The organism is Parvimonas pharyngis (assembly GCF_046569675.1).
Lineage (GTDB): Bacteria > Bacillota > Clostridia > Tissierellales > Peptoniphilaceae > Parvimonas.
Genome location: NZ_JBKICJ010000001.1, coordinates 57,672 through 173,014 on the forward strand (window position 1 = coordinate 57,672; position 115,343 = coordinate 173,014).

119 protein-coding genes (2 of these 119 cut by a window edge) are annotated in these 115,343 nt (G+C 27.7%); 111 read left to right on the forward strand and 8 right to left on the reverse strand.

Translation table 11 applies throughout. The annotated features are described in order from the left end of the window. From tig to ACLGL0_RS00300, 8 genes are all read left to right on the forward strand, one after another. Positions 1-659, forward strand: partial view of a trigger factor gene (gene tig / locus ACLGL0_RS00265; RefSeq protein ID WP_411013216.1) — the 3' end only. The gene continues 667 nt to the left of window position 1, outside the view; 659 of the gene's 1,326 nt are visible here — the last part of the coding sequence; its start codon lies off the left edge, out of view; the stop codon is at positions 657-659. A gap of 56 nt (positions 660-715) precedes the next feature. Further along, on the forward strand, positions 716-1,294 hold the full coding sequence (clpP, locus tag ACLGL0_RS00270) for an ATP-dependent Clp endopeptidase proteolytic subunit ClpP (RefSeq protein WP_233055420.1): 579 nt from the start codon (positions 716-718) through the stop codon (positions 1,292-1,294). Positions 1,295-1,304: 10 nt separating this feature from the next. Next, entirely contained in the window at positions 1,305-2,528 is a 1,224-nt protein-coding gene (clpX, locus tag ACLGL0_RS00275) for an ATP-dependent Clp protease ATP-binding subunit ClpX (RefSeq protein WP_314557399.1), read from the forward strand. Between the two features lie 13 nt (positions 2,529-2,541). Continuing rightward, positions 2,542-4,890 carry an endopeptidase La gene (gene lon / locus ACLGL0_RS00280; RefSeq protein ID WP_411013217.1) on the forward strand — a complete coding sequence of 783 codons (2,349 nt, stop codon included), beginning with the start codon at positions 2,542-2,544 and terminating at the stop codon, positions 4,888-4,890. Position 4,891: 1 nt separating this feature from the next. Continuing rightward, positions 4,892-5,479 (forward strand): ribosome biogenesis GTP-binding protein YihA/YsxC, encoded by a 588-nt coding sequence (yihA, locus tag ACLGL0_RS00285; protein ID WP_411013218.1) that lies wholly within the window; start codon positions 4,892-4,894, stop codon positions 5,477-5,479. A gap of 319 nt (positions 5,480-5,798) precedes the next feature. Continuing rightward, the gene (locus tag ACLGL0_RS00290) at positions 5,799-7,247 is read left to right on the forward strand and encodes a thioester-forming surface-anchored protein (RefSeq protein WP_411013219.1); all 1,449 of its coding nucleotides are present in this window, start codon (positions 5,799-5,801) and stop codon (positions 7,245-7,247) included. A gap of 136 nt (positions 7,248-7,383) precedes the next feature. After that, positions 7,384-8,715 (forward strand): C1 family peptidase, encoded by a 1,332-nt coding sequence (locus tag ACLGL0_RS00295; RefSeq protein ID WP_411013220.1) that lies wholly within the window; start codon positions 7,384-7,386, stop codon positions 8,713-8,715. 111 nt (positions 8,716-8,826) lie between these two features. Beyond that, entirely contained in the window at positions 8,827-10,539 is a 1,713-nt protein-coding gene (locus tag ACLGL0_RS00300; protein WP_411013221.1) for a M3 family oligoendopeptidase, read from the forward strand. A gap of 38 nt (positions 10,540-10,577) precedes the next feature. On the opposite strand, the gene purB is transcribed toward ACLGL0_RS00300, so the two are convergent. Continuing rightward, positions 10,578-12,008 carry an adenylosuccinate lyase gene (purB, locus tag ACLGL0_RS00305; protein WP_411013222.1) on the reverse strand — a complete coding sequence of 477 codons (1,431 nt, stop codon included), beginning with the start codon at positions 12,006-12,008 and terminating at the stop codon, positions 10,578-10,580. A 328-nt stretch (positions 12,009-12,336) separates the two neighbouring features. Here purB and ACLGL0_RS00310 point away from each other — a divergent pair, with 328 nt between their 5' ends. The 32 genes from ACLGL0_RS00310 to rplQ all read left to right on the forward strand — a co-directional run bounded on the left by ACLGL0_RS00310 (position 12,337) and on the right by rplQ (position 28,895). Then, positions 12,337-13,341, forward strand: a complete 1,005-nt coding sequence (locus ACLGL0_RS00310; RefSeq protein ID WP_314557419.1) for a polysaccharide deacetylase family protein — start codon at positions 12,337-12,339, stop codon at positions 13,339-13,341. A 7-nt stretch (positions 13,342-13,348) separates the two neighbouring features. Beyond that, positions 13,349-14,560, forward strand: coding sequence for a DNA recombination protein RmuC (locus ACLGL0_RS00315; protein ID WP_411013223.1), 1,212 nt, complete (start codon positions 13,349-13,351; stop codon positions 14,558-14,560). Between the two features lie 345 nt (positions 14,561-14,905). Beyond that, complete coding sequence (rpsJ, locus tag ACLGL0_RS00320) at positions 14,906-15,217, forward strand: 30S ribosomal protein S10 (protein WP_009354283.1); 312 nt, start codon at positions 14,906-14,908, stop codon at positions 15,215-15,217. 53 nt (positions 15,218-15,270) lie between these two features. Further along, positions 15,271-15,897 carry a 50S ribosomal protein L3 gene (rplC, locus tag ACLGL0_RS00325; protein ID WP_233055430.1) on the forward strand — a complete coding sequence of 209 codons (627 nt, stop codon included), beginning with the start codon at positions 15,271-15,273 and terminating at the stop codon, positions 15,895-15,897. 17 nt (positions 15,898-15,914) lie between these two features. Further along, positions 15,915-16,538: a 50S ribosomal protein L4 gene (rplD, locus tag ACLGL0_RS00330; protein WP_314557430.1), complete on the forward strand. Its 624-nt coding sequence runs from the start codon at positions 15,915-15,917 to the stop codon at positions 16,536-16,538. Further along, the gene (gene rplW / locus ACLGL0_RS00335) at positions 16,535-16,825 is read left to right on the forward strand and encodes a 50S ribosomal protein L23 (protein ID WP_172965474.1); all 291 of its coding nucleotides are present in this window, start codon (positions 16,535-16,537) and stop codon (positions 16,823-16,825) included. The genes rplD and rplW overlap by 4 nt, the downstream gene beginning before the upstream one ends. A 17-nt stretch (positions 16,826-16,842) precedes the next feature. After that, a complete protein-coding gene (gene rplB, locus ACLGL0_RS00340; RefSeq protein WP_233055432.1) occupies positions 16,843-17,676 on the forward strand; it encodes a 50S ribosomal protein L2 in 834 nt (277 codons plus the stop codon). Positions 17,677-17,692: 16 nt separating this feature from the next. Next, the gene (gene rpsS / locus ACLGL0_RS00345) at positions 17,693-17,977 is read left to right on the forward strand and encodes a 30S ribosomal protein S19 (protein ID WP_009372520.1); all 285 of its coding nucleotides are present in this window, start codon (positions 17,693-17,695) and stop codon (positions 17,975-17,977) included. Between the two features lie 19 nt (positions 17,978-17,996). Next, complete coding sequence (gene rplV / locus ACLGL0_RS00350; RefSeq protein WP_004833617.1) at positions 17,997-18,329, forward strand: 50S ribosomal protein L22; 333 nt, start codon at positions 17,997-17,999, stop codon at positions 18,327-18,329. Between the two features lie 17 nt (positions 18,330-18,346). Next, positions 18,347-19,081 carry a 30S ribosomal protein S3 gene (gene rpsC, locus ACLGL0_RS00355; protein WP_233055433.1) on the forward strand — a complete coding sequence of 245 codons (735 nt, stop codon included), beginning with the start codon at positions 18,347-18,349 and terminating at the stop codon, positions 19,079-19,081. A gap of 23 nt (positions 19,082-19,104) precedes the next feature. Further along, the gene (rplP, locus tag ACLGL0_RS00360; protein ID WP_004833615.1) at positions 19,105-19,539 is read left to right on the forward strand and encodes a 50S ribosomal protein L16; all 435 of its coding nucleotides are present in this window, start codon (positions 19,105-19,107) and stop codon (positions 19,537-19,539) included. Beyond that, positions 19,529-19,735 (forward strand): 50S ribosomal protein L29, encoded by a 207-nt coding sequence (rpmC, locus tag ACLGL0_RS00365; protein ID WP_009448199.1) that lies wholly within the window; start codon positions 19,529-19,531, stop codon positions 19,733-19,735. The genes rplP and rpmC overlap by 11 nt, the downstream gene beginning before the upstream one ends. Positions 19,736-19,741: 6 nt before the next feature. Continuing rightward, the gene (gene rpsQ / locus ACLGL0_RS00370) at positions 19,742-19,996 is read left to right on the forward strand and encodes a 30S ribosomal protein S17 (protein ID WP_314557438.1); all 255 of its coding nucleotides are present in this window, start codon (positions 19,742-19,744) and stop codon (positions 19,994-19,996) included. 24 nt (positions 19,997-20,020) lie between these two features. Then, positions 20,021-20,389 carry a 50S ribosomal protein L14 gene (gene rplN, locus ACLGL0_RS00375; protein ID WP_009372516.1) on the forward strand — a complete coding sequence of 123 codons (369 nt, stop codon included), beginning with the start codon at positions 20,021-20,023 and terminating at the stop codon, positions 20,387-20,389. A gap of 14 nt (positions 20,390-20,403) precedes the next feature. Beyond that, positions 20,404-20,715, forward strand: coding sequence for a 50S ribosomal protein L24 (gene rplX, locus ACLGL0_RS00380; protein WP_314557441.1), 312 nt, complete (start codon positions 20,404-20,406; stop codon positions 20,713-20,715). 19 nt (positions 20,716-20,734) lie between these two features. After that, entirely contained in the window at positions 20,735-21,277 is a 543-nt protein-coding gene (gene rplE, locus ACLGL0_RS00385; protein ID WP_009372736.1) for a 50S ribosomal protein L5, read from the forward strand. 16 nt (positions 21,278-21,293) lie between these two features. After that, positions 21,294-21,563 carry a 30S ribosomal protein S14 gene (rpsN, locus tag ACLGL0_RS00390; protein ID WP_004833609.1) on the forward strand — a complete coding sequence of 90 codons (270 nt, stop codon included), beginning with the start codon at positions 21,294-21,296 and terminating at the stop codon, positions 21,561-21,563. Positions 21,564-21,587: 24 nt separating this feature from the next. Beyond that, positions 21,588-21,983, forward strand: a complete 396-nt coding sequence (gene rpsH / locus ACLGL0_RS00395; protein ID WP_004833608.1) for a 30S ribosomal protein S8 — start codon at positions 21,588-21,590, stop codon at positions 21,981-21,983. Positions 21,984-22,017: 34 nt separating this feature from the next. Beyond that, on the forward strand, positions 22,018-22,557 hold the full coding sequence (rplF, locus tag ACLGL0_RS00400) for a 50S ribosomal protein L6 (RefSeq protein WP_233055435.1): 540 nt from the start codon (positions 22,018-22,020) through the stop codon (positions 22,555-22,557). 16 nt (positions 22,558-22,573) lie between these two features. Beyond that, on the forward strand, positions 22,574-22,939 hold the full coding sequence (rplR, locus tag ACLGL0_RS00405; protein ID WP_009447719.1) for a 50S ribosomal protein L18: 366 nt from the start codon (positions 22,574-22,576) through the stop codon (positions 22,937-22,939). A gap of 17 nt (positions 22,940-22,956) precedes the next feature. Next, a complete protein-coding gene (rpsE, locus tag ACLGL0_RS00410) occupies positions 22,957-23,463 on the forward strand; it encodes a 30S ribosomal protein S5 (RefSeq protein ID WP_009448001.1) in 507 nt (168 codons plus the stop codon). 14 nt (positions 23,464-23,477) lie between these two features. Beyond that, positions 23,478-23,657, forward strand: coding sequence for a 50S ribosomal protein L30 (rpmD, locus tag ACLGL0_RS00415; protein WP_233055437.1), 180 nt, complete (start codon positions 23,478-23,480; stop codon positions 23,655-23,657). Positions 23,658-23,670: 13 nt separating this feature from the next. After that, positions 23,671-24,120, forward strand: a complete 450-nt coding sequence (gene rplO / locus ACLGL0_RS00420; RefSeq protein WP_233055438.1) for a 50S ribosomal protein L15 — start codon at positions 23,671-23,673, stop codon at positions 24,118-24,120. A 1-nt stretch (position 24,121) separates the two neighbouring features. After that, complete coding sequence (secY, locus tag ACLGL0_RS00425; protein WP_411013224.1) at positions 24,122-25,399, forward strand: preprotein translocase subunit SecY; 1,278 nt, start codon at positions 24,122-24,124, stop codon at positions 25,397-25,399. A gap of 17 nt (positions 25,400-25,416) precedes the next feature. Beyond that, positions 25,417-26,058, forward strand: coding sequence for an adenylate kinase (locus tag ACLGL0_RS00430; RefSeq protein WP_233055440.1), 642 nt, complete (start codon positions 25,417-25,419; stop codon positions 26,056-26,058). A gap of 27 nt (positions 26,059-26,085) precedes the next feature. Next, positions 26,086-26,367 (forward strand): hypothetical protein, encoded by a 282-nt coding sequence (locus ACLGL0_RS00435; RefSeq protein ID WP_233055441.1) that lies wholly within the window; start codon positions 26,086-26,088, stop codon positions 26,365-26,367. Between the two features lie 12 nt (positions 26,368-26,379). After that, complete coding sequence (gene infA / locus ACLGL0_RS00440) at positions 26,380-26,598, forward strand: translation initiation factor IF-1 (RefSeq protein ID WP_233055442.1); 219 nt, start codon at positions 26,380-26,382, stop codon at positions 26,596-26,598. Between the two features lie 16 nt (positions 26,599-26,614). After that, positions 26,615-26,728 carry a 50S ribosomal protein L36 gene (gene rpmJ / locus ACLGL0_RS00445; protein ID WP_004833592.1) on the forward strand — a complete coding sequence of 38 codons (114 nt, stop codon included), beginning with the start codon at positions 26,615-26,617 and terminating at the stop codon, positions 26,726-26,728. Positions 26,729-26,751: 23 nt separating this feature from the next. Further along, positions 26,752-27,120 carry a 30S ribosomal protein S13 gene (gene rpsM / locus ACLGL0_RS00450; RefSeq protein WP_411013225.1) on the forward strand — a complete coding sequence of 123 codons (369 nt, stop codon included), beginning with the start codon at positions 26,752-26,754 and terminating at the stop codon, positions 27,118-27,120. A 13-nt stretch (positions 27,121-27,133) separates the two neighbouring features. Further along, a complete protein-coding gene (gene rpsK, locus ACLGL0_RS00455; protein ID WP_004833590.1) occupies positions 27,134-27,529 on the forward strand; it encodes a 30S ribosomal protein S11 in 396 nt (131 codons plus the stop codon). Positions 27,530-27,591: 62 nt separating this feature from the next. Beyond that, complete coding sequence (locus ACLGL0_RS00460; RefSeq protein ID WP_233055443.1) at positions 27,592-28,533, forward strand: DNA-directed RNA polymerase subunit alpha; 942 nt, start codon at positions 27,592-27,594, stop codon at positions 28,531-28,533. 17 nt (positions 28,534-28,550) lie between these two features. Further along, entirely contained in the window at positions 28,551-28,895 is a 345-nt protein-coding gene (rplQ, locus tag ACLGL0_RS00465; RefSeq protein ID WP_009448039.1) for a 50S ribosomal protein L17, read from the forward strand. A gap of 88 nt (positions 28,896-28,983) precedes the next feature. Here the strand turns inward: rplQ and ACLGL0_RS00470 are convergent, their stop codons facing one another. Continuing rightward, complete coding sequence (locus tag ACLGL0_RS00470) at positions 28,984-31,119, reverse strand: molybdopterin-containing oxidoreductase family protein (RefSeq protein WP_411013226.1); 2,136 nt, start codon at positions 31,117-31,119, stop codon at positions 28,984-28,986. 13 nt (positions 31,120-31,132) lie between these two features. Then, entirely contained in the window at positions 31,133-32,218 is a 1,086-nt protein-coding gene (locus tag ACLGL0_RS00475; RefSeq protein WP_411013227.1) for an ABC transporter substrate-binding protein, read from the reverse strand. A gap of 367 nt (positions 32,219-32,585) precedes the next feature. On the opposite strand from ACLGL0_RS00475, the gene ACLGL0_RS00480 reads away from it, so the two are divergent. The 12 genes from ACLGL0_RS00480 to ACLGL0_RS00535 all read left to right on the forward strand — a co-directional run bounded on the left by ACLGL0_RS00480 (position 32,586) and on the right by ACLGL0_RS00535 (position 43,513). Next, positions 32,586-33,722: a cysteine desulfurase family protein gene (locus ACLGL0_RS00480; protein WP_411013228.1), complete on the forward strand. Its 1,137-nt coding sequence runs from the start codon at positions 32,586-32,588 to the stop codon at positions 33,720-33,722. An 11-nt stretch (positions 33,723-33,733) separates the two neighbouring features. Continuing rightward, positions 33,734-34,936, forward strand: a complete 1,203-nt coding sequence (locus ACLGL0_RS00485; RefSeq protein WP_411013229.1) for an AI-2E family transporter — start codon at positions 33,734-33,736, stop codon at positions 34,934-34,936. A 9-nt stretch (positions 34,937-34,945) separates the two neighbouring features. Continuing rightward, positions 34,946-37,552 (forward strand): alanine--tRNA ligase, encoded by a 2,607-nt coding sequence (gene alaS, locus ACLGL0_RS00490; protein ID WP_411013230.1) that lies wholly within the window; start codon positions 34,946-34,948, stop codon positions 37,550-37,552. Positions 37,553-37,571: 19 nt separating this feature from the next. Continuing rightward, the gene (locus ACLGL0_RS00495) at positions 37,572-37,823 is read left to right on the forward strand and encodes an IreB family regulatory phosphoprotein (RefSeq protein ID WP_411013231.1); all 252 of its coding nucleotides are present in this window, start codon (positions 37,572-37,574) and stop codon (positions 37,821-37,823) included. 55 nt (positions 37,824-37,878) lie between these two features. After that, positions 37,879-38,304: a Holliday junction resolvase RuvX gene (gene ruvX, locus ACLGL0_RS00500; RefSeq protein ID WP_233055451.1), complete on the forward strand. Its 426-nt coding sequence runs from the start codon at positions 37,879-37,881 to the stop codon at positions 38,302-38,304. Between the two features lie 10 nt (positions 38,305-38,314). Beyond that, the gene (locus ACLGL0_RS00505; protein WP_233055452.1) at positions 38,315-38,551 is read left to right on the forward strand and encodes a DUF1292 domain-containing protein; all 237 of its coding nucleotides are present in this window, start codon (positions 38,315-38,317) and stop codon (positions 38,549-38,551) included. A 19-nt stretch (positions 38,552-38,570) separates the two neighbouring features. Next, positions 38,571-39,014, forward strand: coding sequence for a Fur family transcriptional regulator (locus ACLGL0_RS00510; protein WP_314557469.1), 444 nt, complete (start codon positions 38,571-38,573; stop codon positions 39,012-39,014). Between the two features lie 42 nt (positions 39,015-39,056). Beyond that, positions 39,057-40,697, forward strand: a complete 1,641-nt coding sequence (locus tag ACLGL0_RS00515) for a ribonuclease J (protein ID WP_411013469.1) — start codon at positions 39,057-39,059, stop codon at positions 40,695-40,697. An 8-nt stretch (positions 40,698-40,705) separates the two neighbouring features. Further along, positions 40,706-41,029: a YlbF/YmcA family competence regulator gene (locus ACLGL0_RS00520; RefSeq protein WP_233055454.1), complete on the forward strand. Its 324-nt coding sequence runs from the start codon at positions 40,706-40,708 to the stop codon at positions 41,027-41,029. Beyond that, positions 41,029-41,667 carry an O-methyltransferase gene (locus ACLGL0_RS00525; RefSeq protein ID WP_411013232.1) on the forward strand — a complete coding sequence of 213 codons (639 nt, stop codon included), beginning with the start codon at positions 41,029-41,031 and terminating at the stop codon, positions 41,665-41,667. The genes ACLGL0_RS00520 and ACLGL0_RS00525 overlap by 1 nt, the downstream gene beginning before the upstream one ends. Before the next feature lie 64 nt (positions 41,668-41,731). After that, positions 41,732-42,961: a peptidase U32 family protein gene (locus ACLGL0_RS00530; RefSeq protein WP_411013233.1), complete on the forward strand. Its 1,230-nt coding sequence runs from the start codon at positions 41,732-41,734 to the stop codon at positions 42,959-42,961. 15 nt (positions 42,962-42,976) lie between these two features. Next, a complete protein-coding gene (locus tag ACLGL0_RS00535) occupies positions 42,977-43,513 on the forward strand; it encodes a GNAT family N-acetyltransferase (RefSeq protein ID WP_411013234.1) in 537 nt (178 codons plus the stop codon). 256 nt (positions 43,514-43,769) lie between these two features. Here the strand turns inward: ACLGL0_RS00535 and ACLGL0_RS00540 are convergent, their stop codons facing one another. Then, the gene (locus tag ACLGL0_RS00540) at positions 43,770-44,432 is read right to left on the reverse strand and encodes a hypothetical protein (protein ID WP_411013235.1); all 663 of its coding nucleotides are present in this window, start codon (positions 44,430-44,432) and stop codon (positions 43,770-43,772) included. 386 nt (positions 44,433-44,818) lie between these two features. Here ACLGL0_RS00540 and rpsO point away from each other — a divergent pair, with 386 nt between their 5' ends. The 3 genes from rpsO to trpS all read left to right on the forward strand — a co-directional run bounded on the left by rpsO (position 44,819) and on the right by trpS (position 48,312). After that, the gene (rpsO, locus tag ACLGL0_RS00545; protein WP_004833566.1) at positions 44,819-45,085 is read left to right on the forward strand and encodes a 30S ribosomal protein S15; all 267 of its coding nucleotides are present in this window, start codon (positions 44,819-44,821) and stop codon (positions 45,083-45,085) included. A gap of 55 nt (positions 45,086-45,140) precedes the next feature. Beyond that, the gene (locus tag ACLGL0_RS00550) at positions 45,141-47,243 is read left to right on the forward strand and encodes a polyribonucleotide nucleotidyltransferase (RefSeq protein ID WP_411013236.1); all 2,103 of its coding nucleotides are present in this window, start codon (positions 45,141-45,143) and stop codon (positions 47,241-47,243) included. Positions 47,244-47,322: 79 nt separating this feature from the next. After that, positions 47,323-48,312, forward strand: coding sequence for a tryptophan--tRNA ligase (gene trpS / locus ACLGL0_RS00555; protein WP_411013237.1), 990 nt, complete (start codon positions 47,323-47,325; stop codon positions 48,310-48,312). Between the two features lie 36 nt (positions 48,313-48,348). Here trpS and murC read toward each other — a convergent pair whose 3' ends face one another. Beyond that, entirely contained in the window at positions 48,349-49,749 is a 1,401-nt protein-coding gene (gene murC, locus ACLGL0_RS00560) for a UDP-N-acetylmuramate--L-alanine ligase (RefSeq protein ID WP_314557483.1), read from the reverse strand. A gap of 242 nt (positions 49,750-49,991) precedes the next feature. Here murC and polA point away from each other — a divergent pair, with 242 nt between their 5' ends. The 15 genes from polA (at position 49,992) to ACLGL0_RS00635 (ending at position 68,932) form a co-directional block, all read left to right on the forward strand. After that, a complete protein-coding gene (gene polA, locus ACLGL0_RS00565) occupies positions 49,992-52,622 on the forward strand; it encodes a DNA polymerase I (RefSeq protein ID WP_411013238.1) in 2,631 nt (876 codons plus the stop codon). Next, complete coding sequence (gene coaE, locus ACLGL0_RS00570) at positions 52,609-54,270, forward strand: dephospho-CoA kinase (RefSeq protein ID WP_411013239.1); 1,662 nt, start codon at positions 52,609-52,611, stop codon at positions 54,268-54,270. The genes polA and coaE overlap by 14 nt, the downstream gene beginning before the upstream one ends. Positions 54,271-54,420: 150 nt before the next feature. Then, a complete protein-coding gene (locus tag ACLGL0_RS00575) occupies positions 54,421-54,885 on the forward strand; it encodes a CtsR family transcriptional regulator (protein ID WP_411013240.1) in 465 nt (154 codons plus the stop codon). Next, complete coding sequence (locus ACLGL0_RS00580) at positions 54,878-55,372, forward strand: hypothetical protein (protein ID WP_411013241.1); 495 nt, start codon at positions 54,878-54,880, stop codon at positions 55,370-55,372. The genes ACLGL0_RS00575 and ACLGL0_RS00580 overlap by 8 nt, the downstream gene beginning before the upstream one ends. Continuing rightward, positions 55,365-56,342: an ATP--guanido phosphotransferase gene (locus ACLGL0_RS00585; protein ID WP_411013242.1), complete on the forward strand. Its 978-nt coding sequence runs from the start codon at positions 55,365-55,367 to the stop codon at positions 56,340-56,342. Before ACLGL0_RS00580 ends, ACLGL0_RS00585 begins: the two co-directional genes overlap by 8 nt. Positions 56,343-56,354: 12 nt before the next feature. Continuing rightward, the gene (locus tag ACLGL0_RS00590) at positions 56,355-58,778 is read left to right on the forward strand and encodes an ATP-dependent Clp protease ATP-binding subunit (protein ID WP_411013243.1); all 2,424 of its coding nucleotides are present in this window, start codon (positions 56,355-56,357) and stop codon (positions 58,776-58,778) included. A gap of 258 nt (positions 58,779-59,036) precedes the next feature. Further along, the gene (locus ACLGL0_RS00595; RefSeq protein WP_411013244.1) at positions 59,037-61,718 is read left to right on the forward strand and encodes a calcium-translocating P-type ATPase, SERCA-type; all 2,682 of its coding nucleotides are present in this window, start codon (positions 59,037-59,039) and stop codon (positions 61,716-61,718) included. Positions 61,719-62,033: 315 nt separating this feature from the next. Then, positions 62,034-63,704, forward strand: coding sequence for a formate--tetrahydrofolate ligase (locus ACLGL0_RS00600; protein WP_233055468.1), 1,671 nt, complete (start codon positions 62,034-62,036; stop codon positions 63,702-63,704). A gap of 16 nt (positions 63,705-63,720) precedes the next feature. Continuing rightward, entirely contained in the window at positions 63,721-64,359 is a 639-nt protein-coding gene (locus ACLGL0_RS00605) for a cyclodeaminase/cyclohydrolase family protein (RefSeq protein ID WP_233055469.1), read from the forward strand. 10 nt (positions 64,360-64,369) lie between these two features. Next, positions 64,370-65,221: a bifunctional 5,10-methylenetetrahydrofolate dehydrogenase/5,10-methenyltetrahydrofolate cyclohydrolase gene (locus ACLGL0_RS00610; RefSeq protein ID WP_411013245.1), complete on the forward strand. Its 852-nt coding sequence runs from the start codon at positions 64,370-64,372 to the stop codon at positions 65,219-65,221. Between the two features lies 1 nt (position 65,222). Next, positions 65,223-66,500 carry a bifunctional folylpolyglutamate synthase/dihydrofolate synthase gene (locus ACLGL0_RS00615; protein WP_411013246.1) on the forward strand — a complete coding sequence of 426 codons (1,278 nt, stop codon included), beginning with the start codon at positions 65,223-65,225 and terminating at the stop codon, positions 66,498-66,500. After that, positions 66,500-67,042: a 5-formyltetrahydrofolate cyclo-ligase gene (locus ACLGL0_RS00620; RefSeq protein ID WP_233055472.1), complete on the forward strand. Its 543-nt coding sequence runs from the start codon at positions 66,500-66,502 to the stop codon at positions 67,040-67,042. The genes ACLGL0_RS00615 and ACLGL0_RS00620 overlap by 1 nt, the downstream gene beginning before the upstream one ends. Before the next feature lie 106 nt (positions 67,043-67,148). Then, a complete protein-coding gene (locus ACLGL0_RS00625) occupies positions 67,149-68,033 on the forward strand; it encodes a DegV family protein (protein ID WP_411013247.1) in 885 nt (294 codons plus the stop codon). Between the two features lie 33 nt (positions 68,034-68,066). Continuing rightward, on the forward strand, positions 68,067-68,633 hold the full coding sequence (locus ACLGL0_RS00630) for a hypothetical protein (protein ID WP_411013248.1): 567 nt from the start codon (positions 68,067-68,069) through the stop codon (positions 68,631-68,633). Positions 68,634-68,674: 41 nt separating this feature from the next. Further along, positions 68,675-68,932, forward strand: coding sequence for a hypothetical protein (locus ACLGL0_RS00635; protein WP_314557500.1), 258 nt, complete (start codon positions 68,675-68,677; stop codon positions 68,930-68,932). A 92-nt stretch (positions 68,933-69,024) separates the two neighbouring features. Here the strand turns inward: ACLGL0_RS00635 and ACLGL0_RS00640 are convergent, their stop codons facing one another. Continuing rightward, positions 69,025-70,236, reverse strand: a complete 1,212-nt coding sequence (locus ACLGL0_RS00640) for a tRNA(Met) cytidine acetate ligase (protein ID WP_411013249.1) — start codon at positions 70,234-70,236, stop codon at positions 69,025-69,027. A gap of 204 nt (positions 70,237-70,440) precedes the next feature. Here ACLGL0_RS00640 and ACLGL0_RS00645 point away from each other — a divergent pair, with 204 nt between their 5' ends. The 24 genes from ACLGL0_RS00645 to ACLGL0_RS00760 all read left to right on the forward strand — a co-directional run bounded on the left by ACLGL0_RS00645 (position 70,441) and on the right by ACLGL0_RS00760 (position 96,066). After that, positions 70,441-70,872: a hypothetical protein gene (locus ACLGL0_RS00645; protein WP_314557502.1), complete on the forward strand. Its 432-nt coding sequence runs from the start codon at positions 70,441-70,443 to the stop codon at positions 70,870-70,872. Positions 70,873-70,935: 63 nt separating this feature from the next. Beyond that, positions 70,936-71,664 carry a hypothetical protein gene (locus ACLGL0_RS00650; RefSeq protein WP_314557503.1) on the forward strand — a complete coding sequence of 243 codons (729 nt, stop codon included), beginning with the start codon at positions 70,936-70,938 and terminating at the stop codon, positions 71,662-71,664. 46 nt (positions 71,665-71,710) lie between these two features. Beyond that, on the forward strand, positions 71,711-73,216 hold the full coding sequence (gene murJ, locus ACLGL0_RS00655) for a murein biosynthesis integral membrane protein MurJ (protein ID WP_314557504.1): 1,506 nt from the start codon (positions 71,711-71,713) through the stop codon (positions 73,214-73,216). Positions 73,217-73,244: 28 nt separating this feature from the next. Next, positions 73,245-73,733: a hypothetical protein gene (locus ACLGL0_RS00660; RefSeq protein WP_411013250.1), complete on the forward strand. Its 489-nt coding sequence runs from the start codon at positions 73,245-73,247 to the stop codon at positions 73,731-73,733. A 292-nt stretch (positions 73,734-74,025) separates the two neighbouring features. After that, positions 74,026-75,798 (forward strand): aspartate--tRNA ligase, encoded by a 1,773-nt coding sequence (gene aspS, locus ACLGL0_RS00665; RefSeq protein ID WP_411013251.1) that lies wholly within the window; start codon positions 74,026-74,028, stop codon positions 75,796-75,798. Further along, the gene (locus ACLGL0_RS00670) at positions 75,788-76,501 is read left to right on the forward strand and encodes a tRNA threonylcarbamoyladenosine dehydratase (protein WP_313962551.1); all 714 of its coding nucleotides are present in this window, start codon (positions 75,788-75,790) and stop codon (positions 76,499-76,501) included. Before aspS ends, ACLGL0_RS00670 begins: the two co-directional genes overlap by 11 nt. Then, positions 76,489-76,917: a SoxR reducing system RseC family protein gene (locus ACLGL0_RS00675; protein ID WP_314557508.1), complete on the forward strand. Its 429-nt coding sequence runs from the start codon at positions 76,489-76,491 to the stop codon at positions 76,915-76,917. The genes ACLGL0_RS00670 and ACLGL0_RS00675 overlap by 13 nt, the downstream gene beginning before the upstream one ends. Positions 76,918-77,358: 441 nt before the next feature. Continuing rightward, on the forward strand, positions 77,359-78,525 hold the full coding sequence (locus tag ACLGL0_RS00680; RefSeq protein WP_411013252.1) for an FTR1 family iron permease: 1,167 nt from the start codon (positions 77,359-77,361) through the stop codon (positions 78,523-78,525). Positions 78,526-78,560: 35 nt separating this feature from the next. Continuing rightward, positions 78,561-79,283: an iron transporter gene (locus ACLGL0_RS00685; RefSeq protein ID WP_411013253.1), complete on the forward strand. Its 723-nt coding sequence runs from the start codon at positions 78,561-78,563 to the stop codon at positions 79,281-79,283. A gap of 92 nt (positions 79,284-79,375) precedes the next feature. Then, positions 79,376-80,704: a Fe-S-containing protein gene (locus tag ACLGL0_RS00690; RefSeq protein WP_411013254.1), complete on the forward strand. Its 1,329-nt coding sequence runs from the start codon at positions 79,376-79,378 to the stop codon at positions 80,702-80,704. A gap of 1 nt (position 80,705) precedes the next feature. Further along, positions 80,706-81,986, forward strand: coding sequence for an ABC transporter permease (locus tag ACLGL0_RS00695; protein ID WP_411013255.1), 1,281 nt, complete (start codon positions 80,706-80,708; stop codon positions 81,984-81,986). A gap of 7 nt (positions 81,987-81,993) precedes the next feature. Then, positions 81,994-83,193 carry an ABC transporter permease gene (locus ACLGL0_RS00700; RefSeq protein WP_411013256.1) on the forward strand — a complete coding sequence of 400 codons (1,200 nt, stop codon included), beginning with the start codon at positions 81,994-81,996 and terminating at the stop codon, positions 83,191-83,193. A gap of 3 nt (positions 83,194-83,196) precedes the next feature. After that, the gene (locus ACLGL0_RS00705) at positions 83,197-83,871 is read left to right on the forward strand and encodes an ABC transporter ATP-binding protein (RefSeq protein ID WP_233055492.1); all 675 of its coding nucleotides are present in this window, start codon (positions 83,197-83,199) and stop codon (positions 83,869-83,871) included. A 33-nt stretch (positions 83,872-83,904) separates the two neighbouring features. Beyond that, positions 83,905-84,306 carry an FMN-binding protein gene (locus ACLGL0_RS00710; RefSeq protein ID WP_411013257.1) on the forward strand — a complete coding sequence of 134 codons (402 nt, stop codon included), beginning with the start codon at positions 83,905-83,907 and terminating at the stop codon, positions 84,304-84,306. A 20-nt stretch (positions 84,307-84,326) separates the two neighbouring features. Beyond that, positions 84,327-84,785, forward strand: a complete 459-nt coding sequence (locus tag ACLGL0_RS00715; RefSeq protein ID WP_233055494.1) for a DUF4418 family protein — start codon at positions 84,327-84,329, stop codon at positions 84,783-84,785. A 22-nt stretch (positions 84,786-84,807) separates the two neighbouring features. After that, positions 84,808-86,016, forward strand: a complete 1,209-nt coding sequence (locus ACLGL0_RS00720) for an ABC transporter permease (protein WP_313962089.1) — start codon at positions 84,808-84,810, stop codon at positions 86,014-86,016. Position 86,017: 1 nt separating this feature from the next. Beyond that, complete coding sequence (locus ACLGL0_RS00725; protein ID WP_411013258.1) at positions 86,018-86,695, forward strand: ABC transporter ATP-binding protein; 678 nt, start codon at positions 86,018-86,020, stop codon at positions 86,693-86,695. A gap of 164 nt (positions 86,696-86,859) precedes the next feature. Then, positions 86,860-87,135 (forward strand): HPr family phosphocarrier protein, encoded by a 276-nt coding sequence (locus tag ACLGL0_RS00730; protein ID WP_314557519.1) that lies wholly within the window; start codon positions 86,860-86,862, stop codon positions 87,133-87,135. Between the two features lie 393 nt (positions 87,136-87,528). Further along, positions 87,529-88,014 (forward strand): NADH-quinone oxidoreductase subunit NuoE family protein, encoded by a 486-nt coding sequence (locus ACLGL0_RS00735; protein ID WP_233055498.1) that lies wholly within the window; start codon positions 87,529-87,531, stop codon positions 88,012-88,014. A 10-nt stretch (positions 88,015-88,024) separates the two neighbouring features. Beyond that, entirely contained in the window at positions 88,025-89,620 is a 1,596-nt protein-coding gene (locus ACLGL0_RS00740) for an NADH-ubiquinone oxidoreductase-F iron-sulfur binding region domain-containing protein (RefSeq protein WP_411013259.1), read from the forward strand. 25 nt (positions 89,621-89,645) lie between these two features. Further along, the gene (gene fdhF, locus ACLGL0_RS00745) at positions 89,646-92,399 is read left to right on the forward strand and encodes a formate dehydrogenase subunit alpha (protein WP_411013470.1); all 2,754 of its coding nucleotides are present in this window, start codon (positions 89,646-89,648) and stop codon (positions 92,397-92,399) included. A gap of 145 nt (positions 92,400-92,544) precedes the next feature. Beyond that, complete coding sequence (locus ACLGL0_RS00750; RefSeq protein WP_313962092.1) at positions 92,545-93,228, forward strand: response regulator transcription factor; 684 nt, start codon at positions 92,545-92,547, stop codon at positions 93,226-93,228. After that, positions 93,213-94,691 carry a sensor histidine kinase gene (locus ACLGL0_RS00755; RefSeq protein ID WP_411013260.1) on the forward strand — a complete coding sequence of 493 codons (1,479 nt, stop codon included), beginning with the start codon at positions 93,213-93,215 and terminating at the stop codon, positions 94,689-94,691. Before ACLGL0_RS00750 ends, ACLGL0_RS00755 begins: the two co-directional genes overlap by 16 nt. After that, positions 94,681-96,066, forward strand: a complete 1,386-nt coding sequence (locus ACLGL0_RS00760) for a hypothetical protein (RefSeq protein WP_411013261.1) — start codon at positions 94,681-94,683, stop codon at positions 96,064-96,066. The genes ACLGL0_RS00755 and ACLGL0_RS00760 overlap by 11 nt, the downstream gene beginning before the upstream one ends. 57 nt (positions 96,067-96,123) lie before the next feature. Here ACLGL0_RS00760 and ACLGL0_RS00765 read toward each other — a convergent pair whose 3' ends face one another. After that, the gene (locus ACLGL0_RS00765) at positions 96,124-97,056 is read right to left on the reverse strand and encodes a selenium metabolism-associated LysR family transcriptional regulator (RefSeq protein ID WP_233055503.1); all 933 of its coding nucleotides are present in this window, start codon (positions 97,054-97,056) and stop codon (positions 96,124-96,126) included. 283 nt (positions 97,057-97,339) lie between these two features. Here ACLGL0_RS00765 and glyA point away from each other — a divergent pair, with 283 nt between their 5' ends. Beyond that, entirely contained in the window at positions 97,340-98,578 is a 1,239-nt protein-coding gene (gene glyA, locus ACLGL0_RS00770) for a serine hydroxymethyltransferase (RefSeq protein WP_411013262.1), read from the forward strand. Between the two features lie 42 nt (positions 98,579-98,620). Here the strand turns inward: glyA and ACLGL0_RS00775 are convergent, their stop codons facing one another. Next, positions 98,621-100,381, reverse strand: a complete 1,761-nt coding sequence (locus ACLGL0_RS00775) for a glycerophosphodiester phosphodiesterase family protein (RefSeq protein WP_411013263.1) — start codon at positions 100,379-100,381, stop codon at positions 98,621-98,623. 400 nt (positions 100,382-100,781) lie between these two features. On the opposite strand from ACLGL0_RS00775, the gene ACLGL0_RS00780 reads away from it, so the two are divergent. The 16 genes from ACLGL0_RS00780 to hflX all read left to right on the forward strand — a co-directional run. Then, positions 100,782-101,459 carry a phosphoribosylaminoimidazolesuccinocarboxamide synthase gene (locus tag ACLGL0_RS00780; protein WP_411013264.1) on the forward strand — a complete coding sequence of 226 codons (678 nt, stop codon included), beginning with the start codon at positions 100,782-100,784 and terminating at the stop codon, positions 101,457-101,459. Positions 101,460-101,515: 56 nt separating this feature from the next. Continuing rightward, positions 101,516-101,995, forward strand: a complete 480-nt coding sequence (purE, locus tag ACLGL0_RS00785) for a 5-(carboxyamino)imidazole ribonucleotide mutase (protein ID WP_411013265.1) — start codon at positions 101,516-101,518, stop codon at positions 101,993-101,995. Between the two features lie 15 nt (positions 101,996-102,010). Then, on the forward strand, positions 102,011-103,036 hold the full coding sequence (purM, locus tag ACLGL0_RS00790) for a phosphoribosylformylglycinamidine cyclo-ligase (protein WP_411013266.1): 1,026 nt from the start codon (positions 102,011-102,013) through the stop codon (positions 103,034-103,036). 16 nt (positions 103,037-103,052) lie between these two features. After that, entirely contained in the window at positions 103,053-106,721 is a 3,669-nt protein-coding gene (locus ACLGL0_RS00795; protein WP_411013267.1) for a phosphoribosylformylglycinamidine synthase, read from the forward strand. 1 nt (position 106,722) lies between these two features. Next, on the forward strand, positions 106,723-107,430 hold the full coding sequence (gene purC, locus ACLGL0_RS00800; RefSeq protein ID WP_411013268.1) for a phosphoribosylaminoimidazolesuccinocarboxamide synthase: 708 nt from the start codon (positions 106,723-106,725) through the stop codon (positions 107,428-107,430). Beyond that, the gene (gene purF, locus ACLGL0_RS00805) at positions 107,417-108,865 is read left to right on the forward strand and encodes an amidophosphoribosyltransferase (protein ID WP_411013269.1); all 1,449 of its coding nucleotides are present in this window, start codon (positions 107,417-107,419) and stop codon (positions 108,863-108,865) included. Before purC ends, purF begins: the two co-directional genes overlap by 14 nt. An 18-nt stretch (positions 108,866-108,883) precedes the next feature. Then, entirely contained in the window at positions 108,884-109,507 is a 624-nt protein-coding gene (purN, locus tag ACLGL0_RS00810) for a phosphoribosylglycinamide formyltransferase (RefSeq protein ID WP_411013270.1), read from the forward strand. A gap of 1 nt (position 109,508) precedes the next feature. Beyond that, positions 109,509-111,038 (forward strand): bifunctional phosphoribosylaminoimidazolecarboxamide formyltransferase/IMP cyclohydrolase, encoded by a 1,530-nt coding sequence (gene purH / locus ACLGL0_RS00815; RefSeq protein ID WP_411013271.1) that lies wholly within the window; start codon positions 109,509-109,511, stop codon positions 111,036-111,038. Between the two features lie 9 nt (positions 111,039-111,047). After that, a complete protein-coding gene (purD, locus tag ACLGL0_RS00820; protein WP_411013272.1) occupies positions 111,048-112,289 on the forward strand; it encodes a phosphoribosylamine--glycine ligase in 1,242 nt (413 codons plus the stop codon). 122 nt (positions 112,290-112,411) lie between these two features. Beyond that, on the forward strand, positions 112,412-112,696 hold the full coding sequence (gene rpsF / locus ACLGL0_RS00825) for a 30S ribosomal protein S6 (RefSeq protein ID WP_233055514.1): 285 nt from the start codon (positions 112,412-112,414) through the stop codon (positions 112,694-112,696). Positions 112,697-112,708: 12 nt separating this feature from the next. Then, positions 112,709-113,161: a single-stranded DNA-binding protein gene (locus ACLGL0_RS00830; RefSeq protein ID WP_233055515.1), complete on the forward strand. Its 453-nt coding sequence runs from the start codon at positions 112,709-112,711 to the stop codon at positions 113,159-113,161. A gap of 20 nt (positions 113,162-113,181) precedes the next feature. Then, the gene (gene rpsR, locus ACLGL0_RS00835) at positions 113,182-113,406 is read left to right on the forward strand and encodes a 30S ribosomal protein S18 (protein ID WP_004833472.1); all 225 of its coding nucleotides are present in this window, start codon (positions 113,182-113,184) and stop codon (positions 113,404-113,406) included. Between the two features lie 262 nt (positions 113,407-113,668). Then, positions 113,669-113,896 carry a helix-turn-helix transcriptional regulator gene (locus ACLGL0_RS00840; protein WP_411013273.1) on the forward strand — a complete coding sequence of 76 codons (228 nt, stop codon included), beginning with the start codon at positions 113,669-113,671 and terminating at the stop codon, positions 113,894-113,896. Between the two features lie 105 nt (positions 113,897-114,001). Further along, positions 114,002-114,334: a DUF6442 family protein gene (locus ACLGL0_RS00845; RefSeq protein WP_314557537.1), complete on the forward strand. Its 333-nt coding sequence runs from the start codon at positions 114,002-114,004 to the stop codon at positions 114,332-114,334. Between the two features lie 7 nt (positions 114,335-114,341). After that, positions 114,342-114,548 carry a helix-turn-helix transcriptional regulator gene (locus tag ACLGL0_RS00850; RefSeq protein WP_314557538.1) on the forward strand — a complete coding sequence of 69 codons (207 nt, stop codon included), beginning with the start codon at positions 114,342-114,344 and terminating at the stop codon, positions 114,546-114,548. A gap of 89 nt (positions 114,549-114,637) precedes the next feature. Next, on the forward strand, positions 114,638-115,343 hold the 5' portion of the coding sequence (gene hflX, locus ACLGL0_RS00855; RefSeq protein ID WP_314557539.1) for a GTPase HflX. The gene runs 569 nt beyond the window's last position; 706 of the gene's 1,275 nt are visible here — the first part of the coding sequence; its start codon is at positions 114,638-114,640; its stop codon lies beyond the right edge, outside the window.

The following is a 115,343-nucleotide window of genomic DNA, read 5'->3' on the forward strand; positions in this document are numbered from 1 at the left end:
AAGAATACCACTCAGAAGAATTAAAAGGGAAAGAAGCACTTTTCAAAGTAAAAATAAATTCAATTAAAGAAAAACAACTTCCAGAATTAGATGATGAATTCGCAAAAGATGTTTCAGAATTTGATACATTGGAAGAATACAGAGCAGATATTAAGAAAAATTTAACTGAAGCAGCAGAAAGAAATGCATTAGTTCAAAAACAAAATAATGCGATTGATGCTCTTATAGAAAGTTCAAATGTAGAAGCTCCAGAATCTATGATAAATGAAGAAGTTGATAAAGCTTTTAGAGATTTTGCAGGTAGAATTAGACAATACAATATGGATTTAGATAATTATTTCAAAATGTTAAATACTACAGAAGAAGCAGTTAGAGAACAATTAAGACCAGAAGCTACTAAGAGAGCTAATGCTGAACTTGTTATTGACGCTTTTGCAAAATTAGAAAATATTGAAGTATCTGAAGAAGAAATTGATAAAGAAATTGATGAATTCGGAAAGAATATGAAAGTAAAAGATTTTGAAGAATTCAAGAAGGAATTAAAATCAGGAGAAGGTCTAGAAGGTATTACTGCAAGTTTAATTAGAAGAAAAGCGGTTGATCATTTGGTAAGTCTTGTTAAATTCCAAGAACCTAAAAAAGAAACTGTTGAAGAATAATTAGTTAAAATATAGCTTGCGTTTTGTTAAGCTATATTTTTTATTAGGAGGTAGTTATGGCACTTATACCTATGGTAGTTGAACAAACTAATAGAGGAGAAAGGTCTTATGATATTTATTCAAGACTTTTAAAAGAAAGAATTATATTTTTAAGTGGAGAAGTGAATGATCAAATGGCAGATTTGATTGTTGCACAACTTTTATTTTTAGAATCAGAAGATCCTAAAAAAGATATTCAAATATATATAAATAGTCCAGGTGGTTCTGTTAGCGCAGGACTTGCAATCTATGATACAATTCAATACATTAAACCTGATGTAAGTACAATTTGTATTGGTCGTGCTGCAAGTATGGGAGCATTTTTATTAACGTCTGGAGCAAAGGGAAAAAGATTCGCTTTACCAAATGCTGATATTATGATTCACCAACCATTAGGAGGAGCTCAAGGACAAGCTGAAGATATTAAAATTCAAGCTGAAAAGATACTTCAAGTAAGAGCAACTTTAAATGAGATATTAGCAAAAAGAACTGGACAACCACTTAAAAAGATTGAAAAAGATACAGATAGAGATTTCTATATGACTGCTTATGAAGCAAAAGAATATGGAATTATTGATGAAGTAATTGAAAGTTAAGGAGTTAATTTTGGAAAAAAAGATTACAAGATGTTCTTTTTGTGGAAAAGAAGTTGAAGAAGTAGATCAAATTGTAAGCGGGATTAATGCAAATATTTGCAATGAGTGTGTTGAGATTTGTCATTCTATGCTTGAATATCAAGAAAGAACAAAGAAAAGAGAAAGCTTAGAAAAATTACCAACTCCTATAGAAATAAAAAATATTTTAGATGAATATATTATTCAACAAGATAATGCTAAGAAAGCATTAAGTGTTGCTGTGTACAATCACTATAAGAGAATTAATAGAGATGTAGAAAGTGAAGTTGAAATTCAAAAGTCTAATATTTTACTTGTTGGACCTACAGGAAGTGGGAAAACTCTTTTAGCTCAAACTCTTGCAAAAGTTTTAGATGTACCTTTTGCAATAGCAGATGCTACTACTTTAACAGAAGCGGGTTATGTTGGTGAAGATGTTGAGAATATAGTTTTAAAATTAGTTCAAGCAGCTGACTATGATATAGAAAGAGCTGAAAAAGGAATAATATATATTGACGAAATTGATAAAATTACAAGAAAGAGTGAAAATCCTTCAATAACTAGAGATGTTAGTGGAGAGGGTGTTCAACAGTCTCTTTTAAAAATAATAGAAGGTACAGTTGCTAATGTTCCTCCTAAGGGAGGAAGAAAACATCCTGATCAACAATATATTCAAGTTGATACAACTAATATTTTATTTATTGTTGGAGGAGCATTCCAAGGAATAGATTCAATTTTAAAAGCCAGACTCGAAAAAAAATCAATGGGATTTGGCGCAGATGTTAAAACGGATAAACTTGATGATTTTTCTGAAATAATTAAGAATTTAAGACCGGAAGATTTACTAAAATATGGATTAATACCTGAATTTGTAGGTAGAATACCAATGATAGTAACTTTGGAAAGTTTAAATGAAGATTCTTTAATTAGAATTTTGGAAGAACCTAAAAATGCATTAATAAAACAATATAAAGAACTTTTATCTATGGATAATATTGAATTAGAGTTTGAAAAAGATGCAATAAAAGAAATAGCTAAAATAGCTCTTGAAAGAAAAACTGGGGCTAGAGGTTTACGTGCTGTTATTGAAAGTGCTCTCCTAGATACAATGTTTACATTACCTTCAGAGAAAGATGTAGAAAAATGTATTGTTACAAGAGATGTTGTTTTAGGTAAATCAAATCCTGTTTTAATATATAAAGAAAGTACAAAATAAAGGAAAAATATTTATGAGTAATATAAAGTTTAATATTGAAGAAAAATTAAATAGACCAGTAATAGCTCTTAGAGGGCTTTGGATTTATCCATACTCAGTTGTTCATTTTGATGCTGGTAGAAAAAAGTCTATAGATGCAATAGAGTCTGCTTTAAAAAAAGATTCAATTTTAGTTGCTTTTACACAAAAGGATATTAGGACAGAAGATCCTAAGTCTGAAGATTTATATGAAATGGGAACTGTTGTTATCGTTAAACAAATTTTAAAAATGAATAATGGAATTACAAGAGTTTTAGCTGAAGGTATATGTAGATGTAAAGCAAAGAAGATATACGATGATGGGAAATTTTTAACAGCAGATGTTCAAGAATTCTATTATGATGAAGTTTCTGAAGAAGTTGATTCAGAATTATCAACTTTAAGAAATATGGTAGAAGTAGCATTTCAAGAATATACTGCAAAGAAAAGACATTTAGATGTTGATACTGAAGTAAGTGTTCAAAATTCTTCAAATATGGACAAGTTTACAAATAATGTAGCTAGTTATATTATGAGATTAACAGATGATGAACATTACGAAAACTTTAAGATTTTTGATATGAGAGAAAGACTTGAAAAGTTGTATGAAACTTTACAAAACTCTATTGAATTATCATTTCTTGAAGAGAGTTTGTCTAGAAAAGTGTCTTCAAGATTAAATAAAAATCAAAGAGAATATTATTTAAGAGAACAACTTAATATAATAAAAGAAGAACTTGGAGATGGTGAGGACCTTAGCTCTGAATTGGATGAGTATGCAAATACTATAATGAGTTTTGGATTTGATGAGAACATTGAAGAAATGTTATTTAAAGAAATTAGAAAACTTTCTGAAATTCCATCAGGTTCTCCTGAGGGAAATGTAATAAGAAGTTATCTTGATAAAATAGTTTCACTACCATGGAAAAAATCAAAAAAAGAAAAATTAGATGTAGCATATACTAGAAAAGTATTAGACAAAGAACATTTTGGACTTAAAGATGTTAAGGACAGAATTGTTGAGTCAATAGCTTTAAGAAAGATATCAAATAATCAAAAGGGTTCAATTATATGTTTAGTAGGGCCTCCAGGTGTAGGTAAAACGTCAATTGCTAGATCAATAGCTAAGTCCTTAAATAGAGAATTTGTTTCTATGCGTCTAGGAGGACTTCATGATGAAAGTGAAATAAGAGGACATAGAAGAACATATGTAGGAGCAATGCCTGGGAAGATATTAACTCTTTTAGAACAATGTAAGGTTAATAATCCTGTAATGTTACTTGATGAGATAGATAAAGTTTCTAATGATTTTAGAGGGGATCCTTCTAGTGCTCTACTAGAGGTTTTAGATCCTGAACAAAATAATAAATTTACAGATAATTATATAAATATCCCTTTTGATCTTTCAAAAGTTATGTTTATAACAACTGCAAATACAACTTCTACAATTCCATCACCTTTACTTGATAGAATGGAAGTTATTCCGGTTTCTAGCTATACTTATGACGAAAAAGAAAAAATAGCTATTAATCATTTAATTCCAAAAGAATTTAAAACTTTTTCAATTAATAAAAAAATGCTAGATATAAAACCAGAAGCGGTTAGAGATATAATTAGATATTATACTAGAGAATCTGGTGTTAGAAATTTAGAAAGAATGATAGAAAAAATTATAAGAAAAGCAGCTGTCATTTTGGTTTCTAAGGATAGTAAAAAAGTAACTGTTAGTTCAAAAAATCTAGTTGATTTCTTAGGAAAAAGGAGATTTCATGATGATGTTCTTGAAAAAGAAGATAGAGTTGGATTGGTAAATGGTTTAGCATGGACAGAAGTCGGAGGAGAACTTTTAACAATTGAAACTGATATTGTTAATGGTACTGGAAAAATTCAACTAACCGGACAACTTGGTGATGTTATGAAAGAATCTGCTATGACTGCAATTTCTTTTGTTAGAAGTAAGGCTGAGAAATTTAATATTGATGAAAATTTCTATAAGGAAAAAGATATTCATATCCATGTTCCAGAAGGAGCTGTTCCTAAAGATGGTCCTTCAGCAGGAATAACAATGACAACAGCTATAGTTAGTGCTCTAACAAATAGGAAAGTAAACAGACAGTTTGCAATGACAGGGGAAGTTACTTTAAGAGGTAGAGTTTTAGCTATAGGAGGTCTTAAAGAAAAGATACTTGCAGCTAATAGATATGGAATAAAAAATATAATAATTCCAAAAGAAAATGAAGTGGATATTGATGAAATTCCTGAAGAAATTAGAGAAACATTGAATATATATACTGTTTCAGATGTTTGTGAAGTATTAGATTTAGTTTTAGAAAAAGAGGTGTAAAGTGAAAATAATCTCAAGTGAATTAGAGCAAATTGCCGCGATTGTTTCACAGTATCCTAATTCAGATTTAAAAGAAGTTGCCTTTGCTGGTAGAAGTAATGTGGGCAAGTCAAGTTTTATAAATGCTTTTATAAATAGAAAAAATCTTGCAAGAACCAGTTCTAAGCCTGGGAAAACTAGAACGGTAAATTTTTATAAAATAAATAATTCATTTAGATTAGTAGATTTACCGGGATATGGATTTGCTCAAGTTTCAAAAAGTGAAAAAGAAAAATGGGGAGTTATTATAGAAACCTATCTTTCAAATCGAGAAAATTTGTGTGAAGTTATACTTGTAGTTGATATTAGGCATGCCCCGAGTAAAGAAGATGTGCTTATGTATAATTGGCTTTTAGAATATGGTTTTACAGGCTATGTTATTGCTACAAAAGCTGACAAAATATCTAAAGGTCAATGGAATAAACATATAAAAATAATAAAGGATACACTTAATATAAAAGATGGTAGTTTGATTTTACCATTTAGTTCGGATTCTAAAGTTAATTTGGAAATGATTCATCAAAAAATAGAAGAAATTTTAATGGAATAATAAAATTAAGGATAGAGATTGTTCAATAGTCTCTATCTTTTTTATTACAACTAATGTTTGTTTTAAGAAAAAAATAATAAATTATATTTAATAGTTATTATTTATTTAAATCCAATTAATATAAAATAGTGAAAATTATTGACAAATTAGTCTGTTGTATATATAATTAGAGTGACTATCAAAAAAATTGTTTTTTTGCTACATTTGCATGGGGAAAACTTAGTTTATTTTTTAAAAGATTGATTTCATTAAATTGATACTATTAATTAAACAGAAGCTTACAATGCATTTATTAAAAAATTTTTTAGGAGGAGAAGAAATGAAAGAATTTTTAAGAAATTTAAAAAAACCATTATTAACATTTATGTTAATGTTAGCTGTGTTGCTTCCTATTATTTCTAGTGTATTTATTAATGCAGAGGATAATATTTATGAAGCTTACACAAAGCCAGGTGAATATCCAGCAACTGATCATATTAAGAATCCAATATATATTAGACCAGAAGGATCAAATGAAAAAGGAATTGTTGGCTATTGTTTTAATGATCATAGATCATTCCCAGAAAGTTTGAATTCACCAAGAAGAATTAAGTACACTAAAGAGCTTGGAACTGCTGAAAGATTTGAAGAACTTGCTGATACTGAAAGAGTTACTGGTGAGGACCTTTATAATGGATTAGTAAGAGTTATTTATAATGGATTTCCAAATAATAAATCAGGAATAAAAGAAAAATATGCTTTAACCGATGGACAATTTAGACAAATAACTCAATTTGCTGTTTGGTACTATACAGATAAGTACAATATGCCTAATAGAGATACGAGTGGAAACAATTATACTCAAAATGAGAAAGATGCATTTAATGATTTAGTTAATAGTACAACTGAGATACCTGCAGGATTAAAGCTTGATATTTATAGAAGTAAAAATGCTGATTATCAAAACTTACTAAGTGGTCATTTTCAGGAATCTGAAAAAGTAGAAGTTGAGTTTAGTAAGGTAAAATTAGGTGGAACAGAATTAGCTGGAGCAAAGATAGAAATCTATAAGGGAACACAAAAAGTAGAAGAATGGACAAGTGGAGCAACAAGTCATAAAGTTCAACTTGAACCAGGAGAATATAGATTCCATGAAGAAGCAGCACCAGAAGGATTTTTAGCAGTGACAGACTTTACATTTACAGTAAAAGCAGATGGAACTGTAACACTTGGAGCAATAGCACAAGGGGAAACAGTAGTAGCAGAAAATGGAAAAGTAACAGTAACTGACAATGCTAAACCTGACCCACAACCAACAACAAAAGAAGTTGAGTTTAGCAAGGTAAAATTAGGTGGAACAGAATTAGCTGGAGCAAAGATAGAAATCTATAAGGGAACACAAAAAGTAGAAGAATGGACAAGTGGAGCAACAAGTCATAAAGTTCAACTTGAACCAGGAGAATATAGATTCCATGAAGAAGCAGCACCAGAAGGATTTTTAGCAGTGACAGACTTTACATTTACAGTAAAAGCAGATGGAACTGTAACACTTGGAGCAATAGCACAAGGGGAAACAGTAGTAGCAGAAAATGGAAAAGTAACAGTAACTGATAATGCTAAACCTAACTTACAACCTGGTCCAAAACCTGGTCCAAAACCAGAACCTAATAAACCTAATGTTGAGAAAAATTCAAAATTACCAAAAACAGGAATTACTCAAGTTAGTTCTATAGTAGTTGCTATTATATCAGGTATTAGTATTATTACTGTAAAAAGAAGAAATAAATAATTATTAAAAAGTTAGGATTTTTTCCTAACTTTTTTTGTTAATAATCTTTATTATTTTTAAAATATGTATTGAAATATAAATATTATTGTGATACTATGATTGTGTTATAAATTTTTAATTATGGAGGGAATATTTTATGATTACAAACGAAATGATGAAAAATTTTAAAGAACGTTTTGAAAGTGATTTAACAAGTAAAGTTATTTCAAATGCTATTGCAAAAAACGGTATAGAAGCAAGTTCTTTAAATAATGATGCTTTAAGATTTCATAATTTTAAGTTTTCTAATAGTGTAAAGAAGGCGTCTATTACAAACCAAAAACAATCTGGACGTTGTTGGATGTTCTCAGGTTTAAATGTATTAAGATTAAAAGTGATTGAAAAACTTAATCTAAGTGATTTTGAATTTTCACAAGTATATTTATTTTTTATGGATAAAATGGAAAAATCAAATAACTTTTTAGAAGTAATGATTGAACATATTGACGAACCTATAGGTTCTAGACTTATGGATAGTTTATTATATCTTGGTGCAGATGATGGTAATTATTTTGAGTGTTTTGATGGTTTAATTTCAAAATATGGAATTGTTCCAAAGTCTGTAATGCCTGAAACTTTTAGTTCTTCTAATTCTAGTGCTTTTGTTGAACAAATTAATCTTAGACTAAAAAGAACTGCAATGAATATGAGAAAAGCTCATTCAGATGGAGCATCAATTGAAGATTTAAAGAAAATAAAAGAAGAAACTCTTTATGAAGTTTATAATATATGTACAAAAACTTTAGGAAAACTACCTGAAACTTTTGATTTTGAGTATACTGATAAAGATAATAACTTCCATAAAGTTAATAATTTAACTCCTAAAAAATTCTATGAAGAATATGTTGGAGATTATTTTACGAATAAAGTCGATTTAATTGAAGATCCTAGAGGTATATATCCATATGGTAAAAAAATAGAATTAAAATATTTTAAATCAGTTAGAGAAGCTAGTCCAGTTGCTTCATTAAATGTTCCTCAAGAAGAAATCAAAAAGGCAATAATAGAATCAATAAAGTCTGGAGAAGCAGTGTGGTTTGCTTGTGATGTTATGAAAAACTGTGATAGAAAACTAGGTATAATGGATAAAGACTTATTCAACTATGATGAGACTTTAACAGAACTCGGCGAGTTTTCTAGAGCTGATAGAATTGATTATAGATGTACAGATTTAACTCATGCAATGACATTTGTAGGCGTTGATTTAGATGAAAATGGTAATCCTATTAAATGGCAAGTTGAAAATTCTTGGGGAGATGAACTAGGAGATAAAGGAATTTTTTCAATGAGTGACTCTTGGTTTAATAATGAAAACATCTGTGCAATTGTTGATAAAAAATTTGTTGATGAAAAATGGTTAAAAGGTTTAGAAGAAGAATCTATAAAGATTGAACCATGGGAACCATATGCAATGATGTTAAGAAGATAAATTTAAAAGGAATTACTAAGTTATTTCTTTTTAAAAATTATTATTAAAAAAGTTTTTTATATAATAATTATGTTATAATAGTTTTATAAATTGGATTTGTAGGAGGTAGTTATGACTAAAGAAAATTTAGATTTAAAATTTGAGGACTATAAATATATTCGTCCTGATTTAGAAAAATTAATAGCAGATATTAGAGACTTAACTGAAAGACTTGTAAATGCTAAAACAGTTGATGAAGCTATTGAAACTTATAATGAGCTTAATGAATTAACATCAGATGCAGACAGTATGGTTTCTTTAGCACATATTAAAAATTCAATAGATACTAAAGATGAATTCTATGATAAAGAAATGCAATTCATACAAGAAAATTTTCCTAAAGTTGAAGAAGTTTCAGTAGAATATATTAGAGAATTTGTAAATAGCAAATTTAGAAAAGAACTTGAAGAAAAGTTTGGTGTATATTTATTTCAAAAATATGAAAATTATTTATTGACATTTAATCCTTCAATTATAGAAGACTTAGTAGAAGAAGCAAAGGTTGTTATGGAATATCAAAAACTTTTATCTTCTTGTTCAAAAGAATGGAATGGAGAACAATTAAATTTAACTCAACTTTCTAAGTATTCTCAAGATAAAGATCCTGATGTTAGAAGAAAAGCTACAAATCTTATTTCAGAAGTTTATGATGAACAAACTGAAAAATTAGATGAAATTTATGATAAGATTGTTAAGATAAGAGATAGAATGGCTAAAAAGTTAGGCTATAAAAACTTCGTTGAACTTGGTTATAAAAAAATGGGTAGAGTTGACTACAATGCAAAAGATGTAGAATCCTATAGAAAACAAATTGTAGAAACAATAGTTCCTCTTTGTAACAAATTAAGAGAAGAACAAAGAAAGAGAATAGGATTAGATAAACTTACTTTCTATGATGAACCAATTTTCTTTAAGTCAGGAAACCCTGCTCCTCATGGAGAAAAAGATTGGATGCTTGAAAGAGCTGAAAAAATGTACAGCGAATTATCACCAGAAACTAAAGAATTTTTTGATTTTATGAAAAGAAAAAATCTTTTTGACTTAGATGCAAAGAGTACAAAAGCTGCTGGCGGATATTGTACTTATTTAAGTAATTGGAGAAGTCCATTTATATTTGCTAATTTTAATGGAACAACTCATGATGTTGAAGTTTTAACTCATGAAGCTGGACATGCATTTCAAGTTTTCTCATCAAGAGATTATATTCCAGAATATACTTGGCCAGGAATGGAATCAGCAGAAATTCATTCTATGAGTATGGAGTTTTTCACTTGGCCATGGATGGATTTATTCTTTGAAGAAGAAGCTGATAAATTTAGATACAATCATATTACACATGCATTGATGTTCTTACCTTATGGAGCTTTAATAGATGAATTCCAACATGTTGTATACGAAAATCCTGAACTTTCTCCAAAAGAAAGACGTGCAAAATACAGAGAATTGGAAAAGAAATATTTGCCACATAGAGATTACGATGGAATTAAAGTTCTAGAGGAAGGTGGATTCTGGTTTAGACAAAGACATGTTTATCAAATGCCTTTCTATTATATAGATTATACTTTGGCTCAAGTATGTGCTTTCCAATTCTGGAATAAAGATAGGAAAGATCATAAAACAGCATTTGAGGATTATTTAAGACTATGTAAAACAGGTGGTACAAAGCCATTCTTACAACTTCTTGATGTAGCAAAATTAGAAAATCCATTTATTAATGGAACAATTAAAAAAGCTGTTGAACCAATAGAAGAATACCTAAATTCTGTTGATGCAAGTAAATTTTAAGAGATAAAGCAAAAAAACGCTCCAATCGGAGCGTTTTTTTAAACCTCTATTTCTTTTATATCTTCAATCATATTTTTGTTTTCTTCTAAAATAGGATTAACTTCTTTTTCTATAAATTCATCAACTTGAGAAGGACATCTTCCTATATATTTCATAGGGTCTAGAACTTCATTAAGTTCCTCTTTGCTTATATCAAAAAATTCATCATTTTCTATTAATTCTAACAAGTTATTTTCAAGCCCTTTTTCTTTTACATTTTTTCCTGCAATTTGAGAAAGCTCTCTAATTCTTTCGTGAAGTTCTTGTCTATCTCCACCTTTTTTTACTTGATTCATCATTATATTTTCACTTGCCATAAATGGTAATTCTGCCATTAAATGTTTTTCTATTACTTTTTCATATACTACCATTCCATCAACAACATTTGCATAAAGCTCTAATATACCATCTACTGCTAAAAATCCTTGAGAAATTGAAAGTCTTTTATTTGCACTATCATCTAAAGTTCTCTCAAACCATTGAGTAGCAAAAGTTATTGAAGGATTCATAACATTTGAAATAACAAAATTTGATAAGGCTCCGATTCTTTCTGATTTCATAGGATTTCTCTTATAAGGCATTGCTGAGGATCCTATTTGACTTTTGCCGAAAGGTTCTTCAATTTCTTTAAGATGTTGTAAAAGTCTTAAATCATTAGAGAATTTATGAGCGGATTGTGCTATATTTGATAATAAAAATAAAACTTTACTGTCAATTTTTCTCGTATATGTTTGACTTGTAACAGTAAAAACTCCCTTAAAGTTCATTTCTTGAGCAATATAATTATCAAGCTTTTTAACTTTTTCTTCATCATTATCAAAAAGTTCCATAAATGAAGCTTGACTTCCAGTTGTGCCTTTTGCTCCACGAAGCTTTAAGTTGTTTAATATGAAATCTAATTCTTCAAGATCTATTAGCAAGTCTTGCATATATAGAGTTAATCTTTTTCCTACAGTTGTAGGTTGTGCTGCTTGAAAATGAGTATATGCAAGAGTAGGAATATTCTTATATTTTAGAGCATTAGATTTTAGTAAATTCAAGACATTTATAATCTTTTTCTTGATTACTAAAAGTGCTTCTTTAATAACTATAAGTTCAGTATTATCTCCTACAAAACAACTAGTAGCACCTAAATGAATAATGCCTTTTGCGTTTGGACATTGAACACCATAAGCGTAAACGTGACTCATTACATCATGTTTTACAATTTTTTCTCTTTCTAAAGCAACATCAAAATTGATGTTATCTTTAAAAGATTCAAGTTCTTGAATTTGTTCATCTGTTATATTTAAGCCTAAGCTTTGTTCGCCTTTTGCTAGAGTTATCCATAGTTTTCTCCAAGTTTTAAACTTAAATTCGTCAGAAAAAATATAACTCATTTCTTTGCTTGAATATCTACTTGTTAGTGGATTTGAATAAATGTCTTTCATAAAAACTCCTTAATTGTATTTTTAGTTTTAAAATTTTTTTATCCATAATTTATAATAAACTATAAAATAGTATGGATAAATTCTCAATATATGTACACCTTTTTTACAAGATATAATGTTATATTTATTATATCATAAATTGTTTTATTAAAATAGTTTTTAACAAAAATAAAAAAATGTTGATATAACTTATATTTCAGTTTACAATCTATTTATAAATATGGTATAATAAGCAAAGCGTTAAGCTTTAATTATATGAAAAAACAATTTAGATTTATTCTAATGGGTGAAGAATATTACGAATATAAACAAGGAGGTCGTTTTAATAATGAATAATGAAGAAAAAATTAAAGTAATGAAAAATAGAAGAAAGAAAAGAAGACGAAGAGAAAATTTTGTTATAATAACAGCGGTATTCTTAGCACTTTTTGTATTTTTAGGTGGAAAATATGCCTTAGGTGTTATTTACCAAAATAAGACACAAACACAAAACAAGGAAGCTAAAACTGGGAATTCAAAAGAAAATACTGAAACTAATACAAGTGAAAAACAAACTGAGAATTCGAAAGAAAATACTGAAAAGAAAACTTCTAATGGTTTAGATCTTTCAGAATCAGGAAGTCATATAAAATCAGCTGATTCATATGCTTATGATACTGCTGAAATAAGAGATTATATAATGAGTAAAAAAGAATATTCAGGAAAGAAAATTGTATTTTTAACTTTTGATGATGGAGTTACTCCAGGAATTACAGATAAAGTTTTGGATATTTTAAAAGAAAAACAAGTTCCAGCAACTTTCTTTATAGTTGGAAAAACATTAAATGATCAAGCTAAACCTTATTTAGAAAGAGAATTAAAAGAAGGTCATGGTATTGCTATTCATAGTTTTTCTCATGATTATAACAAATTATATCCAAACAGAGTTCCTAATGTTTCTGTTATAAAACAAGAAGCTGAGAAAACAATAAGTAGATTAAAAGAACTAATAGGAGAAAACTTTAATACTGGTGTTTGGAGATATCCAGGTGGACATATGTCTTGGAAAGGTCTTGATACTGCAGGGAATGGTGATGAAGTTTTAAAAAGTTTAGGTCTTGAATGGATTGATTGGAACAGTTTATCTGGGGATGCAGAGCCTCAAAAGGTTAGACCTACAAATAAAGATGAAATGTTAAAATATGTTAAGACTTCTTTAAGTTATTGGAAACAACAAAATGTAGCTGTTGTTTTAATGCATGACTCTCAAGGAAAAAATTTAACAGTAGAAACTTTACCTAGTATAATTGACTACTTTAAATCTAATGGATATGAATTTGGTATTTTAAAATAGGTGAATTATGAATTATATATTAATTGGAATTTTACTTCTTTTAGTTATAATTTTAATTGTATTAGTTTTGAAACTTTTAAATAAATCTAATAATGATGTTATAACTGATGAAGATGTTCTAAAATTAAAACTTAGTTTTTCTGATGAATTTAATAAATTAAGTGAAAAATTAAATGGAAATAATGAAAGAATTTCTAGTCAACTACTTGATTTTAAAAATTCCACTAATGATAATATCATAAAAGCGGGAAAAGAAAATATTGATTCTATTTTCAATTTTAATGACAAATTAAAATCAGAGTTAAAAAAAGATTTTTTAAATCTTACTGTTGTTGTTGAGGGAAGACTTGATAAAATTAATGAAAGTGTTGAAGTCAAACTTGAAAAAAGTTTTGAAGATACCAAAAAGACTTTCAGTAATGTTATGCAAAGTTTAGGAAGACTTGATGAAGCTCAGAAGAAAATGGAATTTTTATCTAATAATGTTCAAAATTTGAATAATGTTTTGACAGATAAAAAAACAAGAGGTATTTTTGGGGAAGTACAACTATATCAAGTTTTATCTTCTGCATTTGGAAATAATACAGAAATTTATCAAAAACAATATAAGCTTTCTAATGGCACAATGGCTGATGCGGTATTATTTGCTCCAGAACCTGTAGGAACAATATGTATAGATAGTAAATTTCCGTTGGAAAATTATAGAAGAATTTTTGAAGATGTAGCTGATAATAAGCAAGAAAATGAAAAGAGCTTTGAACAAAACTTAAAGAAACATATTGATGATATTTCTACTAAGTATATAATAAAAAATGAAACAACAGATCAAGCTATTTTATTTTTACCTGCTGAAGCTATATTCGCTTACTTGAATGCTTATATGCCAAAAATAGTAGAATATGCATATTCTAAACGTGTGTGGATAACTTCTCCAACAACTATGATGGCTATACTTACAACTATTCAAGCGGTTTCACAAAATTTAAAACAATCTCAATATGCTTTAGAAATACAAAAAGAATTAAATTCTCTTTCTGAAGAGTTTGAGAGATATGCTAAGAGATGGGAAACTTTAGAAAAAGATATAAATAAAGTAAGTAAGGATGTTAAAGATATTTTTACTACTTCTACTAAGATTACAAGACGTTTTGATAATATAAAAAATGTTGATGTTTTTGATAAAGAGGAAGTAGAAGAAGTTCTAAAAATTACGGAATAAAAAATAAGATAGGTAGTGTATGATTAATAAAATACACTACCTAATTTTTTGTAAATTCATATTATAAAAAAATTAAAAAAAATCTAAAAATAGTATTGCATTATTGGATTTGATGTAGTATAATATATGGGTGCTCATATGCACATAATAGGCGTTGACGAAATAGGTTGCTCAAATTAATGGCTATTTTACGGTCTTTGAGGTAATTATTTCTGAGTATGTCGAACTAGATTTCGGCGACTGGTCGCCGTATTTTTTGGAAGTGAAAATGGAACACACGGATGAGTTGATACGGAAGACCTAGTTGCATGATGCCAAAACATGCGAAACAAGGAGGTAAAAAAATTGGCAAACAAACAAAAAATCAGAATTAGATTAAGAGCTTACGATCATGAATTAATCGATAGCTCAGCACAACAAATAGTGGAATCTGCAAAAAGAACTGGTGCAGAAGTATCAGGACCTATTCCACTACCAACAGAAAAGGAAATCATTACAATCTTAAGAGCTGTTCACAAATACAAAGATAGTAGAGAACAATTCGAACAAAGAACACATAAAAGACTTATTGATATCCTAAATCCTAACCAAAAAACTTTGGAAAGTTTAAAGAAATTAAATCTTCCAAGTGGTGTAGATATCGAAATTAAGTTATAAATCTTAGAATGATTGTAAAATCAATCCGCTGTAAGTAATAGGAGGTGTACTCAATGAAGAGTATTTTAGGTAAGAAAATTGGAATGACTCAAATTTTTGCTGAAGATGGTTCAGTTATTCCAGTAACAGTAGTTGAAGCGGGCCCTATGTTCGTCACTCAAGTTAAAACTGTTGAAAATGATGGTTATAATGCAATCCAATGTGGATATGTAGACAAGAAAGAAAAGAAGGTTACAAAACCTCTTAAAGGACATTTCGATAAAGTAAGTGTTGGATATAAGAGATTTGTAAGAGAATTCAGATTAAACGAAGGCGAAACTTTTGAACCTGGACAAGAAATAAAAGTTGACTTATTTGCTGAGGGAGATAAAGTTGATGTTATCGGAACTTCAAAAGGTAAAGGTACTCAAGGTGCTATTAAGAGATGGAATTACGGAAGAGGTCCTGAAGGACACGGTTCAAAATCTCACAGAGTAGCTGGTGCTAGAAGTGCTGGTACATTCCCAGGTAGAGTACTTAAAGGTAGAAAAGCAAGTGGAAAAATGGGAAATGCAAAAAGTACTGTTCAAAATCTTGTTGTTGTAAAAGTTGACGTTGAAAAGAACCTAATTCTTGTTAAAGGTGCTATTCCAGGACCTAAAGGTGGTTTAGTAACAGTTAGAGAAGCGGTTAAAAGATAGTTTAAGGAGGATAAATAATGCCTAAGGTTAATGTTTATAACCAACTTGGAGAAGTTGTTGGTGATATAGAATTAAACGAAGCTATTTTTGGTGTTGAAGTAAATGAACATGTTGTTTATGAAGTAGTAAAGAACCATTTAGCTAATAGAAGACAAGGCACTCAATCTGCTAAGACTCGTGCAGAAGTACGTGGAGGCGGAAGAAAGCCTTGGAGACAAAAAGGTACTGGTCGTGCTAGACAAGGTAGTATAAGAGCTCCTCAATGGAAAGGTGGCGGAGTTGTATTCGCACCAAAGCCAAGAAGCTACAGATACTCAGTTCCTAAAAAAGTAAGAAGACTTGCTATGAGATCAGTTCTTACTTCAAAAGTTCTTGAAGGAGAATTAAGAATTTTAGATGCTTTAACAATTGATGCATTCAGCACAAAGAAAGCAAAAGAAATTTTGAAAAATTTAAATTTAGAAACAAAAACTATAATAGTTTTACCAGAAGGAAATGAAAAGATTGTTAAATCATTCGCTAACCTTCCAAAAGTTGAAACTGTTGTTGTAGATTATATGAATGTTTACGATTTATTGAGATTTGATAATCTTGTAATTGTAAAAAATGCCCTTTCAAAAATTGAGGAGGTGTATGCATAATGACAGCATATGATATTATTATTAAACCAGTTGTAACTGAACGTTCAATGGAAAATATGGAATCAAAAAGATACACTTTCAAAGTTGACACTAGAGCTAATAAATCAGAAATCAAAAAAGCCGTAGAAACAATTTTTGGTGTAAAAGTTAAACAAGTAAATACAATGAATATTACTGGTAAGAAAAAAAGAATGGGAGCTAATGTTGGCAAAAGACCTGATTGGAAAAAAGCCATTGTTACTCTTACAGAAGATTCTAAAGAAATTGAATTTTTTGAAAGTATTTAATATAGGAGGTAATATTAATGGCTATTAGAAAGTATAAACCAACTTCTGCTGGTGTACGTGGAATGAGCGTTTTAACTTTTGATGAAATAACTAAGACTAAACCAGAAAAGTCATTATTAGTTTCTTTATCAAAATCAGGTGGAAGAAATTCATTAGGTAGAGTTACCGTTAGACATAGAGGCGGCGGTGCTAAAAGAAAATATAGAATAATAGATTTTAAAAGAAATAAAGATGGAGTACCAGGAAAAGTTGCTTCAATAGAATACGATCCAAACAGAACTGCTAATATAGCATTAATCCATTATTTAGATGGAGAAAAGAGATATATCTTAGCTCCAGAAGGATTAAAGGTTGGAGATAAAATTGAATCAGGGGAAAATGCTGATATCGTAATCGGTAACGCATTAAAATTAAAAGATATTCCAGTTGGTACAAATGTTCATAATGTTGAGTTAAAACCAGGTAAAGGTGGACAACTTGTAAGAAGTGCAGGATCCGAAGCTCAATTAATGGGTAAAGAAGGAAGATTTGCACAATTAAGATTACCTTCAGGTGAATTTAGATTAGTTCACTTAGAATGTAGAGCTACAGTTGGTCAAGTTGGTAATTTAAGTCACGAACTTATAACTATTGGTAAAGCCGGAAGATCAAGACATATGGGTAAGAGACCTCATGTTAGAGGATCTGCAATGAACCCAGTAGATCACCCTCATGGTGGTGGGGAAGGTAGAACTCCTGTAGGACGTCCAGCACCTTCAACTCCTTGGGGAAAACCAGCTTTAGGACTTAAGACTAGAAAGAAAAATAAAAAGTCTAATAAGTTCATAGTAAGAAGAAGAACTAAAAACTAATTAAGGAGGAAAACAAATGGGTAGATCTCTTAAAAAAGGACCATTTTGTGATGATCATCTTTTAAAGAAAATAGATGCATTAAATAGTGCAGATGAAAAAAAAGTTGTAAAAACTTGGTCAAGAAGAAGTACAATTTTTCCACAATTTGTTGGACATACTATAGCTGTTCATGACGGAAGAAAGCACTTACCAATATATATTACTGATGACATGGTAGGACATAAACTTGGAGAGTTCGTTTTAACAAGAACTTACAAGGGTCATGTTGGCAAAAACGAAAAAAATAGTAAAGTAAGATAATAGATAAGGAGGATATAACATGCAAGCTAAAGCAATTGCAAAATATCAAAGAATTTCACCTCTTAAAGTAAACTTTATTTGTAGAGAAATAAGAGGAAAGCATGTAGATGAAGCTTTATCTATTCTAAGATTCACTCCTAAAGCGGGTGCTAGATTATTAGAAAAGGTATTAAAATCAGCTGTTGCTAATGCGGAAAATAATCATAATTTAGATAGAAAAGACCTTTATGTATTAGAAGCTTATGCAAATGATGCTCCAGTTATGAAAAGATGGAGACCAAAGGCTAAAGGTTCAGCTTACCCAATATTAAAAAGATCAAGTCATATTGGTGTAACGGTAGCAGAAAGATAGTATAAGGAGGATAAAAAATGGGTCAAAAAGTTAATCCTCATGGGTTAAGAGTTGGAATAATAAAAGATTGGGACTCAAGATGGTTTGCCGATAAAAAAGAATTTGGTGATTTATTAGTAGAAGACCACAATATTCGTAAACTTGTTAAAAAAGAGGTAGCTCTTTCAGGAGTACCAAAAGTTGAAATAGAAAGATCAGCAAATAGAGTAAAGGTAACTGTATTTACTGCTAAACCTGGAATGGTAATTGGAAAATCAGGTGCTGGTGTTGAAGAATTAAGAGTTAAAATTGAAAAATTAACTGGTAAAAAAGTAATTGTTAATGTTGAAGAAGTTAAGAGACCTGATTTAAGTGCTCAATTAGTTGCTGAAAACATTGCTGGACAATTAGAAAGACGTGTATCTTTTAGACGTGCTATGAAACAAGCTATGCAAAGATCATTAAAATCAGGAGCAAAAGGTATTAAAACTGCTGTTTCTGGAAGACTTGGCGGAGCAGATATGGCTAGAACTGAAGGATATTCCGAAGGAACTATTCCTCTACAAACTTTAAGAGCTGACATTGAATATGGATTTGCTGAAGCAGATACAACTTATGGAAAATTAGGCGTAAAAGTTTGGTTATATAAAGGTGAAGTTCTTCCAGGAATGAAAGCTGCAGTTGTTGAAGAAAAACCTGCAAAAAAAGACAGAAGAAACAAGAAAGACAATAAGAAAAGATTTAATAAAACTGGTGCTAAGAAAGAAGCTTAGTTGCCGGAAGGAGGAAAGAGTCTATGTTAATGCCTAAGAGAGTAAAATATCGTAGAGTTCATAGAGGCAGAATGACTGGTAAAGCTCTAAGGGGAAATACAATTTCTTATGGAGATTATGCAATTCAAGCGTTAGAACCTTGCTGGATGACTGCAAACCAAATTGAATCTGCAAGACGTGCGATGACAAGATATATAAAAAGAGGCGGTAAGATCTGGATTAAAGTATTCCCTGATAAGCCTGTTACAAAAAAACCTGCTGAAGTAAGAATGGGTTCTGGTAAAGGGGCTCCAGAATACTGGGTAGCAGTTGTTAAACCGGGTAGAGTATTATTCGAAATGAGTGGTGTTCCTGTTGATGTAGCTAGAGAAGCTATGAGACTTGCTGCTCATAAGTTACCTGTAAAGACTAAATTTATAACTCGTGAGATGAAGGAAGGTGAAGCTAATGAAAATTAAGGAAATTCGCCAAATGAATGATAGTGATTTACAAGCAAAATTAAAAGATTTAAAAGTAGAATTATTTAATTTACGTTTTCAATTAGCCACTGGACAATTAGAGAATCCTATGAGAATTGGTGGCATTAGAAAAGATATAGCTCGTGTTAAGACTATTATCAGAGAACGTGAGCTTAATGCTGGAAAGGAGGCTTAATACTATATGGAAAGAAATAGTAGAAAAGTCATAATAGGAAATGTAGTTTCTAATAAAATGGATAAGACAATTGTTGTTGAAGTTGCAACTCTTGTATCTCACCCACTTTATAAAAAACAAATGAAAAAGACTACAAAATTTAAAGCACATGATGAAAATAATGAATGTTTAATTGGTGATAGAGTTAAAATTATGGAAACAAGACCTCTTTCAAGAGAAAAGAGATGGAGACTTGTTGAGATACTTGAAAGAGTAAAATAATTTTCATCTGGAAAGGAGTATCGTATGATTCAAACAGAAAGTCGTTTAAAAGTTGCTGACAACTCTGGCGCTAAAGAACTTCTTGTTATCAGAGTACTTGGTGGTACTAATAAAAAATATGCAAAAGTTGGCGATATAGTAGTTTGTACTGTTAAAAGTGCTACACCAGGTGGAGTTGTTAAGAAAAGTGACGTTGTAAAAGCGGTAATTGTTAGAACAACAAACAGCATAAAAAGAAATGATGGAAGCTACATTAGATTTGATGATAATGCAGCAGTAATTATAAAAGATGATAAAAACCCAGTTGGTACAAGAATTTTCGGTTCAGTTACAAGAGAGCTAAGAGCTGGTAACTTTATGAAAATTATATCTCTTGCACCTGAAGTATTATAATAGGAGGTGTTAGAATGAAAATAAAATCTGGAGATACTGTTATTGTAATTGCAGGAAAAGATAAAGGCAAAACTGGTAAAGTTTTAAAAACTTTAGTAAAAGAAAATAGAGTAATAGTAGAAGGAGTAAACATTCAAACTAAACACAAGAAAGCTAAAAGTCCTAAAGATGAAGCTGGTTTAATTAAAATTGAGGGAAGTATTGATGTTTCAAATGTAATGTACTTTGATACTAAAGTAAATAAACCTTCTAGAATTGGTTATGCTCTTGAAGGAGACAAAAAAGTTAGAATCAGTAAAAAAAGTGGTTCAAAAATAGATAAATAGTTGAAAGGAGGAATCTTAAGTGACTTCCAGAATGCAAGTTAAATATAAAGAAGAAATAGTTTCTGCTTTAATGGAACGTTTTAAATATAAAAATATTATGGAGGTTCCTAAACTTAATAAGATTGTTATCAATATTGGTTTAGGTTCAGCTAAAGATAATCCAAAAGTTTTAGAAAGCGCTTTAAGAGACTTAGAAATAATCTCAGGACAAAAGCCTGTAATAACTACTGCTAAGAAATCAATCGCTAATTTCAAATTAAGAGAAGGTATGAAAATTGGTACTAAAGTTACTCTTAGAGGAGAAAAGATGTATGATTTCCTAGATAGATTAGTTAACATAGCTCTTCCACGTGTAAGAGACTTTAGAGGTGTTAGCGCGTCAAGCTTTGATGGAAGAGGAAATTACGCATTAGGTATAAAAGAACAATTAATATTCCCAGAAATCGTATATGATATGATTGATCAAATAAGAGGAATGGATATTATAATAGTTACTACAGCTAAGACTGATGAAGAGTCTAAAGCATTATTAGAGCTATTAGGAATGCCTTTTAAAAAGTAGTAGGGGGAGAAATTTAATGGCTAAAAAATCAATGGTACAACGTGAATTAAAACGTCAAAAGTTAGTTGAAAAATATGCTGCAAAACGTGCAGAATTAAAAGCCAAAGGGGACTATGTTGGTTTAAGCAAATTACCAAGAAATGCTTCACCAACTCGTTTACACAATCGTTGTAAAATAACTGGACGTCCTCATGGATACATTGGAAAATATGGAATCAGCCGTATTGTGTTCCGTGAATTAGCTTACAAGGGAGAAATTCCTGGCGTTAAAAAGGCTAGTTGGTAATATTAAATAAAGGAGGAAGCTTATATGATGACTGATCCTATAGCAGATATGCTTACAAGAATTAGAAATGGTAATAACGCAAGACATTCATCTGTTGAAATACCTGCATCAAAAATGAAAAAAAATCTTGTTCAGATTTTATTAGATGAAGGTTTTATTGAAGGATATAATGTAATTGAAGATGACAAACAAGGAATCATCACAGTTGACTTAAAATATGGAAAAAACAACGAAAAAGTTATTTCAGGACTTAAGAGAATTTCAAAACCTGGTTTAAGAGTTTACGCTAGAAGCCATGAAATTCCTAAAGTTTTAGGAGGACTTGGAATCGCAATTATCTCAACATCAAAAGGAGTTGTAACTGATAAAGTTGCTAGAAAAGAAGGTATTGGTGGAGAGGTTCTTTGTTACGTTTGGTAACATGTTTGAGGATTAAAACTAAGGAGGTAAACCAATGTCAAGAATTGGATTAAAACCAATTGTTGTTCCTGCTGGAGTTGAGGTAATTTTAGGTGAAGAAAACTTCGTTGAAGTAAAAGGACCTAAGGGAAAATTAGCTCAAAAATTAAGCAGTGAAATGAACATTAAAATAGAAGGAGATACAATTAGTATAGAACGTCCTTCTGAAATAAAAAGACATAAATCACTTCATGGTTTAACAAGAACTCTTCTTGCTAACATGATTGAAGGTGTTTCAAAGGGATTTACTAAAACTTTGATTATAGAAGGAACTGGATATAGAGCAGCAAAAGCTGGAAATAAATTAACTTTAAACTTAGGATATTCTCATCCGATTGAAGTTTTAGATCCAGAAGGAATTACTGTAGAAGTTCCTGAACCAACTAAGATAGTGATTAATGGTATAGATAAACAAAAACTTGGAAACTTTGCAGCTAATATTCGTGCTCATAGAAGACCTGAACCATATAAAGGTAAGGGTGTAAGATATGAAGGAGAATACATCAGACGTAAAGTTGGTAAGACTGGTAAATAGGAAGGAGTGAAATTTAATGTTAAAGCAAATTAACAAAAATGAAAATAGAAAAGCAAGACATGCTAGAGTAAGAAAAAAAGTTTCTGGAACTCCTGAAAAACCAAGATTAAATTTATATAGAAGTAATACTAATATATATGCTCAAATTATAGACGATACTAAGGGTGTAACTTTAGTTTCAGCTTCAACACTAGATAAAGAATTTGCTTCATTAGAATCAAAATCTAACAAAGAAGCTGCTAAAGCTGTTGGTCTAGCAATTGGTAAAAAAGCAGTTGAAAAAGGCATTACAGAAGTTGTTTTTGATAGAAGTGGTTATTTATATCACGGAAAAGTTAAAGAATTAGCTGAAGGTGCCAGAGAAGCTGGACTTAAATTTTAGTATCAGGAGGGTAATTAATGGAACTTTTAATTAAAGAAGTAGAAGGATTAGAATTAGAAGAAAGAGTAGTTGCCATCAACCGTGTTACTAAAGTAGTAAAAGGTGGTAGAAACTTTAGATTTAGCGCTCTTGTAGTAGTAGGAGATGGAAATGGACACGTTGGTGTTGGTGTTGGAAAAGCACTTGAAGTTCCTGAAGCTATTAGAAAAGGTGTACAAGATGCTAAGAAACATGTTATTAGAGTACCTCTTGTAAACACAACAATTCCTCATGAAATTGTTGGAGTTTTTGGAGCTGGTAGAGTTTTATTAAAACCTGCTGGAGCTGGTACTGGAGTTATCGCTGGTGGTCCTGTTCGTGCGGTTTGCGAACTTGCAGGAATTAAAGATGTTAGAAGTAAATCTTTAGGAACTACTAATGCTAGAAATATAGTTAATGCAACTATGGAAGGGTTAAAGAATCTTAAGAGAGCTGAAGATATAGCTAGATTAAGAGGAAAATCCGTAGAAGAAATATTAGGTTAAGGGGGGCTTTTAAAATGGCAAAGCTCAAAATAACACTTAAAAAGAGTAAAATTGGTAGAATACAAAAACATATTAAAAATGTTGAAGCTTTAGGTTTAAAAAAAGTTGGTCAAACAGTTGTTAAGGAAGATACTCCATCAATTAGAGGTATGATCAATCAAATAAGTTTTATGCTTGAAGTTGAAGAAATTTAAGGAGGTATAAAGCGTGAAGTTACATGATTTAAGACCTGCTGAAGGTGGAGGCTCAAAAGCAAGAAAAAGACTTGGTAGAGGTTACGGTTCTGGACTAGGTAAATACGGCGGTAAGGGACGTGACGGTCAAAATTCAAGATCAGGCGGTGGAGTAAGACCTGGATTTGAAGGTGGACAAATGCCACTATTTAGAAGACTTCCAAAAAGAGGTTTTACTAATATTTTTGCTAAACAATATGCAGAAGTAAATGTAGAACAATTAAATATTTTTGAAGATGGTACAGAAGTTACTGAAGAATTAATATTTGAAGTTAATTTAGCTAAAAGAGCTAAAGCGAAAGATGGTGTTAAGATTTTAGGTAATGGAGAATTAACTAAGAAATTAACTGTATCTTGCAGTAAATTTACTAAGAGTGCTATCGAAAAAATAGAAAGCACTGGAGGAAAGGTAGAGGTGATCTAGTATGTTCAAGACTCTATCAAATGCGTGGAGAATAAAAGAAATCAGAAGTAAAATGATTTTTACAATATTGATGATTGTTGTTTATAGACTTGGTAATACAATTCCAATTCCATTTATAGACAAAAAGGTTGTTAATCAACTTATGAGTTCAAACACTGGCGGTTTAGTAAATCTATTAGATTTACTTGCCGGAGGTAGTTTAAAACAAATGAGTGTTTTTGCTCTAAGTATTTATCCTTACATTACAGCATCAATAGTTGTACAACTTCTTACTATTGCATTCCCAAGACTTGGAGAAATCGCAAGAGATGGTGAGATGGGTAAGAAAAAAGTTGCAAAATATACTAAAATAGGTGCAGTTATACTTGGGATTTTTGAAGCTATGGCAATTGCAAATGGATTATTTGCTAAAGCTATTGTTGCTAAAGGATATATTCAATCAGCATTGATTATTACATCTTTATTAGCTGGCTCAATGTTCTTAGTTTGGTTAGGTGAAATAATTACAGAAAAAGGAGTAGGTAATGGTATTTCAATTATTATCTTCCTTGGTATTGTTTCAAATTTACCAACACAAATCGGAACATTTATTTACGGAATAATAACTGGAACAGTTGGAATTCTTACTATAATAGGTGTAGTACTAGCGGCTATTGCAATAGTTGTAATTGTTGTACTTATAAATGAAGGTGAAAGAAAAATAACAGTTCAATATGCAAAAAAAGTTGTTGGAAGGAAAATGTATGGCGGACAAGCTACTCATATTCCTATAAAAGTTAATATGAGCGGTGTAATGCCAGTAATCTTTGCATCATCTTTATTAGCAATGCCACAAACTCTTTCATTATTATTTTCTGGTGGAACTCCAAATTGGATTAGTTCATACTTAACAGTTGAAGGTTCAGTTGGTGTGTATGTATATTCAATATTGAATTTTATATTGATAATATTGTTTGGATTCTTTTATTCATCAATTCAATTTAACACTGTTGAATACGCAAAAAATTTACAACAATACGGTGGATTTATTCCTGGAATTAGACCTGGAAAACCAACCGGAGAATATTTACAAAAAATATCAAATAGAATTACTTTCTCAGGTTCTATTATTCTAGCTTTAATTGCTTCAGCGCCAATTGTTATTTCACGTATAAGTGGAATGAAAATTAACTTTGGTGGAACATCAGTTATAATTATAGTTGGTGTAGTAATTGAAACAATGAAGCAAATAGAATCTATGATGTTGATGAGACACTATAAAGGTTTTTTGAATAAATAGTTTATAGGAGATATAATATGAGACTAATTTTGTTAGGGCCCCCGGGAGCCGGAAAGGGAACTCAAGCGTCAAGTATCGTTGCTGAATATGGAATCACTCATATTTCAACAGGAGATATTTTTAGACATAATATTAAAAATGAAACAGAACTTGGAAAAAAAGTAAAGTCTTATTTAGACAATGGACAATTAGTTCCTGATGAACTTACTATTGATTTAGTATGGGATAGACTTTCAAATGATGACTGTAAAAATGGATTCTTATTAGATGGTTTTCCAAGAACAATTAATCAAGCAGAAGCCTTACAAAAAGGCTTAGAAGAAAGAGGTCTTAAACTAGATAGAGTTATTAATATTGATGTTGATAAAAATATATTAGTAAAAAGACTTTCTGGAAGAAGAGTATGTAAGAATTGTGGAGAAACTTATCATGTAGACAACAAACCAACATCAAAAGATAGTGTTTGTGATAAATGTTCTGGTGAAGTTATTCAAAGAGCAGATGATAATGAAAAAACAGTTTTAGATCGTATAGAAGTATATGAAAACCAAACTTTTCCACTAATTGATTTTTACAAAAATTTAGGATTGATTTTAACTGTTGATGGTACTTTACCTATTGAGGATGTCTTTTCACAAATTAAGGAGTCTCTTTCTTAAAATGTCAATCATTTTGGAGAGTATACTATGGATCTAAATTTTGATTTTAAAGTAGGTCAGGTTGTAAAATCACTTAAGGGCCGGGACAAGGGCGAAGTAATGATCATAGTTGAGGTAATTAGTTCATCATTAGTAAAAATTGCTAATGGTAGTAACAGACCTCTTTCTAAACCTAAACTTAAAAAGTCAAAGCATTTGCAAATTTATAATGACGTGCTTAAAGATTTTAGTTTGAATCCATTATCATTTAATGATTCTAATTTGAGAAAATTATTAAAATCATATATACAAGATAATGTAGAAAAATAGGAGGTTCTTTAAATGTCCAAAAAGGATGTTATAGAAGTTGAAGGAACTGTTATTGAAGCTATGCCGAATACTATATTCAAGGTTAAACTTGCAAATGGTCATGAAATAACAGCTCATATATCAGGAAAATTAAGAATGAATTATATAAGAATTCTTCCAGGTGATAAGGTATTAGTTGAACTTTCACCTTATGATTTAACAAAGGGAAGAATAACTTGGCGAAACAAGTAGCATAGGAGGGACTTAAATGAAAGTAAGACCATCAGTAAAAAAAATGTGCGAAAAATGTAAAATCATCAGAAGAAAAGGTAGAGTAATGGTGATTTGTGAAAATCCAAAGCACAAACAAAAACAAGGTTAATAAAGATGGAGGTGTAGGTAACAGTGGCAAGAATTGTAGGTGTCGACTTACCAAGAGAAAAAAGGGTAGAAATAGGTTTGACTTATATCTATGGTATAGGTAGAAAGACTTCAAACGATATTCTTAGAAATGCTGGAATCAACCCAGATACAAGAGTTAAAGATTTAACTGAAGCTGAAGTTGCTTTAATAAGAGCTGAAATAGATAAATATCTTGTTGAAGGTGATTTACGTAGAGAAATCGCTATGAATATTAAAAGATTAAGAGAAATAAACTGTTACAGAGGAATCAGACATAGAAGAGGTTTACCTGTAAGAGGACAAAATACTAAAAATAATGCCAGAACTAGAAAAGGTCCAAAGAAAGTTTCTGGAACAAAAAATGGTAAATAAGGAGGGGATTTAATTGGCAATTAAGAAACAAAAAGCTCGTGTTAAGAGAAGAGAGCGTAAAAACATTGAAAAAGGACAAGCTCATATCGTTTCTTCATTTAATAACACTATGGTAACTCTAAGTGATTTAAACGGTAATGTAATTTCTTGGGCAAGTGCTGGACAATTAGGTTTTAGAGGATCAAGAAAATCTACTCCATTTGCTGCACAACAAGCTGCTGAAGAAGCTGCAAAAAAAGCTATGGAACATGGACTAAAAGTTGTAGAAGTTTATGTTAAAGGACCTGGATCAGGTAGAGAAGCTGCTATCAGATCATTACAAGCTACTGGACTTGAAGTTAGTTTAATTAAGGATGTTACTCCAATTCCACATAATGGTTGTAGACCACCAAAGAGAAGAAGAGTGTAATTGTAAACTTTTAAAAGTATTTAAAAGTTTCAATATGAATTAGACTAAGGAGGATAAAGTCTATGACAGAAGATTTAAATACAAATATTGAAGTTTTAGATATAGATCTTGAAAAAAACTATGGTAAATTTGCTATTATGCCTCTAGATAGAGGATATGGTACTACATTAGGTAATTCTATGAGAAGAGTTCTTTTGGGTTCTCTTCCTGGATCTGCCATAGCAACTGTTAAAATTGATGGTGTTGGACATGAGTTTACAACTATTAAAGGTTCAATAGCTGATGTTCCAGAAATTTTAATTAATATAAAAGGAATTGCATTAAAGAAATTTAATGATGAGCCTGTAGTATTAGAATTAAATGTAAAAGGGCCAAAAGTTGTAACAGCTGGAGATATTTCTGAAAATCAAAATGTTGAAATAGCTAATAAAGATCATTATATAACAACTCTTAATGAAGAGGGAGAAATCAGAATGGATTTATTAGTCTTAAATGGTAAAGGCTATAGAGTTAGCGATTTGAATAAAGAATACTGTGATATTAATTCAATAGCAGTTGATTCTTCTTTCTCTCCTGTAAAGAAAGTTAACTTTACAGTAGGGAATACTAGAGTTGGACAAAGTATAGATTTTGATAAACTTGAAATTGAAGTTTGGACAAATGGAACTATAACTCCACAAGAAGCTCTTTCAACAGGTGCTGGAATTTTTATAGATTACTTAAGTCTATTTAGATCACTACCAGACATTAACCTTGATAATTCAAGTATAAAAGATGGTAAAAATTTAGACACTAATAGTGTTTTATCAAAGAGTGTTGAAGAATTAGATTTATCCCTTAGAAGTTTTAACTGTTTGAAAAGAGCAAATCTTGATACAGTTAAAGACATTATTTCTCAAGATATAGAACAACTAAAGAAGATTAAAAACTTTGGTAAGAAGTCTGTAGAAGAAGTAATAGATAAAATTCACGAATTAGGTTTAAAATTTTTAGATGAAGAATAAAAAGAGGAGGTAGTACTTTGGCTAATTTAAGAAAACTTGGACGTAGAGCAGATCATAGAGATGCAATGCTTAGAAATCAAGTTCAATCTCTTTTTGAAAATGGTAAGATTGAAACTACGTTAACAAGAGCAAAGGAAACTAGAAGAGTAGCTGAAAAGATGATAACTCTTGGTAAAAAGGGTGATCTTCATGCAAGAAGACAAGCCTTAGCTTATATTTACAAGACTGAAACAGTTCATAAGCTATTTGAAGAAATTGCTCCACTTTATAAAGAAAGAAACGGTGGATATACAAGAATATTAAAGCTAGGACCTAGACAAGGGGACGCAGCTGAAATGGCGATTTTAGAATTAGTTAAATAATTTGCTTAAAAACTAATATTAGATTTTAATATAAAATTACTAAAAGGCACTGATAAACAGTGCCTTTTTTATTCTTAAAATTAATAAACTATTGTTTTTTTCGTACATTACAAAGTAAGTTTTTAAAGCAAGGAAATCCTGATATAATATCAATATTATTATTATCAGTTAATGAATTCACATTTGCCTTACTCCATTCTTTACTTTGATATCGAGATCCTCCTCCTATATTAACTTCTAAGTCTCCTTTTTGAATTTTGTCAGTAACTTTTGCGTACATTTCTATACATCCTCTTGAATTATAAATCTCAATACAGTCGCCATCTGAAATATCTCTATCTAAAGCATCAATAGGATTAATTAAAACTTCTGGTTTTGGTTGGAAATTTAATAATCCTTGTATATTCAAATGTTGTGTTCTAAATGTTGATTTTATTCTTGAACCAGTATTTAGTATTAATGGATATTTTTCAAACAAATTTGGGGTATTTATTTGCCCTTCTTCTGCATTTATATACTTTGGAAGTGGCTCATACCCATAAGATTTTAGAAGCGTTGAGTATATTTCAAATTTTCCAGTTGGTGTTGGGAATCCTATTATACCATCAGGTGTTAATAGTCCTTTTTTATATTTTTCATATTGAAATTCAACTGAATTTTTTGGAAAATAATATACACCATCTTTTTTTAGAGCATCTAATATTTCTGGAGTGTTATAAAATGAAAATTCCAATAGTTCTTGATCATTTTTTGGATATTGTTCTCCAAAACCTAATTCTTCAGCAATTAATTGTAAGATATAGATATTAGATTTTGATTCTCCAATAGGTTCTATTATTCTTTCTCTTTTTTCAACTCTATCTGGATATATTACAAAACTCTCATCTTCATAATAAGTTGTAGCTGGAAGAACAACATCAGCATATAAAGAATCTTTTGTTAGAAATCTATCTACATTTACAAAGAAGTCTAAATTTAATAGTGCTTTTTCAAACAATTCTGAGTTGGGATAGTTATTTGATATTGCAGCACCAATATTTAATAGTCCTTTTATTTCGTAAGGCTCCTTATTCAAAACTGCTTTAGGAAACATCATAAATTGTGGTTGACAAAGAAGTTTTACAAAAAGTGGGAACTCTTCTTCTCCAATCATTCTTATATGCATATCTTTAATATTTGGAGTTTTAACTCTATCATACATATTTTTGGTTTTTGGCTTAATTAGAAGCCCACCTTTGACATCTAAATTTTTAGACAGAGCCCATAGAGTATATAAACTTCTTATTGTTTGAACCCCAGAATTTGAATATTCAAGTCCAGTATAAGTTATTAATGCAGCAGGTTCATTTGTAATAAGTTTTGCGAATTTGATAAAATTATCTTCGTTAATATTTGTCATCTTTTTACAGGAATCAATAGAAAAATCCTTAATATATTCTAAAAATTCTTTTTTACCATAAGTGTATTTTTCTAAGAATTCTTTATCTAACATATTATTATTAAACATATAATTTAATAATGATAATATAAAATATCCATCAGTTCCAGATTTAATTGGTATGTATAAATCAGCAATTTCTGCAATATCACATTTATAATGGTCTATAACAATAATTTTACAGCCTCTTCTTTTTGCTTTTAATATTCTATCATATTTAAATGGGGGAGAATCTGTTTTTGGATTTGTTCCCCAAATAACAAGGAGATTTGTGTTTTCAATATCAGGTTCCAACCATGTTGCAGGGAATCCCATTGTTGTTATTGGAGCAAAAACACCATAACTTACATAACAAAGAGAACCTACACTACTATTATTTAGTGATCCTATTGGAGAAAAAAATCCGCCAGGTGCTTTTCCAGGAGATTTTACATGGACATAATCATCTGTACTATATTCAAATCCGCCTCTACCAACATGACTCATAAGAGCATGAGGACCATTTGATTTAATAATTCTATTAAAATTTTCTCCTATATACTTAATAGCTTCGTCCCAACTAGCTTCTCTAAATTTACCTTCACCTTTTTTTCCAACTCTAATAAGAGGCTTTTTTAGTCTATCATTAGAATTTACAATCTCATCTGAATATAATCCTCTTAAGCAAATTGCAGAGGGTTTTTTTTCGTCAGAAGGTTTAATATTTTTAATATGTCCATCTATTAATTCAATTTCAACTTGGCAATCTCCAGGACAAATTCCGCAAATGCAATTTTTCTTAGTCAAAATATTATCTCCTTTATTTTACTTTTCTAGGTTTATATATCTTATTTAGAATATCTTGTGTACTTACATCTTTTGTAATTATTCCAAATTCTTTATAGTCATTAATTACTTGATTTAAAGTTTTTTCCATTTGTTCATCAGTTACTTTAAAGTTATATGTTTGTAAAAATTTATAATCTGATTCTACATCTCCTGATCCCCAGTTATTTGCTTTCATTAACTTTGCTGCATCATATTTGTTATCTTCAATCCAATTACTAGCTTCTTTATGAGCTTCTACAAGTTTAGCAGCAGTAATAGGATTTTGCTCAACAAAAGTTTTATTTAATATTAATGTGCAGCAAGGTTCTTCTTTAAAATCATCATCAAAAGTTATTGATCTTATATATCTTAATTCACCGCTATCAACAAATTTTTTTGCAAATTGATCAGATAATATTGCAGCATGAACTTCTCCGTTTTTCATAGCTTGAATAGTTGCAGCTGATTCTATAGGTTTAAATTTAACACTTTTATAGTCAACACCATCTCTAAATAAGAATCTAAGAGCGATATTATGATCATGTCCTCCAATACCACCACCAGATATTGCAACTTCTTTTCCAACTAAGTCTTTTGTTGATTTTATATCCGAATTATTAAGAACATATAAACTTCTACAACCAGTTTGAGCTGCTCTAGCAAAAACCATATCAACACCATTAAATGCTGGGACCATTGAAGCTGAAATATGATGTGTTATTGCATCTAATTTTCCAGTACCAATGGCATCAAACATATTAGGAGTATTAATAATTTCAGCATCTAGTCCATATTTAGCAAAAAAACCTTTAACTTGAGCTACTCCAAGACCACTAGTACATAAGGCGCCTTCAAATCCAACTTTAATTTTTTTTCCATAGTATGGTTCTTTTTTCCACTGTTCTTCTAAATTAGGGTCATTTAAATTAACAGTTTCCATTTTTAAATTAGAATTGTTTACTTCAGTAGATTCGTTTTTTGACGAACTGTTTTCTACTTTCTTTGCAGTTTGTCCACAAGCACTTAGACCAATACTTATACAAACTAACATACATAATTTTGAATACATTTTTTTCATGGTTTTCCTCCTAATAAAATTTATATATTATATTAATATATTTATATATTTATTATAACACAATAAATGTTTATTTTTAAATATTTTATTATATTAATTTCTAATAAAAAATTTTTTATAATTAATAAATCTTATAATTGGAAATAATTAGTTAAAAATAAAAGACGTGTGTTATTGTTTCCTTTTAAAAAATATATAGTAAGAAATATAAAATATTATAGTAAAATATATTAAGATAATTTTATTAAAAATTACTAAAAGTAGTTTTTATTTAAATGACTTTTTATTAGATTTTCTTGTATTTTATAGCATATTAGAGTATAATTATAGTGATATATTTTATTTTAAAAAATGGAGTTTTGTGCATATGGATAATATTATTTATTTTGATAATTCTGCAACTACAAGTTTATATGAAGAAGTTTACGATGCAATGGATGAGTTTATGATAAAAAATTACTCAAATCCATCTTCAGTTTATGAATTTTCACAAAAATCTAGAGTTGCAATTGAAAAATCAAGAGAGAATATTTCAACATATATAAATGCAGATAAAAATGAATTATTTTTTACATCAGGAGGAACAGAAGCAGATAATTGGGCGTTGATTGGACCTACATTATTTAAAGGTTATAATACTGGTCATATTATTGTTAGTTCTTTTGAACATTCAGCAGTAATAGAAACATCAAAATTCTTAAAGAAATTAGGATTTGATGTTACTTTTATTAATCCCAATAAGGAAGGTTTTATAGATGTAAAAGATGTAGTTAATGCATTAAGAAAAGATACAGTTTTAGTATCTATAATGTATATAAATAATGAAATCGGAACTATTCAAGATATAAAAACAATATGTAAAGCTGTTAAAGATAAAAATCCTAATATTATATTTCACACAGATGCAGTTCAAGCTTTATCAGAGATTAGAATCAATGTCAAAGACTTAAATGTTGATTTACTTTCTATATCTGGTCATAAAGTGCACGCACCAAAAGGAATTGGAGCCTTATATATTAAATCAGGTATAGATATTGAAAATTTTATATTTGGCGGAAGTCAAGAACGTTCTAGACGTGCTGGAACAGAAAATGTAGCAGGTATTGTTGGGTTTTCTAAAGCTATTGATATTTTGAGAAAATCAATAGATATAAATATTTCAAAAAGATTTTCTTTAAGAGATTATTTTTTAAATAAATTACAAGAAAATATACCAAAATATGTTATCAACGGTTCTCTAGATAACAGAGCTTCAGGGAATATAAATATTTCTTTTCCTGGAGTTGATAAAGAAATGATAATCATGAGTATGGATCTTCGAGGAATTTGCATTTCGGGAGGATCAGCTTGTAGTAGCGGGGCTGTTGAGAATTCACATGTTTTAGAATCGATGGGTTTAGATGATGAATTAAAAAATAGCGCAATTAGAATTAGTTTTAGTGAGAATAATTCATTTGAAGAAATAGATGAGTTTATTATAGCTTTAAAAGAAATAATTGATTAGATGGAGGTAACATGCCAAATTTTGATTTATTTTTAAATATTACTATAAAGATATTGATTGCAATTTTATTAGTTGTTGGAATATATGTTTCAATTCAATTTTCTAATAAAAGGCTAGAAAATGGAGAAAAAATAAAATTTAACAAATATAAGGTTTTAAGAATTACACTTTGTATTCTATCTATATTTATAATGTATATATTATTTAGAACATATACTATTTTAAAGGTTACTTTATATACTTTTTTAGCATCGGTAATTATAGCATATATTTTAAATCCTTTTATGAAATTTTTAGAGAGAAAGAATATAAAAAGATTGTATGCAATAATACTTATTTATGTTATAATAGCACTTTCAATCTTTATTTTAGCAATAGGAATATTTCCAAGTACATTTAAACAGTTTAAACATTTACTATTTTCATTGCCAGATATGGTAAGAAATTTTGTTGATTATAGTGAAAGTATTAGACAAAATTTATTTACAAATGTTCCTTTTATTAATCAAATGATAACAAGTGTAAATGGTCAACTTGTAAAAATTGCGAATACTATACTAGCATCCTCTGGAACTTGGATAACAGGAATGGTTGCAGGAATATCAAATTTTATTGGTATAATAATTCAGTTAATTTTAATTCCTGTTATAACGTTTTATTTGTTGCTTGAAAAAGATAAAATATTGAATGCGATTAGTAAAAGTGTGCCAGATAAGTATGAGAATTTTTTTGTTAAAGTTTGGAAAGAAATTGATGAATCTTTATCTATGTTCGTAAGAGGTAGAATTATAATGGCAATATTTGTTGGTGTTGCTACTATGATATACTTAATGGTATTTAGAATTGAATTCTCCTTTGTAATAGGGGTTATTACATGTGTAGCAGATATTATACCTTACATAGGACCGTTTTTAGGATTTATTCCTGCAGTTTTACTTGCATTATTTAAAGGACCATTTACTGCATTATGGGTTGTAGCATTGTTTGGTTTTGTACAATGGTTAGAAAATAACATATTAGGACCAAAGATACTTGGAGACAGCACTGGAATGCATCCTCTTATAGTTTTAATTTTATTAATTGTTGGCGGAGGAATGTTTGGAGTATTAGGAATGATTTTCTCTGTACCAGTCGCAGCTGTAGTTAAGATAATTTATGATAATACTAAACCGTATGTAAAAAAATATTTATATAAAGATAAAAATGAAAATTAAGAGGGAAATATGAGAAAATTAGGATTAAATGAAATTAGAGAAGAATATTTAGATTTTTTTGAAAGTAAGGGACATTTACGTTTAAAAAGTTATCCTTTAATTCCAAATAATGATAAAAGTTTATTACTTATTAATGCTGGAATGGCTCCTTTAAAAGACTATTTTACAGGTGTAAAAAAAATGAGTAAAAACAGAGCAACTTCAAGTCAAAAATGTATTAGAACCGCTGATATTGATAATGTAGGAAAAACTCAAAGACATGGAACTTTCTTTGAAATGTTAGGTAATTTCTCCTTTGGTGATTATTTTAAGAGGGAAGCTATTACATGGGCTTGGGAGTTTTTAACTGATAGATTGGAAATTAATAAAGATTTATTATCTGTTACAGTTTATGAAGAAGATGATGAAGCTTATAATATTTGGAAAAATGAGATTGGATTACCTGCAGAAAAAATTCAGAGATTAGGAAAAGAAGATAATTTTTGGGAATTAGAAGTTGGCCCTTGTGGTCCTTGTTCTGAAATTATGTATGATAGAGGAGAAAAATATACAAATCCAGATGATAGATTTATGGAAATTTGGAATTTAGTATTTACTCAATTCAATAAAGATAAAGATGGAAATTATCATAGATTAGAGCATCCAAATATTGATACTGGTATGGGGCTTGAAAGAATAACTCTTGTTTTAGAAGAAAAAGATAATATATTTGAAATAGGATTAATTGATACTATTATTAAGAAAATTGAAGAAATTTCTGGAGTTAGATATAAATCAAATGAAATTTCAGACATATCAATAAGAGTAATTGCTGATCATGCTAGAGCTATGACATTCTTAATTTATGACGGAGTAATTCCAAGTAATGAGCAAAGAGGATATGTTTTAAGAAGACTTATTAGACGTGCTGCAAGACATGGTAAATTATTAGGCATTAAGGAAAATTTCTTAGTAGATGTTTCAAAGGTTGTAATGGAAGCATATAATATGGAATATCCTGAATTGTTAGAAGATAGCGAAAGAATATTTAAAATTTTAAATGCTGAAGAATCAAAATTCCAAGAAACTATTGAACAAGGTTTAGGAATTTTAAATGCATATATTGAAGAAGAAAAATCTATACATTCAAATGTTTTACCTGGAGATAAAGCCTTTAAATTATACGATACTTATGGTTTTCCTTTAGATTTAACAAAAGAAATATTAGAAGAAGAAAAAATGACAGTAGATGAAGAAGCTTTTAATAAAAACATGCAAGATCAAAAGATAAGAGCTAGAGAAGGAAGAAATGTTTCATCTGCTGGATGGAGTGAAAAAAATACTGATTATTTGAAAGCTTTAGAAACAACTGAATTTTTAGGCTATACTTATAACGAGTGTACTGGAAAAGTTATAAAACTATTTAAGGATGAAAAAGAAGTTTCAACTTTAAAACAAGGTGATAAAGCTCTTTTAGTATCTGATAGAACTGTTTTTTATGGTGAAGGTGGTGGACAAGTAGGAGACATTGGAACTATAGAAGGTACAGATTGTGAAATTAAAGTATTAGATACAAAGAAAAATAAAAATAATGGTATATTTCATAGTGTAGAAGTAGTAAGTGGAACAGTTAATTTAGGAGATGAATTAATATTTAAAATTGACATTAATAATAGACGTGATATTATGAAAAACCACTCTGCAACTCATTTATTACATCAAGCATTAATTGAAGTATTAGGAAATCATATTAATCAAGCTGGTTCTTTAGTAGATGCAAATAAATTAAGATTTGATATTACTCACTTTGAAGCTGTAAGTCAAGAGGATTTAAAGAAAGTAGAACAAATAGTTAATGATAAAATTGCTTTGAATTTAAATACTGATATTAAAGAAATGACTTTAGAAGAGTCTTCAAAAATGGGAGCAATTGGACTTTTTGAAGATAAATATAAAGATATTGTTAGAGTAGTATCATTTGGTGGTTGGTCAATTGAACTTTGTGGTGGAACTCATGTTAAAAATGTTAGTGAAATTCAAATGTTTAAAATAACTTCCGAATCAAGTGTTGCTGCTGGAGTTAGAAGAATTGAAGCTATTACTGGAAGAAGTGTATATGAATATTTAAAGAAAACTGAAAATCAAATTGATGAAGTATCAAATATTTTAAAATGTAAAAAGCCTGAGCTTGTTTCTAAGGTTGAATCTATAAATGAAGAAATAAAATCTTTAGAAAAAGAATTAAAGGAATTAAAATCACAAATAGCTTTAAATAGTTTAGATTCATTTATAGCTGAAAAGAAAGATATAGATGGAATATCTTTCATTGCTAAGAAAGTAGAATTTGAAAATCAAAATGATTTAAGAGATCTAATTGATAAATTAAGGGATAAATTGGGTACAAGTGTAATAGTATTTGCTAATGTTTATCAAGAAAAACTTACTTTCACTGTTGGTGTAAGTAAAGACTTAAATGCAAGAAAAATAAATGCTGGAAATATTGTTAAAGAAGTTGCAAAATTAGTTGGTGGAAATGGTGGAGGTAGACCAGATATAGCATCAGCTGGTGGAAAAGACTTAAGTAAAGTTGATTTTGCATTAGAAAAGGCAGAAGAAATTTTAAAAGCTCAATTTTAGAAAATATAGGAGGGATTATATGTCAAACGAATTTAATGAAACAATGAGAATTGAAATACCAAGGGATAAAAAAAGTGTTAAAGAAATAATAAAAATTGTTTATTCAGCACTTGAAAATAAGGGATATAATCCTAAAGATCAAATAATAGGATATATTCTTTCAGGAGATCCTACTTATATAACTAGTTATAATAATGCTAGAGGCTTAATTAGACAAGTAAGTAGAGATGAAATTCTTGAAGAGTTTCTAGAAAATTATATAAAAGATTAAAAGTTTCCCGGCAATAATCTTGCCGGGGCTTTTACATGAGGAAAAAGAGGTATTTATGAATAGATATATGGCTTTAGATGTAGGTGATAGAACAATAGGTGTAGCAATAAGTGATCCTTTATTTATCATGGCTCAAGGACATAGTACAATATTTAGAGAAACACTAGAAAAAGATCTAGACTCACTAAAAGAAATAATTACAAAAGAAAATATAATTAAGATTATAATTGGTCTTCCTAAAAATATGAATAATTCTATAGGTCCACAAGGCGAAAAAGTTTTAACTTTTGTTAATGATTTGAAAAATTTTTTATTGGAAAATAAATTAGACATAGAGATAATTATGCAAGATGAAAGACTTACAACAGTAAGTGCTGAAAGAATTTTAATAGAAGGAAATATGAGCAGAAAAAAAAGAAAACAAGTAATTGACAAAGTAGCTGCTACATATATTCTACAATCTTACTTAGATAGAAAATAGGAGTGACGAAGTGGAACGTTTTGAAGCTTATGATGAAAATGGAAAAAAGATAATTTTTGAATTAGTTGAAACTTTTGGTATGAATGATAGTGAATACGCAGTTTTAAATTCAGAAGATGATGTAAACACATATATTTTAAAAATAATATATGATAAAGATGGAAATATAAATTTAGAAGGAATAGATGATGAAGAACTTTCTGATGCAATAGAAGTTTATGAGGAGTTAAAGTCAGAAAAAGAATAAAATAAAAAGGAGAATTGTTATGGATGTTAAAGAGATGAAAAAGTTGTTAGTAGAAAACAACTATAAGATTACAAAACAAAGAGAAATTGTTTTTAATGTCTTAAACGAAAACAAAGGTAATCATTTAAGTCCAGAAGAACTACATGAAATCGCAAGTAAATACGATAAAGATTTAGGTATAGCAACTGTTTATCGTACGCTTGTAATTTTTGATAAGATGAATTTAGTTCATAAATTGGATTTTGATGATAAAAGATATAGATATGAAATTATAAGAGATGATGACAAACATCAACACCACCACCTAATTTGTAAGGATTGTGGAAAAATTTTAGAAGTAGAAGAAGACTATCTAGATACTTTAGAAGAAATTATTGAAGAAAAATATAAATTTAAAGTTTCAAACCACGATTTAAAATTCTATGGAAGTTGCTCAGATTGTTTAAATCTTGAAAAAAAATAGGAGATTATTGTTGTGCAAAAAAATAAAAAGAAAACTTTAAAGATGATACCTTTAGGTGGAGTTGGTGAAATAGGTAAGAATATGTCTATTTTGGAATATGATGATGAAATTATCATTTTAGATTGTGGTATGACATTTCCAGATGATGATATGCCAGGTATAGATATTGTAATTCCAGATATTACCTATTTAATGAAAAATATAGACAAGGTTAAAGCACTTTTTTTGACACATGGTCATGAAGATCATATAGGTTCTGTTCCATATATACTAAAAAAAATAAATGTACCAGTTTATGGAACTAAGTTAACATTAGGTTTAGTTGAAAGCAAATTACAAGAGCATAATTTGAGCAAAGAAAATTTGCATTTAGTAAATGCAGGAGAAACAATTAAAACTAAACATTTTTCTGTTGAATTTATAAGAGCTTGTCATAGTATTCCAGATAGTGTTAGTTTTGGGATAAAGACACCAGTTGGAAATATTCTTTTCACTGGAGATTTTAAAATTGACTATACACCTATTGATGGTGATAAAATGGATTTGCACCGTATTGCTCAATGGGGAATGGATGGCGTAATGCTTTTGTGTGCTGATAGTACAAATGTAGAAAGACCAGGTTATACAATGAGTGAAAGTTCAGTAGGAGATACTTTTGTTGAACTTTTTAGTAAAGCTCAAGGTAGAATTATTGTTGCAACATTTGCGTCAAATTTACATCGTGTTCAACAGATCATAAAGGCTGCTGAAAAATTTAATAGAAAAGTTGCAATTTCAGGTCGTTCTATGGTTAATGTTATTAAAGTAGCTACTGAATTAAATAAATTAGAAATAGAAGAAGGTACTTTAATAGATTTGAATAATATTAATAAATATGATGAATCTAAAATTGTACTTTTAATGACAGGTAGTCAAGGTGAACCTATGAGTGCTTTAAATAGAATGGCTTATGGAGAACATAAAAAGCTAGTATTAACAGAAAATGACACTGTAATTATTTCTGCATCACCAATACCTGGAAATGAAAAAATATTTTTTGGACTTGTTAATCGTCTTGTTGAAATGGGAGTTAAAGTTATTCATTCTTCACTAGCAGAAGTCCATGTATCTGGCCATGCTTGTCAGGAAGAATTAAAATTGATTCATACATTAGTAAAACCTAAGTATTTTATACCTGTTCATGGAGAATCAAGACATTTAAAAAGACATGCAAAATTAGCGGTTGAGATGGGAATGCAAAAAGAGAATATTTTTATAGGACGTAACGGTACAGTTTTTGAATTTAACTATAAACAAGAAGGTTTTATATCTGGAACTGTTGAATCTGGAAATATATTAGTAGATGGTCTTGGTGTTGGAGATGTTGGCAGTGCTGTTTTAAGAGATAGAAAACATCTTTCTGAAGATGGAATTATCATTGTAATGGTTGTACTTGAGAAATCTAGTAAAGAAATAATATCTGGACCTGAAATTGTTTCAAGAGGATTTATTTATGTAAAAGAAAATCTAGATCTAGTTTCTGAAATGAGAAAAGTTGTAGAAAATACTTTATTAATGTGTAAAGAAGATTCAATAACAGATATTGGAACTATGAGATATAATATTAGAAAAGATTTAAATTCATATATTTATCATGAAATAAAAAGAGGACCAATGATTATTCCAATAATTACTGAACTATAGGAGGGATTATGAATATTTATAATAGTATTTTAACTTTTTCGAATGATTTTAAAAATTGTGATGAAGTTAAAGAATTTAAGCGTTTAAAGAAAAAAATAGATGAAAATGCTGAAAATAAAAAGATTATAGATGATTTTCATAAGAAATTATATGATTATCAAATTGCAAAACAAAATGGTGAAGATGTTAGTGATAGAGAAAAGCAACTTAACGATTTAAATGTAATTTTGATGAGTAATTCTGAAATATCAGAATTTATGGCGGCAGAGGTAAGAATCTCCACTATAATGAATGATATAGTTAAAATGTTGGAAGATACAATTTCAGAATAATGGAAATAGTAGCAAATTATGTTTCTGAATATATCAGAAGTTTAGAACAAAGTAAAGAACCAGTTTTAATTGAAATAGAAGAATTCGCAATAAAAAATAAGGTTCCAATAATAGAGGTTGAAGTAGCAAGATTTTTAGAATTTCTTGTAATGTTAAAGAAACCTAAAAGAATTTTAGAAATTGGAACAGCAATTGGATATTCTTCAATTATAATGAATAGGGCTTATCCTGATTCTAGTATAACAACAATTGAAATAGATGAAAAAAATTTTTTAAAAGCGAAAGAATTTATTAAAAAAGCTGGTTGTGAAAAAAATATAGATATTATATATGCTGATGCAAATGATGCACTTGATTTTATAACAGATAAATATGATATGATATTTATGGATGCTGCAAAAGGACAATATATGAGTTTTTTTGAAAAATCAATAGAAAGATTAAATCAGGGAGGGATATTGATTTCTGATAATATTTTATTTAGAGGTCTTGTTGCAAAAGAAAAAAATAATATAAGAAGAAAAAATACGATAGTTAGAAGGTTAAAAGAATTTTTAAAAATTATAACTAATATCGATGAATTTAGTACTACTATTATACCAATAGATGATGGAATGGCTATATGTTATAAAAAATAGGTTAAATATTAAATAGGAATCCGTTTTCGGGATTCCTATTTAATAGTTAAAGGAGAATAAATAAATGAAAGATGTTGAATTATTAGCCCCCGCAGGGGATATTGAAAAATTAAAAATGGCAATTATATATGGGGCGGATGCAGTTTATTTAGCTGGAGAATCATTCGGTTTAAGAAAAGCATCCAAAAATTTTACTGTTGAACAATTAAAGGAAGCAACAGATTTTGTTCATGAAAATGGTAAAAAAATATACATTACTATGAATATTATTCCTCATAATGAGGATTTAGTAGGGCTTGAAGAGTATGTAAAAGTTCTAGTAGATATAGGTGTTGATGCTTTGATAGTTGCAGATGCTGGTATTTACACAGCTGTTCGTTCAGTAAGTAAAGATATTGAAGTCCACATGAGTACTCAAGCAAGTGTTACTAATTATAGAACTGTTAAATTTTGGCATGATTTAGGAATTAAAAGAATTGTAATGGCAAGAGAATTGTCTTTAGAAGAAATAAATTTAATTCATAAAGAAGTACCTGAAGTTGATATTGAAGCATTTGTTCACGGAGCTATGTGTATTTCATATTCAGGAAGATGCTTATTGAGCAACTATATGTGTGGTAGGGATGCAAATAAGGGAGATTGTGCCCATGCTTGTAGATGGAAATACAATTTGGTTGAGGAGAGAAGGCCAGGAGAATACTATCCAATAGAAGAAACTGAACAAGGAACTTTTATTTATAATAGTAAAGATTTATGTATGTTGGATTCTCTTGAAGATGTTATTAATGCAGGAATTCATAGCTTAAAAATCGAGGGAAGAGTTAAGACTCAATATTATGTTGCAACAGTAATAAGAAGTTATAGACTTGCACTAGATGCAATTAAAAATGGAACTTATACAAAAGAAATGGCAGAAAGACTACTTCTTGAGATAAAAAAAGCTAGTCATAGAGATTTTACAAAAGGATTCTACTATAAAAAGCCGGATGAAAATGACCAACTTTATAATTCAAGTTCATATATAAGAACCTATGATTTTGTTGGACTTGTTTTAGATTATGATAAGGAAACAAAAATAGCAACAATAGAACAGAGAAATAGAATTTTTGTTGGAGATGAAGTTGAATTTTTTGGTCCTAGAGATGGTTTTGAAACTTTTAAAATAGAAAAAATGTATGATGATAAAGGCGAAGGAATAGATGTTGCTCCAAGAGCAAAACAAATTATAAAAATGCCTTTACCATTTGAAGTAAAACCTTGGGATATAATGAGAAAGCAATTATCTGATGAATAAATTAAGGAGAAATTTATGATTGAACTAAAAAGAATTCAAAGAGATGAATTAAGACGATTATATGATATAGAATATTCAAGTAAAACACCTAAATGGAAAGAATATGATGCTCCATATTTTGATGATTTTGAATTTAAAACTTATGATGAATTTATTCTATCAAGCGAAATAGAATTCTTTTTGGGAGAAAGAGTAAAAGGAATTTATTTTAACGATATTCTAGTAGGAATAGTTTCAAAATATTGGGAGAGCGAAAAAACTAGATGGCTTGAAATAGGAATTGTAATTTTTGATGAAAATTTTTGGAGTAAAGGAATTGGATCTAAGGCACTTTCATTATGGATAGATGAAATTTTTAATACCGAAGATAATTTAGAACATATCGGTCTAACAACTTGGAGCGGAAATATCGGAATGATGAAATGTAGCTTGAAAATTGGGATGACACTCGAAGGAAGAATTAGAAAAGTTAGATACCATAATAATAAATTTTATGATTCAATGAAGTATGGAATTTTAAAAGATGAATGGAAATCGTTGAAAAATTTATAGTATCCTTAAATTGTGATAATGAATTATTTTATAATTGAATATTTTTTAGGATAATTGTTAATTTAAAATGGTTCAACAACTTTAGTTGTTGAACCATTTTTGTTTATTAATTATAATGTATATACTTACTTTTTACTATCAATTGAAATATTTTATTGTGCGAAGTGAACAATATATATAACATAAGCTATTAGGAGTAACAAGAATATTTTACCAATATATTTTTTATATTTATTCATAATACACCTCACTATTTTTATTTTTTATATAGTCTATAATTTCCAACCCAAGAAATATCTAAAACAAATCCAGAAGGACATTTATCTGCCCAATATTCTACATCTGAAGAAAGTGTTCTAAGGTATTGCGTTGTTAAAAATCCAACCACCGCTTCAGGAGGATAAGATGCCCCAAAAATCAAGGTAACAGCATCTATTGCATTTGCATTAGATGTTAGATGATATGAAAAATTATATCCTTCAGATCTGGAATGAAGAACTCTTCTCATTCCCCACCAATGACTTGTTAAAGTACCAATATTAGGGCTTCTTAGCATTGACCTTGTTTCTAAGAAAGTACCATCTTTAAGAATGAAAATAGTACCGTTTTTAGCTCTTTTATTTAACTCAATAAATCTATTATTTAATAAATCTATTGCATCATCTACATTCTTAGCTTTTAAAAATTTTGAAACTTCAGAAAAATTATTTTTTATATAATTTCTAATTGAATTCAAATCTTTTAATTTAAAAGAGCCATTATTAATTTCTAAGTGATTATCTATAAATTCTATAAAATCACTAGGAAATTGATTCTTATAACTGTCTTCTAGTGTGCTAACTTTGAATTGTTTTATGTCTTCTGCATTTACATGGTTAAAACATAAAAAATTTGTTAAGATAGTCATAACTAATAGCATCGAAAATGCTATGCTTGATGAATTAATTAACTTTTTGTACTTTTCATATAAAGCACCTCCTAACTTTAAATTTAATAAACGTTTTCGTTTATTATAGTTATATGTTATCACATTAATTTTATTTTTGTCAAATTTTTTTGTGAAAATAATATATAAAAATTAAAATAATATTTATTTTTTATATAAATTTACTTTCATAATTTGATATCTTGATTATATTATGTAAATAATAAATTTTTAAAATGTACATTTGTAAATGATAAATTTAAAAAAATAGTTTACTTTTGTTGCGTTTTATGTTATACTTATCAGGTACTGTTGCTATGTTTATGGAAACTCCGACCTTTACATTGCTACGGTGAATTATATTTTAGGAGGTAGTTACAATGATAACTAAAGAAGACAAATTAAGAATTATTGACGAATTTAAAAGAAGCGAAGGAGATACAGGTTCTCCAGAAGTTCAAATTGCATTATTAAGTTTCAGAATTAAATACTTAACTGAACACTTAAAAGAACATAAAAAAGACCATGCTACAAGAAGAGGTTTATTCAAATTAATCGGACAAAGAAAAGGTCTTTTAAAATATCTTAGTAATGTTGATATCGAAAGATACCGTGAATTAACTAGTAAATTACAAATAAGAGGATAATTATTAAAGGGCGATTAATTCGCTCTTTATTTATAGAAAACCATAGGAGGATTAAATGGTTAGAGAATTTATATACAATTTGAGTGGAAGAGAACTTAAAGTTACAATAGGGAAAGTAGCTGAACAAGCAAATGGTTCTTGCTTAGTTCAATGCGGAGAAACTGTTGTTTTAGTAAATGCTTGTGCTTCTAAAGAACCAAGAGAAGGAGTGGATTTCTTTCCATTAAGTTGTGATTTTGAAGAAAAACTTTATTCTGTTGGTAAAATACCAGGTGGATTTATTAAAAGAGAAGGACGTCCAAGTGAAAAATCAATATTGACATCTAGACTTATAGATAGACCGTTACGTCCATTATTTCCAGAAGGATATAGAAATGATGTTCAAGTTATAGCAACAGCATTGTCAGTTGAACAAGATAATCAACCAGATATACTTGCAATGATAGGTTCTTCTATAGCACTTACAATTTCAGATATTCCTTTTAATGGACCTACAGGATCTGTTAATGTTGGATATGTTGATGGTGAATATGTAATCAATCCAACAATTGCTCAAAGAGAAAAATCAAAACTTAATATTACTGTTTCTGGTACAAAAGAAGCAATAATGATGGTTGAAGCAGGGGCTGATATTCTAAGTGAAGAAGAAGTTTTAAATGCTATACTTTTTGCTCATGAAGAAATTAAATCAATTTGTAATTTTATTGAATCAATTAGAGAAGAAGTTGGTAAAGAAAAATCTGAAGTTATATTAAAACAAAGAAATGAAGAATTATTTAACTCAATAATTGAATTCGGTAAGGAACAAATTATTTCTGCTCTTAGAACTCCAAATAAAATGGAAAGAGAAGAAAAGTTAGATAAAATTACAAAAGAAATCTTCGAAAAATTCTTACCTGATTATGAAGATAAAAAGGGAGAAATAAATGCAGCTATTGAATCAGTAATAGTTGATGAAGTGAGAAGATTAATAATTGAAGATGGAATTAGACCTGATGATAGAGAACTTGATGAAGTTAGAAAGATTTCATGTGAAAGAGGATTACTACCAAGAACTCATGGCTCAGGATTATTTACAAGAGGACAAACTCAAGTTTTAACTTTAACTACTTTAGGTGCTCCTGGAGAAGTTCAAGTTTTAGATGGAGTTATTGATGAAGATGATAAGAGATATATGCATCAATATAATTTCCCTCCATTTAGCGTTGGTGATGTAAGGCCGTTAAGAAGTCCAGGAAGACGTGAAATTGGACATGGTGCACTAGCTGAAAGAGCATTAATTCCAGTTCTTCCAAGCGAAGAGGAATTCCCATACACAATGAGATTAGTTTCAGAAGTATTATCTTCAAACGGTTCAAGTTCACAAGCAAGTATTTGTGGTTCTACACTTTCATTATTAGATGCTGGTGTTCCAATTAAAGATTCTGTTGCTGGTATTGCAATGGGACTTATTAAAGATGAAAAAACAAATAAAATTGCTATACTAACAGATATTCAAGGTTTAGAAGATCATTTTGGAGATATGGACTTTAAAGTTGCAGGTACTAAAGATGGTATCACAGCTTTACAAATGGATATAAAAATTGATGGTATTAGTAGAGAGATTTTAGCGACTGCTTTAGAAAAAGCAAAAAAAGCTAGACTTCATATATTATCAATTATGAATGAATGTATTGCAACACCAAATGAAGAAATGTCAAAATATGCACCAAAGATATTTACTATGCAAATTTTACCTGAAAAAATTAGAGAAGTAATTGGACCTGGTGGAAAAGTAATCAATAAAATTATTGATGAAACAGGAGTAAAAATAGATACTTTTGATGATGGACGTATTGCAATAACTGCTGACTCTAAAGAAAATGGAGAAAGAGCTAAAGAAATGATTAACGAAATTGTTAAAGAAGTAGAAGTAGGAGAAATTTACAATGGTGTAATTACTACAATTACTAACTTTGGAGCTTTCGTTGAATTAATAAAAGGAAAAGAAGGCTTACTTCATATTTCAAATATGACACATGAAAGACTTGATAAAGTTGAAAACTTATTTAAAGTTGGAGATGTAGTTGAAGTTAAAGTAATAGAAATTGACAATCAAGGAAAAATTAAATTGTCAAGAAAAGCATTACTTGAAAAACCAAAAAAAGAAGAAAAATAAATAACATTAATAGGTCAATATTCTAATTAAATTAGGATTGACCTTTTTTGTTAATTTTTTATAATAGGAGGAATGGAATATGGGAAAAATAGTTTATAGTGCATTACAGCCATCAGGACAACTAACAATAGGAAATTATTTAGGTTCGATTAAGAATTTTAAGAGCTTAGAAGATCAATATGAATGTTTCTTTAATGTTGCAGATTTACATTCTATTACAGTTCCTCAAGAGCCAAAATTATTAAGAGAAAGAACATTAGATTTAATGGCGATATTTTTAGCTTCAGGATTAAACCCTGAAAGATCTACACTCTTTGTCCAATCACATGTTCCTCAACATGCAGAATTATCTTGGGTATTAAGTTGTATGAGTTATATGGGACAACTTAGTAGAATGACTCAATTTAAAGAAAAATCTCAAAAATCAGAAGAAAATTTAAATGCAGGTTTATTTACTTATCCCGTATTAATGGCTGCTGATATTTTACTATATCAAACAGATTTAGTTCCTGTTGGTATTGATCAAAAGCAACATTTAGAACTTGCAAGAGATTTAGCTGAAAGATTTAACAATAAATATTCTGATACTTTTGTTATTCCAGATGGAATAATTGGGAAAGAGACAGGTAAAATTATGAGTCTTAAAAATCCTGAAAAAAAGATGAGTAAATCTGATGAAGATGTAAATTCATTTATATTACTACTTGATGATGAAGAAACTATAAAGAGAAAAATTAGAAAATCTGTTACAGATAGTTTAGGACATTTTGATTATAATGATGACCAAAAAGGATTAAAAAATTTAATTAATATGTATATTGCTTTTAGTGGACAAACTAGTGATGAGATTGTAGCAAAATATAAAAATGAAAATTATTCAGTATTTAAAGAAGATTTAGGACAACTAATTGCAGATAGTTTGAAACCTATAAGAGAAAAACATAAAGAATTTATTTCTGATAAGGCATATCTTGAAAAAGTTATGAAAGAAGGAGCTGAAAAAGCATCTTATTTTGCAAATAAAACACTTAGAAAAGTTTACAAGAAGGTGGGATTTTTACCAAGATAAAAAAAGACAGAAAATTTTTATTTTCTGTCTTTTTTTTTATTTATAATCTTCAACTATCATTTTTGCAAGTTCATGTGGATTTCCACATCCTGTTGTAATTATTGTATCTTTATCTTTAAAAGTTTCAAATATATAATCTCTTGCTTCTTCAAATGTTTTTAAGTATATTGAATTAACACCATTTTTATTTAATTTTTCAACTAAATCTATAGAATGAATAGTTGGATCAAATTTTTCTCTTGCCGCATAAATTTCAGTAACAATAACTTCATCACAATCATCAAAACATTTTGCAAAATCATTTAATAAAGTTTTTGTTCTTGAATAAGTATGAGGTTGGAAAATACATACAAGTCTTCCTTCTTTATGTTCAGCTATTGAGCTTAAACAACTTTTAATTTCTCTAGGATGATGTCCATAGTCTGTTAGAATAGTAGCTTTTTTATTGTTTCCAATTACTCCATAAACTTCCATTCTTCTGTGTAAATTTTTATACTTAGATATTGCTTCTTTAATATATTCTACGTCAATACCAGTTTCATAAGTAGCTATTATTGCTGCTGCAGCATTATAGATATTATGTCTTCCTATAATATTTAAACAAAAATGATGTTTACCAAATTTTTCGTTTTCAATATCAAAACAAGGATGACCAACTTTATCAAAACTAATATTTGTTATTTTATAAGTAGCATTATCATTATTTATACCAAAAGTAATAGTTTCTCCTTTGATATGTTCTAGGAGAGGTAGGCAGTTTGGATCATCAATATTTATAATTGCTTTTGAATTTTCATCAAGATTTTTCATATAGCCTATGAAAGTATCTACAATATGATCAAGATTTTTGTAAAAATCTAAATGATCTTCATCAATATTTAATATGATTGCCATGCTTGGATAATAATGTAAAATATTTGCTTTGAATTCGCAAGCTTCTGTTACAAGGTAATCTTCATTCCCACATAGTACATTACCATCAATTTCATCTAAATTTCCACCAATTAAAATTGAAGGTTGGAAAGGTGAATTAATTAGTATTTTAGAAATCATACTAGTTGTTGAACTTTTTCCATGAGAACCTGAAATTGCTATAGAATGAGTATAATTTCTCATCAAAGCACCTAAAAATTGTCCTCTTGTTACACAAGGAACACCTATTGATTTTGCTTTAACTAATTCTTCATTATCTGGTAGTATTGCATCTGTATATATAATTAAATCAGGATTTTCAATATTTTCCTTTTTTTGCCCAATAAATATCTTTGCACCATTTTCTTCTAATATTTGAATTTCTTTAGAAGTGTTTCTATCACTACCAGATATATTATAACCTTTTTTTAAAAGTAGTTTTGCGATTCCGCTCATACTTATTCCACCAATACCGATGAAATGTATATTTTTAATACTCTTATCATCAAAATTAAACTTAAACATATTAACTCCATTCAAAATAATATTATTAATGTAATTATATCATAAAAATATTATATATGCCAATTTTTTAAAAAAATCTATTAATCTTACTTTAAAATATTGAATAACATTTCATATAATATAAAATGAGATTTTTCATTATTTTGATTTAGACATTATATATAAAAATATGTTATAATATCTATGTATGTACTTTATAATACATTTTGATAATAAATTATATTATAAATTTGGAGAATAAAATGAAAAAAATACTTTTAATAGATGGGTCAAGTCTTATTTTTAGGGCTTTTTATGCAATAAAAAATTTAACAACAAAAGATGGTGTTTTTGTAAATGGAGTTTATGGATTCTTAAACATGTACTATAAAGCACTAGAGTTAACAAATCCAACACATGTTTTTGTAGCTTTTGATAAAGGTTCAAAAACATTTAGACATACAGAATATTCTGATTATAAGGGAACTCGTGATAAAGCTCCTAATGAAATAACTTATCAATTTGGAATTTTAAAGGATTTGCTCTCTTCTATGAATGTAAATTATTTAGAACTTGATGAATATGAAGCTGATGATATATTAGGAACTATTGCTAAAATGGCTCAAAAAGAAGGTTTTGAAGTAGATATTTTCACAGGAGATAGAGACTATTTACAATTAGTAGATGATAATATTTTTGTGTATTTAACAAAAAAGGGAATAAGTGAAATTAAACTTATGGATAATAATGCTATTTTTGAAGATTTTGGAATTTCTCCTAAGCAATTAATTGAAGTTAAAGCACTTCAAGGGGATAGTTCTGATAATATTCCAGGTGTTAAAGGTGTCGGAGAGAAAACTGCATTAAAGTTGATTCAAGAATATGGAAATCTTGAAAACTTATATGAAAATTTAGGTAATTTAAAAGGAAAATTAAAAGAAAATCTTGAAAATGAAAAGGATAAAGCATATTTAAGTAGATACCTAGGAGAAATATATTTAAATGTTCCTATAGATAAAAATATTGAAGATTTTGAAATCAAAGATGTTAATCTAAATGAATATATTGAAAAATTAGAAAATTTAGAATTTAAAAGCATAATAAATAAGTATTTTAAAGACGTAAAAAAAGATAATTCAAAAAATCTAAATCATATAATAGATTCAGAAGTTATTATTTTTTCAGAAATTTTTGATAAAATAAAGAATGATAAATCAATAGCAGTTAAATTTTTCTCAGATAAAGAATATATCTATAGAGAAAAGTTTTATATAGGAGTTTATTCAGATTACAATAAGAAGTCATATATTTGTAAAGATTTTAATTTGAAAGATTTTGAAAGACTTTGTAATTCAGATATCAAAATAGTAGGATATGATATAAAGGAAGAATTATTTTTCTTATTAAAAAACAATTTTGAAGTTAATAACTATGAAGATGTTATGATTTTAGAATATTTAGTGGATTCTAATAAAGGAAATTATGATATAACTAAAGTTAGTGAAGAGGTGCTTCATTTAGAAATTATAGATCTAAAAGAAATTTTTGGTAAGGGTAAAAATAAAAAGACATTTTTTGATTTGGAAGAAGATATTATAGTGAAATATATTTCACAGTATGTTTTTGCTATATCTGAATTATACAGTATTTTTGTTCAAAAAGTAAAAGAAAATAATTTGTACTCATTATATGAAAATGTTGAAAAACCTCTTGTTAAAATTCTTGCGGATATGGAAAAAACTGGAGTAAGAGTTGATAAGAATAAAATAATGGAATTAAATGAAGAATATTCAAAACTTGCAGATGAGTATGAACAAAGAGTATATGAACTTGCTGGGGAAGTATTCAATTTAAATTCCCCTAAACAATTAGGTGTTGTTTTATTTGATAAAATGAAATTACCAGTAGTGAAAAAGACTAAAACTGGGTATTCAACAGATGTTGAAGTTTTAGAAAAATTATCTGAGGAGCATGAAATAGCTGAATATATATTAAAATATAGATCTTTAAATAAATTAATATCAACTTATTTAGTTGGAATTTTAGATTATATTATGGAAGATGATAGGGTTAGAACATCTTATAAGCAGATGATAACTGCTACAGGAAGACTAAGTTCTGTTGATCCAAATTTACAAAATATTCCAGTAAGAACACAAGAAGGAAAAAATATTAGGAAAGTATTTGTTGCAGATAAAAATAAAGTTTTTATTGATGCTGACTATTCTCAAATAGAACTTAGAGTTTTAGCACATTTATCTAAAGATTTGGTTATGATTGATTCATTTAAAAATAACTTAGATATACATTATAAAACTGCAAGTGAAGTATTTGGAGTTCCTATTGAAGAAGTTACAGATAATCAAAGACGTAGTGCAAAAGCAGTAAATTTTGGAATTGTATATGGTATTAGTGATTATGGTCTTTCTAAAGATTTAAATATTACTAGGAATGAAGCAAGACAATATATTGATGGATATTTAAATACTTATCCAAATATAAAGAATTATATGGAAGAAATAGTTAAAACAGCAAAAAAAGATGGTTATGTAACAACTATATTGGGCAGAAAAAGATATATTCCTGAAATAAACTCAAAGAATTTTAACATTAGAAGTTTTGGTGAAAGGATTGCTTTAAATACTCCAATACAAGGAAGTGCAGCAGATATTATAAAGCTTGCAATGATTAAAGTTTATGAACGATTGAAGGAAGAAAAAGTAAATGCAAAATTAATTTTACAAATTCATGATGAATTAATAATAGAATGTGATGAAAAAGAAAAAGATATTGTTAAGAATATTTTAAAAGAATCAATGGAAAATGTATATAAATTAGATTTACCATTAAAAGTAGATGTTTGTGAAGGGAGGAATTGGTATGAGTCGAAATAAAAAGTATATTATAATTACTGGACAAATTGCTAGTGGTAAAAGTAGTATATCAAAACTTATTAAAGAGAGAAATAAAAATTATTTAGTATTAGATGCAGATGATCAAATAAAAGAATTATATAAAAGAGGGGCTGAACTTTATAAAGTTTTAGTAAATGAATTTGGAGATAGTATTTTAAATGAAAAAGGAAATATTTCTAAAGCTAAACTAAGAAGAACAGTATTTTTAAATGATGAAAATAGAGAAAAATTAAATGAACTAACTCATCCTGTAATTTTAAAAAATATGGTTAGCCTTGCAAAAGAATCTGAAGCGGATGTTGTGTTTTTACAAATTCCTCTATTAAACGAATCAATAAATATACTAAAAAAATTGGTTAATATTGATGAAATATGGAATATTACTGCAAGTGATGAAGTGAGATTCAATAGGCTAATGAGTAGAAAGGGAATGACAGAAGAAATTGCTCATAGAATTATGGAAATTCAATCTGAGTTTGAAAGCGATGATTTTGATATTTTATCTATTGAAAATAATGGAGATTACGAAGAATTAAATAATAAACTAAATTTACTTTTTGATAACAGCTGTATCAAAGAAGAAAAGAAAACTGGATTTTTTGGAAGGTTTAAGAAAAACAAAAAAGAAGAAATTGAGGAACTTAATGAAGAATCTGAAGATACATCTGAAGAAGAAAGTGATGTTAGAAAAGTATCAGAAGATGAAATTATTAATGAAGATATGGTAGAAGAAAATGCTGAGGAATCTTTAGTTGAAAATGAAAACAATTCTGAAAGATTATTACAAACTATTTTTACAAATGAACAAAAAACAGAAAATATTGATCTAAAAGAAATAGAAGAAAAAGATTTAGAAAAAACAAAATTGACAGATTTAAGTCCTTTACGCGAAGATAAAATAGAAAAATTTAAAAATGATATAAATAATTCTGTTGAAGAAACTTTAGATGAAGAAGTTAATGAAGCTAAGGGAAAAAAGAAGAAAAAAATGAAGGTTTGGAAAAAAATATTAATTTCTATTGTAAGTTTTTTAATAATTATTAATGCTCTATTTTTAGGCGCTGTATATTATGGTGGGGTAAATTATCCTGTAAATTATTTAGAAGAAATTCAAAAATATTCAAATGAGTATGGAGTTGATCCTAAAGTGGTTTTAGCTATTATGAGAGTTGAAAGTAATTTTAAAACTGATGCAACAAGTAAAGTAAATGCGAAAGGATTGATGCAAGTTTTACCAGATACTGCTAAGCATGTAGCTAAGTTGTTAAATATTGATGCAAACTCTATGGATTTAAATGACGCTGAAACAAATATTAAAATAGGGACTTATTATATTAAGTATCTAATGCAAAATTTCAGTAATATGGATACAGTTTATGCTGCATATAATGGTGGAATAGGTAATGTAAATACTTGGTTAAAAGATTCAAAATATTCAAGTGATGGAGTTAGTCTATATAATATTCCATCATCAGAAACAAAACATTATGTTAATAAAGTTAATAAAGCATTAAAAGCTTATGAAATTTTATATGGTAAAGAATTCCCTACTAAGAAGACTAAAGGTTTTTCAAAGTTTGTTGAAAATGTTAAAAATACTATAAGATATATTTTGAGTAGTTTTTAAGATTAAATTATTATAAAAACAACGAAATTTAATTTCGTTGTTTTTTTATTGCTAAGTATAACACAATATAAAAAGTTTTTAAAATGTAAAAAAAAATATATTATTGGGTATATTATTATAAAAGGTCAAAGTAGGTCAGGGGGTGTTCTTTTGGCAGGTATTAGTGATATTATAGAAAAATTTCTTAAAGAAATGCTTGAAAATTCAGAAAATGGAATTATTGAGATAGGTAGAAATGAACTTGCAAGCAAATTTTCTTGTGCTCCTTCTCAGATTAATTATGTTTTAACAACCAGATTTTCTTCTACAAATGGTTACTACATAGAAAGCCATCGTGGAGGAAGTGGTTATATTAAAATTTCTACTCTTTCGAATGAGGATGTATTTTTTAATTCTATAATTGAGTATTTAGAAAACAATGAAATAACATTCAATGAAGGAAAAAGAATAATTGATAGAATATTTGAATTAGGTTATATAACAAAGAGAGAAAGACTTATTATTTTACACGCCATTAGTGATAATTCACTTTTTGTTGATAATAAAATAAAAGATAATTTAAGAGCAAATGTATTGCTTAATGTTATGTATTCTTTCGGGAGGAAAAATGAGTAAAAAGATTATTACAATTGGTTATGAAAAAGAAATTCCAGAAGATGAATACAATAATTTATTTAATTCATTAAAAACTACTGATGATATTAATATTTTGAAAGAGTTTAAAGATCAAATTACTAATTCTAATATAAAATGTAAAAAATGCAAAACTTCGGTAAAAGATATTTTATATACAAATATGACAGTATGTCCTTGCTGTTTTGAAACTATATATAAAATTATAGAAAAAGAGAAATTAAAACCATCACTTATATATTCAAATTTTTTAAATAGAATATTAAATAATGATTTTAAAAAATATAAGGGGAAAGTCCCTGAGTATACTAAAGATTTTTATGATAATAGTATTAAAATATCAGACTTAAAAAGAGAACTAGAGTATTGTATAGAGATTGAAGATTTTTTAAAATGTAATGTATTAAAGAATGCAATTGAAGAATTAGAAAAGAAAAATCTTAAACTAAGGAGGGAAATTAATGAGTAGTTTCTTAGGAAAAATTTCTGAAAAGTATGTCTCTCTTTCGAGTCAAGTTGACGTATATAGAAATATTAAAGGATATAAATTTAATTATATGCTTTCATATGAAGATGAAATTAGTCTTTATAATAAAATTTGCTCTTCGTTTTATAAGCTGTATTATAGTGATAGATTTTATTTTGAAAAAATAGATAGTAGAAAAAAAATTCTTAAATATTATAATAAGGGATTATTCTTGGATTCTAATGATATTTTTAGAGAGAATTCATATATAGCATCAAGAGATGATGGATTTGTTTATATGAATATAAATATTAAAGAGCATTTACGACTAACTGGAAAACTACCAGGCGTTAATTATTTTAGATGTGGACATTTTGCATATGGACTTGAGGCTGATTTGGATGAAAAAATAAAATTTTCATTTAATACTAATTTTGGCTATATTTTTGAAGATTTGAATTTAGTAGGGAATGGTTTAAAAATGACGGGAGTTTTGCATATACCTTCATTAAGGTATTATAAAACTACTGATTTTTTAGAAAAAAAACTGGCCAGTTTAGGTATTAAAATTTATTCTCTATTAAGTATTGGATTATGTGAAGATTTTTATATAGTTGAATTTTGTAATGAAAATTCTGAAGAATTTTCAGCTATTCGAAAAATGGATAAGTATATAACAGAAATAGTAAATTTAGAAATAGATAATCGTAGAAAATTATTAGGTATAAAAACTGATTATTTTAGAGAGAAATTTGAAAAATATAGAAGTATATTAATGAATAGAGAAAATGTAACTCCATATATAGTTACAAAATATATTTCTCTTTGTATTTTGTTACAAAGTTTAGAACTTATAGTGGAGCATGATTTAAAACTTCTATACGAAAGTCTTATGACAGTTAGAAGTTCTGTCTATTTAAATGAAGAAGAACAAAATGAAGAACTTTTAAAAGTGATTTTAAAATTGATATAGGTAGGTGATTTTATGTATGAAAATGTAATAAGAAGTATTGATGAATTCATCAGATATGCAGTAAATGAAGCTTTTTATTTAAAGGACGATTATATCGGTACTGAGCATATTCTACTTGCGTTTTTAAAAATAAATAGTAGAGAGACGGAAAGTCTTATTTCTGCTGGAGCAAATTATAATTATTTAAAAAGCTATATATTGGAAAAAAGGGGAGTAGGTAATTTTTCTAATGTTGCTAGCAAATTATCAAAAAATGCAAAAAAAGTGGTAGATAACGCAGTAAATATTGCAATGGAATCAGATAATGTTCAAGTTTTACCTTGTCATCTTTTGATTTCTTTAATGGAGTTAAAATCATCTCTTGCATACAAAATGTTAATTGATTCTAATATAAGTCCTGAAAGTATTTCTATAGATATTAAAGAAAAAATAAATTTTGTGAATACTTCAAATGTTTCTACAGAAATAACAACAGAAACTTTAGAAAAATATACTGTTAATCTTAACGAAAGAGCGAAAAGTGGAAAGATTGATCAAGTGATAGGTAGAGACAAGGAGATAGATAGAATTTTACAAATTTTATTAAGAAGAACAAAAAATAATCCTATCCTTATTGGTGAAGCAGGAGTTGGAAAAACTGCAATTGTAGAGGGACTTGCTCTTAGAATTGTTGAATCTAAAGTTCCTGAATTTTTAGAAAATAAAATAGTATATAGTTTAGATTTACCAGCTATGCTTGCTGGAAGTAAGTATAGAGGCGATTTTGAAAAAAGAGTTAAAGATACTTTAAATGAAATTATAAAAAATAAAAATGTTATTATATTCATTGATGAATTCCATAATATTGTTGGTACTGGTGGAAGTGAAGGATCTATTGACGCTGCTAATATATTAAAACCATTTTTAGCAAGAGGAGAAATTCAACTTATTGGTGCGACTACAATAGACGAATATAGAAAACATATTGAAAAAGATTCAGCTCTTGAAAGAAGGTTACAACCAATTGAGGTCCTAGAACCAACAGTTAGTCAGACGATGAATATCTTGTATGGTCTTAAAGATAAGTATGAAAATCACCATGGAATAGTTATAACAGATGAAGCTATCAAAGCTGCGGCAGAATTATCTCATAGATATTTAACAGATCGATTTTTACCGGACAAAGCTATTGATTTAATAGATGAGGCTGGTTCTATGTTAAGAATTAAATCATATTTAAATACTGATGATATTTCATTACTAAAAGAAGAAAATGAAGAGTTGAAAAAATATATAAAAGAATATGTTGGAAGTCAAGAATTCTTAAAAGCACAAGAATGTAAAAATAAATATGAAGAAAATTTAGAAGAAATAAAAAAACTAAAAGAAATTAAGAAAGATAAGAAAAATAATGAAAATTTAATTTTAAAATATGATGATATTGCAAAAATTATTTCGGATTGGAGTAAAATCCCTGTTAATAGACTAACTGCTAAAGAGAGCCAAAAGTATTTGTCATTATCAGATAATTTAAAAAATATTGTTGTAGGACAAGGAACAGCTATTGATAGGGTAACGAGTGCCATAAAAAGATCTAGAGCAGGTGTTTCATTAGGTAGCAAACCTATTGGAAGTTTTATTTTTGTTGGAGCAACTGGAGTTGGTAAAACATATTTAGCAAAATCTTTAGCAAATATTTTATTCGAATCTGAAGACAATATGATTAGAATAGATATGAGTGAGTATATGGAAAAACATACAGTATCAAAATTAGTAGGTTCTCCACCAGGATATGTTGGATATGGAGAAGGTGGATATTTAACTGAAGCTGTCAGAAGAAAACCATATAGTGTTGTATTATTTGATGAAATCGAAAAAGCTCATCCTGATGTATTTAATATGTTATTACAAATTCTTGATGATGGAAGACTTACAGATTCCCAAGGAAAAACTGTGAACTTTAAAAATACTGTTATTATAATGACATCTAATGTTGGAGCTTCAGCAATTGAAAAGACAAATTCGTTAGGTTTTTCAGCTAAGAAAAATGAAGAAGAAAAAGAATATGATAGAATGAAAGAAATTGTAAATTCTGAATTAAAAATTATGTTTAAGCCTGAATTTTTAAATAGAGTTGATGATATTATTGTATTTTCAAAATTAGATGAAAAAGATATACTAAAAATTACAGAATTATTACTTGAAAAGTTAAAGAAAAGATTAAAAAATATGGGTCTAAACATTGGATATAGCAATAAAATTGTAAAAAAATTGTCTGACATGGGATTTGATAAAGCTTATGGAGCTAGACCGCTTGAAAGAATTATCAAGTCTGAGCTTGAAAATAAAATTGCAGATGAAATTTTAAAACATCAGATTCGTAGTGATGAAAAACTATTTTTAGATGTAAAAAAAGGAAATATAGTACTCGAAAAGGTAAAAGTTAAAACAAAATAAAATATTTTAAAATATTTTTAAATAGAAGGTGTTTTTTTAAACATCTTCTATTTTTAAAATTATAAAATTATACTTGAAATAAATTTTCAAATTTAGTATAATATATTTAATAAAGGGGAGTAGCTAATTTTGTTTAGTCGTCAGTACGGTTTATCCCGGCTAAACACCTAACTATTTCAATAGGAAGCAAGACCTTTGTTTAATTTTATTAAACAAGGTTTTTTTTATGCAAAAAACCTTAACTAAAGGAGGAAATTTATGTTTTGGTACAACAAAAGTGTTGATGAATGTATCAATGAACTTGGAAGTGATGTAAAAAATGGACTTTCAAGCGAAAAAGCAAAAGAGATTTTAGAAAAAAATGGAAGAAATGAATTGAAACAAAAAAATAAAAAATCACTTCTTTCAAAAATTATTGACCAATTTAAAGATCCAATGATTTTAATATTAATTGGTGCTTGTATAATGTCTGCTGTTGTAGGTGAAATAACAGATGCATTTATAATTATTGCAATTGTAGTTGTAAATGCGATTCTTTCACTTAATCAAGAGGGAAAAGCAGAAAAAGCAATTGAAGCTTTACAAAAAATGGCAAGTCCAATGGCTAAAGTTTATAGAAATGGAAAATTAATTCATATTCCATCTCCAGAACTTGTTGTTGGTGATATTGTTGAACTTGAAACTGGAGACATTATACCAGCAGATTTAAGATTGATAGAAAGTTTTATTTTAAAAATTGATGAATCTTCATTAACAGGAGAATCTGTACCAGTAGAAAAATTTGCTGATAAAATATATGATGGAGACATTGAAATTGGTGATAGAGAAAATATGGCTTATTCATCAACTATTATCGCATATGGTAGAGGTCTTGGAGTAGTAGTCTCAACTGGTGAAAATACTGAAATTGGTAAGATTGCAACAACACTTGATTCCTTTGAAGATGAAGATACACCACTTCAAAGAAAACTTGCAGGTTTATCAAAATCATTAGGACTAATAACGGTGGGAGTTTGTATTGTTGTATTTATTGTAGGACTTTTATATAAACAACAATTTTTACTAATGCTTTTAACTGCAATATCTCTTGCTGTTGCTGCTGTACCTGAAGGTTTACCAGCTATAGTTACAATAGTACTATCTCTTGGTATGACAAAAATGGTTAAAAAGAATGCGATTGTAAAGAAACTATTAGCTGTTGAAACATTAGGAACAACTACAGTAATTTGTTCAGATAAAACAGGAACACTTACTCAAAATGAAATGACAGTAAAAAAAGTTTATGTTAATAATTTAGTTTATGATGTAGAAGGAACAGGCTATGAACCTGTTGGTGAAGTATCGTTAAATGGAGAAAATGTTAATGCTAAAGAAATAGACAATTTTATTTCGATTTCAACTATTTCAACATTAGTTAATGATGCAAAACTTATTAAAGATGAAAATAACTATAGAATAACTGGGGATCCTACTGAAGGTGCGTTACTTACACTTTCTGAAAAAGTTGGTATTTTTAAAGATGAATTAAATAAAAATCATAAAAGGATTGCTGAAATACCTTTCGATTCAACTAGAAAGATGATGACAACATTTAATGAGAATATTTTTTCATCAAATGTTATTTCTGCTACAAAAGGTGCACCAGACATAGTAATAGATAATTGTAAATATATTTTAATAAATGGAAAAGAAGAAGAATTTACTAATGAATTAAAAGAAAAAGTGCTTTTACAAAATAGTGAATTTGCTAAACAAGCTCTTCGTGTATTGGCATTTGCATATAGAAAATTTGATTCTTTACCAGATGATAAAACTTCAGAAAACATTGAAAGAGATATGATTTTTGTTGGATTAATGGGAATGATTGATCCAGCTAGACCGGAAGCAAAAGAAGCAATTAAAGAATGTAAAAAAGCTGGTATTATTCCAATAATGATTACAGGGGATTATCTTGAAACTGCAGTTGCAATTGCTAAAGATTTAGGAATATTAGATGAAAATTCAAAAGCTATAATGGGTCGTGAGCTTAATAAGATGACTGAAGAAGAAATCTGTGAAGTAGTAAAAACTACAAGAGTATTTGCAAGAGTAAGTCCTGAGAATAAGGTACAAATTGTTAGCGCATTAAAGAAAAATGGCCATATAGCTGCTATGACAGGTGATGGAGTAAATGATGCACCAGCAATTAAAAGAGCAGATATTGGTGTTTCAATGGGAATTACTGGTACTGATGTTGCGAAAAATACTTCAGATGTAATCTTGACTGATGATAATTTTGCTACAATTGTTTCAGCAGTACATGAAGGACGTATTATATATTCAAATATTAAAAAGTTCGTATCATTCTTGTTATCTTGTAATGTTGGGGAAATATTAATAGTACTAATTTCTATTTTATTAAATATTCCAGTACCATTTATACCAATTCAACTACTTTGGTTAAACTTAGTTACGGATAGTTTTCCAGCTCTAGCACTTGGGGTTGAAAAAGGTGATGAAGATATTATGGAAGTTCCACCAAGAAATCCTAACGAACCAATTTTAGATAAAGAAATGATTTATAGTATTGTTTCTCAATCTATAGCTATTACAGCAGCTACACTAGGAGCATATTTCTATGGAATGCATCATTATCCTAATCATATCGAAGGTGCAAGAACAGTTGCATTCTTTACACTAATTACTGCTGAACTTTTAAGAAGTTATTCAGTTAGAAGTAGTAGATTTACTTTATTTCATATTGGTGTGTTTTCAAATAAAACATTAGTATATGGAACGGCCCTATCATTTGTAATGATGCTAATAGTTGTTTATGTACCTTTCCTACAACCATATTTTGATACAGTAACTTTAGGAATAAAAGAATTATCAGTAGCAATACCACTTGCTTTCATTCCATTTATAGTAGCTGAAGTATCAAAAATTATAAAAAAGAAGTAAAAAAATAGATAATATTAAGTCGAATTATATGTATAGATAATTCGACTTTTTTATTTCAAATATTAAAAATTGTATTTATAATTTTAAGTATAAAACGTTGATTATTATAAATAATATATAAAAGATTTAAAATTAATTGCGTTATATATTATTTATAAGGGTATTTAATAATTTAAGAGTATAGTTGATTTTAAACATATATAAGAATCTTTTTATATTAAAAGATATTGACATATTAGTAAATAAATTGTATACTGAATAGAGGGAATAACGATTCCCTAAATATTATTTTGTTAATAAAAAGGAGGAATTTTTATGAAAACAGATGTGCAAATTGCTCAAGAAGCAAAAATGAAACCTATCAGAGAAGTAGCTGATTACTTAGGATTTCCGGAAGAAGCTATAGAGCTTTATGGAAATTATAAAGCAAAGTTAAATATACATGAATTAAAAGACTATAACGAAAGACCAAATGGAAAGTTAATTTTAGTTACTGCTATTACTCCAACTCCTGCAGGAGAAGGTAAGACAACAACTGTTGTAGGTCTTGGTGATGGTTTAAATAAAATTGGAAAAAGAACAGCTCTTGCACTTAGAGAACCTTCTTTAGGACCAGTTTTTGGTGTTAAAGGTGGTGCTGCAGGTGGTGGATATGCTCAAGTAGTTCCAATGGAAGATATTAACTTACATTTCACAGGAGATTTCAACGCTATAGGTGCTGCAAACAACTTATTAGCTGCAATGTTAGATAATCATATTAATCATGGAAATGAGTTAGATATTGATGCAAGAACAATTACTTTGAAAAGAGTTGTTGATATGAATGACAGACAACTTCGTTTCATAGTTGATGGATTAAATGGAAAATCTAATGGTGTTCCTAGAGAAGATGGATTTGAAATCGTAGTTGCATCAGAAGTAATGGCTATTTTATGTCTATCAAATGATTTAAGAGATTTAAAAGAAAAACTTGGAAAAATTATTGTTGCTTATAATAGAAAAGGCGAACCTGTAACTGCAAAAGACTTAAATGCTCAAGGCGCAATGGCAGCTTTACTAAAAGATGCTATTAAACCAAATCTTGTTCAAACATTAGAACATACTCCAGCATTTATTCATGGTGGACCATTTGCAAATATTGCACATGGATGTAATAGTATAATTGCTACAAAATTAGCTTTAAAATATGCAGATTATGTTGTAACAGAAGCTGGTTTCGGAGCTGACTTAGGAGCAGAAAAATTCCTTGATATTAAATGTAGATTTGCTGGTTTAAACCCAAATGCAGTTGTAGTAGTTGCTACTGTAAGAGCATTAAAAATGCATGGTGGACTTGCTAAGACTGAACTTGGTAATGAAGATTTAGTAGCATTAGAAAAAGGTCTTCCAAACTTATTAAAACATGTTGAAAATATGCAAAATCTATTTGGTATTCCTTGCGTTGTTGCTATTAACAAATTCCCATTAGATACTGAAGCAGAATTAAAATTAATAGAAGATAAATGTAAAGAATTAGGTGTTAATGTTGTACTTTCAGATGTTTGGGCAAAAGGTGGAGAAGGTGCTGTTGATTTAGCAAATGAAGTTGTAAGACTTGCTGAAAATAGTAAACCTATTAACCAAATTTATGATATAGAAGATTCACTAGAAGAAAAATTAAATAAAATTGTTCAAAAAGTTTATGGCGGTTTAGGAGTAACATTCTCTCCAGGAGTTAAAAAGAAAATTAAAACTATTGAAGAATTAGGATATAAAAATGTTCCAATCTGTATGGCTAAAACTCAATATTCTTTCTCAGATGATAAGAATAAGGTAGGTAGACCAGAAGGATTTAAAGTAAATATTAAAGATATTAAGATTGCTGCAGGAGCAGGTTTTGCTGTTGCTTACAGTGGAGATATTATGACAATGCCTGGATTACCAAAAGTACCAGCTGCTAATAATATTGATATTACAGATGATGGAAAAATAGTTGGATTATTCTAGTTAATAGGAGGAATTTATGGAACAAAAAATGTGTGATAAAACCATAAATTTATTTATACAAGAATTATCAGATAAACAACCTGTACCAGGGGGCGGAGGAGCTTCTGCCCTTGTTGGCGCTTTAGGAGTAGCACTTCTAAATATGGATGCAATTTATACAACTGGTAATGAAAAATTTAAAGATGTTGAAGAAGAAATTTTGGAACAAATTAAGAAATACAATGAATTAATTGTTTCATTAAAAGAACTTGTTCAAGGAGATGCAGATGCATTTTATCCACTATCTCAATGTTACAAGATGCCAAGAACAACTGATGAAGAAAAAAGATTAAAAAGAGAAGCTTTAGAGGTTAATCTTTATAATGCTGCTATGATTCCATTACAAATTATGGAAAAATCTTATGAGGCACTTTGTTTAGTTGATAGACTAATAAGAATTGGAAATCAAAATCTTATTGGAGATGTTGCAACTGGAGCTGTATTCTTAGAATCTGCGCTTAAAGGTGCAAGTTTAAGTGTATTCGCAAATACTTCTTCAATGAAAAATGAAGAAAATATTAAAACTATAAATGAAAAATCCATGAAACTATTAAAAGATGGAACTGAACTTGCTAATAAAGCTTTTGAAGAAATTTTTAATGGATTTTTAAAATAAGGAGATTGTTATGACAACAATAATGAAAGGTAAGGATGTAGCTATAGCTTTAAAAGAAAAAATTAAAGCTGGAGTTGCTGAATTAAAAGAAAAAGGAAAAATTACAACTTGTGGTTTTATTAGAGTTGGAGATAGAAGCGACTCAATTGGATATGAAAATGCAGCAATTAAAGTATTATCATCTTTAGGAATTGAATGTGTGCAATTTCATTTTCCAGAAGATATTTCTGAAGCTGATTTTATTACTGAACTTGAAAAAATTGGTAACGATGATAATGTTGATGGTTTCTTACTATTAAGACCATTACCATCACATATTGATGATGATTTAGTTGGTATGAAAATTAATCCTAAAAAGGATATTGATGGAGTTAGTCCATACAATATTGGGGAGGTTTTTTATCCAAAAGAAGATAGCTTTATTCCATGTACAGCTGCTGCAGTAATTAAAATGTTAGAATTTTATGATTTAGATTTATCCGGAAAAAATGCGGTAGTTCTTGGACGTAGTAATGTTATTGGAAAGCCAGTTGCAATGTTGTTATTAGCAAAAAATGCTACAGTTACTGTATGTCATAGTAGAACTCAAAATTTAAAAGAAGTATGTAAAAATGCAGATGTTCTAGTTTCAGCTATTGGTAAAGCTCATTTTGTTACAAAAGACTATGTTAAAGAAGGTGCAATTGTAGTTGATGTTGGAACAAATTATGACGAAAACGGAAAGGTAACAGGAGACGTTCATTTTGATGAAGTTTCTGAAATTGCTAGTTATATAAATCCTGTACCAGGTGGTATTGGATCAATTACAACATCAGTTTTAGCTGAAAAATGTTTAATCGCTGCTAGAAAAAAGGTAAAATAATATGGACTATGAAACTGCAATGATAAAACTTAGAGGAGAAGTTTGCAGTGGAGTTAAATTAGGTTTACAAAATATAAAAATTCTTATGGAAAAATTAGGAAATCCACAAGATAAATTAAAAGTTATTCATATTGCAGGAACCAATGGAAAGGGTTCCTGCACTTCTTTTGTAAACTCTGTTTTAGTTTCACAAGGATATAAAGTTGGTATGTTTACTTCTCCATCTATATATAACTTTGAAGAAAGAATTAGAATTAATAATAAGAATATACCAGAAGATAAATTAATAGAATTAATGAATGAAGTAAGAAATGTTGCAAATACACTTGAAGTATTTCCAGCTGATTTCGAACTTATAACGGCAGTATCTCTATTGTACTTTTACCGTGAAAAGTGTGATTTTGCAATTATGGAAGTAGGTCTTGGTGGAAGACTTGATGCTACAAATGTAATAGAGAGACCTCTAATAACTATGATTACTTCAATAAGCTTTGATCATCAACAATTTTTAGGAAATACAATTTCTGAAATTGCGCTTGAAAAAGCTGGTATAATTAAAAAAGGAATTCCACTAATATTATATGCTCAAAGTAATGAAATTATGGAAACAATTATTAAAGTTGCAAAAGAAAAAAATTCAAAAGTGATAGTGAATGATTTATCAAAAATAGATATTTTAGAAAATAAAAAATCTGGACAAGTTATTAACTATAAGAATTTTAAAAATTTAAAAATTAATTTATTAGGTTCTCATCAGGTTAATAATGCAACTATTTCTTTAGAATTACTTATTGAACTTAGAAACATGGGATTTGATATATCTGATGAAAGTATATATAAAGGATTTTCTACAGTTAGTTGGCCATGTAGATTTGAATTAGTTTCAAAAAAACCTGATTTTATATTAGATGGAGCGCACAATATTGATGGAGTTGAAAAGTTTATATCTAATATGAATTTTTATTATAAAAACACAAAAAAAATAGCAATTTTTGGTGTTTTAGAAGATAAAGATTACAATGAGATGCTTGAAAAAATAATTCCTTGTTTTGATGTGTTTTTAACTGTTAGACCAGATTCGGATAGAGCCATGAATGCTTCTGATCTAAGAGAAAAAATAAGATGCTTAACTGATAAAGAAGTATATAGCTTTGAAGATTATCAAGAAGCTATAGATAAATCTTTTAGTATTTCTAACAAAGATGATGTTATCTCTGCATTTGGCTCATTATATTTTGTAGGAGAAGTTCGTAAACTACTAGGAGTTAGTGATTATTAATGGACAAAAAGATTTTAAGAAAAGATATATTAGAAAAATTAAAAACAATTAATAGTAAAGAACGATTATCATTTGAAAAAGCTATATATAATAAACTATTTGAAAATGAAAATTTTAAAAAAGCAAAATGTATAGCTCTTACTATTCCTTTTGGTACAGAAATAAATACTTATCCAATAATTGAAAAATTATTGAATGAAGGTAAGACTGTTTGTTCTCCAATATGCGAAAAAGAAAGTAGGAATATGATTTTTTATAAAATCAATTCTTTAGATGAACTAGTTGAAGGTTATTATGGAATAAAAACACCTCCAGAAAAAAAAGAAAATATCGTTGAAAAAGATATGATTGATTTAATATTAGTTCCAGGTGTTGGATTTGACAAAGATAATTATAGGATTGGTTTTGGTGGAGGATATTATGATAGGTATTTAAAAGACTATAAAGGTTATACAATATCCCTTGCATTTAAAGATCAAATTATTGATAAAGTTCCTATAAATGAATTTGATTTACCTGTTAATTTAGTAATTACAAATTAATATATTTATTTTAAAAATAGTTTTATCAAAAAACTATTTTTTTCTTGCAAAAATCTCAAAAATAGTATATTATATAGACTAGGTATATTTTAAAATGGAGGTAGAAATGATAAAATTATTTTCAGATATGGGAGCAGATATCCCAGTAGAAATTGCCAAAAAATATAAAATTCATATATTTAATATGAGTGTTACAGATGGAGAAAATGAATATATTTTAAATAAAGACATAGATAAGTATAAATTATTTGATAATATGGCCAAAGGGGTTAACTACAAAACTTCTCAGGTTTCTTATAAAGATTTTTATGATGCTTTTAAAGAAGAACTTTTAGCTAATAATGAAATTATTTATATTTCACTATCTTCTGGACTTTCTGGAACTTATAATACTGCAAATATGGTAAAAAATGATTTACTTGAAGAATTTCCTGATTCAAAAATCCATATAGTAGATAGTTTAGGTGCAAGTTTTGGATATGGTATTTTGGCTGTAAAAGTTGCACAAATGATAGATAATAATGAATCGGTAGAAGATATTTTAAAATATACAGAATTTTTTAAAAAACATATAAATTATATATTTACTTTAGATGATTTAACTTATTTATATAGAGGAGGAAGATTAAATAAAGCTAAATTTATTTTAGGTAATTTATTAAACATTTGTCCAATATTAGATATTTCTAAAGATGAAGGAAAACTTAACTTTTTCGATAAAGTTAGAGGAAATAAAGCTTTTAAAAAGAAATTTTTAGATATTATAAAAAGTAGATCAAGTGTATTGGATAAACAAACTATACTAATTCTTCATGGAGATTGCGAAGAAAAAGCTAATGAAATAAAAGAATTATTGAAAACTGAATTTAATAATGACAATATAATAATTAGTGGAGTAGATGCTGTTATAGGTTGTCATACTGGTCCAACTGTTCTAGCAATAGTATATTTGGATGAGTTGTACGGTAAATATGATATATTTGAAATTTAAGGGTTAGTAATAACCCTTTAATTATTTTCGGAGATGATTATAATTAAACATATTTATGAATTTTTAATTATTTTAATTTTTTTGTTTATTGGAACTGTTTTGGAAATATTTTTAAAGTCTCCAATTCCAGCTACAATTTTATCAATGTTATTTCTAGTTGCATTATTATATTTTAAAATAATTGATTTAATTGCATTAAAGAGCTATTTGAGTCAAGATGTTAAGTTGCTTGGATATGGACCAATGATAGGAATTTCAACAGAATCCATAGAAACTAGAACATTTACAAGATATGAACTTAAAGAAATAAAAAAAGTGCTAAAATATATAAGAGATTATTATATTGGGAAAATTGGAAAAGAAACTTTAAAGGATTATCTATCATCATTTGCAAGATATATAGTTTTATTTCTACTAGGAAGACTTGATATAATTGATAGACAAAATACAGGAGTTATGTTAAGGTGGATTTCTGATGGTATTGATTTAATAGATAAAGCTTTAGATACTAGACGTTCAAGAGTTACTATGAAATTTATGAGACTGACTTGGAAAACAACTGGATTTAGTGTGATTACAGGAGGAATTATTTTACGATAATTAGAATTTATTAAATTACTGTAAGAATAGGGGATGTTTGTATGTCGAGTAATGTTTGTTTTACTTTTACTAGTATTATATTATTAGGTAGTGTATTTTCTTTATTTAGTTTATTAGATGATTGTATTATTTTAAAAAGATTAAAAAAAGATGATACAATTTCAAAAGAAGAAAATAAATATTTAAAAAGATTACTAGTGAAAAATATACTAGTAATTTTAAACATATTGTTTATTGACTTTTTTCTAATAAGCTTTCTTGATTATATTGTGAAATTAGAGTTTCTAAATAAGTTTTAATTAACAGTAGTATAGTAAAAAGATAATTTTGTGTTGATAGTTAGAAAATTTAATATTATGTAAATTTAAAATAACTACCGAAAATACGGTAGTTATTTTTGTAAAAAAGATATAAACTCAGTTTTATTTTTGTCATTAGTGAAAAGCTTATAAAATTTTCTAGATTTTTGTTCAATTTCAAATTTGTTTTTTTGAAAATCCGATAGATTTTGTGTGCTTTTATTTGTTGTTATAATTTCTAGATTGGTTTTATTTTTTATTTCTTTTAGCAGTTCTTGTCCTTTTTTATTAAAGCCTAGAACTGTTATATATTCAATATCTTTTGAATAAATTTCTTTTATTTCTTTATTAATATTTAATAGATAATTATAAATAAATCTTTTTATTCTAACTTTTTTATATCTTTTACTCTGGATTTTTTCTGCTAATTCTTCTATAGAGTTTACTGAATATATATTTTTCTTAATTAAATTTAAAATTCCATTTTCATAATTTACAATATTTTCAGGCTTTATTTGATTTAATATAATATTGTATTTTAATATTTCTAAAACCATCTTTTCGTTTGGTAAGATCTTATTCTTTAGAGAATTATTTAACTCAATAAAAGTATTTTTATCTATAAATTTTTCGGTTTTTTCTATATTATTTTCATAAATTGCTTTTCTTATTGCAGAAGCGCTTAGTTGCTCATTTGAACTATAGTTATCATCATTATAATTTTTTCCTTTTCTTTTTATTGGAAAAGGTGTGATTAGAGAGTTTGATAATATTAAGTTTTTAATATATTCTATTGAAAGAATATTATTTGAAATAAAAAAGTCGTCTTGTAGTTCTAAAATTTTATATTTACTATTGATTTCTAAACAAGCATTTTTATATGCAACAGCATAGCTATTTCCTAATTTCATTTCATAATTTAAAATTTCTTCAATTTTATCTCTGTATTGAAGTTGAAAGTTTGCAATCTTGATGATATCTTCTTTTTTATCACATTCGAAACCAAAACAAAGATAGTCAACTATATTTAATTTGTTTAAGATTGAAATTCCACCTTTTGCAAAATTTTCTGCACTTTGTAAACTGTAAAAAAATGGAAGTTCTATTACAAGGTCAATTCCATTATTTATTGCAATTTTAGCTCTTGTATATTTATCTAATATAGCACATTCTCCACGTTGAACAAAATCGCCACTCATTATTGCTATTACAGAGGTATCTATCTCATTTTTTAGGGTATCTATTTGATACTTATGTCCTAAATGGAATGGATTATATTCTGATATTATTCCAGAAACTTTCATACTATCTCCTTTTGTTTATAAAATCAGTATTATTTTAAATAATCTCTTTATATTAATTATACCATATAATAAAATTAAATATAAAACTAATTTAACTAAATTATCAGAAATTTATCAATTTTATATACTGGTAATTATTGACTAAATATTAAAAAAAATATATAATAGTTATACTATTTTAATATATACTTTTGGAGGTTTATTATGGATATTAGAGTAGTTAGTGAAAGCATATTCGATATTGAATCTGATTGTATTGTATATTTTGTTGATAATGCTTTTTCAAACGATGATACAATGGAGATTATTTCTAAAGCTGGTAATAGACTACTTGATGTTTTTAGTAAATTAAGTTCTTTAGCGACAGGGGAATATAAGATTATTCCTGCATTTAATCTAAAAACAATTTATACTATTATAAGCTCGATTCCTCAAAAAATAGAAACTTCAGAAGATGAAAAATTTTTAGAAGAAATTTTTGAAGATATTTTTTCTGGAATAAAAAAACGTGAGTTTAATACAGTTGCTGTTGATATAACACGACTTTCAAATAGTTATAGTTTTAAACATAGTGAAATTTTCAAAAAATTTTTAAGAAATATTGATGATGATATTGTAGTTTTTATGTGCAAATAGATTAAAAACTATATTTTTATGTTTTAATTTAAAAATAGATTAGAAAAAGGGGGGGAGAAAATTATGAATGCTTTATTAGATAAAGACACAAGAATAGCTTTGGAATACAATTTTTTATATTTAAAAGATTCCGTAGCATTTGATATTTTTATTTCCTCACTTTCAATTGAACAACGTGGCTTTAATGTTAGGTTTAGACAAGCAATTTTTAATAAAATTTCAAAAAGTATAGATGTATTCTACAAAAATAGATCTGATAAGGAATATATAAAAAGCGCTGTTCAAAAACTAGTTTATGATGATATTAATAGATTAGAAATAGTTTTAGCAGTTGATTCTTATATCTATGGTAAAAAATCAAATGTTTTTGCTAATGAAGTTGAAAACTATTTTCTACTTAATTATCCAAATTTAAAGATTAGCAAAAAGCAAAAATTAATTGTTAGAAAATTATCTTCAAAAGACTATAGATTTAGAAATAGAGTTATAAATAATGTTATAGACTACTATAATCTTAACAAAAAGTTTGAAGAAAAAGCTAATGAATTTTTTGAAAATGTAATAAAAGAATATATTTTTAATCTTAATAATTATATTGTAAAACAATTGAAATTAGAGTTTAAAGGTAATAATTATTATGTTTTACAAAAGGAAAAATTTTTGACAAAGAATGATTTAGAGAATCTTTATAATCATATATATAAAGTTTTTATGGAACATTTACATAAAACTTCAAGAATATTTATATGGTATGGACTTAATGATAAAGTAACAAGTAGATATAAAAACTAAAGTCAAAAACTTATGTTTTTGACGTTTTTTATGATAGGAGATGTTTATGGGTTATACAGCTTTTTTACTTATGATTATTAATATTTTATCTAAAATATTTGGCTTTTTTAGAGAAATATTACTATCATATTTTTATGGAACAGGTGAGATTGCAACAGCGTTTCAAATTTCACTTTTAGTTCCGTATACAATTTTAGGTTTTGTAATGTCAGGTATTTCAATTAATTTTATACCTACATACACAACTATAGAAAGAAATAAAGGTAGAACAGAATCTGAAAAATTTACAAGTAATATTATTAATATAATTTTTTTAATATCAATTTTTGCAACTATTTTAGCATATATTTTTGCTAGACAAATAGTATTTATTTTTGCAATGGGTTATTCAGGTGAAATTTTTGAATTATCTGTACAATTTACAAGAATTACGATTCTTGGAATGTTTGCTCAACTTTTAAATTCAATTTTTAAGGGTTACTTGAATATAAAAGGAAATTTTATTATTCCAGGGTCTACAGGATTTTTATATAATATAATAATTATTATATTTTTAATAATTAGTTATAAAATTAATCCTATTTTAGCTCCAATTGGAGTTACTGTTGCAACAATTTTTCAGTATATTCCATATATATGGGCAATTAAAGATACTGGTTATAAACATAAATTTTTTGTTGATTACAAAGATGAAAATATAAAGAAACTTTTGATTTTGGCACTTCCTATAATTTTTGGAGTTGCTGTAAATCAAATTAATCAACTAATAGATAAAAATTTAGCATCATTCATTTCTGTTAGAGGAATTTCAGTTTTATCATATTCAGTTAAACTAAATGAATTTGTTTGGGGAATTTTGGTGGTATCTATAGTAACTTCTATTTTTCCAACTCTTAGCAAATTAGCTATAGAATCAAAACAAAAGTTTAAAGTTCAGATTGCAAAAACTCTTTCAACAATTATATACTTAGTAACACCTGCGTGTGTTGGTATATTAATTTTTTCTAAAGAAATAGTAACGTTAATATTTAAAAGAGGAAAGTTTGATGAAAATGATGTTATTTTAGTTTCTGGCGTTTTATTTTATTATGGTTTAGGACTTATAGGTTTAGGAATAAGAGATGTACTTTCAAATTCATTTTATGCACTTAAAATGACAAGAATCCCTCTTATAAATTCTATTGAAATGGTAATTTTAAATGTAGTTACATCTATAATACTATCTAGATTTATGGGACTAAATGGACTTGCATTGGGATCAAGTATTGCAACTATTTTTGGTGCTATTAATTTATATATAAAACTTGAAAAACAAATTGGTAAGATAAAAACTAAAGGTATTATTAATAATGGTAAAAAAGTAATTATATCAGCTTTTGCTATGGCACTTGTTTCAAAATTGTGTTTTACAATATTAAATTTAAAATTATCTACTAATTTAAGTTTTTTAATAGCTCTCATTTTAGCTGGAATAACTTATGCGGTTGTTTCTGTTTTACTTAGAACAAGACAAGCTATAGATATTTTAAAAGTGATTTTAAAGAAATTTTAATTATATGTAATATTAGAAAGGAGAAAAAATGAAAAAAGGAAATATTTTATTTGGTACTATAGGTGCAATCATAGGTAGTTTTGCTGGTGTAGCCCTATATGTAGGTGTTGCTTTATTAAAAGTATTTAGTTCTTGGTCAGGGGCTATTTCTTTGTATTGTGCAATTTTTATGTATACTTTATTTTCAAGAAAATTATCAAAACTTGGAGTTGTAATATCAATTATAGTGTCGTGTGCATCTATGTTTTTAGCTGAAGTAATAACAACTTGTATTTTTATTGCTAATAGATACCATATACCATTTTTTGAAGTATTTAAGAACTTTTTAAAGGTATATCCAAAATTAACAAATAAGGGCTTATTTTGGCTATATCCAATATTAGCTTGTGTATTTGTAATTATAGGAGGTTATGGTTACTTAGTTAATAAAAATAAAAATGACGTTGAATTCTTTGATGATGATTATATTGATGATGAAGAATACGATGACGACGAAGATGACGAAGATGAAGAATAAAATTTTCTTTTAATAAAATTATAAAAGAGCAATATATTGCTCTTTTTTTTATACTTAGTTGACTTTTTTACTATTTATTGTTATAATAATCAATAATTGAATAAAATGCTTTGAAGGAAAGAAATTTGGTTGAAATTTTAAGAGAAGTAATGTTTGGTGTGATTTACTAATGGATATTAAATGGGACAATCTGGAGCTAATATTTTAAAGAGAGATACCTATAATTAGGGTGGTACCGCGGATTAATTTCGTCCCTGCATTTTGCAGGGACTTTTTTTATAAGGAGGATAATATGGCACAAATGGGAAACTTAAGAAGAACACATATGTGTGGAAACTTAAGAAAAGAAGATATTGGTAAAGAAGTAACTTTAATGGGTTGGGTTGCAAAAGAACGTAATTTAGGTTCATTAATATTTATGGATTTAAGAGATACAACTGGAATATCGCAGATAGTTGTAAGAGATACTTTAGGTGAAGAAATTTTTAATAATGCTAAAGAAATTAGATCTGAATATGTTTTAGCAGTTAAAGGTATAGTATCTGAAAGAGAGAGTAAAAATCCAAGAATGGCAACAGGAGATATTGAAATAGAAGTAAATGAACTTGTTATTTTAGACACTGCTCAAACTCCTCCAATATATGTAAAAGATGATGATAATGTAGCAGAAAGTTTAAGGTTAAAATATAGATTTTTAGATTTAAGAAAAGAGAGTTTACAAAATAATTTAAAATTAAGAGCAAAGGTGTGTAAAGTTATTAGAGATTTTTACACTGAAAATAACTTTATAGAAATAGAAACACCATATCTTAATAAACCTACTCCAGAGGGGGCTAGAGATTATCTTGTACCTTCAAGAGTAAATCCTGGTAATTTTTATGCGCTTCCACAGTCACCACAAATTATGAAACAACTTTTAATGATTTCTGGAATGGATAGATATTTTCAAATCGTTAAATGTTTTAGAGATGAAGATTTAAGAGCAAATAGACAACCTGAATTTACACAAGTTGATTTAGAAATGAGTTTTGTTGATGTTGAAGATGTTATAGATGTTAACGAAAGAATGCTAAAAAAACTATTTAAAGAAATTAAAGGAATAGATATTGAGCTTCCAATTAAGAGAATGAAATATGATGATGCAATGGAGAAATATGGTAGTGATAAACCAGATTTGCGTTTTGGCTTTGAAATTAAAGATATTACTGATTGTGTTAAAAATGTAGAATTTGATTTATTTAAAAACGCAATTTTATCAGGTGGAAGTGTTAGAGCTATTTCAATAGGTGAATACTCAAAAGAATATACTAGAAAGAAAATAGATAAATTAATTGATTCTATTAAAGATTTTGGAGCTAAGAATCTTTTTTGGATAAAAATCACAAATGGAGAAATTACATCTTCAATTTCTAAATTTTTAAATGAAGAAATAATTTCTGAAATAAAATCTAAAATGGATTCTAAAAATGATGATTTAATTCTAATACTTGCTGATAAAAATGATATAGTCTTAAATTCTTTAGGAGCTTTAAGATGTGTAATTGCTAAAGAAATGAACTTATTAAATCCTAATGAATACAATCTTTGTTGGATTGTAGATTTTCCTCTTTTTGAATATGATGATGATGAAAAAAGATTCGTTTCAAAACATCATCCATTTACTCATCCTAAGGATGAAGATATACAATATTTAGAAAGCAATCCTGAAAAAGTATATGCAAAAGCTTATGATATTGTTATAAATGGTGATGAACTTGGTGGAGGTTCAATTAGAATTAATAATTCTGAATTACAAAATAAAATGTTTAAAGCTTTAGGTCTTACAAAAGAAGAAACAGAAGTTAAGTTTGGTTTTTTACTTGAAGCATTAAAATATGGAACACCACCACATGGAGGTTTAGCCTTTGGTTTAGATAGACTAATTATGTTGCTTGCTGGGACAAACAATATTAAAGATGTAATTGCTTTTCCAAAGACACAATCCGCATCTGATTTATTAACTGATGCACCTAGTATGGTATCTGAAGCACAACTTGAGGAGTTAAATTTAAAAATTGGAAAATAATATTTATACAAGAACAGAACTTTTAATTGGACAAGATTCGCTTAATACACTAAAAAATTCCAAGGTTATTGTTTTTGGAATTGGTGGAGTTGGTAGTTTTACCGTAGAATCCCTTTGTAGATGTGGAATAGGTGAAATTTCACTTGTAGACTTTGATACAATTGATATTACTAATATTAATAGACAAATTCATGCATTTATTTGCAATGTGGGTAAATATAAAGTAGATGAAATGAAAAAAAGGATAGAACTAATAAATCCGGATATAAAAGTAAATATTTTTAAAGTAAAGTTAGAAAAAGATAATATAGATAGTTTTAATTTAAAATATTATGATTATGTTGTAGATGCAATAGATACAATTACTTCTAAAATATATCTAATAAAATATTGTTATGAAAATAATATAAAAATAATTAGTGCAATGGGAGCAGGAAATAAAATGGATCCTACTAGATTCAAAGTTTCAGATATCAATAAAACTTCAGTTTGTCCACTTGCAAGAGTTATAAGGAGAGAATTAAAGAAAATTGGAGTAAAAAAATTAAAATGTGTCTACTCTGATGAAATATCAGTTGGAGAAAAAATAGAATCAGAAGAGAGAAGAAAATCATCTCCATCAAGTATTAGTTTTATTCCTTCAGCAATGGGACTCATAATTTCTTCAGAAGTTGTAAAGGATTTGATATTATGGAACAAATAGGATATATTACAAAAATTTTACCTGAAAATCAATGTAAGGTTTTAATTTCTAGAATTAGTGGCTGTAAAGGTACATGTAAATCATGCAGTGGATGTCCTACGCCGACTATGCATATCATAATGAATAATAATTTAAATGTTTCGGTTGGAGATCAAGTAAAAATTGGTGTTGATAGTAATATTGTATTAAAATATTCGATATTTTTATATGGATTTCCTGTGCTAATGTTTATATTATCAATACTTTTAGTTAATTTATTTTTTCCAAAATTAAAAGCAATTGATACTATTGGATTTGTAGTAGGATTTATTACAATGATTATATCATTTATAATAGTTAAATACGTGGATAATAAATATGCGTATTTAGCAACAAGAGCAATGTACATGCAAGAAATAATTTTTAAAAAAGAATAAAAAATAAATATTTTATTTTTGACATATCTTCAATTTTAATAGGAGATATGTCTTTTTTTATATTTTATTTTAAATTTTAATAAAAAATTATCTAAAAATATGTATATAAAAATTAAATTTTTAATAATGAAAATTTTTATTAATTTATTGAAAATTTTTATTAATTTATTGAAAATTTTATGTAATTGTGTTAATATATATTTGATAAGATTAATATTGATATTAAAGCATTAGTTAATATAATTAGTGCTTAACTTTTTCGTATCTTTTTGATATGTATTATCTTTATCATAAATTGTTTTTGGGAGGTGCAAAGTTATAAAAAGAATATTTTCATTTTTTCTAATTCTTTGTAGTGTTTTATTTGTATGCAATATTGGAAATGTCGAAGCTAAGGTTGAAAAGAAAAAGTACAATAATTGGCAAGAGGTTGCTAAAGACATGCATTTAAAATTTACAGAAGCAAAAGAGTATGCGGATAAAAAAGATTTTCAAAGTGCTTATAAAGCAATAGATTCTGCTTATTTTGATTATTATGAAGTTCAGGGATTTGAAAAGAACGTAATGGTAGCAATTTCAAATAGCAGAGTAAATGAAATTGAAGCGCTTTTTAGAGAAATTAAGCATGCTTTTTTAGGAAACACAAGTGATTCAGTTGAAAAGTTAAAGTCTTCAATAGATGAGCTTGATATGAAAGTTTATAGAGATGCACTTGTTTTAGATAAAGTTATTTCAAAAAACGCACCAGACTCTGAAGGAAAAGTTGTATTTGGTAATGTTGAGGTTAAACAAGGTGATGAGAAAGCAAAAAATATTCAGGATTTTTTCACATCATTCAGTTTAATGCTTAGAGAAGGATTAGAAGCAATTTTAGTCTGTGTTGCAATCATAGCTTATCTTGTTAAGACAGGGAATAAACATCTTTGTAAATCAGTTTATTTAGGTATGGGTGCAGCTGTTGTCTGTAGTTTTGGTTTAGCTATTATGATAAATTATTTATTAGGTGGAGTTGGACAAGAGCTACTTGAAGGCTGGACTATGTTTTTAGCAGTTATAGTTTTGTTTTATGTTAGTAACTGGATTTTATCTAAATCTGAAGAAGAGGCATGGGAAAATTATATACAAACTAAAGTTCAAAAATCTATAGATAATAAGAGTAAGTGGACATTAGTTTTTGCAGCGTTCTTAGCAGTTTTAAGAGAAGGAGCTGAACTTATATTATTTTATAAAGCTTCGTTTTCAGGAGGAAGGAGTGTAATATATCCAATTGGAGGACTTGTTGCAGCTTCAGTAATATTAGTTGTAATTTTTCTTCTATTTAGATTTACATCAGTTAAGTTACCTCTTAAACCATTTTTCTTATGTACAAGTATACTATTGTATTTAATGTGTATTTCATTTATGGGAAAAGGTGTTATAGAGTTAACAGAAGCAGGGGTGATTTCCGGATCAACAATTATACCTGCAATGCAAGGTTGGAGTATTCCAATTTTGAATATTTATGATAGGGCTGAAACGTTAATTCCACAAATTATGTTGGTTATAATAACTATTTGGATATTGGTAGGTCACTATTTTAAATTAAAAAAATTAAAAAAAGAAAACTAAATTTTTATTAGTTTTAACTTAGGAGGATTAATATTATGAAAAAGTCAAAAATGGTGGTAACATTAGCATTATTAACATCAGTGGGTTTAGTTGGATGTCAAAAAAATGACACTGCTAAATTAAATGAATTACAAAAAACAATTGAAGAAAAAGATAAACAAATTTCAGAATTAACTGAAAAGCTAAAATCTGCTGGAGTTTCTGATGAAAAAGCTGAAGAAGCTGAAAAACCAGGTGAATCTGGATTTGAAGAAATCAATATAGGAGAAGAAAAAATTGTAGGACCTTTCCAAGTTGCTGCAGTTTATTTCCAAGGTGTTGATATGGTTCCAGAAGGAAGACAACCAAGTGCAGCAGAATCAGATATGCATTTAGAAGCAGACATCCATTTAACTAAAGAAGCAGGTAAAAAATTTGGGTTTGGTAATGGAAAAGATATTTGGCCTGCATATTTAACTGTAAATTATAAAGTGTTATCAACTGATGGAAAAGAAGTAACTTCTGGTTCAATGATGCCAATGAATGCTGATGATGGTGCTCATTATGGAACAAATATTAAAAAGAATGTTTTAAAGGTTGGTAAATATAAATTAGTTATAGAAATTCAACCATCTGCTGACTATTTATTACACACTGATGAAGAAACTGGTGTACCAGCAGTAAAAGATGGTGGAAAAGATGCAGCATCAAAATATTATGAAAAACAAACAGTAGAATTTGATTGGGATTATACTGGTCAACAATTACAAAATAAATAGTAAACAATTATTATTTTATATTTTAAAAATAGGCAACCCTCTCTTATGAAATTAAGAGAGGTTTTGCCATATTTTAGGAGTGAGGTTTTATTTTGGGAAAATTTTATGTTGATGTAATTTTTACTATATGTACTTTTTCTTTTTTCTTTGCATTGGCTTTGTCTTATTTAAAGAAAAATATTTCAATAGTTAATAAAATTATTTCTTTATCTATTTTAATCATTGGGATTTTTTTAGGCTTTTATATACATTTCCTTAGAATTAAGAATAAAAAAGAAATGATACATATAGTTACAAAACTTAATAGATATGTTTTAGCATTATGTTTATTTATTCTTATTCTAATAACCATATCATTATTAGTAAGTATAACTTTGAAAACTGGTACAAGAGTAAAAAAAATAGTTAGTTCAATTGTATTAACTTTAATGTTTGTAGAGATTGCATGCATGTTGTATTTAATAATACCAAGACTTTTAACTCTATCAATGGAATTTATTGCCTTTGGAGAAGATTCAGTTAGTACATTGACTTTATTTAGAGTAAGTGGTTATATTTTAGGTATATTAACAGGAGTATTACTTATATTAGCTGTTTATAAATTTTTAATTAGATGTAGTAAAAGACAATATACTCTAATGTTTAGTGCTATATTTTTAAATGCTTTTTTAGAGTATGGATTGAAGGGGATTACTGCAACAGTAAGACTAAAAGAATATTTAAAAAAAGATTTTAATATGTCACCAATACTAACAGAAAAAAGTAAAGTTTTTGGAATTAAAGTGTTTGATTTAATGATTTTTGAGGATAAGAGTGAAGTGTATTTTATTGGAATTGCTTTTTTAATTATTTTAATAGGAGCTATATTTTTTGCTTATAATAACTTAAAGGTAAAAGGAAATTTCGAAAATAGTGCAAGTTTAAGAAAAGAAAAGTGGAGATTAATTGTTAATAGGAGATGGGCATATTTTTCAATATTTTTATCTTTTATTATGATTTTTTCTGCAACATACTTAAATTATCTTATTACAAAACCTGTAGAATTAACTGCTGCACAGCCATACCAAGAAGAAGGAAATAATATAGTAATTCCATTGTCTGAAGTAGATGACGGACATTTGCACAGATTTTCATATAAAGTGGATGGACATGATATTAGATTTATTATTGTTAAAAAGCCTAATAGTACTTCTTATGGAATTGGACTTGATGCTTGTCAAATATGTGGTATTGCGGGATATTATGAAAGAAAAAATGATATAGTATGTAAAAGATGTGACGTAGTTATGAATAAAGCTACAATAGGATTTAAAGGCGGATGTAATCCAATACCTTTTGAATATAAAATAGAAAATTCAAAGATAATTATAGATAAAAAAGTTTTAGAAAAAGAAAAAGAAAGATTTCCAATAGGTGAATAGTATGTTTTTGAGAATGGTATTTGGAACTTTAGTCAGACAACGAAAAAAAATGTTTATGATTGCATTTACAGTAGCTCTAGGAGTTTCATTAGCTACTGGAATGTTAAATGTAATGCTTGGAGTTGGAGATAAAGTTAATAAAGAACTTAAAACTTATGGGGCTAATATAAATGTAGTTTCTAAAGAGGCATCTCTTATTTCTGATTTATATGAATTAGAAAATTCGGAAACAATATCTAGTGATAAATATTTAAAAGAAGAAGATTTACCAAAAATAAAGCAAATATTTTGGGGATTTTCAATTGTTGATTTTACTCCATACTTAGAAAAAACTATAAAAGTAAATAATCAAAAAACAAAATTTATTGGTACTTGGTTTGAAAAACATATGGATTTATCAACTGGTGAACACATTGATACTGGAATGAAAAATTTAAAAAACTGGTGGAAAATTAATGGTGAATGGTTGACGGAAGATGATAATGACAGTGTTATGGTTGGAAGTTTATTTGCTGGAAAAAATGAAATTAAAGTCGGAGACACAATTGAAGTTAACTCAGGTTTAAAATCTAAAACACTTAAAGTTAAAGGTATTTTTGAATCTGGAGGAAATGAAGATTTAAATATATTTTCAACATTAAAAACTGCTCAAGATTTATATGGAGTAGAAGGAAAAATATCAAATATTGAAGTTTCAGCATTGACAACACCTGATAATGAATTGGCAAAAAAAGCTACTAGAGATCCGAATAGTTTAACTCCTACTGAATATGAAACTTGGTATTGTACTGCTTATGTTAGTTCAATTTGCTATCAAATTCAAGAGGTTGTTGAAGATAGTGTAGCTAAGCCAATTAGACAAGTTGCAGAGTCTGAAGGAAAAATCTTAGATAAGACAAAATTACTAATGATTTTGATTACTGCTTTAGGTTCAATTGGTTCAGCACTAGGAATATCAAATCTAGTTACAGCTACTGTTATGGAAAAAAGTCAAGAAATTGGTCTTATTAAAGCTATTGGAGGCTCAAATTTAAGAATTATGCTTCTTATATTAACAGAGATTATAATCACAGGAATAATTGGTGGTATTGCTGGATATTTTATTGGGCTTGGATTTACACAAATAATTGGGATAACAGTATTTGGATCATATATTGAACCTGCGATTATGGTAATTCCTATAGATGTTGCTTTGGTAATAGGAGTTTCACTAATTGGAAGTATTCCAGCTATTCATTATTTATTTAAATTAAAGCCGACAGAAGTTCTTCATGGAAGGTAGGATTAAAATGACTAAAAGAAAAATGTATTTAAAAATGATTTTAAGCTCTTTCATTAGAAGAAAATCTAGAATGATTGTAGCTTTATTAGCAGTTATAATTGGATCTACTATTATGTCAGGCTTAATAACTATATATTTTGATATTCCAAGACAGTTAGGAAAGGAATTTAGATCTTATGGAGCCAACTTTATCTGTTTACCAAATGAGGGAAAAATAAGTGAGGACGATTACAATAAATTTAAAGAATTAATAAAAACTAAGAATATTGTTGGAATTGCTCCTTATAGATATGAGACAACAAAAATTAATCAAAAACCATATATTCTAGCTGGTACTGATATGGATGGAGCAAAAAAGAATAGTCCATTTTGGTATGTTGAAGGAGAATGGTCAACTAATAGCGATACAAACGAAGTAATGGTTGGTAAAGAAATAGCAAATACTTTAGGTTTATCTATTGGAGATAAATTTAAAGTAAGTGGTGTTAAACATGGGAAGAGCGCTATTGCATCTGATGTAAATGATTCTGCAGAAAAAAGTAAGAATAAAGATACTGGTGATGATTATTATGATGTTACTTTAACTGTAAAAGGAATTATAACTACAGGTGGAAAAGAGGAATCTTTTATTTTCTTAAATTTAGAAACGCTTAATAATATTATTGAAGATTCAACTAAGATTGATACTATTGAGTGTAGTATTGAAGCTAATCATAATGAATTAGATGAATTTGCTAAAGAATTGAGTGGTAAATTACCAAATGTTATAGGTTCAGCTGTGAAGAGAGTAACTCAATCACAAGATACAGTATTAAATAAATTAACAGCTCTTATATTACTTGTAAATATTGTAATTTTAGTTTTAACAACAATATCTGTTTCAACAACTATGATGGCCATAATTGCAGAAAGAAGAAAAGAAATTGGTCTTAAAAAGGCAATTGGTGCTCATAATAAGGAAATTATTATGGATTTTATTGGAGAAAGCGTGTTACTTGGATTAATAGGTGGTTTAATAGGTGTAGGTTTTGGATTTGTATTTGCTCAAAGAGTAAGTCTTAGTGTTTTTGGAAGAACAATAACTTTTCAATATTTATTAATTCCAGTAATAGTTATTATTTCTGTATTTGTAACAACAGCAGGTTGTATATTACCTGTAAAAAAGGCAGTTGAAATAGATCCTGCATTGGTATTAAAAGGAGAATAAGATATGGATAATGATGTAATATTAGAACTTAGAGATGTTTCTAAAATTTATGAGTCAGTTAATGCTCTTAGTAATATAAATTTAAAAGTAAAAAAAGGTGATTGGATTGCTATCATGGGTTCATCGGGTTCTGGAAAGACTACAATGATGAATATAATAGGATGTATGGATAGACCATCTAACGGACAGGTTTTAATAAATGGTGTGGATATTTCAAAAGAGAATCAAAAGAATCTTACTAATATAAGACGTGAAAAAATTGGACTTATTTTTCAACAATTCCATTTAATTAGTTATCTAACTGCTCTCGAAAATGTTATGGTTGCTCAGTATTATCATAGTATGATCGATGAAAAAGAAGCTTTAGAAGCACTTAGAAAAGTTGGTCTTGCTGATAGAGCAAAACATTTACCAAGTCAACTATCTGGTGGAGAGCAACAAAGAGTTTGTATAGCAAGAGCCTTGATAAATAATCCTGAAATAATTTTAGCGGATGAGCCAACAGGAAATTTAGATGAAGCAAACGAGGTTATGGTTATTGAAATTTTTAAACAACTTCACAAAGAAGGTGCAACTATAATTGTTGTTACTCACGATCCTGAAGTTGGAGATGAAGCAATGAGAAAAATAACTTTAGATTATGGAAAAATTGTAGATGATAAATTATTGACAATATAAATTGTTGATGTTATAATATGTTTGGTGATATATATGAAAAATATAAAAAATAAGATTTCTATTATTCTAATTTTATCTCTTATATTTGTTACAGGATGTAGTTCAAAAAAAGAGTTAAAAGATGGAGTTTATGAAGGAAATTATAAGGATGAAATTGCAACTGTTAAAGTTGTAATTACTATAAAAGATAAAAAGATTGTAGATTGTGTAAGAGAAGAACGAGATAATAAAAATAATAAGATTAAAGATGAAAATTACGGAAAAGATGATGCTGATTTTAATTACAAACAAGCACAGAAAGCAGTAAAAAATAGCGAAGGATATGCGAAAAAGCTTGTTGAAGTACAAGACATTGACAAAGTAGATTCTGTAAGTGGAGCTACTGTTTCTTATAAAAGATTTAAAAGTGCTGTAAAAGATGCTTTAAATAAATAATTTTTTAGGAGGATTTTTTCGTGAAAATATTGAAGAGCAAAACAGTAAATATTTTAGTTTTATTTTTAGGTCTAGTTTTAGCTTTAACACCATTTGTTATTGCACCTGTTTGTCCGCCTATGGCAAATGGGATGAGAATGAGTTGTTACTATAGCGGATTGTTAGCCACAGGTGCTGGAATTGGAATAATTATAACATCAATAATTTCAATTTTTGTTAAAAATAAAGTAATTAATGTTATTTTATATATTGTTAATGTAGTTGCTGGATTAAGTGTGCATTTAATCCCTAATAGAATTATAAAAATTTCTATTGGAATGGGTATAGATGGAAATCCAAGATTTATGGGATATTGTATGAAAGATAGTATGGAGTGTATAAAGCATAATACATTTACAATTGTTTCTATACTTGGAATAGCAATATCTATTGTTTCTTCAATATATATTGTTTATGTTTTAATAAAAAAAGACAAATAAGTTATAAAGAAAAGAGTATAAAATGAGTAATAAAAAAATTGATATTAAGTTTTTGGCTAAAGAAAATATTAGGAAAAAACCACTTAGAAGTATTTCTTTAATCAGTATAATTGCTATTTTTGTAATATTTTTATTTTGTGGAACAATATTATCTACTAGTATTTCTGGGGGAGTTAATAATTTATCAAATAGACTTGGTGCTGATATTATAGTAGTTCCGGAAGGGTACAAAGCTAATATTGAAAGTGTACTTCTAAAAGGTGAACCTAGTGAATTTTACTTACCAGACAATTCTTTAGAAAAAATAAAAACTATTGAAGGAATTGAGTCAGCGACTCCACAACTTTATGTAGCAACTCTTTCAGCTTCTTGTTGTTCTTATCCGGTACAAATTATTGGCATAGAGTACAGTTCTGATTTTATAATAAAACCTTGGTTACAAAAGACTCTAAATAGAGAGTTAAAAGATGATGAGGTTATTGTTGGAAGTAATATTGTTGGAGAAGCTAATTCAAAAGTGAAATTTTTTGACGAAGAACTTAATATAGTTGGAAAACTAGAACAAACTGGAATGGGATTTGACGCTACAGTATTTGTTAACATGAAAACTGCAAAAAAACTAGCAAAAGCTAGTGAAAGAATACAAAAAAATCCTGCATCAGAAGGAGAAAAAATTTCAACAATTCTTTTGAAATTGAAGCCTAATTACAGTGCATCAGATGTTTCTAATAAAATTATGAAGGCCTATGCAAAAGATGGAATATTTGCAATGTATAGTAAAAAATTTGTAAATGAAGTATCTTCTAACTTAAAGGTAATATCAAGTTATATTTATATTTCCATTTTAGTTATTTGGATTATGTCAACGATTCTTTTAGCAGTTGTATTTTCAACAATTTTAAATGAAAGAAAGAAAGAACTTAGTATTTTAAGAATATTAGGCGCATCAAAGAAAAAATTATCCAAGATAATTATGTATGAATCTTTATATATAGGATTATATGGGTCATTACTTGGAATAATCATTGGTATTATAGCAATTTTTTCTATAATGCCAATAATTCAAAAAAACTTAAATTTACCATTTTTAACTCCTTCTTTTACAAACATATTTATGATATCAATTTTTAGTATGTTTGTGGGAACTGTAGTTGGTTGTTTATCTTCTTTAAGTGCAACAAGAAAAATAAGCAAAGCAGATGCGTATTTAACGATGAGGGAGAATGACTAATATGCTAAAAATAGAAAATTTAATAAAAACTTATGTAAGAGCAAATGAATTTAATGCAGTTGATGATGTAAATTTAACTGTAAAAAAAGGTGAATTTGTAGCTATAATTGGAAAATCTGGAAGTGGAAAATCAACACTTTTAAATATAATATCTGGAGTATTAAGTCCTACAAATGGGACTGTTATTTTAGATAATAAAGAAATTAGTTCTTTATCGGATGATGATAAATCTTTCATAAGAAATGATTCAATAGGATTTATTCCTCAATCTACTGTTGTTATATCTACTTTAAATGTATTAGATAATATTTGCTTGCCATTCTTTTTAAGTAAAAGAGAAGGAGATTCAATCGGGAGAGGCAGATATCTTTTAAAAGAATTAGGAATTGAACATTTAGAAAATTCTTATCCTAGAGAATTATCAGGAGGAGAGTTAAGAAGAGTTACTATAGCCAGAGCTTTAATGAATTATCCAAAGATTATTTTAGCAGATGAACCTACTTCGGATTTAGATGTAAGTACTACAAAGGAAGTTTTAGAAATTCTAAAAGAAATAAATAAAAAGTTAGGAACTTCTATTATACTTGTCACTCATGACCTTGCATGTTTAGAGTATGCAGATAAGATATATACAATGGTTTCTGGAAAAATTACAGAAGGAAATAATATACAGATATAGAAACTGATTAAATAATTTTAATCAGTTTTTAATTTGAATAAAAATAATTTTATGAAAACATTATTTATAAAAGAATGCTACATAAAAAAATATATAAATATATGGACTTTTTTTGCTATATTTGATATAATTTCTCTAAAGTAAGAAAAATAAAGGAGGCAATTATGTTAAGGGAAAAGGTTGTAGTCAATTCGGAAATTGGGCTAAACGCTAGAGTAGCTTCTATGTTTTTAAGAAATTCAGTAAAATTTAATTCAGATATTATACTAATTAAAGATAATAACAGATATAATGGTAAGAGCATACTAAGTATCTTATCAATGCAAGCTGCAAATGGTGAGGAAATAGAAATTGAAATAACTGGTGATGATGAAAAAGAGGCAATGGTAAGCTTAACTTCGTTTTTTGATAAAGACTTAAAAGAATTTTATACTATATAGAAAAATCTCTGAAAAGAGATTTTTTTTTAATAATATATGACATAAGAACGAATTTTAAATAAATCAAAGAAAATAAAATTGATAAATTAAATAGTATTATTGAGTGTAAAATAAAGAATTTCTTTTGAAAATCTATCAAAAATATTAATACTAGAAAGCAAAAACGCTTGAAATATCTTCTTTTTTTTGCTATACTTTACTTAGAATATAGTTTGTATTTTCACTATATTTTACATAGAATAACCAAATATTAGTTATATACTAATAAAGAGTACATATTTAAAATTACATGCATTACAATTTAATAACAAATGTTTTAAAACATATACTATTTATTTTTTTAATATATAACTGTATCTGGTTTTTCTAAAACTTTTTAAAAGGAGGCAAATTATGGCTTTTGTTTTTAATGTTGAAGAAAATCAAGATAAAATAAATGAACTATGTGAATTTATTGATAAGAAAAAAGATATTCCTGGAGCATTAATGCCAGTATTACAGGAAGCACAAAGTATTTTTGGATATCTTCCAGAAGAAATTATGGATTTGATAGCTAAAAGAATGAAAATATTTCCTGCTAAAGTTTTTGGAGTAGCTACTTTTTATTCACAATTTTCATTTATTCCAAAGGGCAAGTATCAAGTTGCTGTTTGTATGGGAACTGCTTGTTATGTAAAAGGAGCTCAAGAAATATTAAATGAGTTTTGTGACAGAATAGGTGTTGAAGTTGGAGGAACTAGTGAAGATTTAAAATTTTCAGTTGCTCAAACACGTTGTATTGGAGAATGTAACTTAGCTCCAGTAGTTACTATTAATGAAGACGTTTATGCACATATTAAAAAAGCAGATATCAGAAGAATAATGAGAAAATATAAATAGGGGTGATTTTATGATAAAAACTGAAGTTGATTTCAAGATACTAGATTCTATAAAAGAAGAAAACTATCCTCTATTAATTGAAAGGTTAAAACAAGAACCTGATAAGTACATAATTGACGATAAAGGTATTCGTCTAAAAGGGGAATTTTTTGAAAAACAAACAAGAATCGCATTAAAGAACTTTGGTGTTATTAATGAACATAGTGTTGAAGAATACGTTGCTCTAGGTGGTTATTATGCTTTAGCAAAAGTAATTAGTAGTTATTCACCTGAAGAAGTAGTTAATGAAATGAAAAATTCAGGACTTAGAGGACGTGGTGGTGCTGGTTTCCCAACAGGTAAAAAATGGGAAGGTGCTATGCAACAACCAGAAGGACAAAAATATGTAGTATGTAATGCAGATGAAGGAGATCCGGGTGCATTTATGGATAGATCCATATTAGAAGGGGATCCACATTCTGTACTAGAGGGAATGGCTATTTGTGGGTATGCAATTGGTGCTGACAAAGGATTTATCTACGTTAGAGCTGAATATCCTAAGGCTGTTATAAATTTAAAAGAAGCTATTAAAAAGGCAGAAGAAAAAAATCTTCTTGGCTATAATATAATGGGAACGGATTTTAGTTTTCATGTTGAATTAAGACTAGGTGCAGGAGCATTCGTATGTGGTGAAGGTACAGCACTTATAGAATCTATTGAAGGTAAACGTGGTATGCCTAGAACAAAGGTTTATAGAACAACTGTTAAAGGTCTATTCCAAAAACCAACAGTACTAAACAACGTTGAAACTTTTGCCAATGTTCCTCAAATAATGGAAAAAGGTTCACAATGGTATAAATCAATAGGAACAGAAGATAGTTCGGGAACAAAAGTATTTGCTCTTGTAGGAAAAGTTGCTAACGCTGGATTAGTTGAAGTTCCGATGGGAACAACTATTAATGAAATTGTTTATAATATCGGTGGTGGTACTGGTAATGACAAAAAAGTTAAAGCAGTACAAACTGGTGGACCATCTGGAGGATGTATTCCAACTGACTATTTTGATACTCCAGTAGATTTTGGTTCTCTTGCTAAGATTGGATCAATCATGGGATCAGGTGGAATGGTTGTTATGGATGAAACTGACTGTATGGTTGATATAGCTAGATTCTTCTTAGATTTTACAGTTGAAGAATCTTGTGGTAAATGTGTTCCTTGTAGAGAAGGTACAAAGAGAATGTTAGAATTATTAGAAAAAATCACTTCTGGTAAAGGTGAAGATGGTGACATTGAAAGACTTGAAGACCTTTCAGAAACTATTACTGTTGCATCTCTTTGTGGTTTAGGACAAACTGCTGCAAATCCTGTAGTAAGTACACTTCATTATTTTAGAAATGAGTATGAAGCACATGTATATGATAAAAAATGTCCTGCAGGTGTTTGCCAATCACTTCTTGAATTCTTTATTACAGACAAATGTATTGGATGTACTAAATGTGCTAAAGCGTGTCCAGTAGATTGTATTACAGGAGTTCAAAAAGAATTACATGTTATTGAACCATCTAAATGTATCAAATGTGCATCTTGTGAAGAGGCATGTCCAGTTGATGCTATAATTAGAAGATAGGTTCAGGAGGTATATTATGGCTAATATGATTAATTTAACTATAAATGGTAAAAATGTTAGTGTTGAAAAAGGAACTACTATCATTGAAGCTGCTAAACAAGTTGGAATAGATATTCCTAACTTATGTTATGAAAAGAGTCTTACTGCTTTTGCGGGTTGTAGAATGTGTGTTGTTGAAATTGAAGGAAGTAAAAAGTTAGAAACTGCTTGTTCTACTCTTGTTAAAGAAGGTATGGTTGTTACTACTGAAACTGAAAAATTAACTAAAATTAGAAGAAATATCTTAGATTTATTATTTTCTAATCATCCAAGTGACTGTTTAACTTGTGAAATGGTAGGAAACTGTAAATTACAAGAATATTGTTACAGATATGGAATGAAAAAGGGAACTTGGATTGGAGAAGTTCAAAATCATGAAATTGATGCTAATAACCCAGTAATGATTAGAGACCAAAATAAATGTATATTATGCGGTAAATGTGTAAGAGTATGTCAAGATGTCCAAGTTACTGGTGCAATTGACTTTGTAGATAGAGGTTTTCAATCAAAAATAGGAACTCATAAGAATTTAGATTTAAATACAGAAAACTGTAGATTCTGTGGACAATGTATTAGTGTTTGTCCAACAGCCGCATTACTAAACAAACAATTAATGGGAACAAGACCATGGGAAATTAAAAAAGTAAGAACAACTTGTCCATTCTGTGGAACTGGTTGTAACTTTGATTTAAATGTAAATGTTAAGACTGGAAAAGTTATAGGAGTTACTCCAAATGAAGATTCTCCTATAAATGGAACAGAACTATGTGTTAAAGGACGTTTCCATACAGACTTAATTAATAGTCCGGATAGATTAACAGATCCATTAATTAAGAGAAATGGAGTTTTTGAAAAAGCTACTTGGGAAGAAGCTTTAGATTTAGTTGCTTCTAAATTAAATGAAACTAAAGAAAAATTCGGACCAGATGCAATTGCTGGTTTAAGTTCTGCTAGAACATGTAATGAAGATAACTTTGCATTCCAAAAAATGATGCGTGTTGCAATTGGTACAAATAACGTTGACCACTGTGCTAGAACCTGACATGCTCCTACAGTTGCAGGTCTTGCAACAACATTAGGTTCAGGAGCGATGACAAACTCTGTAAACGAAGTTTTTAAAACAGATTTAATGTTTGTAATTGGTTCAAATACAACTGAAGCGCATCCAATAATTGGTAATAAAATGCAACAAGCGCATAGACAAGGTAAAAAATTAATAGTAGTAGATCCTAGAAAGACTGAATTAGCTAGAGAAGCTGATTTACACATTTCATTAAAATCTGGAACAGATGCTGCTTTAATCAATGGTATAATGCATATTATAATTGAAGAAGAACTATATGCAAAAGAATATGTTGAATCAAAAGTTGAAAGATTTGAAGAAGTTAAAGAACTTGTTTCAAAGTATAATCCAGAGCTTGTAAGTAAAATTACTACTGTTCCAGTAGATCAAATCTATGAAGCTGCTAGAATGTATGCAAATGCTGAAAGAGCCGGAATATTCTATACATTAGGAATTACTGAACATACAACTGGTACATCAAATGTAATGAATTTATCTAATTTAGCTTTATTATGTGGAAATATTGGAATTGAAGGAGCTGGTATAAACCCACTTCGTGGACAAAATAATGTTCAAGGTGCTTGTGATATGGCTGCTTTACCAAATTATTTCCCAGGATACCATAAAGTATTAGAAGAAGAAAATGTTAAAAAATTTGAAGAACATTGGAATTGTACGTTAAATAGGAAGATGGGTTTAAGAATTCCTGAAATGTTAGATGGTGCTGCCGAAGGTTCAGTTAAAGCAATGTACATTATGGGTGAAGATCCTGTGTTATCAGATCCTGATGCAAATCATGTTAAACACGCTTTAAATAATTTAGATTTTTTAGTAGTTCAAGATATTAACTTAACTGAAACAGCTAAACTTGCAGATGTTATTTTACCTGCTACATGTTATGCTGAAAAAGATGGTACATTTACTGCTTCTGAAAGAAGAGTTCAAAGAGTAAGAAAAGCTGTTGAAGCTCCTGGACAAGCTAGATTGGATTGGTCTATATTAGCAGATGTTTCTACTAGACTTGGAGGTAAAGGATTTGATTGGAAATGTGCAGAAGATATTTTCAATGAAATTAGAAAATGTATTCCTACTTATAGTGGAATTACTTACGAAAAAATCGAAAGGTTAAATGGAGTTCAATGGCCTTGTACTTCTGAAGAACATGAAGGTACTAAATATCTTCATAAGGGAAGATTTACAAGAGGAGAAAGAGCTCTTATGATTCCTGTAGAATATGAAGGACCAAAAGAACTTGAAAATGAAGAATATCCTATTATTTTATCAACTGGTAGAACATTATATCATTATAATGTTATGACAAGATATTCTGATGCTCTTGATGGAATTCTTCCACATGAATTAATAGAAATTTGTGCAGAAGATGCAGCTAAATATGGTTTAGAAGATGGAGACTTCATGAGAGTTACTTCTAGAAGAGGTAGTGTAGTTGGTAGAGCGAAGATTACTGAAAAAGTAAAACCAGGATTAATTTATATGACATTCCACTTTGCCGAAACACCTGTAAACCAATTAACTAGTGCGCATTATGATCCTATAACAAAAACAGCTGAATACAAAGTAACAGCTGTTAATATTAAGAAAGTAAATAAACTTGATAAAGGATTAGAAAGTGAAAAGTTTGTTGACTTAAATGAATTAGTGGAAGAAATAGTATAGTTCTAGTTAAATGATATTTTTAAATTTTAGATTGGGAAGTTAAAACTTCCCAATCTTTTTATGTAATTTTAGTTTTATTATTGAAACTTATCTAATTTTAATATATACTAATAGTAATCAGTTTTAAATTTTAAAGGAGGCAATAATGACAAAAATTTTATTAGTTGAAGATGAAGAAAATATTAGACTATTTACAAAAATAAATTTAGAAAGAGAAGGTTTTGAAGTTCTAGAAGCAGAAAGTGGAGAAATTGGTGTAGAGCTTGCTCTTAAATATAATCCTCAAATTGTAATTTTAGATGTTATGTTACCTGGAATAGATGGTTTTGAAGTTTGCAGAATTTTAAGAGAAAAACTTCCAAAAATTGGGATAATAATGTTAACTGCTAAAACTCAAGATGTTGATAGAATAAATGGACTTGAAAGTGGAACGGACGATTATTTAAGTAAACCTTTTAATCCGGTAGAACTTATTTTAAGAATAAAATCGTTAATTAGACGTCTTGATTCAATTCAAAATAGTAGTGATTTAATAAGTATTTATCCGTTTAAATTAGACTTATATTCTAAAAACTTTTATAAAGATGGTAAAGAAATAGAATTAACTCCTACAGAACTAACTATTATTACTATTTTTATGTCAAATCCAGGAAGGGCATTTTCAAGAAATGAGTTACTGAATATGACATGGGGAGAAGAATTTGAAGGTGATATTAAAATAGTAGATGTTAATATAAGAAGACTAAGAGCTAAAATAGAAGATAATTCAAGTAAACCAAAATATATTGAAACAGTTTGGGGGACTGGATATAGATGGAATTCAAATTAGTATATGAGAAAATATCAAAAAGAATCAATATGCTTAAGGATTTTTTATTAAAAAAATCTTTAAAGACTAGAATAATAACTCAGTTTTTCTTAGTTATTGTATTAATTGTAGTTTTTTTTGAGATTTTTTTAATATTTACTATAAAAAACTATTATTATTCCGGTGTTACTGGGATAATACAAAGTCAAGCAAAATATAGTGCTAAACTTTATGAGGTACATTTAGCAAATTCTAGTTTATCAGAAATTGTACTAGATGATATTGAAGAATTTTATAGTGAAGTTAATGCTCAGGTTCAAATCCTTAATAATTCGGGAAAAGTATTAGTAGATACAGTTAATGGAAATGAAATTGGAAACGTATTATCAACAAATGATGTAACATCAGCTAAGAATGGAAGTTATGGATCTAATATATATAAGAATCCTATTACAAATAATAATGAATTAGCTGTTTCAATTCCACTAAATAATGGTAATGAACAAGTTGGTATAGCAAGATTCATTATTTCCATGGAAAATGTTGATAGTATTATTGCTCAAAGATATCTAGTATTTTTCTTGTTTGGATTTTTTGTAATTGTTATAGGAGTAAGTATTAGTATCTTTATGAGTACTAAGATAGTTAATCCTATTGAAAAACTTACTAATGTTGCTTTAAAATTAGCAGATGGACAATTAAATGAAAAAGCTGATGAAGTTGGTGATTATGAAATTTCTAAATTAGGAAGTACAATGAACTTGATGAGTGAAAATTTGGTGAAGAAAGAACAACTAAAAAAAGATTTTATCTCAAGTGTTTCTCATGAGTTGAGAACTCCATTAACAGTTATAAAAGGATGGGCATTTACTTTGCAGCCAGAAGCCAAAGGAAATAAACTTTTAGAAGATGGATTGAGTATTATAGAAAAAGAAAGTGATCGTTTAGGTAATATGGTTACAGAACTTTTAGATTTTTCTGAACTAAGTAGTGGAAGACTTATAATGAATAAAGAGCTATTTGATTTAAATGAACTTGGTATATTCATCAATAAACAATTAATGCCAAAATCTAGTTCAAAGAAGATTGATATGTTATTAAATTATGATGAATCTAGAAGAGTTATGGTTATGGCAGATAGAGATAGAATAAAACAAGTATTTATTAATATTTTAGACAATGCACTAAAGTTTACTGATGAAGGTGGAGTTGTATTAACAGATATTAAAATAGAAGATGATAAAGCTGTAGTAGAAGTAATAGATAATGGTTGTGGAATTTCAGAAGAAGAAATTTCTTTAGTAACAGGTAAATTTTATAAAGGATCAAATAGTAATTCACATACAGGGTTAGGTTTATCTATTTGTGAAGAAATAGTAAAAGCTCATAATGGTAATTTAATAATAAGAAGTGTTCTGGAAAAAGGTACAGTTGTTAGAATAGAATTACCATTAGAAAAGGGAGAAATTCAAAATGAAGTATAAAAAATTAATATTTAGTAGTATAGGTATAAGTTTATTCTGCTTGGTAATTTTACTATTCTTTGTTCTTAGAGGTAATTTTTTTAAGTATACAGATATTAATTCTATGATTTTCGAACCTAAAACAAATTCTTTGATAGTATCAGGAACTTGGGAATTAAGCTCTATTACATCTTTAAGCGATGGAAGTGAAGTTAAAAGTTCAGAAGAAAAATTATATATAACAGAAAATTTTGTATATTTTGAAAAAATGGGAACAACAAATCCAAAATTTAAGTTTAGACAAGTTAACTTCAAAAACTATTTACTATATAATGGAGTTGTAACTGATAAGATAAATATTGATACAGATGATGTGATAGTTGTATCTATTAAAGACGAGAGAAATTTTTATAAAGAGTTTATTGTTTTGGATAAAAATAAAATAGCAACTATATATAATAAAAAATATTATATTTTTGAAAAAAAATCTGATAATGTTGATAAAAGTATAATTGAAGAACTTAGTTTAGATAAAAGTTCAATTAATCCTAAAAAAGATATTTCATTTTTAATAGGTGTTAAAAGTATCGGAACTAAAGATGTTGATTATGAAACTTTTTTAATAAGAAAAAATGGCGATGAAAAACCTACTGCAGATAAAGTTGAAGGTCTTTTTGTAAATAATAAAAATAAGTTTTTTCTTGTTAATGCAAATGAAGATGAAGTTTTTGTTACTAATGATTATATAAATAATACTAATAAGATTAGTTTAGGAGTAAAAAATGCAACTATAAATTTTTTAAGTAAAAATTATATTAGTCTTGAATCCTATAATGCTGAAACAAACAAAAAAAACTATTCAATTTATAAAATAGGAGAACTTTCTGCTGAAAGTCAAATGTCTATTAAGGATATAGCAGGAGATAAGGGAGAAAAAGCTTATTTTAATGACATAAGAAAACTTGGGTATTCAAGTGATAATATAAATTTATATGATATGAAAAATTTTGGAGTTAAAAGAAATAATTTTAGTTGGGTATTTAAAGGAATTTTAAGTAATTATTCTCATGATAATTTTGTTTCAAGTGAGATAGATTTAGATTTGATCCCAAATGTTGATATATTTTCTAATAAGTCTAGTAAAATTTCAAAACTAAGAGTTAAAGAAAAAGTTCCAGATGTTCTTGATTATTTCGTTTCTCCTGATGAAAGTGTAATTGTAATTTTGACAGCAGATGATATTTCTATGTATGAGATAAAAAATCAAGAAATTGCTACATTACCAATTTTTACAACAAGTTTAAAGAATAGAAGAGAAGTTGTAACATTTCAATGGACAAATGCCATAAGTAGTGAACTAACTTATACAGAATTTATGAAAATAAAAACAAAGTAATTAGAAAAAATAATAAATAATTTATAAAAAAACTCTATGCATAGCATAGAGTTTTTTTTATAACGAATTTATATCTAATTCTTTCTTTAATTCATTTATTTCATCCATCATAAAGTCTTTAAATATTTTATTAATGTTTGAAAATTGTAAATTTTTGTTATAAACAAAATAGAATTTTCTATTTAAGTAAAGATTCTTTATATTAAGTATTTTTACACTATCTTTATAAGGTGATATATTTAACATTCTTTGTGAAATAAAACCACTACCAACGCCTTTTGAAATTAATTCCAAAATCGTATTTGTATCATGAATAGTCGCAACACTATTAGAAATAACATTTAAAGAGTTATTTCTCTTTAGTTCATCTTCAACAATTTGCCTAGTTCCTGAACCTATTTCTCTAAGTATTATTTTATCGTTACTTAAGTCTTCAATGTTAATAACTGAATAATTTTTCAAATCAGGATAAGCATCTTTATTTACTACATAAACAATATGATCATCCATTATTTGTGTATATATTAATTTTGGATTAGAGATTTTTAATCCAACAATACCAAAATCAGTTTCACCAACTAAAATACTATCAATTACAGTTCTAGAATCATCATTACTTATATTAAAAGAAATATCAGGAAATAAATTAGAAAATTTTTCAATTAAATTTGGTAATATTATTTTTCTAGGAACAGATGATACACAAATATTTAAAGTACCTTTTAAATTTTGAGAATATATGTCTAAATCTCTAATAATTTCATCATAAGAAGCTAAAATATTAAGAGCATGTTTATAAACAATACTACCAGCTTGTGTAAGTGTTACACTTCTTCTTGTTCTTACAAATAAGGAAGTATTTAGTTCAGATTCAAGTGCTTGAATATGATTTGTTACAGAAGGTTGAGTTATATATAACACATCCGCTGTTTTGGTAAAAGATTTAGTTTTTACAATAGTAATAAAAGTTTCTAATTGTTTAAAGTCCATAAAATCCTCCGTATTATAAAGATAAATTAAAAATATAATAAATTATAAGTAAATTTTTTATTTATACAATAATTTTAATTTAAAATGTAAATTTCATATAATTTTTTATATTATAACATTTTTTTAACAAAAAGTAAATATTAATAAAATATTATAAATTAATTTAAGAAAATTATACTATTTATTAAATTTGTATTTTTATAATACAAATAAAAATATTTAGAAAACGTGTTGACTAATAATATAAAATATGTTAATATATCTATGTTAGGGGGTATGAAAAATGTTTTCAAATGAAAATATAAAAAAGGTTGATCCAGCTATTGCTGAAGTTTTGGAAAAAGAGTTACAAAGACAAAATAGTCATATTGAATTAATTGCTTCTGAAAACTGGGTAAGTGATGCAGTATTAGAAGCAACAGGAAGTATATTAACTAATAAATATGCTGAAGGATATCCTGGAAAAAGGTATTATGGTGGTTGTGAAGTTGTTGATGAAGCTGAAAGATTAGCAATTGAAAGAGCCAAAGAACTTTACGGTTGTGAATATGCAAATGTTCAACCTCATTCAGGGTCTCAAGCTAATTTTGCTGTATTTTTTGCTGTATTAGAACCTGGTGATACTTATATGGGTATGAATTTAAACCATGGCGGACATTTAACACATGGAAATCCAATTAACTTTTCAGGAAAAATTTATAATCCAGTACCTTATGAAGTTGATGAAAATGGTTATATCGATTATGATGAAGTTCTTAGAATTGCAAAGGAATGTAAACCAAAAATGATAATTGCAGGTGCTTCAGCATATGCAAGAAAAATAGATTTTAAAAGATTTAGAGAAATTTGTGATGAAGTAGGAGCAGTATTGATGGTAGATATGGCACATATTGCTGGTTTAGTTGCTGCAGGACTACATGAGTCACCAATACCATATGCAGATGTTGTAACATCAACTACACACAAGACTTTAAGAGGTCCTAGAGGTGGATTAATTTTATCAAATAATGCTGCGAATGAAAGATTTAATTTTAATAGAGCAATATTTCCAGGATCTCAAGGTGGGCCATTATTACACGTAATAGCTGCAAAAGCTATTGCTTTTAAGCAAGCTTTAGAACCAGAATTTAAAGAGTATCAAAAACAAGTATTAAATAATGCACAAGCCTTAGCAAATGGATTAATGAATAGAGGAATTAAACTTGTTTCTAATGGTACAGATAACCATTTAATGTTAGTTGATTTAAGAGATTGTGATATCAGTGGAAAAGATCTTGAAAAAGCATTAGATTCTGTTCATATTACTTGTAATAAGAATACAATTCCAAATGATCCAAGATCACCATTTGTTACAAGTGGTATAAGATTAGGAACACCTTCTATTACTACTAGAGGATTTAAGGAAGAAGAAATGGATTTAGTAGCTGAAGCGATTGCAGAAGTTATTAAAAATGGTGAAGAAGGAAAAGCAAAAGCATTAAAAATTGTTGATGAATTAACTAAGAAAATTCCTTTAAGATAAAATATTTAAAAATAAAAAAAACGTCATTATATGACGTTTTTTTTATGGTATTAGTGAAAGTATCTTATCTATAATTATCTGCTTAATATTTACTTTATCTTTTTCAGATTTCAGTATTTCTTTTGCAAGTGTAACTTCATCTGTTATTATACCATTTGCACCACTAGAAAACGCCTTTGAAATTTCATCATCAGTATTAGCAGTCCAAATATATATTTTTTTTCCTTTTTTTTGTATTTTTCTTATAATTTCATTATTTACAATTTCTTTTTCAATACAAAAGAAATCTACAAAGTCTGCATTATAAAATTTACCATAACTAAAAGCAATAATTAAACCAGTTGATATATTAGTGTTATTATTTTTTATTTCTCTCAATGCTTTTGGATCTAATGACGAAACAACGACATCATGTGGTCTATCAGCTACTAAATTAGCAACTTCTTTTGCTAATTTTTTTTCGTTATTATTATATGGTTTTAGTTCAATGTTTAGTTTAATTTTTCCTGAGGTTTTTTCTATTATGCTTTTAAGATCTATAAAATCATATTCCTTTAAAGTTATTTTATCTTTAATTTTATAGTTTTTAAGTTCTTCAAAATTCAAATTTTCTATAATAATTTTTTCTCCAGTTAATCTTTTTAAATTATGATCGTGTGATAAAACTACAACATTATCTTTAGTAAGAACAACATCAATTTCTACAAACTCAGCTTTATTTTCGATTGCTTCATTGACTGCTTCTAATGTGTTTTCAAAAGAATTTTTTGTACTTCCTCTATGAGCCATAATATCTGGTTTAATGCTTGTTATAGTATGATAAAACTTAATTTCTTCATTTGAATTTTTGTATTTACCAAAAACACCTGCAAATATTAATAGAACTAATACTAACGATAACTTCAATCTAATTTTATTTGTGGGATATACAATATCAGATATTTCTGTATTCTTTAAATTTATAAAATAAAATTTAGATAAATCATAAAAAGTAATAAAATTAGATAGTACATTTGTTATTACTTTTAAAATTGTTGCAGTGCTTAGATAAGTTATAAATGCAATGTCACTTAAAATTTTATTCTTTGATTGATAGTAAAATATTAGTACAATAAAAATTAAAAGAATAATATTAATTACTTGTATAAGTATATATTTTAAACCAATAAAAAATAATACTTTTATACTTTTAAATAAATTTCCACTAATTCTTTTAAAACTAATTTTAACACTATCTATAAAATTTTTATTTTCTAAGAAGAAAATATGATATATAAATAAAAGAAAAATAGAAACAATTAAAGATATAATTATTAATATGCTAAAAAGTATAATACCGCTTTTTGTGTTAAATATAGGTTCAGTAACAAAATGAGGAATTTTAAGTCCTTTATGTATTGATGTTGGCACTGGTATATTAATTGATACTAATATTATTATTAGATAATTTTGAAATTTTTTAATCTTATCCTTTATTTGTTTATATGAATTATTAAATATTTCTAAAATTGAAACATCCTTATTTAGTCTTAATTGGTTTGATGTAAAAATAAAACTACTTACTTCAAATAATTTGACTATTGAAGATGAAAAAATAATAAATAAAAGTGAAGCAATTTTTGTTGGAGATTTCAAAAAAATTCCTGGACTTTCTATATAAAAAAATCCAAATTTTGTAAGTCTTAAAACTAATGAAAATACTTCTTTTGAAAAAGGTAATAGAATTACTATAAATGCTAGCTGGAATAGTATATCAAAAATTAATAAGTTTTGAAAACTTTTCTTTTTTATTAGTTTAAACATTATTACTCCTTTATAAAAAATATAATAATAATAATACCACAAATAATGAAATTTTAAAAGAATAATTTCAAGAAGATATAATTTTACATTAAATAATTAAAATAAAAGCTAAAAATTATACTTTATATTTTGATAAATTTTTGATAAAAAAAATTTATATTTATATTGACAAAATATAAATTTCTTGTTATTATTTACATGTAAGTTAAATATAATAACTTGAATGAAATAAAATTAAAAGAGAAAGAGTATCTAGGGTTCCGAATATAATTGCTGGTCCAAGCGATACGAATACTTTATAAGTATTACACCTAAGGGAGAAAAGCCCAGGAGGTAGGTTTCGCTTGAAGCCTACTTGCCTGGGCTTATTTATTTCTTATGTTAAATTAGGAGGTATTTTATGGAAAAAATCTATACTGGAAAGACAAAAGACATCTATAAGGGCGATGACGGAAACTACATTTTAAAGTTTAAAGATGACGTAACTGGTGAAAATGGAGTTTTTGATCCTGGTGCAAATACTGTAGGCTTATCTATTGAAGGTGTTGGTCATGAAGGATTAAAAATAACTAAATTTTTCTTTGAAAAATTGAAAGAAAAAGGAATTAGAACTCACTATGTTGACTGTGACTTAAGTGAAAACACAATGACTGTTAAACCATGTGAAGTATTTGGAAAAGGAATTGAAGTTATTTGTAGATTTAAAGCTGTAGGAAGCTTCATAAGAAGATATGGATTATACGCTAATACTAATGATGATTTAGATACTTATGTAGAAATAACATTAAAAGATGATGAAAGATGTGATCCTTTAATTACTAAGGATGCACTTGTAATGTTAAATATATTAACAGAAAAAGAATATGAAGATTTAGTATCACTTACAAAAGAAATTTGTACAATTATTAGAGATATTTTAAAAGAAAAAGGACTTACATTATATGATATCAAGCTTGAATTTGGTAAAGTAGATGGGGAAGTTGTATTGATTGATGAAATATCAGGTGGCAATATGAGAGTTTATAATGGAGATAAAATTGTTGCACCAACTGATTTATATTCTTATTTGCTTAAATAATTAAAGCCGGAAGAATATCCGGCTTTTTAATATTAAAAATTTTATGGAGGTTTTTTATGAAAGTAGCTGTAATTATGGGCAGTATTTCTGATAAGGATATTGCTAAGAAAACTTGTGATATTTTAAATAAATTTGGGATTGAATATGATGCAAAAGTTATATCTGCGCACAGATCTTTAGACTTTGCAATAGATTTTGTTAATAAAATGGAAGAAAATAATATTGAACTTATTATTGCATTTGCAGGAAAGGCTGCTCATTTAGCTGGAGTTCTAGCTGGAATTTCAACAACTCCAGTAATTGGTGTTCCTGTTAAAGCTTCTACTCTTGATGGTTTAGATGCATTATTATCAACTGTTCAAATGCCAAAAGGAGTTCCAGTTGCAACAGTTGCTATAGATGGCGCTGAGAATGCTGGTATTTTAGCGGCACAAATTCTTTCATTAAAATATGATGAACTAAAATCTAAATTAAAAGAATATAAGATAGAGATGAAAGAGCAAGTAAAAAAAATGGACAATGATCTAGATATTTAAATGGAGGATATATAAATGGCATTAACATATGAATCAGCAGGCGTAAATAAACACGAAGGGTATAATGAAGTAAATTTAATAAAAAAATTTATTAAAAATACTTATACTAAGGGAGTTCTATCTGACTTAGGTGGATTTTCCGGTCTTTTTGAATTAGGAAATGATTTTAAAAATCCGGTATTAGTTTCTGGAACTGACGGAGTTGGAACAAAGGTTAAACTAGCTCAAATGATGGATATTCATAATACTGTTGGAATAGATTGTGTAGCAATGTGTGTTAATGATATTCTTTGTCAGGGTGCTAAACCTTTATTTTTCTTAGACTATATAGCTACTGGAAAACTAGTTGCAGAAAAGATGGCTAGTATTGTTGAAGGGGTAGCAGAAGGATGTATTCAAGCAGGATGTGCTCTTATTGGTGGAGAGACAGCTGAAATGCCAGGAATATATAAAGAAGAAGATTATGATATTGCGGGTTTTTGTGTAGGAGTGGTTGAAAAAGAAAAAATAATAGATGGTAAGAAAAATGTGAAAAAAGGAAATATAATTTTAGCATTACCATCTTCAGGAGTTCATAGTAATGGATTTTCATTAGTGAGAAAGATAATATTTGATCATAAAAATTTCTCATTAAATGATGTAACTGAAACAGGAAAAACTCTTGGTGAAGAACTACTAATACCAACAAAAATTTATGCAAAACAAGTTGTTAATTTGTTAGAAAAATTTAATGTAAATGGACTTTGTCATATTACAGGTGGAGGACTTTATGAAAATGTTCCTAGAGTATTAGGTGAAGATGTTGATGCTAAAATTTTTGAAAAAAATATTCCTCAAAAAGAAATTTTTACACTACTTCAAAAATGGGGAGAAATTTCAAAAGAAGAAATGTATGGAACTTTTAATATGGGAATAGGAATGCTAATTTTTGTTGAAAAAGAAGATGTTGATGGAATTAAGACTTTATTTGCTGATATGAATGAAGAAATATACGAAGTTGGAGAAGTTGTCGAAGGAAATTCTAAAGTGATTTTATATTAAACAATTTGGAGGAATTATGGATAAGAGAATTTTTGTAAAAAAAAGAGAAGGATTTAATAAAGAAGCTTTAGATCTTAAAGACAGTTTGAATTTAGAATATAAATTAGGTATCAAAAATCTTGAATTATATATAATTTATGATATTTATAATATAAATGAAAGAACTTATGAACTTGCAAAAGATTCTGTATTTTCAGAAGTTATGGTTGATGAAGTTTTTGATTCCATTACATTACAGGATGGAAAGTATTTTGCATATGAAACATTACCAGCTCAGTATGATCAAAGAGCAGATAGTGCTACTCAATGTGTATCTTTATTAGATAATAATTCAAAAATAATTGTAAGAAGCGGGAAACTAATAACTTTTGATAGAGCATTAGATGAAGAGGAATTGTCAAAAATTGAAAAATATTTAGTTAATCCGATTGAATCTAGAGTAAAAGATATGAATATATTGAATTTTTCAATGAATTCAGAAATGAAAAAAATGAAAGACTTATCACAATTTAATTCTTTGACAGAAAATGAATTGCTTTCATTAAAAAAAGAAATGTCTTTAGCTATGAATATAGAAGATTTACTATTTATTCAAGATTATTTCAAAAGTATAGGTAGAACACCTACTGAAACTGAAGTATATGTTCTAGATTGCTATTGGAGTGATCACTGTAGACATACAACATTTGAAACTGTATTAGATGATATAGAAATTAAATCAGAATTATTCCAAAAAGAAATGCAAAATGCTTTTGATATTTATTTAGATATTAGAAAAGAATTAAATATAACTAAACCAATAACTTTAATGGATATGGCTAGTATATTTGGAAAATATCATAAAAGAATTTTAAATGATCAAAATATTGAAGTAAGTGAAGAAATAAATGCTTGTTCATTTTTTACTGATATTGAAAATAATGGAAAACTTGAAAAATGGTTAATTCAATTTAAAAATGAGACACATAATCATCCAACAGAAATTGAACCATTTGGTGGTGCTAGTACTTGTATTGGTGGCGCTATAAGAGACCCATTGTCAGGAAGAAGCTATGTTTATCAAGCTATGAGAATAACGGGATGTGGAAATATTTTACAGAGTAGAGAAGACACTTTAAACCACAAATTACCTCAAGTTGATATTTCAACAAAAGCTACAAATGGTTATTCATCATATGGTAATCAAATAGGATTAGCAACAACATATGTAAAAGAACTTTATGATGATTCATATGTTGCGAAACATATGGAAGTTGGTGCTGTAGTAGGAGCTGTAAAAGATGGAAATTTCAAGAGAGAAACTCCAGTGAAAGATGATATAGTTATTTTAATTGGTGGAAGAACAGGAAGAGATGGGATACAGGGAGCAAGTGGTTCTAGTTTAATTCATACTAATGATTCTCTTGAGACAGCATCTAGTCAAGTCCAAAAAGGTAATGCTATTGAAGAAAGAAAAATTCAAAGATTATTTAGAAAACCAGAAGTAACTAAGTTAATAAAAAAATGTAATGACTTTGGTGCTGGAGGAGTTTGTGTTGCAATAGGAGAATTATCAGAAGGAATTGAAATTCATTTAGATAAGGTATTATTAAAATATGATGGATTAAATCCTACAGAAATTGCAACTAGTGAATCACAAGAACGTATGGCTGTAGTAATTTCACCAAGTGATTACGATTTTTTCATAAAAGAATGTGAAAAAGAAAATATAGAACATTCAAAAGTTGCTATTATTACTGATAGAAGAAGACTTGAGATGTATTACTACGACGAAAAAGTTATGGACCTTAGTGCAGATTTTCTGTCTACAAGTGGAGTTAGACAACATTCAAAAGCTACATTGTATGATAATAGTGGAGATAATCCTTTTGAAAATAAGGTTTTTACAAAGGAAAGTGTATTGAATGAATTATCTTATTTAAATGTTACTTGTCAAAAAGGTATTTCACAAAAATTTGATGCATCAATAGGTGCAACAACTGTTTTAATGCCTTTTTCAGGAAAAAATCAGTTAACTCCAGTTCAAGTAAGTGTTCAAGCACTACCAACTGTACATTCAACAAGTGATACTGCTACTGTTTTAAGTTATGGTTTTATCCCTAAAATTTCATATTATTCTCCATTCTTATCTGCGATTTATGCAGTTTTAGAATCTGTAGCTAAAATTTATGCTATTGGTGGAGAAAAAAGTAGTCTATATTTTTCTTTTCAAGAATATTTTGAAAAACTTGGAAAAGATGAAAAAAAATGGGGAAAAGTTACTCAAAGTTTACTAGGTACTATATATGCTCAAAAAGAGATAGGATGTCCTAGTATAGGTGGAAAAGATAGCATGTCAGGAACATTTAATGAATTAAATGTTGTTGAAACTTTAATTTCTTTTGCATGTGCACCTATTAAAATTAAGAATGTAATATCTCCAGAATTAAAATCAGTTGGAAATTATTTATATTATATTCCTGTAGAAAAAGATTTAAAAGGATATCCTAATATTAAAGATACATTAGATAATTATGAACTACTTAATAAGTATATAATTGAAGGAAAAGTTGTATCAGCATATGTTCAAGAAGAAGGAAGTATTGTAAGTTCATTAGTAAAAATGACTGTAGGTAATGGATTAGGATTTACTGTTAATAAAGATAACATATTGAATTTTGATCCAGCTTCTATAGTAGTTGAATCTAGATTTGAGCTACCTTTTGAAAAGATTGGATATGTTAGCGAAAATATTAATATTAATAAAATAGATTTTACTTTTAATGAAATATATGATTCATATACTAAAAAATTAAATACAATTTATCCGTTATATCAAAATTTAGATGGGAAAAACTGTGAGAATATCAAAATTGAAAATTCAAAAAAATTATTTTTTAAAGAATATGTAGACGATGTTAAAGTTTTGATACCTGTATTTCCTGGCACAAATTGCGAATATGATGTAGAAAAAGCATTTTTAGATGCTGGTGCTAAAACAAAAACAATTGTTTTTAGAAATAAGAAAGAAAATGATATAGAAAATTCTATTGTAGAATTGGTTGATAGTATTAAAGAATGTCATATTATTATGTTTCCTGGTGGTTTCTCAAGTGGAGATGAGCCAGATGGAAGCGCTAAGTTTATAGTAAATGTTTTAAAAAATGAAAAGGTAAAAAATGCAATTCATAAACATTTAGATGATAAAAAGTTAATACTTGGAATATGTAATGGATTTCAAGCTCTTATAAAGTCAGGATTAATACCTTATGGAAGAATAAAAACATTATCTGATGATGATTTGACATTATATAGAAATGATAGTTATCACCATATTTCAACAAGTGCAATAACTCGTGTTGCAAATGTAAATTCACCTTGGACTCAAGATTTTAAAATTGGAGATTTACATGAGATAATGTTTAGTCATGGTGAAGGTAAATTAGTTGGTAAAAATATTGATAAATTCAAACATTTATGTGCATTTCAATATTGTGATTTTGATGGTAATGCTACTTTAAATGGTAAATTTAATCCAAATGGATCCTTATATGCAATTGAAGGAATGATAAGTGAAGATGGTTTAGTTTTAGGAAAAATGGGTCATAGCGAAAGATATGGTTCTGAATTGTATAAAAATAGAATGATAAAAGATATACAAAACATTTTTAAAAATGGAGTAAATTATTTTAAAGGAGAAAAATAGAATGAAACTTTTATATGAAGGAAAAGCAAAGCAATTATATCAATGTGAAAATAATGATGAAGTTTATGTACATTATAAGAATAGTGCAACCGCATTCAATGGAGAAAAAAAAGAAGAATTTGATAAAAAAGGAATATTAAATAACACTATTACTTCGTTCATATTTGAATATTTAGAAAAAAACGGAATAGAAACTCATTTTATAAGAAAAGTGAATGAAACTGATCAAATTTGTAAACATGTAAAAATTATTCCCTTAGAAGTAATAACAAGAAATATTGTAGCTGGTTCTATGGCAAAAAAATATGGTTTGGAGGAAGGATTAAAATTAAAAAAACCGGTTTTTGAATTAAGTTATAAAAATGATGAACTAAACGATCCATTAATAAATGATGACCATACTTTGGCATTAGGCATTGTTACTGAAGAAGAACTATCTTATATAAAGAACGAAACTGCCAAAATTAATGAATTATTAAAAGAATTCTTTTTGAAAGCAGGGTTAATATTAGTTGATTTTAAAATAGAATTTGGAAAAACAAGTAGTGGTAAAATTATTTTATCTGATGAAATTTCTCCTGATACATGTAGATTATGGGATATTAATACAATGGATAAACTTGATAAAGACCGTTTCCGTAGAGATATGGGTTCAGTTATGGATGCTTATGAAGAAGTTTTAAGGAGAATAACAAGTGCGTGGAATTAATGAAGAATGTGGAGTTTTTGGCGTATGGAATCACAAAGATGCTTCTAAATTAACTTATTTTGGACTTCATAGTTTACAACATAGAGGACAAGAAGGTGCAGGAATTATAAGCTCTGATGGAGAAAAATTATATAGCTATAGAAATCTAGGATTAGTATCTGAAGTTTTTAAGGATAAAGAGTTACTCTATAATTTAGTGGGAGCTTCTGCAATAGGTCATGTTAGATACGCAACTGCAGGAGATAATAGTGTCAGAAATGTACAACCTTTTTTATTTGATTTTTATGATATGAGTGTAGCTATATGCCATAATGGGAATTTAGTAAATGCTAAAAGTTTAAGAGTTGAATTGGAAAAACAAGGTGCAATATTTCATTCATCTTCTGATACAGAGGTTTTAATTCACTTAATTAGAAGAAGTGAAAAAAATAGTTTCGAAGATAAATTAAAGGAAAGCTTGAGTAGAATTAAGGGTGGTTTTACTTATTTAGTTCTACTTAAAGATACATTATATGGTGCAGTAGATCCAAATTCTTTAAGACCGTTAGTTATTGGAAAAACGAAAAATGATACTTATGTAATGTCTAGTGAAACATGTGCAATTGATAGTATAGGCGCAGAATTTGTATGTAATGTAAAAGCTGGACAACTTGCTATAATTGATAAAGATGGTTTAAGAATCGAGAATTATGTAAAACCAGAAAGAATATCTATTGCTGCCATGGAATATGTATATTTTGCAAGACCTGACTCAAATATTGCTGGAGTTAACGTTCATACTGCTAGAAAAAATACTGGACGAACTTTAGCTAGAGAATGTCCTGCAAATGCTGATATTGTTGTTGGTGTTCCTAATTCATCGCTTTCAGCTGCTAGTGGATTTGCAGAAGAGAGTGGGTTACCATATGAAATGGGTTTAATTAAAAATCAATATATTGCTAGAACTTTTATTCAACCAACTCAAGAACTAAGAGAACAAGGTGTAAGAATGAAATTATCAGCTGTTAAAGGTGTTGTTAGTGGTAAAAGAGTTGTTATGGTTGATGATTCTATAGTTAGAGGAACAACATGTAGAAGAATTGTTAAATTATTAAAAGACGCTGGTGCTACTGAAGTACATGTTAGAATCGCATCGCCACCTTTTGCATTTCCTAGTTTTTATGGTATAGATATTTCAACTTCTAGTGAGTTGATTGCTGCTAATAAAACATTAGAAGAAATAAAAGAAATTATTGGTGCGGATTCATTAGGCTATTTAAGTGTACAAGGTCTTGTTGATTCAATTGGACTTAAATTTAATGATCCATACAACGGATTGTGTATGGATTGCTTTAATGGAGATTATCCTGCTGGATTGTATGATTATGAAGCTGATTTTCTGAAGTCATTAACTGATATTCAAAAGGAAATTTTAGAAAGAAAAAATAAACTTTAAAATGAGAGAAGGTAAAGTATGGTAAATATAGCTGTATTTATTTCTGGTAGTGGAACTAATTTGCAAGCCATAATTGATGGAATTAAACATAAAAAAATTAATGGAAATATAAAGTTAGTTTTTTCAAACAGAAAGAATGCTTATGGGCTTACAAGAGCTTTTAATGAAGGGATTGATACATTTTATTTGAATAAAAAGAATTTTATGAATAATGAAGAGTATGATGAAAGGATAATAGAAGAACTTGAAAAAAGAAATATTGATTTAATTGTACTTGCAGGCTATTTAAATATTTTATCAAAAAATATCGTTTCAAAATATTCAAATAGAATAATTAATATTCATCCTTCATTAATACCTTCTTTTTGTGGAGATGGTTTTTATGGAGAAAATGTTCATAAAGCAGTAATAAACTCAGGAGTCAAATTTACAGGAGCTACAACTCATTTTGTTGACGAAGATGTAGACACTGGATCAATAATAATGCAAGATATTGTTTCCGTGAGTATTAATGATAATTATGATACTTTGGCTAAAAAAGTACTAGAGATTGAACATAAAATACTTGTAAATACGGTAAAAGCATTTTGTGAAAATAAGATAATTTTTGATAAAAATAGAGCGTTCATTATGGAGGAATAAAATGTCAAAAAGAGCATTAATAAGTGTTTTTGAAAAAGATAATATTGTTGAATTTGCAAAAGAACTTGTACAATTAGGTTGGGAAATAATTTCAACTGGTGGAACATATAGAATATTAAAAGATAGTGGTTTAAGTGTTATAGAAGTTGATGAGGTAACTAATTTTAAAGAAATTTTAAATGGTCGTGTAAAAACCTTACATCCTTTTATTCATGGTGGTATTTTATATAGACGCGATGATAAAAACCACGTTGAAACAGTACAACAACTTGGAATTTCTTCAATAGATATGGTTGTAAATAACCTATATCCTTTTGAAAAAGTTTTAAATAGTGAAAATAATACGCATGAAAATTTAATTGAAAATATTGATATTGGTGGACCTTCAATGATTAGAGCTGCTGCTAAAAATTATAATGATGTTTCAATTGTAGTTGATCCTAAAGATTATCCTGAAATTATAGAAAGACTTAAGAAAAACAAATTAGATAAGGACTTTAGATTGTATTTATCATGTAAGGCTTTTAATTATACTGCTTATTATGACGCATTAATTTCTTCATATTTTAATGATTTGTTAAATATTGATTTTCCAGAAAAACTTACAACAACTTATAAAAAAGTTGAAGATTTAAGATATGGAGAAAATCCACATCAAAAAGCATCTTTTTATGAAAAAGTTTATATTAAAGACGAAGAGAAAACAGATTTTAAACAATTACATGGAAAGGAGCTATCTTATAACAACTTAACTGATATGTATTCAGCAATAAAAATTGTTAAAGAATTTGATGAACCATGTGTAGTCGCTGTTAAACATAATAATCCTTGTGGCCTAGCAATTGGAGAAAATATTGATGAAGCTTATGATAAGGCTTATGCATGTGATTCTGTTTCTATTTTTGGAGGAATTATTGCATTAAATAGAGAAGTAACAAAATGTATAGCTGAAAAAATAAATAACTTTTTTGTTGAAATTGTAATTGCAAATAAATTTTCTAAAGATGCTATTGAAATATTAACTCAGAAGAAAAATATTAGATTAATTGAAGTTTCTAATATATCTGAATTTAAAATTCCAAATATATTATCAAAAGAAGTATTAAATGGCATTGTAGTTCAAGACTATGATAATACTTTATTTACCGAAGAATTAAAATTCGTTACTAAGAGAAAACCATCCGAAGAAGAATTAAAAAATCTAATTTTTGGATTTAAGGCATGTAAATCAGTTGCATCTAATGGAATTGTTATTGTTAAAAATAATGCAACTATTGGAATTGGACAAGGAGAAGTAAGACGCTCATGGGCTGTAGAAGAGGGACTAGAAAGAGCAAAAGATAATCTAAAAGATGCAGTATTGGCATCAGATGCATTTTTCTTTGAGGATACAGTTGAATTATTAAGAGAGAATGGGATAAAAGCAGTAATTCAACCAGGAGGATCAATAAAAGATGAAAATGTAATAAAATTATGTGATGAATATGGTATAGCAATGGTATTTACATCAACAAGACATTTTAGACATTAGGAGGAGTATATGAAAGTTTTAGTTATTGGTAATGGAGGTAGAGAGGATGCTATCTGTAAAAAGATATCTGAAAGTAAAAAATGTACTGAATTATATTGCTCAAAAGGTAACGCTGGTACTTTGAGATATGCAAAAAATATTGATTTAAAGTCTAATGAGGAAATATTTGAATTTTCAAATACCAATAATATTGATCTTGTAGTTGTAGGACCAGAAACTCCACTTTGTGATGGTATAGTTGATCTATTTAATAATAGTAATATTAAGGTTTTTGGTGCTGATAAAAAAAGTGCAAGGCTAGAAGGCAGTAAAGATTTTGCAAAAGAATTTATGAAAAAATATGAAGTTCCAACTGCTAAATATGAAACTATTAGAACAATGGATGAAGGGTTAAAGGCCATAGAAAGATTTTCATATCCTATTGTAGTTAAGGCTGATGGTCTGTGCGCCGGCAAAGGGGTTAGAATTTGTAATACAAAAGATGAAGTATTAAATTACTTTAAAGAACTTTTTGAAGAAAAAATTTTTGGCGATGAGGGTACGACTGTTGTAATTGAAGAATTTTTAAAAGGTAAAGAAGCTTCATTACTTTGCTTTGTATCTAAAGGAAATTTAATACCTATGGAAAGTGCAAGAGACTACAAAAGAATTTTTGATAATGATGAAGGTGAGAATACTGGGGGTGTAGGTTGCTATTCCCCAAGTGAGTTATTTACTGATGAATTGAAATTAAAAGTTGATAAAACTCTTAAAAAAATATCTTGTGGTTTAAAAAATGAAAAATTAGAATATTCTGGTATTTTATTTATAGGATTCATGATTGATGATGAAGCAAAAGTTTTAGAATTCAATGTAAGATTTGGAGATCCAGAAACTGAAGTAGTACTACCTAGAATGGAAACTGATTTATTATTAGCAATAGAAAAATCTATTGATGGCACTCTTAACAGAGAAGACTTAAAATGGAAAAAAGAAAAATGTTTAACTGTAATTTTAACTTCAAAAGGCTATCCTAAAGCTTATGAAAAAGGGAAAATAATTACAGGTATTGATTTAGTTGATAAGGATATATATGTTTATCATAATAATACAATATTAGAAGGAGATAATATTTTAACTGATGGTGGGAGGGTACTATCAGTAACATCTCTTGGAAGTAGTTATGATGATATAAGGAATAAAGTATATAAGAATATCGAATTAATATCTTTTGAAACTAAACAATATAGAAAAGATATTGGAAAAATTTAAAATAATAAAAATATATGTAGATTTTTATTTAAAAACTTTACATATATTTTTTTTTATGATATAATATACCGGTAAATCCTTGCTCGATAACAAGAGCCAGAGACCATAAGGAGGTGAATGTAATGAGAAAATACGAAGGAGTTTTTATTTTCAAACCAAATTTAGAGGAAGAAGTACGAAATCAAGCATTTGATAGAATCAAAGCAGCTATTGAAGCAAATGGTACTATTACTGAAATTAATGAATGGGGAAATAGAAAACTTGCTTACGAAATCAACTATATTAAAGAAGGATACTATATTATAGTTAATTTTGAAGCTGCTGTTGAAGTAGTTGCAGAAGTAGAAAGAAGATCAAGAATATCTGATGCTATTATTAGATATATGGTTGTTAAGCAAGAAGCTTAGTGGAGGAACTTTATGAATAGTGTAATTTTAATAGGTAGATTAATTAAAGATCCAGAATTAAGATATACTCAAACATCTAGTAGCAGTTATGCTAGATTTACCATTGCAGTAGACAAAGGAATGTCTAAAGATAAGAAACAAGAATTAGAAGCAAAAGGACAACAAACAGCAGATTTTATTAATATTGTTGTTTGGGGTAAACAAGCTGAAAATTGCCAAAGATACTTACAAAAAGGTAGAAATGTTGCAATTCAAGGAAGACTTCAATCAGGAAGTTTCACTGCACAAGATGGAACTAGAAGATTTGTTACAGAAGTATGGGCTGAAAGGGTTCAGTTTATAGACTGGGGAGATAAAGCTCAAAAATCTGCTACGCCACAAGGATTTGGTTCATTTGATACAGGAATGGATGATGGATTCGATTTACCTTTTCAAGATGCATCAGATGAAGAAATTCCATTTTAATTATTAAAGGAGATAAAAGTATGCAAAGAAAATTTAGACCTAGAAAAAAAGTTGTTGCATATTTCTCAGATAACAGTAAACCACTTGATTATAAAGATGTAAACACTCTAAAGAAATTTATTAGCGAAAGAGGTAAGATTTTACCAAGAAGAGTGACTGGTGCTACTGCTAAACAACAAAGAGAAATTACAGCAGCAATTAAAAAAGCAAGACAAGTTGCGCTATTACCATATAGTGCAGAATAATTTGTTTATTATGGGGAGATGAGAATCTCCTTTTTTAGTGAGATAATAAATATTTTTAAGATTTATTTATTATAAAATTTCTTATTTAAAGTTACTATAAAGTATTATTTTTTACTATCTTTAATAGGTATTTAATTATTATACTTAACTTTTAAAAAAAACAAAAGATTTAATATAATTGACTTTTAAAATTATTAATGATAAAATTACTATATTAAATAATTAATATATAGATATTGTTTTTTATTGAAGAGGTGAGCTTATGAATAACAAATTATCTGTTAAAAATAATGTTGAAAAATTTAGAGTTGAAAAAGAATTTTCTCAAAGAGAATTAGCAAATTTAATAGGTGTTTCACCAGAAATAGTAGTTTCGATTGAAAACGGAAGTTTAATTCCTGATATAAGACTTGCTCTTACAATATCAACAGTATTGAATAAAAAATTTGGAGAAGTTTTCTTTTTTAATAACGATTGTAGAATATTTTAATTATAATACACCTATCAAGGTGTATTTTTTTTTAAATATATTGACAAGTATACTTGTCAATGATATAATAATATTGACAATAAAACTTGGTATAAGGAGAATTTTATGAATAAAGAGGAAATACTTGAAAAAAATAAAAAGGATAATTGTATATTTGATGAGATGAATGTATATAATACTCGCGTTGAAAATGAAAATGCATATTTATGTTTAAAAATAATATTAATTATTTTATATATTACTTTTTCAGTACTAGAAAAGTTTTATACTTATTTAAATCCAACTAAATATTTATTTTCATTCCTTCTATTTTCTGGCTTAACTGTCCAAATGCTTACTAGATATAAATTTAATAAAAAATTATTAAATCTTATAATTAGTATATTTTTTATTATAATTATATTTATATCGGTATGGAGATATTTTATAGAAATATGAGGTTTTTATGAATGAAGAGTTGGTTTTAAAAAATAATTTAAAAATAGTTAGAATTGAAAAAGGATTTTCTCAGCAAAAATTAGCTGATTTAGTTGGAGTGTCTAGAAATACAATTAGCTCTATTGAAACTGGACAATTTAATCCAACTGCAAAATTAGCTCTTGTATTATGCATTGCCTTGGAGAAAAATTTTGAAGATCTATTTTATTTTTAAAAGATATGTAAAGATTACATATCTTTTTTTATTTGTTTTTTTACTTAGTTTTATGATACAATTAAAATAGTATAAATTAAGGAGTTCTTATGAATCAAAAAGTTATAACGGTTACTGTTAATATAGATATGGATGAAAAAACTTTAGATGATAAAGTTTATGAGCTTGAAAAATTAGTAGAAGCTCTAGATGGTGAAGTTATTTTAAATTTAACTCAAAAAAAATCTTATATAGATAAAGCTTATTACGTTGGAAGAGGAAAAGTTGATGAAATTAAAGAATACTGTGAAAAGCTAGAGGCTGAAATTGTTGTATTTAATAACGAACTAACTGGATCACAGGTAAAAAACCTTGAAGAAATTATTGGAGTTAGAGTCATTGATAGAACTAGTTTAATATTGGATATATTCAGTGAAAGAGCAAGAACTAAAGAAGCTAAACTTCAAGTAAAACTTGCGAAATTAAAATATACTTTGCCTAGATTATCTGCACTTAGAAGTGGATTTTCAAGACAACAAGGTGGAATTGGTGGTAAAGGTATTGGAGAACAACAAATAGAATTAGATAGAAGAACTATTAATAGAGAAATAGCTAATATAACATTACAACTTAAAGAAATTGAAAAAAATAGAAATGAGATTCGAAAAAAAAGAATTAATTCTAAAGATCCAATTATATCATTAGTTGGATATACAAATGCTGGAAAATCAACATTAATAAATAAATTAATATCATTTGGAAAAGATGAAAGTTCAGAAGTAAAAGAAGTTTTTGTTAAAGATATGCTATTTGCAA

Excerpts from the sequence above, each read along its gene's own strand:
- clpP (WP_233055420.1), top strand. The coding sequence starts at position 716 with ATGGCACTTATACCTATGGTAGTTGAACAAACTAATAGAGGAGAAAGG.
- lon (WP_411013217.1), top strand. The coding sequence starts at position 2,542 with ATGAGTAATATAAAGTTTAATATTGAAGAAAAATTAAATAGACCAGTA.
- ACLGL0_RS00290 (WP_411013219.1), top strand. The coding sequence starts at position 5,799 with ATGAAAGAATTTTTAAGAAATTTAAAAAAACCATTATTAACATTTATG.
- ACLGL0_RS00295 (WP_411013220.1), top strand. The coding sequence starts at position 7,384 with ATGATTACAAACGAAATGATGAAAAATTTTAAAGAACGTTTTGAAAGT.
- ACLGL0_RS00300 (WP_411013221.1), top strand. The coding sequence starts at position 8,827 with ATGACTAAAGAAAATTTAGATTTAAAATTTGAGGACTATAAATATATT.
- purB (WP_411013222.1), bottom strand. The coding sequence starts at position 12,008 with ATGAAAGACATTTATTCAAATCCACTAACAAGTAGATATTCAAGCAAA.
- ACLGL0_RS00310 (WP_314557419.1), top strand. The coding sequence starts at position 12,337 with ATGAATAATGAAGAAAAAATTAAAGTAATGAAAAATAGAAGAAAGAAA.
- ACLGL0_RS00315 (WP_411013223.1), top strand. The coding sequence starts at position 13,349 with ATGAATTATATATTAATTGGAATTTTACTTCTTTTAGTTATAATTTTA.
- rplC (WP_233055430.1), top strand. The coding sequence starts at position 15,271 with ATGAAGAGTATTTTAGGTAAGAAAATTGGAATGACTCAAATTTTTGCT.
- rplD (WP_314557430.1), top strand. The coding sequence starts at position 15,915 with ATGCCTAAGGTTAATGTTTATAACCAACTTGGAGAAGTTGTTGGTGAT.
- rplB (WP_233055432.1), top strand. The coding sequence starts at position 16,843 with ATGGCTATTAGAAAGTATAAACCAACTTCTGCTGGTGTACGTGGAATG.
- rpsS (WP_009372520.1), top strand. The coding sequence starts at position 17,693 with ATGGGTAGATCTCTTAAAAAAGGACCATTTTGTGATGATCATCTTTTA.
- rplV (WP_004833617.1), top strand. The coding sequence starts at position 17,997 with ATGCAAGCTAAAGCAATTGCAAAATATCAAAGAATTTCACCTCTTAAA.
- rpsC (WP_233055433.1), top strand. The coding sequence starts at position 18,347 with ATGGGTCAAAAAGTTAATCCTCATGGGTTAAGAGTTGGAATAATAAAA.
- rplP (WP_004833615.1), top strand. The coding sequence starts at position 19,105 with ATGTTAATGCCTAAGAGAGTAAAATATCGTAGAGTTCATAGAGGCAGA.
- rpmC (WP_009448199.1), top strand. The coding sequence starts at position 19,529 with ATGAAAATTAAGGAAATTCGCCAAATGAATGATAGTGATTTACAAGCA.
- rpsQ (WP_314557438.1), top strand. The coding sequence starts at position 19,742 with ATGGAAAGAAATAGTAGAAAAGTCATAATAGGAAATGTAGTTTCTAAT.
- rplN (WP_009372516.1), top strand. The coding sequence starts at position 20,021 with ATGATTCAAACAGAAAGTCGTTTAAAAGTTGCTGACAACTCTGGCGCT.
- rplX (WP_314557441.1), top strand. The coding sequence starts at position 20,404 with ATGAAAATAAAATCTGGAGATACTGTTATTGTAATTGCAGGAAAAGAT.
- rpsN (WP_004833609.1), top strand. The coding sequence starts at position 21,294 with ATGGCTAAAAAATCAATGGTACAACGTGAATTAAAACGTCAAAAGTTA.
- rpsH (WP_004833608.1), top strand. The coding sequence starts at position 21,588 with ATGATGACTGATCCTATAGCAGATATGCTTACAAGAATTAGAAATGGT.
- rplF (WP_233055435.1), top strand. The coding sequence starts at position 22,018 with ATGTCAAGAATTGGATTAAAACCAATTGTTGTTCCTGCTGGAGTTGAG.
- rplR (WP_009447719.1), top strand. The coding sequence starts at position 22,574 with ATGTTAAAGCAAATTAACAAAAATGAAAATAGAAAAGCAAGACATGCT.
- rpsE (WP_009448001.1), top strand. The coding sequence starts at position 22,957 with ATGGAACTTTTAATTAAAGAAGTAGAAGGATTAGAATTAGAAGAAAGA.
- rpmD (WP_233055437.1), top strand. The coding sequence starts at position 23,478 with ATGGCAAAGCTCAAAATAACACTTAAAAAGAGTAAAATTGGTAGAATA.
- secY (WP_411013224.1), top strand. The coding sequence starts at position 24,122 with ATGTTCAAGACTCTATCAAATGCGTGGAGAATAAAAGAAATCAGAAGT.
- ACLGL0_RS00430 (WP_233055440.1), top strand. The coding sequence starts at position 25,417 with ATGAGACTAATTTTGTTAGGGCCCCCGGGAGCCGGAAAGGGAACTCAA.
- ACLGL0_RS00435 (WP_233055441.1), top strand. The coding sequence starts at position 26,086 with ATGGATCTAAATTTTGATTTTAAAGTAGGTCAGGTTGTAAAATCACTT.
- infA (WP_233055442.1), top strand. The coding sequence starts at position 26,380 with ATGTCCAAAAAGGATGTTATAGAAGTTGAAGGAACTGTTATTGAAGCT.
- rpmJ (WP_004833592.1), top strand. The coding sequence starts at position 26,615 with ATGAAAGTAAGACCATCAGTAAAAAAAATGTGCGAAAAATGTAAAATC.
- ACLGL0_RS00460 (WP_233055443.1), top strand. The coding sequence starts at position 27,592 with ATGACAGAAGATTTAAATACAAATATTGAAGTTTTAGATATAGATCTT.
- ACLGL0_RS00475 (WP_411013227.1), bottom strand. The coding sequence starts at position 32,218 with ATGAAAAAAATGTATTCAAAATTATGTATGTTAGTTTGTATAAGTATT.
- ACLGL0_RS00480 (WP_411013228.1), top strand. The coding sequence starts at position 32,586 with ATGGATAATATTATTTATTTTGATAATTCTGCAACTACAAGTTTATAT.
- ACLGL0_RS00485 (WP_411013229.1), top strand. The coding sequence starts at position 33,734 with ATGCCAAATTTTGATTTATTTTTAAATATTACTATAAAGATATTGATT.
- alaS (WP_411013230.1), top strand. The coding sequence starts at position 34,946 with ATGAGAAAATTAGGATTAAATGAAATTAGAGAAGAATATTTAGATTTT.
- ACLGL0_RS00495 (WP_411013231.1), top strand. The coding sequence starts at position 37,572 with ATGTCAAACGAATTTAATGAAACAATGAGAATTGAAATACCAAGGGAT.
- ruvX (WP_233055451.1), top strand. The coding sequence starts at position 37,879 with ATGAATAGATATATGGCTTTAGATGTAGGTGATAGAACAATAGGTGTA.
- ACLGL0_RS00510 (WP_314557469.1), top strand. The coding sequence starts at position 38,571 with ATGGATGTTAAAGAGATGAAAAAGTTGTTAGTAGAAAACAACTATAAG.
- ACLGL0_RS00515 (WP_411013469.1), top strand. The coding sequence starts at position 39,057 with ATGATACCTTTAGGTGGAGTTGGTGAAATAGGTAAGAATATGTCTATT.
- ACLGL0_RS00520 (WP_233055454.1), top strand. The coding sequence starts at position 40,706 with ATGAATATTTATAATAGTATTTTAACTTTTTCGAATGATTTTAAAAAT.
- ACLGL0_RS00525 (WP_411013232.1), top strand. The coding sequence starts at position 41,029 with ATGGAAATAGTAGCAAATTATGTTTCTGAATATATCAGAAGTTTAGAA.
- ACLGL0_RS00530 (WP_411013233.1), top strand. The coding sequence starts at position 41,732 with ATGAAAGATGTTGAATTATTAGCCCCCGCAGGGGATATTGAAAAATTA.
- ACLGL0_RS00535 (WP_411013234.1), top strand. The coding sequence starts at position 42,977 with ATGATTGAACTAAAAAGAATTCAAAGAGATGAATTAAGACGATTATAT.
- ACLGL0_RS00540 (WP_411013235.1), bottom strand. The coding sequence starts at position 44,432 with ATGCTATTAGTTATGACTATCTTAACAAATTTTTTATGTTTTAACCAT.
- rpsO (WP_004833566.1), top strand. The coding sequence starts at position 44,819 with ATGATAACTAAAGAAGACAAATTAAGAATTATTGACGAATTTAAAAGA.
- ACLGL0_RS00550 (WP_411013236.1), top strand. The coding sequence starts at position 45,141 with ATGGTTAGAGAATTTATATACAATTTGAGTGGAAGAGAACTTAAAGTT.
- trpS (WP_411013237.1), top strand. The coding sequence starts at position 47,323 with ATGGGAAAAATAGTTTATAGTGCATTACAGCCATCAGGACAACTAACA.
- murC (WP_314557483.1), bottom strand. The coding sequence starts at position 49,749 with ATGTTTAAGTTTAATTTTGATGATAAGAGTATTAAAAATATACATTTC.
- polA (WP_411013238.1), top strand. The coding sequence starts at position 49,992 with ATGAAAAAAATACTTTTAATAGATGGGTCAAGTCTTATTTTTAGGGCT.
- coaE (WP_411013239.1), top strand. The coding sequence starts at position 52,609 with ATGAGTCGAAATAAAAAGTATATTATAATTACTGGACAAATTGCTAGT.
- ACLGL0_RS00580 (WP_411013241.1), top strand. The coding sequence starts at position 54,878 with ATGAGTAAAAAGATTATTACAATTGGTTATGAAAAAGAAATTCCAGAA.
- ACLGL0_RS00585 (WP_411013242.1), top strand. The coding sequence starts at position 55,365 with ATGAGTAGTTTCTTAGGAAAAATTTCTGAAAAGTATGTCTCTCTTTCG.
- ACLGL0_RS00590 (WP_411013243.1), top strand. The coding sequence starts at position 56,355 with ATGTATGAAAATGTAATAAGAAGTATTGATGAATTCATCAGATATGCA.
- ACLGL0_RS00595 (WP_411013244.1), top strand. The coding sequence starts at position 59,037 with ATGTTTTGGTACAACAAAAGTGTTGATGAATGTATCAATGAACTTGGA.
- ACLGL0_RS00600 (WP_233055468.1), top strand. The coding sequence starts at position 62,034 with ATGAAAACAGATGTGCAAATTGCTCAAGAAGCAAAAATGAAACCTATC.
- ACLGL0_RS00605 (WP_233055469.1), top strand. The coding sequence starts at position 63,721 with ATGGAACAAAAAATGTGTGATAAAACCATAAATTTATTTATACAAGAA.
- ACLGL0_RS00610 (WP_411013245.1), top strand. The coding sequence starts at position 64,370 with ATGACAACAATAATGAAAGGTAAGGATGTAGCTATAGCTTTAAAAGAA.
- ACLGL0_RS00615 (WP_411013246.1), top strand. The coding sequence starts at position 65,223 with ATGGACTATGAAACTGCAATGATAAAACTTAGAGGAGAAGTTTGCAGT.
- ACLGL0_RS00620 (WP_233055472.1), top strand. The coding sequence starts at position 66,500 with ATGGACAAAAAGATTTTAAGAAAAGATATATTAGAAAAATTAAAAACA.
- ACLGL0_RS00625 (WP_411013247.1), top strand. The coding sequence starts at position 67,149 with ATGATAAAATTATTTTCAGATATGGGAGCAGATATCCCAGTAGAAATT.
- ACLGL0_RS00630 (WP_411013248.1), top strand. The coding sequence starts at position 68,067 with ATGATTATAATTAAACATATTTATGAATTTTTAATTATTTTAATTTTT.
- ACLGL0_RS00635 (WP_314557500.1), top strand. The coding sequence starts at position 68,675 with ATGTCGAGTAATGTTTGTTTTACTTTTACTAGTATTATATTATTAGGT.
- ACLGL0_RS00640 (WP_411013249.1), bottom strand. The coding sequence starts at position 70,236 with ATGAAAGTTTCTGGAATAATATCAGAATATAATCCATTCCATTTAGGA.
- ACLGL0_RS00645 (WP_314557502.1), top strand. The coding sequence starts at position 70,441 with ATGGATATTAGAGTAGTTAGTGAAAGCATATTCGATATTGAATCTGAT.
- ACLGL0_RS00650 (WP_314557503.1), top strand. The coding sequence starts at position 70,936 with ATGAATGCTTTATTAGATAAAGACACAAGAATAGCTTTGGAATACAAT.
- murJ (WP_314557504.1), top strand. The coding sequence starts at position 71,711 with ATGGGTTATACAGCTTTTTTACTTATGATTATTAATATTTTATCTAAA.
- ACLGL0_RS00660 (WP_411013250.1), top strand. The coding sequence starts at position 73,245 with ATGAAAAAAGGAAATATTTTATTTGGTACTATAGGTGCAATCATAGGT.
- aspS (WP_411013251.1), top strand. The coding sequence starts at position 74,026 with ATGGCACAAATGGGAAACTTAAGAAGAACACATATGTGTGGAAACTTA.
- ACLGL0_RS00675 (WP_314557508.1), top strand. The coding sequence starts at position 76,489 with ATGGAACAAATAGGATATATTACAAAAATTTTACCTGAAAATCAATGT.
- ACLGL0_RS00680 (WP_411013252.1), top strand. The coding sequence starts at position 77,359 with ATGCATTTAAAATTTACAGAAGCAAAAGAGTATGCGGATAAAAAAGAT.
- ACLGL0_RS00685 (WP_411013253.1), top strand. The coding sequence starts at position 78,561 with ATGAAAAAGTCAAAAATGGTGGTAACATTAGCATTATTAACATCAGTG.
- ACLGL0_RS00695 (WP_411013255.1), top strand. The coding sequence starts at position 80,706 with ATGTTTTTGAGAATGGTATTTGGAACTTTAGTCAGACAACGAAAAAAA.
- ACLGL0_RS00700 (WP_411013256.1), top strand. The coding sequence starts at position 81,994 with ATGACTAAAAGAAAAATGTATTTAAAAATGATTTTAAGCTCTTTCATT.
- ACLGL0_RS00705 (WP_233055492.1), top strand. The coding sequence starts at position 83,197 with ATGGATAATGATGTAATATTAGAACTTAGAGATGTTTCTAAAATTTAT.
- ACLGL0_RS00710 (WP_411013257.1), top strand. The coding sequence starts at position 83,905 with ATGAAAAATATAAAAAATAAGATTTCTATTATTCTAATTTTATCTCTT.
- ACLGL0_RS00720 (WP_313962089.1), top strand. The coding sequence starts at position 84,808 with ATGAGTAATAAAAAAATTGATATTAAGTTTTTGGCTAAAGAAAATATT.
- ACLGL0_RS00725 (WP_411013258.1), top strand. The coding sequence starts at position 86,018 with ATGCTAAAAATAGAAAATTTAATAAAAACTTATGTAAGAGCAAATGAA.
- ACLGL0_RS00730 (WP_314557519.1), top strand. The coding sequence starts at position 86,860 with ATGTTAAGGGAAAAGGTTGTAGTCAATTCGGAAATTGGGCTAAACGCT.
- ACLGL0_RS00735 (WP_233055498.1), top strand. The coding sequence starts at position 87,529 with ATGGCTTTTGTTTTTAATGTTGAAGAAAATCAAGATAAAATAAATGAA.
- ACLGL0_RS00740 (WP_411013259.1), top strand. The coding sequence starts at position 88,025 with ATGATAAAAACTGAAGTTGATTTCAAGATACTAGATTCTATAAAAGAA.
- ACLGL0_RS00750 (WP_313962092.1), top strand. The coding sequence starts at position 92,545 with ATGACAAAAATTTTATTAGTTGAAGATGAAGAAAATATTAGACTATTT.
- ACLGL0_RS00755 (WP_411013260.1), top strand. The coding sequence starts at position 93,213 with ATGGAATTCAAATTAGTATATGAGAAAATATCAAAAAGAATCAATATG.
- ACLGL0_RS00760 (WP_411013261.1), top strand. The coding sequence starts at position 94,681 with ATGAAGTATAAAAAATTAATATTTAGTAGTATAGGTATAAGTTTATTC.
- ACLGL0_RS00765 (WP_233055503.1), bottom strand. The coding sequence starts at position 97,056 with ATGGACTTTAAACAATTAGAAACTTTTATTACTATTGTAAAAACTAAA.
- glyA (WP_411013262.1), top strand. The coding sequence starts at position 97,340 with ATGTTTTCAAATGAAAATATAAAAAAGGTTGATCCAGCTATTGCTGAA.
- ACLGL0_RS00775 (WP_411013263.1), bottom strand. The coding sequence starts at position 100,381 with ATGTTTAAACTAATAAAAAAGAAAAGTTTTCAAAACTTATTAATTTTT.
- ACLGL0_RS00780 (WP_411013264.1), top strand. The coding sequence starts at position 100,782 with ATGGAAAAAATCTATACTGGAAAGACAAAAGACATCTATAAGGGCGAT.
- purE (WP_411013265.1), top strand. The coding sequence starts at position 101,516 with ATGAAAGTAGCTGTAATTATGGGCAGTATTTCTGATAAGGATATTGCT.
- purM (WP_411013266.1), top strand. The coding sequence starts at position 102,011 with ATGGCATTAACATATGAATCAGCAGGCGTAAATAAACACGAAGGGTAT.
- ACLGL0_RS00795 (WP_411013267.1), top strand. The coding sequence starts at position 103,053 with ATGGATAAGAGAATTTTTGTAAAAAAAAGAGAAGGATTTAATAAAGAA.
- purC (WP_411013268.1), top strand. The coding sequence starts at position 106,723 with ATGAAACTTTTATATGAAGGAAAAGCAAAGCAATTATATCAATGTGAA.
- purN (WP_411013270.1), top strand. The coding sequence starts at position 108,884 with ATGGTAAATATAGCTGTATTTATTTCTGGTAGTGGAACTAATTTGCAA.
- purH (WP_411013271.1), top strand. The coding sequence starts at position 109,509 with ATGTCAAAAAGAGCATTAATAAGTGTTTTTGAAAAAGATAATATTGTT.
- purD (WP_411013272.1), top strand. The coding sequence starts at position 111,048 with ATGAAAGTTTTAGTTATTGGTAATGGAGGTAGAGAGGATGCTATCTGT.
- rpsF (WP_233055514.1), top strand. The coding sequence starts at position 112,412 with ATGAGAAAATACGAAGGAGTTTTTATTTTCAAACCAAATTTAGAGGAA.
- ACLGL0_RS00830 (WP_233055515.1), top strand. The coding sequence starts at position 112,709 with ATGAATAGTGTAATTTTAATAGGTAGATTAATTAAAGATCCAGAATTA.
- rpsR (WP_004833472.1), top strand. The coding sequence starts at position 113,182 with ATGCAAAGAAAATTTAGACCTAGAAAAAAAGTTGTTGCATATTTCTCA.
- ACLGL0_RS00840 (WP_411013273.1), top strand. The coding sequence starts at position 113,669 with ATGAATAACAAATTATCTGTTAAAAATAATGTTGAAAAATTTAGAGTT.
- ACLGL0_RS00845 (WP_314557537.1), top strand. The coding sequence starts at position 114,002 with ATGAATAAAGAGGAAATACTTGAAAAAAATAAAAAGGATAATTGTATA.
- ACLGL0_RS00850 (WP_314557538.1), top strand. The coding sequence starts at position 114,342 with ATGAATGAAGAGTTGGTTTTAAAAAATAATTTAAAAATAGTTAGAATT.